This window comes from Dehalococcoidia bacterium, from assembly GCA_041653995.1.
Taxonomy (GTDB): Bacteria; Chloroflexota; Dehalococcoidia; order GIF9; family UBA5629; genus CAIMUM01.
In genome coordinates, this window is record JBAZEK010000003.1 from 115,344 (window position 1) to 230,686 (window position 115,343).

Genomic DNA, 115,343 nt, shown 5'->3' on the forward strand with positions numbered 1-115,343 from the left:
TTACAGGGCTCGCACGCTTATATACTCGAACGGTTCGGCAAGGGAAACAAGCCCGCCGTACCCATCAGCCTGGTGAATCTGGAGCTGGCAGGTCAGAACGGGACCATGGTCTACTGGAAAAAGGATGGCCAGTTCTTGATATTTTATGCAGCCGATGCCGGCCTTGCGGACCGGCTGGGTGCTGCCTGGAAAGAGGTGGCCGGCACGGAGATGGAATCGCGGCCGGCGATCACCGACGATGCGCAGCGCTTTATGGCTGCGGGGATACCTGCCATCACAGTGGGCAACTCCGGATTGCCCGGTTTGGGCGAGGGCTCGTTCCACAGCACAGCTGATAACCCGGAACGGCTAAATCAAGATAACCTCAAGCTGGTGATCAAGGCCCTGGAAAATTACATCGAAGGCTACAACAATTATTAAGGATTATTCAAATGAAAAAAAGACGCTTCGCTCGCTTCCTCTACTGGGCCGGCGCGATTATCGCCGGTTTGATCCTCATTCTTGGAATCATCTATCTGGCGCTGCCCAAAGGGCCGAGGGAGACGATGACGTTTAATGATCCGCATAAAGTGGACCGGCCCTCTGTCATCTCGTATAACTACATGGCGGCCACGGGCACGCCGTGGGCCACGCAGGCTGCGCTGCAGGCGATGGAGAACGGCGGTAACGCCGTGGACGGCGCCGTGGCAGCTTTGCTGGCTCTTAATGTAACGTACGGCGAGGCGGCATCCTTCCCGGGCGTGGCCCCCATACTGATATACGATGCGGAGACGAAGACGGTGGAGAGCTACACGGGCGCAGGGACCGCGCCTGCCCGGGCCACCATCGAGCTGTTCACCTCACGCGGATGGAAGACCGTGCCCAAGATGGACATCTGGTCGCAGCTCCTGCCCGCGTCGCCCGACGTGATCGTCTCCATACTGGATAAATACGGCACGAAATCCTTCACGGAATTGAGCGCCCCGGCCATCAAGCTGGCACGCGAGGGATTCCCTGTGCACGATACCATGCTTAAAAACCTGAACCTCAGCCTGATCGAGCGTCTCGGATTCACCGTACTCATGCCGTACAACTCACAGGTATACCTGGGCGGACAGTGGTGGCGTCCGCTTCACCACGGCGAGATATTCCGCCGGCCGGATCTGGCGGATACACTCGAACTAATGGCCAAAGCCGAGCAGGACGTCCTGGCCGCAGGCGGCACGCGCCAGCAGGGGCTGACGGCGGTGCGCGACACATTCTACAAAGGCGAGATAGCGGATAAAATCGTAGCCTTTCACAAGGAAAAGGGCGGCCTTTTCACTTCCGAAGATTTGGCAAACTACCGCGGCCACTGGGAGAAGCCGCTGCAGGGCCGCTTCGGCCCCTATACAATTTACGCCAACCGGACCTGGAACCAGAGCGCGGTGACACCCATGGTATTGCAGATATTGGACGGTATCGACCTTAAGAGCATGGGGCATAATTCACCTCGATACGTCCATACAGTGCTGCAGGCAATTGAATTGTGCATGGCGGACCGCGAGGCCTATTTCGCTGACCCGGAATTCGTTAAAGTGCCCTCCGCAGGATTGCTCGATCCGGGCTACGCGCAGGAGCGACGGCTGCTGATGACGCCGGATGCGGCGTTCGGAAAGATGCCGCCCGCCGGCGATCCCTGGAAATACCAGGGGGAAACTGCGCCGTCCAGCCTTTCCCGTCCCGCCGATACAGTCGCTGCGGAGACGCCAGGCCTTCAATTCGGCAAGGACACCAGTTATATCTGCGTGGTGGACTCCCAGGGCAACGCCGTCTCGTTGACTCCCAGCGACTTCCCGCAGACGCCCATGGTTCCGGGCACCGGTCTGACACTGGGCAACCGCATGAACCAATTCCGCCTGGATCCGCAGCATCCTGATGCCCTCGAGCCGGGCAAGAGGCCGCGCATAACGCCCAACGCCTGCATGGCGCTTAAAGACGGCGAGCTGTTTATGAGCTTCGGCACACCGGGCGGAGACTCGCAGACACAGACCAATGTGCAGGTGTTCTTGAACGTCGTGGTGTTCGGCATGAGCCCCCAGGAGGCCGTAAACGAGCCCCGCTTTCAATCCTTCAACTTCCCCGATTCCTTTGCCCCGCATGTATACAAGCCGGGCACGATCGGCCTCGAGTTGCCCTTATATAACAAGATCGGCAAACAGCTTGAGTCGATGGGATATAAGATTGAGGTTGGCGATACCTGGGACAACAAATACGGAGCGGCGGACGCGATAATCAGAGATCACCAGGTGGGGCAGCTGAGGGGCGGGGCCGATCCCAGGGAAGAGTCCTGGGCGGAAGGCAGATGACCGGTTAGTCCGGGCCTGAAGGAAGTTATTCTTATTGTCCGGCCTTTCCGATCTCTTCTTTGATGACGCTCCAGAGATCGGCGCCTGTCTGCGGCAAATACCAGTCATTGCTCTCGTCCCACTGATTAACCGGGCCCCAGCAGAAAAATGAGATGCCGTCCAGCCCCTCTATCTTACCGGCAGCTTGAATATCCCTGACAACATCAGACGGCGTCGGCCGCTGGAAGATGTCCCCATACTCAAATGCGGCGATAGACATCCATATTTCGGTCTGAGGCGACCTCTGCTTGATTTCCGTCACGCAGCGCTGTCCCGCGTCTTCTATGACGCCCGGCCACTGCAGTTTGCCATGATAAAGATAGTTTGAATAGAGGTTCAAAGAGATTATGTCCGGTATTTGCTCATCCAGCAGGGATTGGATCAACGCTGTCATGTCGTTGGAATCCCATTCATACATCCTGACATGAATCGGCCGTGTATTGTCTACCTGGAGCACATCGGCCCTGGCCTGCCTGATCTGTTCGATGGTGATCCTGCTCTGCGGCCAGTCCGAGTTCTCCGCATGAGCGCCGCTGGGCAGATTCTCGCCGAACTCGTTGCATATGTCCCAGGCATATACGGCGGGATGGTCTTTCAGCGCTTTTACCCAGTTCTGCACGCGTTCCTTCTGCCAGACCGGCCTCTTGCCGGCGGGCAATTGTTCCCAATCGCCACCGGTAAAACCCCAGGCGGTGTAGCTGAATCCCCCGTCCATCACGACCTTCATTCCGGCGGCCCGGGCCTGGTCCAGAAATCTCCTGACCTGCTCGACATCCTGCTCCATGCCCCACTCGGTCGACAGTATCTCAATCCCCGCTTTCTTCATATCTTCGAAATCGGACTGAGGGAGATCGATGCCCACACCCTTCATGCTGTATACAATTCTTTTTTCAGACGGCACATCAGGCTCCTGACATGCCGGCAGGCAACCGAGAAAACACAGGCCAGCAACAACCAATATCAATAAATGCTCAGGTCGCATCCCGCTGCCCCCCTTTAATTCAGACTATATATTGATGATAGGTTAATTAAGTTCGGGAGTAAAGCTCCACCCTCATCGCCGATAGAGGCTTGACAGTAATTAAACATCTGTATTAAACTTTTGTATCAATCATTTGTTTTAATTTGAAGGAGGTTGTACGTGAAGAAAAAGGGTGGCGCTTCCAGGGCATTTAGAATCGTACTGATCGTGGTTATGGTGGTTATCGTGTTAATCGCGGGAGGTGGTTACGCCTGCTACTATTCCATCATCCATAATCCGTTTCCGCAGATAGACGGTCAGCTGAAAACCGCAGGACTCAAGGACAGGGTCGAGGTAATTCGCGATTCCTATGGTGTACCTCATATCTATGCCGGAAATATGCACGACCTGTTTTTTGCACAGGGCTATGTGCAGGCCCAGGACCGCTGGTGGCAGATGGAGTTCTACCGCAAGACCTGCGGCGGTCGCATCGAGGAGCTAACCGGCAAGAAGCCTGCGCTGATCAATACAGATGTCTATCTGCGCACGCTCGGTCTCTACGAAGCCACACAAAAGGACTATAACGGTTTCACACCTGAGGAGCGCTCCACCTTCGATGACTTCGCAGAGGGCGTTAATGCCTATATATCGGGACGCTCGCCCCAGCAGCTTTCCGTCAACTATACTGTGCTGGGCCTGACTGGTGTGAAGTTCAATGTCGAACCCTGGACCGCCGTCGACTCGCTGGCGTTCACCAGGCTGATGGCACTCGACCTGGGCCTTTCACGCGACCTGGAACTGACCAGGGCCAAGCTCTATGACCGGTTGGGCGCTGAGATGGCGGAGAAGTGGGTGGTCCCACCCTGGCCGCACGGGCAAAGGCCCACCATACTTTCGAACGAGGATGTGAAGCAAACTTTCTCGGTAGATGAAACTGCGCTGCAATCAGACTCGGATTCAGTTTTGCTCAACGGCAGGGTACCGGCAATCATGCCCGATATCAGTGATGCGACTCCCGACTCATTGCTCATACGGGAGCCGAACGAGGGAATAGGCAGCAACTCCTGGCTGGCGTCCGGCAATATGACGGCCAGTGGCAAGGCGCTTCTGGCCAATGACATACATCTCGGTATACTGCAGCCTTCCATTTTTTACGAGGTCAACCTTCACTGCGCTGATGACGGAACAGGCCGGCCTTTCAATGCCGGGGGATTCAGCTTCGCCTCATTCCCGGGTATCATAGCCGGCCACAACGATGATATCGCCTGGGGGGTCACCAGCGTCATGCCGGATGTAAACGACTATTACCAAATAAAGATCAATCCCTCTAACCCATTGCAATACGAGTGGAACGGCAAATGGCGCGACATGACAGTTCGCGAAGAAGTCATCAGCTTCGGAGACGGCAAACCGCCTGTCACTGTTCAAGTCAGATTGACCCACCTGGGCCCTATCGTCAATGAAAACCGCTTCAATGCCGGGACCGGCGAATCGGCCGGTTACAACAACAAGGATGCTCTGGCGGTGCACTGGACAGGGCTGGAGCCGAGTACTATAGCCTTATCTGTAGTCAAGTTGAACAAAGCCCGCAACTGGGATGAGTTCCGCGATGCGCTCAGGTACTGGGACACGCCGTCGCAAAACCTGATCTATGCCGACAGGCAGGGTAACATCGGCCTACAGATGCCGGGCAGGGTGCCTGTCCGCGCCACTTATCACACGGGACAGGTGCCCGTGCCGGGCTGGACCGATGAGTATGAATGGAAGGGCTATGTGCCCTACGAGCTGATGCCGCGCGTTTACAATCCGGCGCGCAGCTATATGGCGGTCTGCAACCAGGAGGAGGCTCCTCCAGAATATTACGCGATGCTTGATAGGCAACTGGGACCCGACGTCAACGCCAACTTCGGCAGCAAGTACAACAAGTGGTTTTACGGCTACAGGGCACAACGGGCTACCGACCTGCTCAAACAGTTTGCCCCCAATACCGTCCTTACCTGCCAGACCATGCAGGGAGATAACCTCAATCTGCCGGCCGGACAGATATTGCCAGCGCTGGCTGGTTTGAAATTCAGCAATCAGGAACTGGCCGACGCCCGCGACTGGCTGCTCAAATGGGACTATGTCTGCTCTGCGGAAAGCGCACAGGCCGCGCTTTACAACGAATTCGTCATGCGATTGATGTACAACACCTTTCAGGCGGAGCTCGAAGGCATAGCGAAGACCGATGCCGCCGACAGGGAATATTATGCCATCAATCTGCTGCTTAAGAGCCCGGATGATGCCTGGTGGGATGACCCGACCACCAAAGATACAAAGGAGACGCGTGACGATATACTGGTTAAATCGTTCGAAGAGGGTTATGCCGCCGCTTCGGCTGCCATGGGCGAGGACCGCAGCCGGTGGAAGTGGGGCGATATTCACAGGACAACCTTCGTCAGCAATCCGCTGGGCGCCAGCGGCATTGGATTGATCGAATCGCTGGTCAACCAGGGACCGTTATCGAATTCCGGCACTATCGAGTGTTTAAACAACACCGTATGGTACGCCGGTAACGGCAATTTCAATACCAAACACGGAGCGGCCATGCGAATGATCGTCGACCTGACCGATTTCGATAAAAGCACCGCCATCAATTCCACCGGCCAGAGCGGACATCCGGGCAATCCCTGGTACGGCGACCAGAACATGCTCTGGGCTAAAATGGTGTATCTACCCATGCTTTGGTCTCGCCAGCAGGTGGAGCCGAACGCCGCGCACACGCTCATACTCAGTCCTTAAACTGCGTCGTCGGGTGAGCCACTGTCACTTGAAATATGTCGGTGGCTCACGCTTATAAAATAAGATTAAATTTTCCAGAAACAACATAGCATCAGGTTCACAGGAAGTAGTAGAATTACTGCCGGGACGGATAAATTATTTATGAGCGCCAGAGACTCCAGGAAAAAGAGTCACATAATCGATACTGTGCTCAGTATGATCAGTGAAGGCGGCGATCATAAATTCACCACCAGGGAGATAGCGGCCAGGGCGAAAGTTAACATCGCCGCCATAAATTATTACTTCGGATCTAAGGATGACCTGATCAAACTGGCTGAGGAAGACTATTTTAGCAGAATCGCCGAAGTACACATGGCATCCATCAAGACAGGGAAAAATGTGGAAGCGATTCTTTTGAACTATTGCATGAGGTACTCGGAATTCGTGCTTGCCAACCCCGGTTTGCAGAGGAACATGATGAGCCGCCTTATCTCGGATAGGCAGCCTAGACCGGAAATCAGCTTGGCACTGCAAAATAACGTTATGCGCATCAAGAAAGTAATCAAGGAAAGGCTAAGCCATCTTGATGACAAGGCGCTTAATCATATCTCGGTTATATTCCTTTCTGCCGTCTTCTATCCCATTCTGCTGACTCAATATGAATCCGAGTTAAACATCGATCTTGAATATAAAGATAGAGAAAAACTCAGGGCTTATTACAGGACGCTGATTAACTGCATCCTGCATTGTGCTTGAAGCCGACATAGCCGGACGATATGCAAGATCTGATTAGTCCGGTATACTGGCGGAACTTTGTTAACTCAGTTCCTGGTCAGCAGATTGATGATATCTTACATCCGCATTCATCCCACGCATTGGAGACTTCTCCCAATAATAGGTAAAATGGATTGATATATTCATCCGACCTTAACCGCCCTGCAGACAGGCATATCTCAAGATGTCAATATGGATAAAAAGGCTAAAATATCAAAAGAGCGCAAACCGTTAGCAGTTGTCGAACGCCTGTTGAAGATTCGGATGACCAGTGATGGCGCAGATGCGACGCTGCAGCAGGCGCTGGACTATCTTATTGGCAAATTGGGGATTGCAGATGCGGGGACAGTATGGAGATATGAATCTTCGAACAACCGCCTGATCATGACGGCTTCCTCCGGTACTGATATCAAGACGTCACAGCAGGTTCGATTAAATCCAAACACAGGAATAATCGGCAGGGTATTTCAGAGAGGGCAACGCGAGGTCTTTACAATTGATAAAGCCATGGTTGATGATGCAGATACCACTAAAAAAGTCCTCGGAATTCAAATAGCCGGCCTGGCTTCTCCGGCAGCCGCTGTTTGCGTACCATTGAATGCCGATTCCATTCGATATGGTGCCCTGTTGTTGTTGAGCCTGGGGGATGAGGCTGCATTTACGCAAAAGGATATTCTGTTTTTCCAAATTGTAGCTGATCTGCTGGCTATATTTATTAAATTGGATGCCATGGATAAAACCATAAAAGAAATGGAGGTTATCGGCAATAACGAGAAGTACAAGGCCGGGATTGTATCCACACTGGCCCATGAAATGCGAACCCCTTTGACATCGATCAAAGGTTTCTCCACTGCATTGCTGATGAAAGAGGTCACTTACAGTTCCGAAAAGCAGCGAGAATTTTTAGAGATTATCGACCGGGAATGCGATATCCTTGAAGACCTGATTACCGATCATCTGGAATCGTCTGTCATCGACGCGGGAATGATGAAGATCGATCTGCAGCCGGTCAGATTACGCCGGTTAGCGGAGATAGCCGCAGACGACGTGGGCCGCCGTTTTCCCAAACATTCCTTGCTAATTGATTTTGCCGACAACTTCCCATTGGTTGATGCCGATCCCGAGCGTATTCTTCAGGTCTTCCGACAACTGCTGGACAATGCGGCAAAATACTCACCCGATGGTGGATTGATCGTTTTGCAGGGATTAATATCAGACGAAAAAGCTTTCATCAGTGTCTCTGATGAAGGGGTTGGCATTGCGCCAGAAGACCTCAATCACCTGTTTGACCGGTTTTTTCGCGCCAGGGCCAATGCAGGTGAATCGATTACAGGTACAGGATTGGGTTTGCCCATCAGCCGTGCGATCATCGAGGCGCATGGAGGACGCATCTGGGCAGAGAGCCAACTGGGACAGGGTAGTAAATTTTGCATTAGTTTGCCGTTAAAAGGTCTGAGCCAGGATATGGCAGATTAATTAAAGGACATGCCGATAAAAGAGAAAATCCTGATTATTGAAGATCAACCGCAGGTTATTCGGTTAGTCTCCGAAGTATTGCGGGCAGTTGGTTACGAAGTAACCGCTTCAATCAGCAGCGAGGTCGCTACTGAAATGATAGCTACGGAACGGCCTGCTCTTATACTGCTTGATATCATGTTTCCCCGGGGACCTGACGGCTATGAGCTGTGCAGGAGGATCCGCGAGTACACAGATATACCTGTAATCATGCTAACGGCAAAGGCACGAGAAAACGACATTTTACGCGGCTTTGATGCAGGAGCCGACGATTATCTGACAAAGCCTTTTAATGCCAGGGAATTGGTGGCACGAGTGCGATCAGTTTTACGGCGGGCTCGTCATTCCGATGAGATAATCACTGCATCCTTCGAATGCAGGGGCCTTGTAATCAATTTCGCCCGTCACAGTGTCGCAGTCGATGGAAAGAAGATAAACCTGACCAGGACCGAATATTCTCTCCTACGACAACTTGCTCTAAACCCCAACGAGGTCATATTGCATCAAGATCTGCTAAATGCAGTGTGGGGAGAAGATTACAGGGATGATATCGATTATTTGCGGGCTTATATTCGCTATCTGAGGCTGAAATTGGAAAAAGATCCCTCCAACCCGGAATATATTATCACTTCACCCGGTATCGGTTATATGCTGGCCTGCGATAGGTAAAGACAACATAACAACATAACTACTTAACCCGCAATCCAGTCCCCCCACGGTTCTGTGCCACCAATTCAGGCATCTCCATGAGATATCTCTCTATTTTTCATCATTTTTTCATTAAATCGGGTGCGTTTTATATTAATTTTTAATGGGTTGAGGATTATGATGATGATACCTCTTATTAATGTGGGCTTCTCGTAGAAAAAATAAACATGGGATGAAACGAGGTAAGTAAGGTGTTAAATAAAAAACAAGGTAAGCAAAATAATCCAGAACTTACGACGTCTTCACCGCGCAGAGTAGATCTTTTGGATACGGTTGATTCAGTAGTTAACAAGGCGCTGACTATCTCTGCAGATAAAATGCACGTGGGCAATATCCAAGCATTGATAGAGTGTTTAAAGAAGGGCGATCCCATAGCATGCAGCTATTGCCACTATAACATTGCAAAGGAATTAGGAAAAATCCTCGGTATATGGGATAAAGATATTAGAGCTGTTTATGCCTACGGTTACGATGATAATACAACAGCGGAGGGGTGTTGCGAAGATGTATCACCATCCTCTCTCATTCATATGATTATCTGGGCAGGGCGCAAGACGAATGCCCTGAAAGCGCTGATAGAGTCTATAGACCGCGCAATGGTGCAGGTTCATCGCCGTTTGTTAGGCCTCAAAGACATTGAACATGTGCTGGATATTCAGGTGATCGATGATGACGATGTGAAGAACCGTAAGGGCTATGCAGCGCTTTTACAATCCATATACCAGACACCTGTTAAGGTATGGGGAGGCAACATGAGTGGCTGATGCTCCCCAAGCTAACAGGTGTTTAGGAAAGATGCTTAATCGCACAAGGATTATCACCTCGCAGGACGGCATATTTAACCATCCGTAATGACAATTACCGCCTTTGTAAAGGAGCCATATGTATGCAAGTATGTGATAAGGAAGAAAAAGGTAACCTGCTTTCACTATTACGGGAGGTTCAGGAAGAATACGGATACCTGCCCGAAGAAAAACTGAGGGAAATTGCCACAGGGATCGGACGTACGCTTATTGACGTATACAGCGTGGCAACTTTTTATAAGTCTTTCAGCCTCACACCCAGAGGGCGGCATCATGTTAAAGTGTGCCTCGGCACCGCCTGCCATGTCAGAAGTTCCAACAGGGTCCTCGATGCAACCAGGGACAAGCTGGGCATACAGCCCGGAGAGACAAGTGAAAACGGAGAGTTTTCACTGGAGACCGTAATGTGCCTCGGTTGCTGTGCCATCGGGCCCGTCATGGTTATAGATAACAAGTACCACGGACAGATGTCGCCGGCGAAAGTGGAGGCCGTGCTGAAAAGGCAGAGTGAGAAGTGATGACTATTAAAAGTGAGGTGAAGCAAATCCAGACTGCCGGTGACCTGGAAAACCTGCGGCGGATAATAAGCGAGGGCAAGTTGTCACAGCTTTCATGCATTTCTCTATGCGCTGGTACCGGTTGCCGTGCTGCAGGAAGCGAGGAAGTGAGGGATGCATTTATCAAAGAAATTGAAAGTCAGGGGCTGAAAGTCGAACTGCAAGTAAAGGAAACCGGCTGTCATGGTTTTTGCGAACGCGGACCGATTGTAGTAATTCATCCAAAGAAGATCTTCTATCAAAAGGTAAAACCGGAGGATGTCCCTGAGATAATCAAGGAGACGGTGCTCAAAGGTAATGTTATTGAGCGTTTGCTCTATGTGGATCCCCTCACAGATGAGCAAATTGTCTATGAGCCGGATGTGCCTTTCTATAAGAAGCAGAACCGGATTATTTTGGGTGCCAATGGGGATATCGATCCGGCGAAGATCGAAGACTATTTGGCCGTCGCAGGGTATTCGGCGCTCCCCAAGGTCCTTCTAAAGATGTCGCCGGAAGAAGTGATTGATGAGATCAAAATGTCCGGTTTGCGCGGGCGTGGAGGTGCAGGTTTTTCAACAGGAAGTAAGTGGGAGCTCTGCCGCAAGGCGCAGGGAGATGTGAAGTACGTGATCTGCAATGCAGATGAGGGTGATCCAGGTGCATATATGAATCGCAGCCTCCTGGAGGGAAATCCCCACAGCGTGATCGAGGGAATGATCATCGGCGGTTATGCCATGGGTGCCAATGAAGGCATAATCTACGTGCGTGATGAGTACCCGCTGGCTGTGAATCACTGTAAACTGGCCATCGAGAGGGCGAAAGAATTCGGGTTGCTGGGCAATAACATATTGGGCTCGGGATTCGACTTCGATATCACTCTCTCAATGGGCGCGGGAGCATTTGTCTGTGGAGAAGAGACAGCCCTGATAGCTTCAATTGAAGGAGCAAGAGGAACGCCCAGGCAAAGGCCGCCTTTCCCGGCTCAGAAAGGCCTGTGGAACAAGCCTACAAATATCAACAACGTTGAGACATGGGCTAATGTTCCGCTGATAATTAATAAGGGGGCTAAATGGTTTTCAGGCATCGGCTCTGAAAAAAGCAAGGGCACCAAGGTGTTTTCCCTGGTGGGAAAGATAAATAACACGGGACTGGTTGAGGTCCCGCTGGGAACAACTCTCCGCAAAATTATCTACGACATCGGAGGAGGTATACCCGGCAACAGGCAATTCAAGGCAGTCCAGACGGGAGGTCCTTCGGGCGGCTGTATACCCCTTTCACTGCTCGACCTGCCAATCGACTATGAAAGCCTGAAAAAAGCAGGGTCCATCATGGGTTCGGGAGGAATGATAGTGATGGATGAGAATACCTGCATGGTGGATATTGCCCGCTATTACACGGCTTTTCTCAACGATGAGTCCTGTGGCAAATGCCTTTCATGCCGTAAGGGCACACAGAGAATGCAGGAGATATTGACAGATATTACGCAGGGGAAAGGCAGGGAAGGCGATATCGAGTTGCTGGAAGAACTGGCATCCGCTGTCAGAGACGTGTCGATGTGCGGCCTCGGACAAACTGCCGGCAATCCGGTCCTGGCTACCATACGTTACTTCAGAGAAGAGTACGAAGAGCATATCAGGAAGCACCACTGCCGGGCGGGAGTATGCAAGGCTCTGGTCAAATCGCCCTGCCAGAATGCCTGCCCGGCCGGGATAGATGTCCCGCGCTATATCCGTCTGCTTAATGATGGCAACCCCGGCAAAGCGGTGGCCGTAATCCGCGAAAAGGTGCCCTTCCCGGCAGTGCTGGGTTATGTTTGCCTGCACTTTTGTGAGCGGAAATGCAGGAGGGGCGAAGTCGATGAAGCAATGGCGATAAAAATGCTCAAGCGCTTTGCAGCCGATCATGATGACGGGTCTTGGAAAAATAACTGCAGAAACCTGCCGGCTACGGGGAAAAAAGTTGCCGTGGTTGGCTCAGGGCCAGCAGGTCTCACCACCGCCTACTATTTAGCCAGGCTGGGACATCGAGTAACAGCTTTTGAAGCCGAACCGGTAACCGGCGGCATGATGCGCCTGGGAATACCCGCATTCAGGTTGCCCAGGCAGGTCCTTGACGGCGAAATTGATGAAATTAAAGCGGTTGGTGTTGATATCAGGGTAAACAGCAGAATTGAGTCGTTGGATGACCTGTTCAACCAGGGTTATGATGCGATTTTTACAGGAATCGGCGCCTACCTCAGTAGAGATATGGAGATAGATGGTGAGGATGATGCTTCCGTACTGAACGGCATCGATTTTCTCAGGGACGTCAACCTGGGCGTAAAAATGAGCCTTGGTAACAGAGTCCTGGTAGTGGGAGGAGGCAATGCGGCCATAGATTCTGCACGGACTGCACTGCGGCTGGGAGTTCAAGAGGTTGCCATTGCTTACCGCCGCACCTATGCGGCTATGCCTGCCAGCCCTGAAGAAGTCAAGGAGGCAATTGAAGAGGGAGTAAAGCTGGATTTCCTGGTTACGCCCGTCAAAATATCCAGGGTTAACGGCAGGTTGAAGGTTCAGTTTGTGCGGATGGAGTTGGGGAATATGGATGATAGCGGACGCCGGCAACCTGTCCCTATCAAGGGGAGTGAGTTTACCGGCGAATACGATACCGTCATTAAAAATATAGGTGACCGCCCTGTAGTTCCGGGCGGTTACGGTCTATCACTGGGGAAAACAGGTGAAATTATTGTTGATCCTGACACGATGGCAACTTCAAGAAAAGGCGTCTATGCCGGGGGCGATGTTATCAGCGGGCCGGCATCGGTTATTGAAGCCATTGCCGCAGGACGAAAAGCCGCTGTTTCAATAGACAGGTATCTCGGCGGCATGGGTAACATTGATGAAAGGCTGGCGCCACCGGAGGAAATTAAACCTTTCGCTGTCGAAGAAGGAGAGAGACGCCGCCTGTCATTCTCAATGTTGCCGCCGGACAAGCGCAATTCATTCGACCTGGTCGAGATCGGTTATGACCAAGACCAGGCGGTGGAAGAATCTAAACGCTGTTTGAGATGTGACCTGGAGAATCACTAAACCACTGAAGGCGGAGGTGATATATATCAATGATAACACTTAGATTGAATGGCGCCGACGTTCGAGCCGAAGACTGGTGGAGCGTTCTGGAAACCGCACAATTCTACGGAATCGAGATACCCACCCTGTGTCACCACGAAGGGCTGTCACCCTGGGGAGGATGCCGCCTTTGCATTGTTGAGATAGGGGAAGGTGATAACACCAGGCTGGTAAGTTCCTGCACATATCCGGCCACCGAAGGGCTCACAGTCAGGACCCACTCCAGGAAGGTAATAGCCGCCAGGAAGATGCTGGTTGAGCTGTTGTTATCAACATGCCCCAGTTCGAAAACAATCCAGGACCTCGCATCATCCCTGGGTGTGCAAAAAGTAAGGTTCAAAGTGGAACATGAGGACTGCGTTTATTGCGGCCTGTGTGTAAGGATGTGCGCAGAGCAGATGAACGGCAGGGCGATAGGTTTCGTCAACAGGGGAGGCAAACTCCGGATAACAACACCTTTCGACCGTCGGTCCGATGTTTGCCGTCTCTGCGGGGCCTGCATGTATATCTGTCCGGCATGCCAGCTCCGGTGCCAGGGCCCGGATGCGCCAGGTGTAATCTGCGGGAGTTGCCTCCAGCTTCAACCTACCTGCACTGAGTACTACCCCGACCAGATGTGTTACATGGGGGCCGCAGGCGATTGCGGCACATGTGTAAGAGAAGCCGGCAAAGGCTGAATATACAAAATGAAACTTATTTTTAATAAGGAGAAGAGGCAATGTCTATATCAAGGATAAACGCAACTGCGGCTACACTTACAAAAAACAGGACTGAAGGTTCTATCAGCTCGATAAGCGGGATGTGCGTTACCTGTGTCGACGGCTGCATAGGTATGTGCGAAATCGGCAAATCGGCTTACCGCGGGTCGGAAGCCCTATATCCTCAGCCTTTCGGCATCATTACTACAGGGGCAGAAAAGGATTATCCCATAGACCTGTCCCATTTCTCTATCCTGGGGACCGTGATAGGAGCGCACGGCATTGAAGCAACATCCGAAAAGGCTATCTTTGCCAATGTAAAGCTGGATAATAAGCTGGGGCGTGATAAAGGGATCAAGACCAGGATGCCTGTTATCGTGGGCGCCATGGGCTCAACGGCCATTGCACAGAATAACTGGGAAGGCCTGGCAATAGGTGCTGCCTTAACAGGCATACCCCTCACTGTAGGAGAAAACGTATGCGGAATGGATCCTAAAGCAGAACTGGACAGGGGGCGGGTGGTCAACTCTCCCGAGCTTGAGCGCAGAATAAAACTGTACCGTGACTGGCAACAGGACGGCTACGGAACCGTCATTATCCAGGCCAACATAGAAGACACCATGCTGGGCGTGCAAGAATATGCAATATCCAAACTGGGTATTGAAAATGTTGAGCTCAAGTGGGGCCAGGGGGCCAAGGACATCGGCGGTGAAGTCAAAATCGATAATATTAATAAAGCGCGCATGCTAAAGCAGCGGGGATACATTCTGCTACCCGATCCCGATGATGAAACAGTTGCCAGGTCATTCGAACAGGGCAGGTTCAAGGAATTTGAACGACATTCAAGGGTGGGCATGGTAGATGAGGGATCATTCCTTAAAAGGATTGAAGAGCTGCGCAAGGCCGGTGCAAAGCACATATCGCTGAAGACCGGTGCCTACAGGCCGGCAGACCTGGCAAGGGCACTAAAATTTGCCTCAAAAGCTAAGATCGACCTGCTGACGGTTGACGGCGCAGGCGGCGGTACAGGCATGAGCCCATGGAGGATGATGAATGAATGGGGTATCCCGGGAGTACCGCTGTGGTCAATGTTTTACAGGTATGCGGATAAGCTCGCCCGGAAGAAAGAGTACGTACCTGACCTTGCCATAGCCGGCGGATTTGTCTTTGAGGACCAGATATTCAAGGGGCTGGCGCTGGGCGCCCCGTATGTGAAGTATATAACCATGGCCAGGTCGCCGCTGGCGGCTGCCATGGTTGGCAAGACCATCGGCAAGAGAATGGATGAAAGGCAGGTGCCGGTATATATCGAACGATTCGGTACAACCCCGGAGGAGGTGTTTATCACTTCGGCAGAACTTAAGCAGAAATTCGGCAGTCAATTTGAAAAAATACCGACAGGCGCACTGGGCTTCTACACATATATGGAGAGACTCAACCAGGGCCTTCGCCAGTTGATGGCAGGGGCACGCAAATTCTCCCTTGAACACATCAGCAGGGATGATATCACCGCACTGACGGAAGAGGCGGCTAAAGTCAGTGGTATATGTTTTGTAAATGAGCTCGATAAAGAAGAAGCAACTAAAATCCTGGATTCATAGCAGAGCAATGCTGTAATTCAATGAAATCATGACATTCGAAAGTCAGGACGTAGAGCGCAAAACCAATTCCATACTCAGGGTGCTTGCCGGATCTTCAGATCCCCTGGGATCCATCGTAATAGCCAGAAAGCTGAAAGATCTCGGAGTCGACCTGGGTGAGCGCGCCATACGCTACCATCTCAAGCTTCTGGATCAACAGGGCCTGACGCGCCTGGCCGGACGGCGTGACGGCCGGGTTATCACATCAATGGGGCACAGGGAGCTTAAATATGGACTGGTTAAGGATAAGGTCGGGTTTGCCATTTCCCGTATAGAGTTGTTGGCTTTCCGGACCACGTTTGACCTTGAAAAGAGGTCCGGTCTGGTTCCGGTCAATGTCTCAATATTCAGGCAACAGGACTTTACGAAAGCGTTACGCTTGATGAAGCCGGTCTTTGATGCGCGCCTCTGTGTCAGCAACCTGGTTATCACCTCCGGCGAGGGTAATCGTATCGGCGACCTTCTGGTGCCGGAAGGGAGAATCGCCATCGGTACGGTTTGCAGCATTGTGGTTAATGGCACATTACTCAAGGCCGGTGTGCCCATGAACTCCAAGTTCGGCGGCCTTCTGCAGATTGAAGACCATAGCCCGGTACGCTTCATTGAGCTCATTCATTATGATGGCTGCTCCCTTGATCCCTCTGAGGTTTTCATCAAGGCCAGGATGACCTCGGTTACCCAGGCTGCAAGGAATGGCAACGGGACCATTCTGGCCAACTTCCGCGAGATACCCGCTCTCTGCCGCCCACTGGCACACGATGTGATCAGCAAATTGGCCAAGGCCGGGATGAACGGTGTCCTCCATGTCGGCAACGTCAGTGAGCCGATCTGCGAATTGCCCATCGAGCTGAACCGGGTGGGCATCATACTCATTGGGGGGCTTAATCCAATTGCAGCCGTTGAAGAAGCAGGCATCGCAGTAGACACACATGCTATGAACACGTTAGTCGAGTACGGCCAACTTATCAGCTTTAAGGAATTGTTTTAACAGAAAGAAGTCACAGGCAATACAAGAATCAGAAAAAACCAGGCCGTGTGACAATCGCCGGCCACCTCAATGATGCTTTATCTGCAGGAACTTAAAACAGCATCTTAAAACAGGCGTAACTGAAGGGGGCGCGACAAAATGCATCCATCTATCCTCTCAAACCGAATGCATGTATTGATGATAGTTTAATTATTTCTGTCAGTAAAGTGTTTTTCCGGACCTATTGAACTCAGGCGAGGACGTATCTAATTGTCCTGCCTATCTTTTCCGTCTTGAGTTTATTTTCGCCCACCAAGTATTCAAGATGTGCGATGATCTCACCCACAGCAAAATACTTCTGAGCTATGGGGAACTGCTCCCAGGTTTTATATGATAGATCCCACCTGATATGGGGCGCCACCTCATATGCGGTCTTCCCGCCATCTGCGACCGCAGCTAAAGCCTCGTCTAACCTTACCCTGTGATGTTCCAGAAGCTCCTGAACGCGTTTCTGCAGAGTCTGTCGAGAGCTCCGATGGCCCGGAAGCACGAGGTTCACTGCCAGTTTGTCTATCTTTTCCAGGCTCTTCATGTAGTGATACAGCGCATTATCCAGCTCGGGCCAGCAGGTGATATTCGGGGTGATATCGAAGAGAATGTGATCACCGGAGAACAGCAGTTTTTTATCTTTATCATACAGGCAGGTGTGACAGGGAGAATGACCCGGAACGTGGATGCAAACGAATTTGTAATCACCTATTTCCAGTTTTTCACCGTCGGAAAGCGTGACCAGAGCAGCCACCAGTTTTGAACCGAAGAGAGAAAGGGGAGGGTTGGCTATCCACAGTTTACCGGCTTCTTCCGGGAAACCATTGGCCATGTAAAACTCCATCATTGCAACCCATCTCTGATTGAAAGACACATTTGTCAGTATGACCGTCTCCGTCGGGTTGAAATAGACTCTCGATGTCCTGGTTGCCATGGTGGAAACTAATCCCATGTGATCATGATGTATGTGCGTGATGAAGAAGTCCGTTTTGTTCAGGTCTACATGCAGTTTCTGCAGGCCGGACTCAAGCGCCAGCCTGCACTCATTCAAGTTCATGCCGGTATCGATAAGGAGGAACCTGTCTTCCCCCTTGATGAGGTATGAATTGGTGTATTTTAAGGGGTTTTTAGGCAGAGGTACCTTGATGCAATAGAGACCGGGTAATATCTCATCTATCACGGTTATATCTCGTTAACAGCAAGCGGCGCATTATAGTGTACTACACCCCATTAATCAAGCCTGAACTAAGACGGGGTGCGGACCAAGAGCAGTGTGAACTCCAAGAGTAACCGGCCTGACTTGTCGGGGTATGGCTAAAGAAGGTCCATCTCTAATTTGATTAATTCTTAGGTGTAATTCAATCTCTCTTAATAGATTTTCAGATTAATAGTTTTGGTTCGTTCAATCTAGCTCTTCAGGTGATGTATTTGGATTTCAGGGTATTTATACTTAAAACAAGCGGGGCGTTCCAGAATGCATGCCCGAATGCTTTGCTTCTCTAGGTAGAAAGGAGGTGCGAAAAATGAAAAGAATTCTTTCCCTTATTATAGTCATATTTATGGCTACAACTCTTATCATCCCTGCAGCAGTTTCTGCTGACGGCAAACCAACCATGGTATATGCGCCTGTGTCCAGTTGGCCCGTAAGCGAAAACGATGTCCTGAATCACACGGCAATTATCTATCAGCACGGTTATGTCAATATTAATCCATATACAACACAAGCCAGTCGTCAGAACCGGATAGATTGGTTAAGGCAACAGGCAATAAAGGGCTTCGATAAATCTGATCCATACTTCTATTCCTGCTTATTGCCCAACAGCGCCACAGTCGAAACCGCTGAGACATGGTTCGGTCATCCCATAGTTAAAGGAAAATGGAACTACTATATTCAGGGATGGTTTTCAGACGGAACAGATGCTGAGCTTCACTTTGACATTCCATTCGAAACAAGAAGGTAACCATCATCGTCCAGCCGAAAACTGTCGACATAAAAGATGCCAAAGGATCCTTGGGGTTGATTGGAGGAGCAAGGCAACTGATCATCATCAAACTTCAAGCTCCTTTGGCATCACGAGTTTAATACATTAATAATTCCCGCTTCAATACTTGGCCGTATCAGCTTTGTGAGCTGATGCGGCCATTTTTTAAGACACACATTTCTCTGCTGATTCGTAATCTGCTATTATTAGTCATGGTGGCAGTTGAAGATTTGGTGAAGGCTAAAAAAATCAAGGTTCTCCTGGCTCATCCTTATGCCCTATTGAGACAGACTATTTCTGCACTTCTGGATCAGTATGGCTTTGAATTATCGGCAAAGGTAACTAGCGAAACACAATTGTTGGAATTCGCAAAAATACACAGAACTGATCTGATTTTGATTGATTGGCGTATTTCTACTAATTACAAAGATACCATAAACCGGTTAAGGGAAATAACACCTGAGGCATCCCTGGTCATCTTAACTCAACCACAGTCTGCTGAAGTGTTTACTGAAGTAGTCATGGCAGGCGCCAAGGGTTATCTGTCCCTGGACGTGTCGCCGGAGGACTTTGTCAATTCGTTGATTCTAATCGCTAAAGGTAATATGGTCATATCGAAAGACCTGGCTTCGGCAGCCAATGATGAATTGTCCGGGCTTAAAGATGCTGGCACTGGTTACAATCTCAGTAAACGTGAGCAGGAAGTCCTTGGTTTAATAGCAAGAGGCGCCACTAATCGCGAGGTTTCCAGCGAATTATACATATCCGAGCATACAGTAAAGGTACATTTACGTTCTGTGCTTAATAAACTGGGACTCCGTAACCGTCAGCAAGCAGTAGCCTACGCTGTAAAGGCAGGACTATCAGATAGCAATGCTTTGGAGTGATGTTAAAACCAGGACCGGCTAATTCTGCTTGGCGAAAGTTGATTTACTATTTGGATTACTACTTAATATAGTCGAATCTCCTCCCGCATAGTTCTTCGATTAATCATTCCGGCCCAAAAAATACACGTTCAGGCGATGTGTTTATATTTCATAGTATTTATGCTGTATATGGCCGGGGGACACAGGCATAGATATACTGCGTGGACATGCCATGTGACCAGGCAAATAACTCCTTTTATCCTCCAGCCAGCGATCCTCATAATCGGTTATTCGGTAATATGTCCAAGGAAGCAAGGTAATTGATTGAAGTAAGCATATTCGCAGTTGCAGCAATCCATGAAACCCTCCGCTCAATGGGCATTACAGGTGGCAAGGGACTGAGGCTCGTAGAAAAAGCAGGCAATTTATGGTTAACACTGGATTCCTCAACTTCGGATGACCGGGTGGTGATTTTTCATTCAGTACCTATATTGATAATCAACAAGGCACTAGAAGCAAAGTTGGGCAATAGACTAATACATGTTATGTTTCGATCGGGCAATCCTGATCTTGTGATAAGCCCGTATACTTCATCAGGCTGTGCAGTCAATTGTTGCGCCCCCAGTCGATGATCTTATCAGGCAATGCCAACTTCACCTGGTAATTTTATAATGTGTTTTTCAAATAGAAAACAAAAAAGCGGACGCTCATTATCAGAGACATCCGCCAATTATTATCTGGTGGAGGCGAGGGAGGGTCGAACTCCCCGTCCAGAAAAAAGTTGCCAGCACTTCTACAGGCTTAGTCTGCTCTTTATACTCACCCGCTCAGCCTCTGCAGGCGGAGTTTAAGCGGGCCAGCTGATAAATCTTAGACAATCCTTATCAGCATCGGAGTTGTCGCACCCCGGCATTTCGTCGCCCAATCCAATCCCACCGGGACGAGGAAAGGTTGGACGAGCGGCCTGGTTAGGCTGCTACTGGAACTGCTTCGTTGGCAGTTGTGTTTCGCCACCGGATTAACGAGGTAGATGGCGCCTCGGCCTGCCGTACTGTAGGCTCTTCCCTGTCGAAGCCACGCGCCCCCACATATTCGGTTGTTAACGTGCTTTGCGGGCACCTGATTTCATAGCCCGCTCCACTATACGCTCTGTCTCGCGCCTGGCGATAGTATCGCGCTTGTCGAACTGCTTTTTGCCCCTGCCTACACCTATCTCCAGCTTTGCGAGCCCGTTTTTAATATATATCCGCAGAGGCACCAGAGTCAAACCTTTCTGGTTGGCCGTCTGCTCCAATTCGGCTATCTGGCTGCGGTGCATCAGAAGCTTTCGCCGCCGGTCCGGCTCATGCGTATTGAACCCACCCGCCTGGTATGCGGATATATGCGAGTTATGCAGCCATAGCTCGCCCTTCTCGGGCCTGGCATAGGCGTCCTTGATGTTGACCCGTCCCATCCTGACGGACTTGATCTCGGAGCCTTTAAGCGCTATGCCGGCCTCGTAGCTTTCCAGGATGTGGTAATCATGGTAAGCCTTTTTGTTTACCGTAATCGTCTTTTCATTATTCATATATGTTACAATTCTACCGCTGCCAACGCCTTAACTACACGTGAGGAGGGGAAGTTAATGACGGGTATCCGCGAGAAAATGTGGCTTATTATAGCAGCATTGCTGGCAGTTTTCCTCATCACCGGAATAGTTTATTTTTTCATCCGCCTCTCCAGCCTCCAGCCGACCGAGATAGTCCTGAGCGACTTTAAACAGGCCGATATCAACGGCGATATATGCATAAGCGGAAGCGTGGCCCGGCCAGGCATCTACACAACCCGGCCGGGCGATACGCTGACGGCGCTCGTTTCGTCGGCAGGCATCTCAGATAACGCCGACATCAGCGGGATATCGATCTATGTGCCGGCAAAGGGAGAGACGAATCGACCACAGAAGGTGGACATCAACCGCGCGGACACCTGGCTGCTGCTGGCCTTGCCCGGCATAGGCGAAGGAAAAGCTGCACAGATCGTCGAATACCGAACCGCCAACGGCCCTTTTCGCAGCGTGGATGACCTGCTTAAAATCAAAGGCTTCGGAAAGTCCGCAGTCGATAACCTGCGCAGCTTCGTCTCAACAGGTGAGTAAACCGATATGCCCCTTCTATACGTCAGCATCGCCTGGATAGCCGGCATATTTGCAGGCTCAATCTTCACCACCCCTGTCTGGCTGCTGGCACTACCCTTGCCCGTTATACCGCTGATCATTCTGATGCCCGGGCGCCGCAGACCGCTGGCATTGCTGGCCGCCTGCCTGCTGGCTTTTCCCGCCGGCGCCCTGCTCTATAAATCGTCTCAACATACACTCGACGGCACGCACGTACAGTACTACAACGATCAGGGCCTTGTATCCCTGGAAGGAATCATTGACGACCAACCTGAGGTGAAAGGCAGTTCGCTGGAGTTCAAGCTCGCTGCAAACAGTATCAACATAGCCGACAATTCTTCGCCAATCACAGGAGGCGTGCTGGTCAGATTGCCTTTTTATCGCTCTCTCCGATACGGCGACATGCTTCGATTGAGCGGCAGGATGGAAACTCCGCCGCAACTCGAAGATTTCGATTATCGTGATTACCTGGCAAACAAGGGCATTTATTCGATCATGAATTACCCGGCGGTGACCATAATCGGCACGGACAAAGGATCGCCCATACTGGCCTGGATCTACGGCCTGCGCGATAGCCTTTCAGACGGTCTATTGTTATGTTTGCCTGAACCGCAGAGTTCACTGGCGCGCGCGATACTGCTGGGGATGCGAGGGAGCCTGCCTTACGACCTTCTGCAGTCTTTCTACGCAACCGGCACCACTCACCTGATCGCTATCTCCGGCATGAATTTGACCATACTGCTCGGCATGGTGCTGGCCATGACCATCTGGTGCTTCGGTAGAAAAAACAGGGCTTACTTCTGGATATCGCTGTCCTTTATCTGGCTTTACACCGTACTTACGGGCATGCCGGCAAGCATGGTCAGGGCGGCAATCATGGGCAGCGTGTTCCTGTTAGCGGAGTTGCTGGGGAGGCAGCGCAACGGCCTGGCAGCCCTGGTGCTGGCGGCTGCGCTGATGACCGCAGTGGAGCCACACGTTCTGTGGGACGTCAGTTTTCAGTTGAGTTTCCTGTCCATGCTGGGCCTGGTGCTCATAGCTCCTCAATTAATCGAGTTCGCCAGCCCGCATATGCCGGTTCGGCAAAGCAGGAATATTATATGGATGAAAAAAATCATCATTATCAGCTTCGCGACCACACTGGCTGCGGTAATAGCGACCTGGCCTATGACGGCGCTCGGATTTCATTCCTTTTCCATCGTGAGCGCACCTGCCACCTTCTTCTCCATGCCTTCCTTCCCGGGCATTATCATCACATCACTGCTCACGGCCGCAGCCGGCCTGGTCTGGACGCCCATGGGAACGATGCTGGGCTGGATCGACTGGCTGTTCTTATCGTATTTCCTGCTCGTGGTCCAGATATTCAGCTCGATACCGGTAGCCTACATCCGCGACATCGCGTTACAGCCCTGGCAGGCCATAGCTTACTATATTGCGCTGGGCCTGATCCTGGCCGGTATTAAATACAGGCAGCATGTCAGTACCTTTATTAAATCGTGGAGGGACAAAGCGCGGCAGGCGGCAGGCGCTCTGAAGTCGATCAACTTCAAACCGGTCATCTACCCTGCGCTGGCTGTTCTGCTGGCAAGCAATATACTTGTTTGGACCGCCGTTTCCCTGTTGCCGGACGGGAAGCTTCACGTAATCATTCTCGACGTGGGCCAGGGCGAGTGCATATTAGTCAGGACTCCGGACGGCCGGAATATACTGATCGATGCCGGCCCCGACCCGGCGTCAGCCTGTGTTCAACTGGGTAAAAAGCTGCCGTTTTGGGACAGGCAGATCGATATGCTTATCCTGACGCAGCTTCAATCCGACCACATAGCCGGCGCGCTTGAACTGCTGAAACGCTACAACGTTCGTTCTCTATCTCTTCCTCCCACCACCAGTAAAGCCGTACTGCCGCATGAAATCGTTCAAACTGCATATGATCGAAGGGTCGCTACACACACACTTGCCTGCGGCAAGCAGTTAGACGCCGGCAGCAACCTCCGCCTGACGGTGCTCAATCCCCCGGAAGAACCTTTCAAAGGCACTGAAGACGACATCAACAATAATTCCATTGTAATCAGAATTACCTACGGAGAAGTCAGTTACCTTCTCTGCGGCGATATCGGTATGGAGGCCGAGCAGTACATGGCCGGCAAGAGAGCAGACCTGCAAAGCGACGTCCTCAAGGTTGCACACCACGGAAGCAAAGGATCGAGCTCGGATGAGTTCCTGACCATCGTTGATCCTGCATCCGCTGCCATATCCGCCGGCGCGGTCAACCGTTTCGGTCATCCCAGCCGGGAGACGATTGAACGGCTATCGGCTAGAGTGCCGGAGGGCAATATCTTCATTACAGCGGTTCACGGCAATATCGAGTATGTCACCGACGGGCGGAGGCTGTGGGCCGTAACCGATAAACCCGCGCCTTCTTCGCCCTGATATACACCATGCGCGTGATTTCAAGTATAATTGCTACAGACAATAATTTATATCATGTATATTTCACCGCATTATTCATATGAGGGGCGGGGTAATATCGAGAGGAGTAAAAAATGAGCGAAAGATTGGCCATCTTTATAGATGGCAGCAACCTTTACCACTCGCTGAAAAACAACTTCAAACGTTTCGATCTCAATTTCGGTGAGTTCACCAGGAAGCTGTGCGGCAGCAGGCAGTTGATACGCACCTACTACTATAACGTGCTGCAGGAGTCCAACAAAGGATCCGAGGGCTCCCGCGAGCAGCAGGAGTTTTTAGAGACGCTACGTAAAACGCCCTACCTGGAGTTGAGGCTGGGCACCACCAAGCTTTCACAGGGTATTCCGGTCGAACGTGGCATAGACGTAATGCTGGCCACCGACCTGCTGTATTTCGCCGCCAACAATACTTATGATACGGCCGTGCTGGTCAGCGGAGACTCGGACTTCAATTACACGGTGCAGACTGTGAAAAATATGGGCAAACACGTGGAAGTAGCCTATTTCGAGAACGCCGCATCCAGGGACCTGATTAATTCGGCTGACTTTCTGCATCAGCTCGACAGCAAGTTTTTCACATCCCTCTGGACCTCGGGACAACGAAAACATATCCGGAGAAAGCCCCGCTACAGGAGGCAGGCTGCCGTGGCAATCGCTAATTCCCCTTCGACTGAAGACCAGGGAACCGCTCAACAAGAGCTTCTCTGATCGCCGGACATTCGGAATACACCTGCTGGAGAGTAACCTCTTCCCCACCTGCCCTCAGCACACGTACGTCCTGATGTCGTTCTACTAAAAAATAGGCGGGCTGCCTGTAAGCGTAAAATGAAACGATTCCTCCGATATTTGCCCAGGTTAAAGTCGACCTTACTATCGGTGTCAGCTTCACTCCCGAAACCTCGCGCGCCTCTTCACAGCTGACTATCTCTTTATGCATGAGCCTCCAGCCACTATCTTCCGCATCCGTCGAAATTCAGGAGAGAGCGCAAAGCCCAGGCATGGTACAAGCACATGAATGGGACGGACCTGCAGATCACCATGTATATCCCCCTCCAGAAAAAGGTCTTCCTCAAAAACGGGCTGAATTAAGACTGTGCCATCGAACCTCTGATTTAAATACAGAACAGGCGCAATCAGCAGTCCCGCCAGCATGCCGGTATAATAATCGTCCCCCAGGCTTACCCTTAAATCCGATTGAACGGATTGCACTTTCACACGCCGGTATATTCGTTTGACCAGTAGTTTGACCTTTGCTCCAAGACCTTTGACCTGCGCAGCTTCTATCATACTGGACATCCCTGAATTGCCTGTTTTTTGGGTATCAGATCCGGCCCGCTTTTCTCTCCGCGCACGTCCAGTCGATACTTCCCACGAAAGAAGGCCGGAAAGGAATTGAATACGCGCGTTGAATATTGCGCCGCCATGGAAGCTGGCCGACAGCCGGATCCCCAGCGGAAGCACCAGCAGCAGAATTATAAGGGCAAATACTGCAAGACCGATGATAAGCGGGGCCAACGATTACTCCTTCTTGCGTTCACCCCACCTGTCAGCGATCTTTTCAACCACGCCGGGGACCTTTTCACCCAGCTTCTCAAGAGCTGCGGCCACGCTGCTCTTAATAGGTTCTATGCGCACCCCTTCCTTATCTATGACAATTATGGCGATCGGCCTCATACCGCCTGCGCCGCCTGTTCCGCCCTTCAGGCCGTCACCGCTCTGTTTTGCATCAGACTTTCCCGCACCTCCCGCCGCGCCGAAACCGAACCCCATACTGAGCAAAGGGATAAGCGTTGTTTCACCTACCGTGATGGGTTCACCGATGACCGTTTTGCTGCTGAGAACTTTCTCGATTTGACTGATGGTAGTCTTCACCATGTTTTCAATATCTTCCATAAAATCGCCCCCTTAACAAAGGACTATTCTCACTATAACTCTGCTCGCTCATTATTCTACATCAGTCAGAGATCGCAGAGCGAAGCAATTAATTACATCACTTCGTCGCGTGATATATCTCGAGATTGCCGATGTCGATCCACTTCTCCTCAAATGGATAGACCTTCACAGTGTCAATACCGACAAGGTGGGTGATAAAAACACCCAGGTTATCCCTGAGAGATTTATCGCAGAACGTACTGATGATGGGAAATACCCTGGGCGGCAATATCCAGCAGGCCGTGGCTACGAGGCTGGTCTTGGGCATGGCGGGCTTTTCCTCAAGCTCGATGATGCGGTCGCCTTCGATCTTCACCACGCCATACTGCGTAGCTTTAGAAGGGTGCCCGACATCATATACAGCCACGAAAACATGCCGGCCGTCGTATGCAGCCAGGAAGTTGGCCAAGTCGAACTCGAAATAATTATCGGCGCCGAAAAGCAGCAGGTCCTCTGTAATATTTTTCTTCTTTATCCAGTAGTTAAGCGAACCGATGGCGCCCAGCTTCTCATCATCCGATTTGACGTTCTCGACACAGATAGTTATATCACGGTCTTGCTTCCTACCCCACTTCCGAAAATCATGCTCAAATTTCATATTTACGTTAACAAGTATCTCGATGTCCCGGGGTATCTTGTCCACGATATGGTTGATCATAGGTTTGCCTTTATAGGGTAAAAGCGCTTTGGCCTGGTTCATCGTCAACGGGTATAGCCTCGTACCAAAACCACTGGCCAGGATCAAACATTTCATCTCAGCATACTCCTTAATGACCAAAAGGGCTGATTCGAATTCGCATTTTACTCCACCGCCATCCTGTAATCAATTATAATTGTATAAGTTGTTTACCAAGGATTTGAGTATTTAATGAGCGCCGCAATCAAACGAAACCGCCGTCTCACCCTTATCGGCGAGGGAGAGGTCGACCTGATGGGCAGATCCGTCGGTTACAGGTTGAAGCAAAGCCAGAGGACCAGGGGCATCAGGCTCGAGATACGCAGCGAAACAGGCCTGACGGTGGTTGTACCCGGGAGGTACACTCAGCGACAGGTCCTGGATATACTCCAGCAAAAAGCCCGCTGGATAATTAAACATCTGCCGAACAACGATCCGGTTCAGTTGCCATTGTTAATTCCCGAGCCCGGCCAGGGCGACAAGCTGTATTTCATGGGCAGGCCGATCGAAATCAGCATCAGCACTGCGAAATCGGCAACATCCTCGGCCGTACTGGATGGCCATAAACTGCTGGTCTCCACAGGAGCAAGGGACGGCGCTATGCCCCGAATCCTTGAGAAGTGGTACAGACAGCAGGCTGCGATGATCTTCAGGCAAAAGGCCGGTAACTTCCAGCAGGCTATGGGCCTGCACCACAACAGTATTTTCATACGCGGGCAGAGAACACGCTGGGGCAGCTGTTCGCCTGCAGGTAACCTGACACTGAACTGGAAACTGCTGATGGCGCCTGAAGAAATCATCGACTACGTTGTTATACACGAACTGACCCACCTCAGACATATGAACCATTCGAAAAAATTCTGGGACATGGTGGAGCAGTACTGCCCGAACTGGAGGAGATATCGAAAATGGCTTGTCACACACGAAGACGAGCTCAAGGCACGCGCTTCTTTTAAGCTATAATCTTGTATATCGTCACTGGAGGTAGCCATGAAAGTACATCATTACCGGGAAGTCGAAGCTGTTGAGGCCGCCGCCGGTGTGCGCATGCACATTGTGGCCGGACCGAAGGAGGGCGCTCCCAATTTCATCATGCGTGTCTTTGAGATAGAGCCGGGCAGCAATACCCCCTTTCATCAACACGATTGGGAGCATGAGATTTTTATACTTGAAGGACCGGCGGCGGTCAAACATAAGGACGGGGAGACTTCTCTCAAGCCGGGACACGCCATTTTTATACCGGCCAACGAAATGCACGGGATTCTAAATAAGGGAGACCTCACGGTCAAACTGATCTGCGTCATACCCAACGTAGATAAAAAATAATGGCCTTTCCAGATGTCCCTATCGTTTGACACAGGCTTCGAACAGGGTTTAACATATATCTTCGTTGTGTATTTGTCGACCTATGAGAGAAATTGCTGATGGCTGCTAAATCTTCCCTTGACAATAAACCGCTGGAGATCAGGTGGCACGGACGTGGCGGCCAGGGTGCAATCACAGCTGCCAAGATAATCGCTGAGGCGGCATATGCCAAAGGCTTCAAAGGAATAACGGCAGCACCCTCCTTCGGGGCCGAGAGGCGCGGCGCACCGGTCAGCGCTTCAACCCGGATATCCACTGAGCCTGTTCTGGTAGTATCGCAGGTCGAATATCCCCACATCGTAGTTGTACTCGATCATACGCTGCTCAAATACCCTGACGTAATACAGGGTCTGGGCAAAAACGGCTGGCTGATAGTAAATTCCCCGCTTTCGCCCAGGGAACTCGGTATAAAAGGGGAGTTCAATATAGCGACAGCCGATGCCACCAGGGTATGCCAGGACCTGGAACTGATTGTGGCAGGGCTGGTTATAGTTAATACAGCCATACTGGGAGCGCTGGTACGGGCCACGAAAATAGTGGATATACCGACCCTGGAAAAGGTTGTGCGCGAGCGTTTTTCGCGCAATACTGTGGATATCAACCTGGCCGCAATAAACAGAACTTACGAGATAACCAAGGTAGGCAAATAAGGTTTAGTATCATGGGTACCAGAGATTGCAGCCACATCTGCGATGAGTCGTCTCCCGGCATCGGCGAGGCGGGCAGGACCGGCGAATGGCGCACTCACCTTCCGGTCATAGACGACAAGCGATGCACTGCTTCAAAATTAAACAAGCCAACCTGCTTTCTCTGCTGGCTCTATTGCCCCGAGGCCGTTATGACTCGGTCGATACCGCCTTCTATAGACCTCGAATACTGTAAGGGATGCGGTATCTGCGCGCAGGTATGCCCGGTGCAGGCCATAACAATGGTTCCCGAAGAGAAAAAACTGGACTGACATTATGGCAGTACAAAGAAAATCAAACATGCACATACTTGACGGAAACCAGGCGGCCGCTATAGCGGCCAGGCTGAGCCGTGTGCAGGTCGTGGCCGCTTATCCCATCACTCCACAGACACCGCTCACCGAGAAGCTCTCGCACTTCGTGGAGGACGGCCAGCTCAAGGCCGAGTACGTGGCCGTGGAGAGCGAGCACAGCGCCATGGCGGTTTGCACCTCCGCCTCTATCGTAGGCGCTCGCACTTTCACTGCCACCAGCTCACACGGGCTGGCATACATGCACGAGATGCTGCACTGGGCTGCCGGCGCACGCCTGCCCATTGTCATGGCCTGCGTGAACCGCGCCATCGGCGCGCCCTGGAATGTTCTCAACGATCAGCAGGACTCGATCTCGCAGCGCGATACCGGCTGGATCCAGATATATTGCCGCAATAACCAGGACATCCTGGACACGGTTATACAGGCTTATCGCATAGCAGAGAGCGTTTACGTGCCCGTCATGGTCTGCTACGACGGATATATCCTTTCCCATACCGAGATGCCGGTCGACATACCCGAGCAGGTGGATGTTGACCGATACCTGCCGCCCTATAAGCCCCACACAACTCTTGATCCAGATAATCCCAAGAACTATAACCTGGTTACACTGGCCAATCCACGCGTGGGCGTAGACGGCAAACTCTGCCATGGATATATGGAACTCAGATATCTGCTGCAGGAAGCTCTGCAGAACTCCCGGGAGACGATTTTACAGGCAGGAAAGGAATTCAACGAAATATTCGGCCGCGATTACGCAAATATGTTCTGGGAAGACCGAAATGAGGATGCCGAGATCACCATCGTCGCCATGGGCAGCCTGGCCTCCGAAGCGATTGTAGCGGCTGACATGCTGAGAGAGGAAGGCATCAAGGTAGGTGTGCTGGGATTACGCGTGTTCCGCCCCTTCCCCAAGCAGGACGTTGTACAGGCTCTGCGCAAATCCCGCTTGATCGTGGTTTTCGATAAAAATATCAGCTACGGCTCGGAGGGCGCAACCTGCTCCGAGATAAAGTCGGCGCTTTACGGCACATATATCAACGCAGCCATCAGGAACTTCATCGTCGGGCTGGGCGGACGCGACGTGAAAGCCCGCGAGCTTGCCGAAGCGACAAAGAAAGCAATATCATCACTTAAAGAGACGGTGACCAACCCTGATTACCCCGAATGGATCTGCCACATTTAAGGAAAATCAAATTGAAAGCGAATGCCGTTAACCTGATCGAGAAAGAATGGATCTTACCGGGCAACCGCACCTGCCCCGGGTGCGCACTTTCACTGGCGTACAGACACACCCTGAAAGCACTCGAGGGACAGTGTATCGTAACGGTGCCTGCCAGCTGTGCGACCGTGTTGCACGGTATGTATCCCATAACAGCCGTGAATGTGCCATGTGTGAATACTCCTTTCGCTTCCACCGGCGCTTCTGCTACCGGGTTGGTGGCCGGGCTGAGGGCGCTGGGCAAGAAGGGAATAACCGTACTGGCATTCGCCGGAGACGGAGGCACACATGATATCGGCATACAGTCGCTGAGCGGCGCAGCTGAGCGCCAATATGATTTCATGTATATTTGCTATGACAACGAGGGCTATATGAACACGGGCAACCAGCGTTCGGGTTCCACGCCTCTAGGCGCCGTGTCGGGGACCACACCCATACTGGGCAAGCAGCAATACCAGAAAGACATGACGGCCATCATGGAGGCGCACGGCCTCCCCTACGTGGCAACCTGTTCGGCCTCCTATCCTCTGGACCTTTACGAGAAAGTTAAAAAGGCCAAGACCATCGAAGGAACCAGGTTCATTCATATTCACACTCCCTGCCCGCCCGGATGGCTCTTCCCCTTCAGCGACACCATTAAATTCGGCGAGATGGCGGTGGAGACCGGCCTGGTCGTGCTCTACGAGATCGAGGACAAGATATTCAGGCTGACCTCCGCCAGCGAATCACTGGCCCGCAAAGGAGGTAACCTGCAGCCCGTGCGCGAGTATTTCAAATCTCAGGGCAGGTTCAAGACCATAACCGAGGAACAGATCGACGAGCTCCAGCAATGGGTTAACGCCCGCTGGAAGCAGTGCCTTAACAGGGCCACCAACCTTTAACCTCAACCAGCCGATTAACCCTGATATAATCGCCCGGCTACCGAACCATTTTTATCACTGCTTGACAATCACCGCCTCATCTTGATAGACTGCATACAAATATCCCGCACACAAATTATTTGGTGCAGAACTATTTTGCGAGGTGTGAGATGGTTGATCAGGTCTACGGTAAACTGGCGGGCGCGATTAATGCCCGTTCTACTGCTTTCCCCGCCGTCAAATGCGATGAGTTTTACGACCTCGTGGAATTCTTATTCAACCCGGAAGAGGCGTCTATCTTCGTGGCCATGCCGCTTGAACTGAGCAGAGTTGAAGAAATAGCTGCCAACCTGCCCACCAAAGACCTGCAGAAGCTGGAGGGGCAGCTTGAGGTCATGGCCGACAAGGGACTGATACATATCCGGGAGAGGGACGGCGTGAAGCTGTACGAGGCCCTGCCCTTTGTGCCGGGCATTACCGAATTTCAACTCATGCGGGGAATAGTCGACGAGAGACATAAAAAGTTCGCTGCGCTGTTGAGGGATTACTCCAAAGCCATGATAAGGACCATGCTGTCGGCCGACGCTCCCCCTATGGAGTACTCGGCGCCCGGCCGCAAGGTGGCTGTGGATCAGGAGGTCGACAGCAAAAGCACGATCGTACCTCTGCATGAACTGAAGGAACTGCTGCTGAAAACGGAATATATCTCCGTGGGAACATGTATCTGCAGGCACCAGGGCGCCCTGCTGGGCAGACCGTCCGCCAAGCCGGTCAACAACTGCATGGTGCTGGGAGAATCCGCTAAATTTGCCGCTGAAAGGGGATTCACTACACGGCTGACTCAGCAAGAGGCCATACAGCGCATCGAGGAAGCGGAAGAAGCGGGCCTCATTCATACCTTCGCCAACAGCCCTGACAGGTTTACCAACCTGCTGTGCAACTGCTATAAGGACCTTTGTCTGATTACACGCATGACCAGCAAATCTCCCGCGCCCAGCACGGCGGTGAACGCACGGTACCTGGTCACGATAAAAGAAGATTGCTGCACCGGTTGCGAGGCCTGCATACCCAGATGCCAGATGGACGCTCTCAAGATGGTTGACGGTAGATTATTACGGGATGAGATACGCTGTATCGGCTGCGGCATCTGCATGTGGGTCTGTCCCACCGATGCACTTGAACTGAAGCCAAGGCCGGCCAGCAGAATTCCCCTGCGCGGTTGATTATCTCATATCACAATAATTACGGAGGATATTATGGTTGACGCTGTCTACGATAAACTGGCTGCCGCATTGAACGCCCGCGGGACGACCGTGCCTTCGATTGTCTGCCAGGAATATTATGACCTGGTGCAGTTCCTGTTCACACCCGAGGAGGCCGCAATTGCCTGCGCCATGCCCATTGAGTATGCGACTGTGGAAGAAATAGCCAAAAACCTGGGTACGAAGGATCTCGGGAAAGTTGCAGCACAGCTCGAGGTCATGGGCAATAAAGGCCTGATTCATATTAAAGAAAGCAGCGGAAAAAAACTCTATGAGGGATTGCCTTTCGTGCCGGGACTGATCGAGTTCCAGTTGATGAAAGGCATCGTCGATGAGCGCAGCAAGAAATGGGCCGTCCTGCTGAGCGCCTATTCCAAGGCGGTTAAACGGGAATTCATGTCCGGCAAGCCGATTAAAATCGAAAAATCAGTGCCTGGTAAGGTAATTAAGGTGGGGAAAGAAGTCAGGCAGCTCGCCTGCGTAATCCCCTACAAGGAGATGAAACAGCTGATACTGGATACAGAGCATATCGCCGCGGGGACCTGCGTATGCAGACACCAGGGCAACCTGCTGGGCAAACCAAGCTCAGAACCCATGGGAAACTGCATGGTCTTGGGTGAATCCGCTATATTCTCGATCGAACGCGGATTCACCAGGCGCCTGTCCAGGGATGAAGCCCTCCAGAAGCTGGATGAAGCCGAGGAAGCCGGCCTGGTGCACAATTATGTCAACAATCCGGGCCAATTCACCAATCTGCTGTGCAACTGCTGCGGATGCCACTGTTTCATCCTGCGGGGCGCCAAGCACGCCCCGGCTCCCAGCCAGATGGTCAATCCCCGATACCTGGTATATATCAATGAGAAAGACTGTACCGGCTGCGAGGCCTGTATCGGACGGTGCTGGATGAAAGCCCTGAAGATGGAAGACGGCAAGCTGGTGCGTGACGAGATACGCTGCATCGGCTGCGGCATCTGCATGTGGGCCTGTCCCACAGATGCGCTTTATCTCGAACCGAGGGAAGCCGGCAAGGTACCGCTCCAAAAGTGTTGATACGCATCAGTAAAATTAGAGGAGGAGATAATGGTTGAACCTGTCTATGAGAAATTGATACCGGTACTTAATTCACGCAGCACTTTTCTGGTCCCCTGTATCAAGTGTGACGAGTTTTTTGACCTGATATCTTATTTATACAGCCCCGTCGAGGCAGAGATCGCCTGCGCCATGCCTTACGATTTCGCCACGGCCCGACAGATTGCATCCGGTATCCCGGGCAGCCATCCCGAGAAAGTTGCCGAGCACCTTGAGACCATGGCGAACAAGGCGTTGATACATTCGAAAAGGGAAAACGGCGAGACGCTCTACGAGCTCCTTCCTCTCTTCCCGGGTGTCATGGAGCTTCAATTCTGGCGTGATGATAAAGAGTATCTGGGAAAGCTGGACATCCTGCTCGGCCAATACCTGGTAGCGATGTGGCGGCTGCGCAAATCCGGCGCTCAGATCGTAACTGAAACACCGTCCGCCCCCAGGAAAGTAACTGTCGGACAGGAGATCATGAGCCGCTCCACGATTATCCCCTATGCGGAGATGAAAGAACTGATCAAGCAAAGCGAGTATATCGGCGCGGCGCTCTGCCACTGCCGCGAGCTTGGACAGCAATGGGGCAATCCATGCTCCAGGCCGATGGACAACTGCATGATCCTGGGTTCTTCAGCTAAATTCACTATCGAAAAGGGATTGACCAAACAGCTAAATGTGGAGCAGGCGCTCCAGGTGCTGGAGGAAGCGGAAAAGGCCGGCCTGATACATCAGTACGCCGATACGCCCGATCACTTCTCAAATATCCTGTGCAACTGCTGCGGATGCCACTGCATAGCGCTCAAGGGCTATAAAAAAGCGCCGGCCCCCAGCCAGACCGTCATCGCACGTTACCTGATCAAGATCGATGAGGAAGCCTGCACGGCCTGCGAGGCCTGCCTGGAGCGCTGCCAGATGGACGCATTGAAAATGGAGGGCGGCCGACTATTTAGGGATGAATTACGCTGTATAGGCTGCGGGCTATGTATGTATGTATGTCCCGTAGAAGCATTGTCCCTGGAGAAGAGGCCCGCCGGAAAAATACCGTTGAGAGCCTGTTAAAGGCCGGGATCTAATCCTGCTCTTTTTCCCTTTTTGCGGCGCGGTCACGCGCCCAGCGATGTATCTCATCCAGCGCGGGCGGCGCCACCATGAATACCTCAATGTCCTGGGGGAACTGGACTAAATGCCCTTCTCGAATAAAAAGCAGGGCGACATCGCCGGGCTTTAAAGTCTCATCGATGGTTTTGCCGATAAACTGGTAGCGTTTTCTCGAGGCATCAGAATACGCTTCGTAGACCTGTTTGGCCACTTTTTCACTGATCAGTCCGACCATAAGGCAGCGCTCCCAGTCCATGACCTCCCCGAGCAGCTCACTGATCTCGATACACTTTAAAGATGCAGACTCCGCGCAGCGTTTATTAACCATTTCATGGCTTTTGGGATGCAGTTCCTTGAGTATCTCCAAACCGCCTTCACCTTCCTTATCAACCGTCTCATGATAGATTAAAGACACAGGTCCCAATTTACCCTCGAGCTTGGCGATCAGTTGATCGACCTGCTGCCAGTATTTTTCATAGAGCTCGACATATTCCGCAGGGGAGTTTTTACCGGCATACACCAGGGGCACCTGCATTATCTTTCTGCTGCCTTTGAAGCTGTCAACTTCAGGTTTCTCTACTTTGCCCAGTTCCTGTGACATGATTACTCTCCTCTCTTTGTCGGCTGCTATATCATCTCCATGTAACCTTCGGCCTGATCACCGATACAACCTTACCTCTATCAATAGTACTAAAATTATACTACAATATAAGACGCCTTTTGAGGGACCCGGCTACCATGATTCTATAATCGGGCACTGGAGGAACCATATGGATTTCGACCTTGGTGGAAAGACGGATCAGCTGCGCAGGGAGATACGCCAATTTGCCCTTGCCGAAGTTGTGGGAAAACCTTACCACACCGCCATGCTGGAAGAGGAGAGCGCGGACGAGGACTGGGAGTTTTCGCTGTCTATATCCAGGAAGCTTGCACAGAAGAAATGGCTCTGCATGAACTGGCCTGAGCAATACGGGGGTATGGGCGCATCATACTGGGAACAATTTGTTTACTCCGAGGAGGCCGGCTACTATGAGATTCCCGGCACGAGCATGGGTATATCCGGCACCGGCATTAATGGACCCAGCCTGATGCTATTCGGCAACGAGGAGCAGAAACAGAAGTATCTTCCCCTGATAGCCTCGGGTGATCCCGATGGGATCTGGTGCACCGCTTACAGCGAACCCGATTCGGGCTCCGACTACAATAAGATCAAGACCATCGCTGTCAGATCGGGAGACGACTATATTATAAACGGACAGAAAGTGTGGACGAGCTGCGCCCACCGCGCACGCTGGTGCTGGCTGGCATGCAAAACCGATCCAACGTCGAACAAGATCCACAAAAGCATGAGCATCATCATCGTGGATATGAAAAACCCCGGCATCACTACCAGGCCTCTCATCAATCTTTCGGGTATTCACAGTTTCAACGAGGTCTATTTCGACAACGTGAGGGTGCCGGCGTCGAACCTGGTCGGCGAGGAGAATAAAGGATTCTACATGCTGATCCCCGCCCTGGCAATCGAGCGGCTCTCCCTGGCGCCTCATGTGCTGGGCACGGGACGACGCATACTTGAATTGCTCGTCCGCTACTCCAGGGAAAACAATCATAAAGGGAAACCCCTGTCTGCCGACCTGGTAGTGCGCCATAAGCTGGCTGAGCGCGCCCTGGAGCTCGAGACACTACGGCTCTTCGGGCTTGAGATAATGTGGAAAATGAGCACCGGTAAGATGCCGGGCTATGAGGCAGCCAGAAACAAGCTGTACTGCAATATCGTCACGGACAACATGGCCAGGACCGGGCTAGAGATCGTGGGCGCCAATTCACAGATAAGCCCCGATTCCAGGTGGGCGAAACTGAGGGGCCGCTGCCAGAACCTGTACCTCGTTAATATGGGTTGGTTCAGCGCCGCCGGTACGATGGAAATACAGAAGAACGTTATCGGCCAGTTTAAGCTCGGACTGCCGCGCGCCTATTAAAATAAGGTGTCAACCTTCCAAATAAGGGGCCGTTTCAATTCTGAACCGGCCCCTTTATCATATCCACTACCACCCGCCGCTGGCGCCTCCTCCTCCGGACATTCCACCGCCGCCGCCGCCAAATCCTCCGCCGAAACCGCCTCCCGACCCTCCACCAAAGCCTCCCCAGAAACCACCCCCGGTTTTATGCCAGTCAGTGGATTTTCCAGCTTCCTTCAGCTTCTGGTAATTACGCGTAAGCGCGTAATCCGTGCCCAGGCCAAGACCTGTGAATATCAGCGGCGCAATTATCAGCGCCGCAATTCCCCCGATCGACAGCCCCATAATGACACCGGCTATGGCGCCCCAGATACCACCCACCCATACATTCTTGCTGCGCGCCATGAATCCTGAAAGGTAAATCGTGACTATAGAAAGGATAAAAAAAACAAAGACAAAATCACCTAACGCAGATTTCACCGGGTTTTCCTCAAGCGGAGCAGGCGGAGTGCCGTCCCTGATATACTTCTCAATTGAAGCCACACCCGCCTTAATCCCACCCTCGTAATCGTTGTTCTTGAACAGCGGCAGCACGTCGTCATCGCGTATCCTGCCCGCGCGCCCGTCAGTGATCACCGGCTCAAGTCCGTATCCGACTTCGATACGCATCTTGCGATCATCCAGGGCTACCAGGAAAAGAACCCCGTTGTCTTTATCTTTCTGCCCGATCTTCCATTTCTCGAACAGCCTGCTGGCATAGTCCTCTATACTGTCCCCTTCAAGGCTTTTTACAGTCGCCACAAAGACCTGCGCCGTAGTATCTTTCTCGAGCTGCGACAATTCAGATTCAAGCTCGGCCTTTGCTTCGGATGAAAGCAATCCGGCGTTATCGTTGACATAGCCGGTGAGCTCAGGAAAATTCTGTGCCAACACCGGCATGTTGAAGACAGGCAGCATTGTGACAGCCAGACAGGCTGTCACTAACAGCAAGATTAGCCTGTACCGCACTAAAACTCCACTTTAGGCGCTGTTTCTGCGCCGCTGACAGACTGGAAGTATTGCTTCTCACTGAATCCAAACATACCTGCCAGCATATTCGTGGGAAAAGTCTTGATCTGCGTGTTATAATCCCTCACGAGGTCATTGAACCGCCTTCTTTCCACGCTGATGCGGTTCTCCGTCCCCGCCAGTTCGTCCATCAACTGGGTAACGTTCTGGCTGGACTTGAGGTCCGGGTAATTCTCTATCACGGCGAGCAGGCGGCCAAGTGCGGTTTCAACCTCTCCGGCCGCAGCAGCCTTTTCATTCACCGTCTGGGCAGCCCCGTATTTGGTTCGTGCATCTGCTATGGCCAGGAAAACCGTCTGTTCCTGTGTCATCATCCCTTTGACCGAGTTCACCAGGTTCGGGATCAGGTCATAACGCCGTTGATATTGCGTCTCAACCTGCGACCACTGGGCGTCTACACCCTGTGACTTGGTTACCAGGCTGTTATAAATACCGACCAGGGAAACTGCAATGATTATGGCGCCAAGTACTATTACACCTACGGCAGCCAGAACACATCCCCAGGTTGACTTCATATGGATAACCTCCTTAATCAATTTGAACAGGATGATTTTTGTTATGGCAATTCTACATCAGGACTATTCTATCAACAAATTACACCTGCAACGCTTGTTTAAGCTGGCTGGCGAAGCGTATAATCATGCACAATCAATAAGAGGGGGTTGGAATATCATGGCCATCAATAAGGAACTTGCAGCGCCATGCGGTCTGTACTGCGGAGTTTGCGGAATCCATATAGCCACCAGGGACAACAATGAGAAATTTAAAGAGAAGCTGGCCCCGGTTTACGGCGTCAAACCTGAGGACCTGGTATGCGACGGCTGCCTCTCTCAGCGCGTCTTTTCCTATTGCCGGATCTGCCCGATCAAGTCGTGCTGCATCGAAAAGAAAATCGAGGGATGCCATCAGTGCAACGAGTTCCCCTGCCGGTTCATCGATAATTTCCCGGTTGCGGTCGGCAAGAAGGTTATATTGCGATGTGTCCCCAGATGGCGGAAGCTCGGTACGGAGAAGTGGATACAAGAGGAGCAGAAACGCTATAATTGTCCTCATTGCGGCGCTGCCACCTTCCGTGGAGCCAAGCGCTGCCGTAACTGCAAAGAAGCGATCGACCTCGACTGAAAACACCCGACATGTTTAGAACTACAATAGCCCTCATTGTTATTATCCTGGCTGTGGCCTGTTCCACCCCCCAGCAGCAGCCGGCAGCGCAAACCCAGCCCGAACAGGTTGAGATCGGGGCCTTGCTGGGCTTAAGCGGCGATATAGCAGCATCCTACGGTCAAGCCCAAAAAAACGGGGTTGAGCTGGCCGTAAACGAGGTCAACGACAGCAATTACCTGGGATCGGGCAAACAACTCAAGCTTGTGATTGCAGATGCCGGAGCCGACGCAGACACAGCTTACTCCGCCATCACCGGTCTAATTGAAACAGATAATGTCTCCGCTATCATAGGCCCGACGCTGTCTTCACAGGCTTTCAAGGCCGATCCGGTAGCCCAGAAACACGGGATCCCGGTAATTGCCGTAAGCAATACGGTTCCGGGTATAACAGAAATGGGCGATTTTATATTCCGCTGCAGCCTGCCGGAATCGACCGTCATCGGAGGCACCATTAAAGCTGCGGCCAGCCAGTTACGCGTGGTGAAAGTCGCCTATCTCTGGGGCAAGGACGACGACTACACCATTGCCGGTTATAAAGCTTTTAAGGATGCAGTAGTAAAAAACGGCCTGAAGGTACTGGCGGATGAAACATTCAGCCGCGGCGATACAGACTTCAAGCCACAGCTCGAAAGGATCATCGCAAAGGGACCCGACGCAATACTCGTTTCCGCTCTGGCTAAAGAAGCTGCGGCCATCATCATACAGGCGAGGACTCTCGGCTATACCGGTATCATTATCGGCGGAAACGGCTTCAATTCAACTGATGTTATTAAACAGGCCGGTAGCTACGCAGAGGGAGTCATGGCCGGCACGGCATGGAATATCGCCAGCATCAATACCAGGAACCTGGAATTCATAGCTGCCTATCAGAAAGATTATGGAATCAAACCGGACCAGTTTGCCGCTCAGGCTTATACCGGCACCTGGCTGCTGGCCAACGCTATCCGGACCGCCGGCAGCTCTGATCCCCAGACCATTAGAGACGCGCTGGCAGGTATATCCAATTTTACTACGCCTATGGGATCTTTCAGTTTCACACAGGAGAGGGAACCTGTTCATCCCGCCGTTGTGCAGATCGTGAAAAACGGAAGATTCACCATTTTTAAGTGATGATCTCCGGCGGGGATTTCCGGCGATAACATCAACCGCGAGGCCTGTGCTATAATCGCTCTGTAAAATGTTTAAACTAAACCTGATGCCCAGAGGCGACAAGTTCTTCGACCTCTTTGAGGTCAGCACAAAGAACATGGTCAAAGCAGCCGAAAATCTCAAAGAGCTTATATACAGCTGGGACAGCATTGACCAGAAACTGGAAGAGATGGATAGAATCGAGCATCAGGGTGATACCATAACCCACGAAATCATGTTCCAGCTTAACCGTTCCTTTATTACACCTTTCGACAGGGAGGATATCGGTATGCTGGCGCACTCTCTGGACGATGTCACCGACCTCATCCAGGCAACTGCCGACACCATGGTTCTATATAAAGTCAGGGAACCCGGCAAACGGGCGCGTGAGCTTGCAGATATCCTGGTCCAGATAACTACCGAGGTGGAAAATGTGATGCCCAGCCTCAGGCGCCATAACGCCAACCTTGAGAAAATCCTGAACAGCTGCGTGGAGATCAACAGGCTGGAAAACGTGGCGGACAAGATCTATCGCACGGCGCTCAAGGAGCTGTTCGAGGATTCAAATGATATCGCGGATATCATCAAGTGGCGCGAAATATACGAGCATATGGAAAGCGCCACCGATATGTGTGAGGATGTCGCCAACGTGCTTGAGGGCGTAGCCCTGAAACACGCTTGAATACTAAGCCATGCTGTCCAGGTCGGCGCCGGTTACACACAGCTTCATAAAAGGACGATGAAATATGACCATCAAAGAGCTTGTTTATAAAAACCGCAGCTACCGCCGCTTTTTTCAGGACACGACGGTCTCCCTTGACACTCTGAAGGAGCTTGTTGACCTGGGGAGGATGTCAGCCTCCGCTATGAACCTGCAGCCGCTCAAGTATTTTTTATCCAACGACGCGGCCAGGAATGCCGCCATCTTCGCAAACATCGGATGGGCAGCCTACCTGAAGGACTGGAGTGGCCCCCCCGAGGGAGAGAGGCCTTCGGCGTACATTATCATGCTGGGAGATACGGAACTCAGCAAAAATGTAGTATGGGACCACGGGATCGCCGCACAGAGCATCCTGCTTGGCGCCACGGAAAGAGGCTTGGGCGGATGCATGATAGCCACGATACGCAAGGCCGACCTGGCAAAGGCTCTTGATGTCAGCTCACGTTATGAGATACTGCTGGTTATCGCCATCGGGAAACCAAAGGAGCAGGTCGTGGTCGACCCGCTGGATCAGAACGGAGATGCGAAATACTGGCGAGACAGCCAGGCCGTACATCACGTACCCAAGCGCCTGTTGCAGGACATCATCATCGGATAGGCGGACTACCGATAAACCCGTTTAACCGGAAGTCCTCTTTACCAGCAGCAGACGGTTACCCTCCCCCTCGCTGAAGCTGTAGTCAACCCGGTCCATCATCTTTTTCATCATATATATACCCAGGCCGCCCGCTTTACGGTCCTCAAGCGCGCTGTGCACCTCCGGCAGCGGGACGGATGCAGGATCAAATTTTTCTCCGTGATCTTTGATAATAATAATGATATCGGGGCCATTTAGCGCGCATGAAATCTGGAAAAAACCACCCCTGCCGCCGTAAGCATGCTTGACCACGTTGGTACTTGCTTCATCAACCGCTGTTTCGAAGGCAAACACATATTTGTCCAACTTTCGCTGCTGCAACCAGTTAACCACAAAGTCTACAATCACCGGTATGTCTTTCAGCACCGCGCTCTCCAGGGTGAGCGTACTCTCATTCCTGCCTGCTGCCCTTTGTTGATCGTCCATGATCATTTGCCTGTAACCCGACTATTTATGCCACATCCGCTGTTGCGGGTGAGATAACAATTTGGCTGCTGCTGATCTTGCTTTCCAGACTGGATTTAATGGAGTCAATCACCTTCTGAACTTCGGACATCTTTCTGTCGCCGTCGAACTCCAAAAAGATCTCAACGTAAACATTGGCTCCCGATCGCCTTGAACGTATCCCGTGAATAGCCTCGTAATCATCGAAATAAAGCGCCAGTTCCCTGAGTATGACGATCTGAAGCGACTCTTCCAGGGCACGATCGAGAAGGTCGTAGACGGACATAGTACTTATGTTGTAGATAGACTGCACTATGAAAAGCCCGATAATGACGGAAGCCGCCGGGTCAACGTAGTACACCCAGGGTTGGTCTTTGAATATGGCGCTCAGAGACAGCGAGACGATGACGAGCATTGAAGCGATGGTTTTAGACCGGTACATGCGCCAGAGAGACTCCAATACCGGTGAAAATTCCTCTTTTACCAGATGGTAGTCGTGCCGCCAAAGCCAGGCGCTGGTCAACAGCCCGACAGCCGAGAACACGATAGCCAGGTCCACTCCCTGCGCATGGAGTTCCACCGGGTGCTGAAATCTCTCTATGATATGCGCTATGATGATTATCAAGGATATGACCAGAACCGTTGCCACGATAAGGCTGGAGACGCTTTCAAGCTTGCCGTAGCCATAGTTATATCCTTCCGTTCGTCCCCGATTAACTTTGCGGATACTGAGGTAAGAGAGAAAGACCGCTGTGACCAAGCCTATATTCTTGAGGATTTCCGATTCGAGTGTCAGTGAATTGGCTATTACTGCGGCAATTACACCGGTGATAAGCCCGAATATCCCCAGCAGCAGGCCTAAAAGGATGGATTTTTCCTTGGCCTTACTATGGTCAGCCGGCTTTGTTACTTTATCGTTCGACATTGATTCCCTTTCAAATCCTGCTGTGTATCATCCACATAAGCCTGATTATTTTGGCATGATTTGGTTTATTATTCAAAGAACAATACCACCATATTCCCAAAACTATGAAGGGGCGCTATAATGGAACTAATATATCCGGATAACAGACCTTATATAATTCGCTATGTTGCTTGAGCTGGAACGGCGGCGCATTTCACCGGCAATATCAATACTTATACTTATGTTGATATTGATAGGCACCTCGTGCACGGTGGAAGAATTACCGCAACCGGTAGACAATCCAGCTAATCCTCCGGTCACCGACAACAGTATCACCTGTGTTATACTTGACATCTCGTCTTTCGTTGCTCAACCTAAAACTATAATACTGGGCGAGCAGACAGTCCTTTCCTGGAAAACAGTGGCCGCTACTTCTCTTTCCGTCGATCCAGACATTGGAAGTATCAGCGTGGACAGCGAAAGTCTCACCGTAACACCGAAGGCAACCACGCTATATACATTGAGAGCGTCCGACGGATGCTATGAGGTATCTCAAAAATTTCTGGTAATCGTCAAGACAGCAGACGGAGAGATCGTCTGGACCGCCGGCAGCTCTGAAAATGTTACGGCCGAACAGATATACGAAGGTTGGAGCCACTATCCAAATAAATATGTTGAATGGACAATACTCGATCGGAATAAAGATACCGGCGGTGATGTATACAATTGCTGGCACCAGGGAAGTATCATCAACAAACACGGCGAATGGGTGATGACGGAGGTCACTGTCAGCGGCAAAAAGGTAGCGAGTACCATATCACCCTCAGAGCGGGTGATTTATGTCACCAGTATGGATTGCCTGCAATTGCCGGAACTAAAGTGGAAGTGGACGGCCCGCCAGTAGTTTTCCACCAGGCCATATTTATACATTAGGATGTTGGATAAGGTATATGAAAAGCGTGTGGAATAGAATAGCCGTTATCGTACTTTTAATCTGTATCTCAACACTCTCCCTGTCCTGCTTTATCTTTGAACGTGCCACCGATCACTATAAGGCGGGGAATGAATCATACAGCCAGAAGCAGTGGGACAAGGCAATCGAAGAGTATACAAAGGCCATCAGCATGGATTCAAACCAGCCCTTCTTTTACATCAACAGGGCTTTAACCTACAACCAGATAGGTGAATATGATCTCGCAATCACGGATTGCACCAGGGCTATAAATAAGAAGGGTAACATCGCATTAGCATATACCACGCGCGCTTCCGCCTATAATGAAAAGGGCCAATATCAACTGGCGCTGGCCGACTCACTGAAGGCTATTGAGCTGAGCCCTAAGACTGCCCTGGGCTACATCAATAAGGGCTGGGCGCTCTACGGCCTGGGCGAGTTCAAGGAATCTATACTCGCCTGTACCGACGGCATCGCCGCCGAGCCGACCAGGGCCATGGCCTATATATTCAGAGCTATGAACCACAACGAAATGGGCAACTACGAAAATGCGCTGGCTGACTGCGACAAAGCTATTGAGATCGATCCCACGCTGCCGCTGGCATATGTGAATCGCGCCTGGGTGTACAACCAGACCGCTGTTTATGAAAAGGCTATTGAGGACTGCAACACGGCGATAAGCCTGGATCCCAGGATTGCCACGGCTTACGTGAACCATGCCTGGGCGCAGACAGCCAGGGGCAATTACGACCTCGCCATAGATGACTGCAATATCGCCATCAAGCTTAATCCAAACCTGCCGGGCGCATATATTCAGCGCGCATGGGCTTACTTTGAAAAATATCCTTACGATTTCACTAAAAACTGGTGGCAGATGGGCATGGATGACTGCAATAAGGCCATTGAACTGAATCCCAAATCCGCCCTGGCTTACAACATGCGGGCACGCGGCTATATTTTAAAGGAAGAGTACCGCCTTGCCATTGCAGATGCTACGAAATCTCAGGATCTGAGTTCCGAATTTGCGCTTCCTGACATCACGCGCGCCTGGGCCTTCAATAATCTCCGCCTTTGGGACCTGGCCATAGAGGACTGTGACGTAGCCATTTCCAAAAACCCCAAGCTGTCAGCTGCCTGGGCAAACCGTGCCTGGGCATATAACGGCAAGGGCTTGTACGATAAAGCGCTTTCAGATATAAACGAGTCCATCCGGCTTCAATATGACTTTGCCTGGGCCTATTTTACCCGGGCTCTAATACATAAGAACCTGCATAATTACGAGCAGGCGAAAGCCGACATTGAACTCTGCCTTCAATACACAACTGATATCAAGCTTATCGAGGCCGCCAGAGCGCTCTACGCCACACTTTGACTTACAACATATTAAGGTCTTATGATAACAACATGAACTCACCGGCAGCACGTTTGATCAACCTGTTTCTATGTCTGGCTTTGCTTTTTTCCATCGGCTGTATCGCATCTCCTGCTACGCCTGACGTGATACCTGCTGGTTCACAGTCTATCCCGGCGGCACATACGAGAAAACTGCAGACTCCTCCATACGAAGGCGGCAGCGCCGTCATTTTCGTCCTCGATCAGATCGATGATGACAAATATATTGAGGCTGTGCCGGAGATTATCCGTGTATTCGCGGAAAACGATGCATCTATTGATGTCGCTGTAAAACCCCCTGCCACGAATTTCGGCCTGAACGAAAGCACCAGGGAACTGACCTATTTCTCGGATGCCGGCATCCTTGATACCAGCGTGGACGGCCATTACATAAGCTGGCTGAAGCCTCAGACCTCACTTACCGGCGGCGAATACGCAGCCTTTTCAGCCAACCTTGTATTAACTCGCGATCAGATTAAATACATATTCGGTTCGGCGGTTTACTCCTGCCTGCTGCCGACTGCGGCTATTAATGAGGCCAACTACAGGGCTTTACAGGACAGCGGCTTCAAAGTTATCGCTTACAGCGGTTCGGGTGACCTCAAACCTTCAATCAAACCTGTGAACTGGTCGGGGCAGGTTGATACGGGAGGACTATACCGTCTTCCCATTGTCGGCGAGGCAGACCTCGCGCAGGCTTTCGATAACACAACCGCACTGTACAATGCCGCCAAACGAAGTATCAACGATCTCGGCGTGGCTGTCATAGAGTTACCTGTCACTTCGGTACTCGACACAAACAACAAACCTATGACAGCCAAACTACTGCAATTGTCATCGCTAGTTAAGTCCTGCCAGGGTCTGGGAGATGTTACCACACTGGATAACTGGTACGAGTATATCACCGGGTGTCCTATGGATGCCGCTGGCATTAAGCGGCCGCTCCCCCCTTACCACGGCGGACCGATTATTATTTTCAGGCTGGACGATGTAGCCAGGGGCTACCGGGAAGAGGTGGTGCACGAAATAATAAAGGTCTTTGAGCGAAACGGCGTGCCGCTGGATTGCGGCGTCGTATCCAATGTGGACGGCACCGAATCATATGAGATACCCTGGTTGAAAGAATACGTCGATGATAATGTGGTCGGCATCAGCGTTCACGGCTATGACTGGACATATTATCAACTTGATATCACCCAGAATTACCTGAAACATATCGAGGATAATCCCTGCATAAACGTATACGCCGCCAAGGCCGAGGCGGAAAAAGCCAAAGTGTCCTATGAAGAACTGCAGTACAAGCTGATTCAGGCTCGCTGTAAATACCTGAAATATTTCGGAGTCAATCCCATATCTTTCACCGTCCCCACCGATTACTACGATGAGCTGGGATATAAGGCAATACAGAACGCCGGATACAAAGTATTTTCAGTATATTGGGCGGTGGAACCCTGCTCGTCCCTTAAGCCCGTTGACTACAACTGTCATGTGGATCTGGAAAAGGGCATGTACCGCATACCCACAGCTTCCGACCTGTGTGTCTGGTATAACTGCCAGTGGACCGATGTGGTAAATATGGATAAACCGATGAAACAGCCGGGTTACTGCGTCTACGTTGGTGCTTATGGTGAATCACAGGAATATAATGACGCGGCAATTACGATCTGTAATAACATGAACGCGCAGGGGGTTGCCGTCGTAGGATTGCACCCCGACTGTTTTGTGGACAAAAACGGCAAGCCGGACATGGCCAAGCTTGAACAAGTGGATACGCTGATCAAATGGTTCAAGTCATTTGCGACGATACTGACCTTCGAGCAATGGTACCGCTACCACACGGGCGATAAATAGCCCGTATCAGTATTACAGCGGCTGCTATTTTCGATTTTCATACCAGGCTATGCATTTCTGCATACCTGATTCAAGACCTGTCAGTGGTTTATATGCAAGCAGCTTCTCAGCTTTGGCTGTGTCTGCTATGCGGTTAAATACCTCGATCTCCAATGACCTGAGCCGGTCGTAATCAACATATTTCGTCTTAACTTTGCCTTTCAGAGCCAGTGCGGTTAAAACCATATCGGCCAGCGTATTAATGGATACATCTTTGCCTGTGCCGAAATTCAATATCTGGTTGATGCCTTCATCCATGATACCGGCCAGCAGAGTCATGTGAATGGTGTCTTCGATATATGTGAAGTCACGCGTCTGTTTTCCGTCGCCATAGATAATGATCTCCTGTCCCGCCATAGCCCTGCTGATAAAACGGGACAGTACAAAACGATCATCCTGACGCGGCCCGTATGCATTGAAATAACGTAAAGCTGTGTACTCGAGGCCGAATTTCTGATAGTAAGCCATGCAGAAATGTTCGCCGATCAACTTGGTTAAGGCATATGTGGATTTGGGATTGAACGGCCCCTCTTCCACCATGGGTTTAACGGAATCGCCGTAGACCTCTGAAGAAGAAGCAAAGACAAAGCGTTTAACCTTGTTCCTGGCAGCCAGAGAAATCACATTGGAAGTGCCTATCACTTCGACATTGAGCAGATTGACCGGCTCATCCTGCGTTTCCTCCACTCCCACTACAGCCGCAAGGTGGAAAACCATATCCTGGCCCTTAAACAACGGAGCAATAGCCCGCGTATCTGTGACATCCAGCCGGTGTACTGACAGGTTCTTGCCCTCCTTGAGCCCTTCTATCTTATTGCCGCACAACATGGTATCGATCACAGTCACACTGGCGCCAAGGTCGATCAGTTTTTCCACAAGGTGCGATCCGATAAATCCTGCTCCCCCTGTCACAAGGATCCTCAGTCCGCTGTATTTCTTAAGGATATCGCTCATTATTTTTATCTTGAATAATTATTTATCAGCGACAATAGTCGAGCCGGATGATCGGGAGTTATTTAGCTATCGGCCTTCGACGCTTTGGACGGCTTGGCCTGTAGTTCAAGCAGCACCTCAGCGGGTGATGATTGCTGGCTGCGCGGAGCATCACCGATCCTGGTGACCCTCTCACGTTTGAGATAGGTACCCCCGGCCACGATTATATCTAATAGAGCCTTGATCATAATGAAATCCAGGAACTGTTTGTATCCGATAATGAAGAGAGGTGAATAAAGCGCCAGTTTGAGATCATCTTCGGCCACCAGTATGGCAATTATGGATAGCAGCAGCTGCAACACGGCAAAGAGCGCAAAGGCCAGTACCAGCGTCATCCATTCGCCGTCAATTATCATTATGATCGACGTTACCATAACGACCAGGCTGGCCAGCGGCACCAGTGTCATGGATAACAGCATATAGGGAAACGTCAGCTTGTTCATAATTCCAAACCTGGGGTTAAAAAAGGCGTCTCGATGTTTCCAGAAATTTTGAAAATCGCCGCGGAACCAGCTCAGACGCTGGCGGTAAACATCCTTGATCGTCTCTGGCGCCTCTGTATAACAGATCGCCTCGTTGCTACCATGAAGTATCTGATGCGCTTTAAGCATCTTGATGGTTATATCGAAATCCTCAAGCAGATAGTCGGGATCATAGTATCCCGCTTCCTCGAGAGCCGACTTACGAAAAGCGCTGAAAGCACCGGACGCTACGGTAAGGGAACCGAAATTCTCAAAAGCCCTCCTCACGATCTGAATCTGAACGATATATTCCAACGCTTGCAGCTTGGTGAGCAGATTATTGCGGTTAAAAACCTTTAAATTTCCGGCCACGCCCGCTACCTGAGGATCCTCAAACCCCCTGACCATCTCGTTTATGGCACCGCGCGCAATCATACTGTCGGCATCCACGGTAATCACTATTTCACCCGAGCATATGGCAATGCCCGTATTCAGCGCGGCGAATTTTCCGCCGTTAAGACGTCGGACTACTTTGACACCGCGATGGCTGAACTCGGTGGCCACAGAATAAGTATTGTCTTTGGAACCGTCATCAACCACGATGATCTCTTTATCGGGATAATCGGCCTCGATCAGTGTTTCCAGTGTCCTTGCCAGTACTTTTTCCTCATTAAATGCGGGTACAATGATACTGACTCTCGGCTTATAGGAGCTTGGCTGGAATACCTCTTTTTTCTGTTTTATTTTGTGGAAAATCGCCAGAGGCACGGTGAGGAAATTGATCAGCATGGTAAATACTAAAGAAACCATGAGCACATATATCAGGGCCGAAGGGACCACATCCCAGAGTGTTACCACGAAGATAATGAAGATGATGACAAATATCACAAGCAACGACGTGAGATTCTGCCACTGGCTGGGCTTGGACTCACGGGTCTGTTTTCCTTTAAGCACCCTGGATAGGAAATGAAATATTACTACAATGGCCAGCGCGCCCAGCGCAATCCAAACCGACTCGACGGGCATAAAGTAGAATATACCCATCAGCAATGTCAGAAAAAGGATAGCGACGATAAAAACAGCTATATTTCTCATTTCACTCAGCGGTTATCGGCTCTGACGCGCAGAGTATACCGACTGAATTATTCAAGACAATCACGTCAGTTTTCTCAGGTCCTGCTGCTCAATAATATCAATTTTTTGCTGCATGGCAAATTGTTTTGCCTGTGTGCTTATCTCAGACAGGCCAAGGTATACTTTGTTGCGAATACCTGCATCGAAAGCTGCGGCATCGAACTTGGACAGCTCATCCAGGCCAACCTGTTGACCGGTTTCGTTGCCTATACCGATGGCAATCGTTGGCACCACGATTTTATCATCACGCCTGGCGAAAATATCGAAAATATGTTCGATACCAGATTTGCCGAGGATCAGGGCCCTCTCATATACCTCGTAACCCTTATTGCGAAGGAACCTGACAATTATACCCCGCGCGTTGGCCGCCACCGAACCGGAATGGTTTGCTCCCTCCTCCACCCTGCTCTGCATTCCTATATTGGAGCGGTCAAGATGCGTGATATCCGCAACCACCGTTGCCAGGGTCTTGGCTTCAAACGCCCTGATCATCTGTCGGCCGGCGAAATTCAATGCTTCCTGGCCGAGCTTGGGAATCGCAATTACCACTTTATAGTTAATGCCGATATCATAAGCCCTTGTATCGAATCTGAAGAGAGATTCAAGTCCGACCTCCGGTTCCCCCGATGGGGCCACCAGGATACCTATACCGAGATTGACCTTGGTGATAATATCGTCCCTGATAGCAAGTACATCCACGGTATGCACTGCGCCGGAACGGCCCGTCAGTTGAGCCAATTCATGAACCTGATATCCCCGTTGCTTCAGGAAATCGACAAGCTGGGTTTTTGGTTTCAGCTGGAATTCCAGCCAGCCCTTCTTATCCGGGCTGAACTGGTACGAAGAAGCCTCGACTTCTTTCAGATCCTCGGAGCTCCAAACTTTACGCGTTTTCATATTGCGCCATTTAACGACCGGGACCGTAAATACCTCGCTGCAATCCTGGCACCTGTAGTGTATGCCAACATTGCGATAATCGGTGCCGATCAATCTCAAATCCTTTCGGCACTTTGGGCAGACGTACCTGCTGTCCTGCTTGAAATCCTTATCAAGTCCCACGTATCCGCAGGAAAAATGCTCTACGAGCTGCCCTTTGATGATATTGGAGGAGTCACAGCGCGGGCACCTTTCAATGGGAACCAACTGAAACAATCCGTCGGGATCGACATAAAACTTTTCATACGGTTGTTTGATCAATATTCCCGCATTGGCTAGAGATTCAAGTATGTTTATCGTTTCAACCTCCGATGTATCGATCAAGCTACTAACGGACGGGTATGCATATCCCATTTTGTAACTGAAATCGACAACCGGATTGATATCGGGAATTTTACCGCTCACCAGCGCATCAACCAGTTTGATAACCCTCGGATCCTCGAGAATTGCCGCACCGGCATCCTCTTGAGACGGCTGTGCCTTGGCCACGTAAGCAGACTGCTGTGCCGGAGGGTTAACTATGACGGGGGAGCCTGGCTTTTTAATATCTCGCCCAAGCGGAGGCACTACTACAGGCGATTGCTGCTGTATCTGAGGCGCCGCCGGCCTGGGCACTACTACCACCGGTGGCTCGGGCGCCGGGCTAACCGGCGTTGAAGGCACGGGCGGAGCCGGCGGTACATATGGTTGCTGCACGGGCGGCGCCTGGGTTTGAGGAGCAGCTTCGTACTGCTGAGGTTCGGGCCGGGATCTGATAATAATCCTTTCCTGTCCCGGGGAGGCAGGCTCAGGGGCACGCGTTGGAGCAGCCGCTTCCCTCTCCCCGGGTATTGACCTGGCGGGAGGTTTAACGGCTACTTCCGGGGCAGGGGCCGCCGGCTTCGCAGCGGCATCTTCTGCAACTCCTTCTGCGCCGGGCCGTCTCAGCAACGCTTTGGTACGTGCGAGCAACTCCCGCGGGCTGATGGGTTTGCGCAGATAAAGATCAAAACCCAGCTCCTCTACACGAGACCATGCATCCGAGTCCGGTATAGTCCCGAGAAGAACGATCAAGGCGCCATGCTGTTGCCTTATCTTGAGGCACGCTTCATAGCCGCTGACATCCGACAGCTCATCGTCAATTATTATGACATCGTAGTTGGTTTTATCCATCATTACCAGGCCGTCAAGACACCCCGATGTCCCGTTTGCATCAAGGCCGCTCTGCTGCAGTATCTCGACGTTTTTCTCTTTTAAGACGGGATCGCTTGAAAGAAAGAGAATTTGACTCATATCCAGTCCCTCACGCTTATAATGTTCGTTTTTTCCTTTGCTTTATATATACTCGACCGTATTCCGGGCGATTTTATAACCGTTTTCTTCCTGGATAATTATTTGCGGGCTATCGGGGTTTTCTTCCAGTTTTTCACGCAGGTGACGTATATATTGCTGCAGATTTGATGTGCAATCCACATATTCGATACCCCAAACCTTGGTGAGTATATCGTCCCCCGATATCGTCTTGCCTTCATGCGAAACAAGATATTTAAGAAGGCTTAATTCGGTGGCCGATAGTTTAACCTGTTCCCCGTTCTTCTGAACCGCGCCTGCCGATACGTTCATCCTGATTCTCTTTGCAGCAGGCACACTTTTGGCTCCGGCCGCCGGTGTAGCTTTAACTTCCAAGCTCTTTTTAGGGGCCTCCCTTTTGCCGCGGTGCCTGAATACAGCCTTCACGCGAGCAAGAAGCTCGTTATGATTAAAAGGCTTGACAATATAATCATCCGCACCCATCTCCAGGCCCCTCACTTTATCGGTCTCGTCACCCCTTATTGTGAGTATAACGATGGGTATATCGCTGTAGCTACGTATCTCCTTCAAAACCTTCATACCGTCCATGTCGGGTAACCCGAGGTCCAAAATGATCATATCGGGCGATTCAGACTTCATTAATGCGAGTCCCTCTGCACCCTTTACGGCCGGTATTATCTTAACTTCAGGCATATGCATCTCGAATATCAGATTGGTTACTTCCCTGATATCAGCGTTATCCTCTATGAGCAGGATCTTCAATTGTCCCGGCATACGGCTATTACTCCACCTTATTTTTCATGTATCGGCAACGAGAAAGAGAAGGTGCTACCTTTGCCGACATCGCTCTGCACCCAGATTGCACCCCCATGCAACTCCACAATTTGCTTACTGATGGCCAGCCCCAATCCCAATCCTGGTATTCCCGACCTGTCAGAAGACGGATGATAATAAGGGATGAACAGCTTCCGTTTCTCTTCATTGGGAATGCCCGGCCCCGTGTCCTGCACGTTGATCACCAGCCTGTTCCCATCCTTGGCTGCCCTGAGAAAGATCTGTCCGCCTTCCGGTGTAAATTTAATTGCATTGGATAAAAGATTCAACAATACCTGTTCAATGCGCTGATCATCAGCATTGATCTTAATGTAAGGTTCCACCTCCAAACTGAGTGTCTGCTTTTTCTGCCTGGCCAGTGATAATACCTGGTCAGCAACCTCAGCAGCCAGCATCGAGAAGTCGAAGTCCTTCTTTGCAATCCCGTATGATTCATCCTTATTCTTGGACAGGTTGATCAATTCGTTCAGGCGGTTTTGCAGGCTCGATGCGCTACGCGAAATATTCTCGGCCAGTTTAAGTAAAACCGTCTCGTGCCGCCTGTCCAATTCCTCAATCAACAGACCCGTGGAAGCTATGATGGCGGTAAGAGGCGTCTTCAACTCGTGACTTAAAGCGCTTAAAAACAGATGTGTATGTGTAATCTCATCTTGTTGTTTGGCAGCCTCATTATCAACAGGCCCGCTCGAAACTTTACGACAAACCTCCGATATGCTGGCACTGACGGCTGCCATCAATTTGAGCTCATTTACCGTAAAGATATCAGCCTTGGCAGATAATCCGCCAATAATCCCCAGCAGTTGTCCCCCCGAGATTATCGGTGAAGCGATAAACGACAGGAACCCGCTTTGTACGGCTGATTCCCAGCGGTAGTTGGCATCGTTTGCCATATCGTTGCAAAATAGCGGTTTGCGCGTCTGCGCCACTACTCCTATGATGTCGTTGCCTACGGTCATTGCCTCCAGTTCCTTGACAATTTGATCCGGTAAACCGTGGTGCAATACCAGCGTCAAAGTTTTATTGCCCGGGCTGTATTTTTGTACCCAGCAGACATCAAGATCAATTACATTCCCGAGCTCCCAGAGTACACCGTCCAGTACCTCCCTTTCCGACAACGAACTGGATACGATATCGGATATATCGGAGAGAACGTACAGATACTTGTTCTTGTGTTGACCCTGTTGTTGCATACCTAATCAGCTTCCATTATAACTAAATCCATCAATATGTCAATCATAACAACCCAGAACCATGCGACGATCACAACAAGACCACGCTGATCCGTTTTGACACAGTTTCATCTCGCAGTTAAACTATGCATGATCTGATTGACCGGTAAATTAATAAATATCTGTGAGGGATAAATGGCAAGGGCAGAATTAACCGTTAACGATCTGAGAAATCTGGAAAGCAGGATTAGGGATAAATCGGCTGACATCGGGGTTGTAGGTTTGGGATACGTGGGATTGCCCCTGGCGCTGGCCTTTGCTGAGGCAGGATTCACTGTAACCGGTGTTGACGCTGATAAGGGACGGGTCAATAAAATTACACGGGGCATATCTTACCTGCTGGATATAGAATCGGCGCGCCTTAAAAAAGCTGTCGCCAAAGGAAGATTAAAGTCAACCACCAGCCAATCGGCGCTGCGCAGAGTAGATACTATTATTATCTGTGTTCCGACCCCGCTTACCAAAACCAAGGAGCCTGATCTGACCTATATCATCAGCGCCACCAACGATATCGCGCGTTTTCTGAGGCTGGGGCATCTGGTTATTCTAGAGAGCACTACCTATCCGGGCACCACGCGGGAGATTGTGCTGCCGATACTGGAATCGACCGGGCTTAAAGTAGGCGTAGACTATTTCCTGACCTTTTCACCCGAACGTATCGATCCGGGCAGCCGGAAATTTACAATCAAAAACACCCCCAAGATAGTCGGAGGCATGGAACCCACATCCACCAAGCTCGCCGCGTTGCTCTACCGGCATGTTTCAGACAGGGTGCTCGAAGTATCCACACCGGAAGTAGCTGAGATGGACAAGGTCTTCGAAAATGTATTTCGCAGTGTGAATATCGCTCTGGTAAACGAGCTCGCCAAACTCTGCGAAAAGATGAAGATAAATGTATGGGAGGTCATCAAGTCCGCTTCCACAAAACCCTTTGGCTATATGCCGTTTTATCCGGGTCCGGGCGTGGGCGGGCATTGCATTCCTCTTGACCCGTACTATCTCGCCAGTAAAGCCAGGGAGTATTTTTTCCATACCAGGTTCATCGAGCTGGCTGCCGAAATCAACGAAACGATGCCTGAGTACATTGTCGAGCAAACCGTGGCTGCGCTCAACACACGAAGTAAAAGCTTGAAAGGGTCAAAAATTCTTATACTGGGTGTGGCCTACAAGAAAGATATCGAGGACGTCAGAGAGTCACCCGCATTAAGGGTTATCGAACTGCTGCTCGAGAAGAAAGCTACGGTGCACTACCATGATCCTTACATCCCTGATTTCAGGGAGGGCAACCATAAGCTCCGCTCGATCAAGCTCACGAAAAAAGTATTCGGCAATTATGATTGCGTGCTAATCGTGACCGATCACAGTTGCTATGACCTGAAATCGATAACAAAGGAAGCCAAGCTGATATTCGACACGCGCGGATGCACGGTTGGCATCAACTCCGCAAACATCATCCGCCTGGGCGAATAGGCATCCTTCAGATCTGACGTAAGCGAATCAGGATTTTTGAGTAACCTTTCTTATCTGGCTGTCTATTATCGACTGCACCAGCCCGGGAAAGAGCCTTTTCATAAAATGGGTATACTTCGTGCCTGAACCAGGTAGTATCAGAAATTGCCCTTTGCCCATGCCGGCCACCACCTCCCTGGCGACATCAATCGGTTTCAGCAGGGAAGCGGATGAAGAAATTGCCTTAGTCTCCTCCGGTTTGATCTTATTGGACCTCTCGAGCATCGGTGTATCCACATCAGGAGGACACAACACGGAAACAGAGATATTTAACGGCTTCAATTCGCTGCGCAAAGCTTCAGAGAAACCGATAACCGCGAATTTGGATGCGCTGTATGCGCTCAGGCCGTACACGCCAATATAACCGGCCACTGAGGATACGTTTACTATGTATCCACCATGGTTCTTCATATATGGCAGCAGTATCGATACAGTGTTCCAGGTCCCGTGCAGATTGATATGAACGATTTCCTCGAATTTAACATAGGGGATATCCTCAAACCGCTGAGGAAAAGAGATGCCTGCGCTGTTTATCAGTATATCCGGGACGCCTAAATCGGCTACCGTCCTGTTGAGGACATCCTCTACCTGATCGCGCCGGGATACGTCGAGCATCATCCCCAGGAAACGTTGTTTCTGCGTTACCCTGTTCCGTTCGATTTGCGCAATGGCCTTATCGAGTTGTTCCTGGCCGCGCGCGAAGATCGCCACATCGGCGCCCCGGGCGGCCAGCAACTCCGCACAGGCCAGGCCTATGCCGCTCGATCCTCCTGTAATAAAAGTGATCTTCCCTGCAAAGTCCTTAATCTTCATCTCTGCCAACCCCCAACGCACCTTGAAAATAGGCGCGATATCAATATTAACGCGTAAGCAGGGCAGCTTTCCATCTGCCCTGCCTGTTAATTCCCGGCCTGGATTTAACCAAGGTCAACGAGGTTTTTCATACCTGAGCGCAATCTTGAGAGCTGGATAAAATGCGTGGGATTAATGAAGAGCTCCGTGAGATCGGCTATGTCATCAATTGTCGCACCTTTCTTCAGCAGGTACAGCAGGTACTGGAATGAGTCCTTTCCCCCATAGCCCACATGCTGGGCGCCCAGGAATTTTCGCGTCTTCGCATCGTATATAATCTTCTGGAACCCGGACAGGTCCGGCCACTGATGGGCATATTCCATTGTTCCCTCGGCGAGGGGCAGGGGCAGCCAGTTCTTGTAGCCCTGTATGGGCATCCTGACCACAAAGACCTGCCCGATCTTCTCGCGCGCTTCTTTCTCGGTCATGCCCACCCAGGTTGTCTCGTAAAAGGTATGCAATGTATCTGCAAACAGCTCGGTCTCGAATTCCGCTGGAGCGCCCAGTATATTCTTGGCCGCCATCATTCCTCCCTGCCTGGCCTTCCACATCTCCATGACGCCTCCCGTAATATCGCCGCTGGCGTATACCCCGGGTACGTTGGTCGCCATATGCTTGTCAACGATTATCTCTTTCTTGGGGCCTGTTTTCACACCGATCGGAGTGACAATATCTGAACGCGGCGTGCACCCTGTCCCCAGATAGACCAGATCTGCTTTAATTACCTTCTCGACGCCGTCTTTTCCCTTCACCGTCACGGATTTGACCGAGCCGCTGCCGTTGATGGATACCAGTGTGGTCTCGTCGAGCACGGGCAGGCCCCTGATCTTCATCATGCGCAGAGTGTATTCCCGCACATCATCATCAATGGGGAACTGGCTGAGAGCCGGCATCATCTCGACCACGGTGGTGTTGCATCCGACTGCATTAAAAAAGGCGGCCCAGGGCAGCCCGCTCTTGGAGGCGCCCACCACAACTACATCCTTGGGCTCGTAGTCGAGCTCGAGAAAGTCCGCATAAGTATAAACGCCTTTAAGATTGGTTCCAGGTACGGGCGGTACCGAAGGCCCGGCGCCCGCCGCCACTATGATGTTCTTCGTTTTAAACTCGCCCTTACCCTCGACTGCGACAGTATGCGCATCGAGAACGGACGCGCGTTGATTGAGCAGGAATTGAAGTTTCAGCTGTTCCTTGCTCTGGTGAAACATAAAATCGAACACATACTCACGCCCGATATGGTAATCCCTCAGTACCGGCAATATTTCAACCTTGCCGTTTTTCCTGGGGAACTTGGGCCAGTACTCCTTCTTATCCCAGATCCTGGCCTTATCCAGCTCAACCGCAATCTCGTACAGGTAGTGGTGCAGCACACAGGCGTTCTTGCAGCACTTGCCGCCCAGGTGATTGTCCGCCTCGATGGTCAGCTGGTTGCCGCCCATGGCGCGGAAATAGGATGAGCCGAACCTTCCCGATGCGCCACCGCCGATAAAGATAGCGTCCCATTCCTTGGTAGTCGAATCATAATTGTCATATGGCCTTCTGTTATCGTAAAAAGTTGTCATTCTCTTTCTCCTGCATATTAATCAAACTGAGATTCAGTCCTTTAAAACATGCGTGACTGTACGCACGCAATCAAGCTTGTTACAGGTTGCCTCCAGCTTGTCGATGTTTTTAAAAGCCAATCCAAAGTTGTCCGTATTCAGCTTGACCTTGCAGACAAAGCATTTGAGCTTACCGGCAACGAGGTTGTCCCAGATTCCCAGGTATTGCAGGTGGTCTTTGATTTCGCCCTGATAAGACTGCAGACGCATCTTACTCCTCCTGATTTTATATAATTTATACTATTTAACGTAGAACCTGGGCCTGATCCTGCTCCAGAATGATGGACAGGCCATGACCCGCGGATTCTTTCCGACGACTTTCTCGGCTATCTTCATGGCTTCGCCGAAATCTCGGGCTGGAGTGCAGCCGACATCGCGCGCTGCGCCAGGGCCGCCCGTGCCGCTGACCTGCACCTGGGCCAGAGGATTGTCCATCCCCGGCACGCCGGCCATAATGATCTTATTGGCCTGGTTAAGGGCATACTCGCTCTCATACATCAGCCAGAAGCCATGCACCGGCGCATAGGCATGGGCATGCCTGTACTTGAAAATGAGGTCCTCGCGGTACATGAACTCCTCTTCATAAACGGACAGCTCCCGCATCGAGAAGCAGTTACGGTAAAGGTCGAGTATCTCTGCATAAGACGGGTGCGACCTATCGTCTATTGTGCCATCGCAATGAGCCAGCGCGATGACCACACCGCCTTCCCTGAGCACCGGCTTGTTGACCCACATACGTACAGGGGCGCACGCGGCAGCCAGCGCTATAAGCGGATTACTGGTCTCGCCGTAAAGCGAGTAACGCGGCACACCGTAGATAAGCACATCGGCCTGCGGCACCTCCATATGATAGATGCTTTCGGCAAATTTCCAGGTAGGTTCGTTGATCTCAGGCGAATAACCTGCAAAAACACCGGCCGGGGCGCCACCAGCGGTGGGGACGACATCCACATAAAATACGCGCTTGCCGGTGAATTTTTCGATCTGAGCCATGACCGCTTCCTTGTGAGCGCGATACATCATGGTATGCTGATTGCCGTGGCAGGAATCAGGATGGCCGACCACCGGAAAACCGTGCGTTGATGTCATACTTCGCGTGCTGGGAAAACCGATTATCACGCCGGTGCCCGTCATACCGCCCCAGTTTGAAACTACGACGGTGCCCGTATATATAAAAAGATCGGAATCCTGCAGCGCCCTGTTGTACTCCACATAATCACCCATAGCAGACGTGCCCATATATACGAGGTTTTCTGTATCATGGCAATCATGGTTGATAACTCTCGAGGCGCTTCCCGGGGGCGCAAACCTGTCATAGATGGCCGGCCCCAGATAAGCCCTTAACTGAAGGTCGGTCCACTTGCAGTGATTGCCGCTGCCGCATAGTAAATATATATTTTCTTCTTTCACACCGGCCTTAAGAAGCTCTTCTATCAGAATAGGGATAATCATCTGCCGCGGTTTCCCCGGTCGGGATGGGTCATCAAAACCGATGGTAACCTTGCCGTTACGCGCTTTTTTGGCCAGCTCGGACAGGGGCGGCGCGCCTACCGGCTTCGCAATAGCATCACGTATAGCTTTCTCGGGGTCCTGCAAGGCTGGAGGATTGGGGATCTCTCCCACTACCGTGTCTCCCGGCACCTCAATGTCTATCTTCTTATCCCAATAGTCTGCCTGGATTGTTTTCTTGCTCACCGTTATCCTCCTTAACAATTAAAAACGATCTTGATTCATCTACTGATCAAATTCAAAGACGGCTTCATAATATCATAGCTATAATTTCAATCCAAAACACTGCTCTTCCATCACCGGCATTAGACAAATTATACAAATATTGTATAATTTAATCAACCCTTTGTCGACTGGTATAATTTGCTGAATCAGGTGGTGTAGATGAAACTTATATTCAAGCTGCTGATGAGTTTTGTGCTGGCGTCGTTGTTATTTCTTCCCGCCAGTGGTCTGTGGGGCTGTGCGCCCGCGAAGCCGCCCTCGATACGTATCGGCTATCTGCTGGGCGACCTGCACCAGTTGCCGTTCTTTGTGGCCGAGGACAAGGGATTCTTCGCTGAGGAAGGCCTGGATATAGAGGTGGTGGGGCCCTTTGAGGCAGGGCCTGCAGAGATGGATGCCCTGGCAGCCGGCCAAATCGATATGGGCTACGTCGGAATGGCGCCTGCTGTGATGGCGGCTGCACGCAAGATTCCACTTTCCATAGTATCGGGTGTCAATCTGGAGGGTTCCGGCCTGGTGACCCGTACAGATATAAGCAGTGTTTCTGAACTGAAGTCAAAAAAAATAGCGACGCCTGCGCCGGGATCGATACAATATGTAATGTTCGGTATGCTGCTGGCTGATAATGATTTAGGTTACAACGACATCGAGCTTTTTCCCGGTACGGTTAAACCGCCGGATATGCCGCAGTCACTGCAGACCGGACGCATCGACGGATACTTTGTATGGGAGCCTTTCGTAGCCAAGTCTGTGGTAGGCGGCTACGGCGTAGTCCTTGTGGAATCAAAGGATATCTGGCCCGGCCATCCCTGCTGCGTGATAGTGGCTGCAGGTGATTTCGTCAGATCGCATGACGGCACCGTAGCTTCGGTAATACGAGCCCACTGCAGGGCTATTGATTATATCGAGTCCAACCCTGACGAAGCCAAGGCCATTGCAGCCAAATGGACCAAACTGGATTCTGCCGTTATCGATAACGCGTTCCAGCGGGTTAAATACACCTATTCTCTAAATAAGGACGATGTCAAGAAATTTATTGGGGACATCATTAATCTTGGTGAGACAGGAGCTATCAAGCCGATAATAACAACTGTTGATGTCGCGGATTTAGATAAGTTTGTCGAGATGGTTGTAGATACCAAATATATTCAGAGGTGAGGCCACGCGTCCTTTACGACTAATTTCGATCCTCCTGTTCCTTGTTATCTGGGAAGGGGCAGCCCTCCTGGCCGATATACCTCAGCTTTTTCCGACTCCTGTTGCCGTAATTGTCGCCCTCGGACAGCTGTTTGTCGCACCCGGCCCTCGCGGATTATCCTGGGCCGGCGAATTAATGGGCAATACATTAATCAGCCTTTGGAGGGTCATGGTCGGTTTTGCGCTGGCGGGAGTAACGGGAATATTGCTGGGCATCATCATCGGTTGGTGGCGAAATGCCCGAGACCTGCTTGAGCCGATCGTAGAGCTGCTGCGTCCTATCCCGCCGCTGGCCTGGATACCGTTGGCCATGCTGTGGTTTGGGCTTGGTTTCAAGCCTGCGGTCTTCCTGATCTGGCTGGGCGCCTTTTTCCCGATTTTACTTAATACGGTGCTTGGCATGGAGAGCACGCCCAACAAGCTGGTGGAGGTAGCTAAAACGCTTGGCGCCGGACCCTGGCAGATACTGTTCAAGGTCGGTTTGCCGTCGGCGGCTCCCTCCATCATGGCAGGCCTGCGCATCGGCATCGGGGTAGGATGGATGTGCCTAGTCGCGGCGGAGCTTACGGGATCCAACTCCGGACTGGGTTATATGATAATGTATTACTACTCCACGATGGAGGCATCCAAAACGGTTGCCGGCATGCTGATGATCGGCATTGTGGGCTTTCTGATGTTCGTCGGACTAAAAAAGATCGAGGACAACATCCTCTTCTGGAAGACGGCATGAGCGACAAAAAGCTAGTCATCGACGGCGTTACTAAAACCTTTATCGAGAAAAAAGGCGGCACATCCACCATGGCCCTGCGCGAATTCAGCCTGGAAATTGACCAAGGCGAGTTTGTCTGCCTGGTGGGTCCTTCCGGATGCGGTAAGACCACGCTGCTCAAGCTGGTAGCCGGCCTCGAACAGGCCAGTTCAGGAGCTATTTATCTCGATGGGAATCCGGTAACCGGGCCGGGCCGAGAGAGGGGTCTGGTCTTTCAGGATTTCGCATTGTTCCCCTGGAGGGATGTCCGAGACAATGTGGCCTTCGGTCCAGAGGTTCTCAAAGTGCCACTCTCTGAGCGACTGCGAATCGCTGAACACTGCATCGACCTCGTTGGACTTGCGGGCAGCAGTCATAAGTACCCTTCTGAGCTTTCCGGAGGCATGAAGCAACGTGTGGCCATCGCACGCGCCCTGGCCAACAGTCCTGAACTGCTGCTGATGGACGAGCCGTTCGGCTCCCTAGATGCGCAGACACGCTATCTTATGCAGCAGGAGCTGCTCGGCATCTGGAACTTGAATAGAAAGGCTGTTATCTTTGTCACCCATAGCGTCGAGGAGGCTGTTTTCCTGGCAGAGAGAGTGGTGGTCATGAGCTCCAGCCCCGGCTCTGTTAAAAGCATCTACCCTATCAACCTGAGCTATCCCCGCCGCCTGACTGATGCTGCTTTTATAATGCTAAGAGAGAAAATCACATCCGATATTGCCGCGGAAGTGGGCTGACTATCTCTCATTTATCCTTGTATCAATCGCACCAATAAAATATACTGCGACATTAAGGGAAGGGAACTTAAAGAAGCTGGTACACATGAACCTGGAAAGCCTGCTTATACAGAAAAAAGAGGCGTTATTGCGCAGGTGGCTGCGCGTAATATTTGAGCCCTGCGGGCCTGGCGCCGCAATGTCGGCGCCGGCCGGATGTGACAGATTTACGGATCCTGTAGGGTATACAATTTCCAACAACGCGGCTCATCTGCTGTATGCGTTGATAAAAGGAGACGACCCGGAAGCATCACGGGGATGCCTGGAAAAAATTATTAGAATAAGGGCCGTACAGGACCTCACGCAGTCACAGGCAGTGGGATTTATGCCCGGCCTTAAAACGGTGATCAGAAGCCTGGTCATGGAAGAAGTCACAAGATACGGATTAATGGAAGAGCTCAACGAGCTTGAGCAGAGAATCGACTGCCTGGTTCAGATATCGGATGAGTTATACGTAAACTTGAAGAATAAGATACGTGAACTTGCAATCAAGGAAGCAAAAAAGGACAATGATTTCAAGGCCAGGGTAATCAACATACGTAAAATGTGAGACAGGTGATGAGAATAATCTGGCCCCTGATTGCAGTTATTGCCGTTATTCTGCTGGCGGTGGTCAGCGTCGTTGTTCCGGCATCGCAGCTTATATTCGGTGTAATATTGCCGTACCTGGCAATCTCGGCGTTCATCGCCGGATTCATTTACCGGGTAATACGATGGGCCAACTCGCCTGTGCCTTTCAATATTCCGACCACCTGCGGTCAGGAGGCTTCTTTTAATTGGATAAAGAGCGATAAAATCGAAAGCCCCCGCAGCAACTGGGGCATATTTGGTCGCCTGGCGCTGGAGATCCTCTTTTTCCGCTCACTTTTTCGTAACAGCAGCATGGGGCAGGTTGATGCGCAAAGGCTGATCTACGGCGGCAGCCGCTGGCTCTGGCTTGGAGGGCTGGCCTTCCACTGGTCACTGCTTATCATCATCATCCGCCACCTGCGTTATTTCACTGAGCCTGTCTTTCCTCCCTCGATATGGCTGTCTTCATTCGATGGAATACTTCAACTGGCTTTGCCCGCCCTCTTCATCTCGGATTTCATCATTCTTGCAGCAGTGACCTACCTTCTGATCAGACGCCTTATCTCAGAACGGATCAGGTATATGTCTCTCGCCTCGGATTATCTGGCACTTTTTCTAATCCTGGCAGTAGTTATTTCCGGCATCCTCATGCGCTCCGTATTCAAAGTGGACCTGATTGCAGTCAAGGAACTGGCGATCAGCGTAATCACTTTCAGGCCCTCTGTTCCTGCGGGCATCGGCCTTCCTTTCTACATCCACCTGCTGCTTGTCTGCGCTTTAATTATCTATTTCCCCTTCAGCAAGATGATGCATATTGCCGGTGTTTTCCTCAGCCCCACCCGCAACTCAAAGAACGACAACCGCAGCGTGAGGCATGTTAATCCCTGGAATCGTCCGGTCAGAGTACATACATATGCCGAATACGAGGACGAATTCAGACAGCCCATGATCAAGGCAGGCATTCCCGTCGACACAAATATTTCTGCGGGGAGCAGTGATGGCAGATAAGCTAAGCAGGCCGGAAGAGATGGCCGGCATTGATTATCATGCTCCTCAGCAGGACTGGATGGACCCGTCCGTCGAGTTTAAAAGAGGATCCTACTGCTATGCAGCACCTCTGAAAAACCAGGAGCAATTACAGCTGCCCAATCCGCGCCAGTGGAACCCGCAGGATGCTGACTGGAAACTGCCGCCGGACTATAAACGTATCATCCTGCAGGGCATGAAAGACCGGCTGGAAAAATACCGCTCATGGAAACTATTTCTGGACATTTGCGTGCGCTGCGGAGCCTGCGCAGATAAATGCCACTACTACATTGGATCGGGTGATCCCAAGAACATGCCGGTCATGAGGGCTGAATTATTGCGATCGGTATACCGCAGGTATTTCACCATCGGGGGCAGGCTCCTGGGCAAGCTGGCCGGCGCCAGGGAACTGGACGAGCAGGTTATTAAAGAGTGGTATTACTACTTTTACCAGTGTTCGGAGTGCCGGCGCTGTTCCGTCTTCTGCCCTTATGGCATCGATACCTGCGAAATCACAATGCTGGCACGCGAGTTGCTGAATCTGGTGGGCTGCTCGACCGAATGGGTGGTCAGCCCGGCGTCCAACTCATTCCGCACGGGCAACCATCTGGGCATTCCCCCGCATGCCATGAAACAGAGTCTGGAATCGGCGCAGGATGATATCAAAACCATCACCGGCATTGAAGTGAATGTACCAATCAATAAAAAGGGCGCCGAGATCCTTTTTGTCACCCCTTCAGCCGATTTCTTTGCCAGCCCGGCCTGGTACACGCTGATGGGCTACATGATGCTCTTTCACGAGATCGGTCTGGACTATACATTCAGCACCTACGCCTCTGAGGGGGGAGATTTCGGCCTTTTTCACTCAGCCGAGTTGGCCAAGAGCCTGAACGCTAAAATATACGCAGAAGCCGAGAGGCTAAAGGTTAAATGGATATTGGGCGGAGAATGCGGGCACATGTGGCGCGTAATCCACCAGTATATGGATACCTTCAACGGCCCACCGTCGTTCCTCGAGCAGCCGGTCTCGCCCGTAACCGGCACCAGGTTCGATAACGCCAGGTCGACCAAAATGGTTCATATCTGTGAATTTACCTCGGACCTGATATACAACGGTAAACTGAAGCTGGATCCCGGGCGCAATGATAAATGGAAGGTGACCTACCATGATTCCTGCAATCCGGCGAGAGCCATGGGGCTGCTTGAAGAGCCCCGCTACGTCATCAACCATATATGTAACTATTTTTATGAGATGCCGGAGAATACCATCAGGGAGCGCACTTTCTGCTGCGGCAGCGGAGCGGGACTGGGCTCCGACGAGAATATGGAGATGCGGTTACGCGGCGGGTACCCCCGCGCTAATGCTGTGCAATATGTAAAAGAAAAACATGGCGTGAACGTGCTGGCCTGCATCTGCGCCATAGACAAGGCTTCATTTCCACCCCTGCTGGAGTACTGGGTGCCCGGAGTAGAAACGGCCGGGGTACATGAACTGCTTGGCAATGCCCTCATCATGCAGGGCGAGAAACCGCGGGAGACAGACTTAAGAGGAGAACCTCTGACCAATACATCTTCAGAAGGCGGAGCGCAAGATGTATGATAAAGGCAAGATAATCGGCGGATTGGCCATTTTCCTTTGTCTGGCCAGCTTCCCTGTCTGGTACACGGCAGTTAGCGGAAAGGCCGATTACCGCACAAACCACGTTTTGCCGGCCAGTGAGAACCAGTGTGTGGAGTCCGCGCAGTATATGAAAGCGTATCATATGCAGCTTATGCAGCAATGGCGCGACCAGGCAGTCAGGCAGGGCGATAATATATACGTATCCAGCGATAACCGCACATTCGACATCAACCTGACGGATACCTGTTTCAAATGCCATGCCAATAAAGCTGACTTCTGCGACCGCTGTCATAACTATACGGGCACAGCTCCCAACTGCTGGGATTGCCATAACGTACCGCCGGCCAATGCGCCGCCGCAGGTGACGAAATGAACAATATGAATATCGATCGCCGCTCTTTCATCAAACTGGCCGCTCTCGGCCTGCTTGCCCTGACGGCCAAACCTGCCCTTGATCTTATCTCAAGGCCTTCTACGGCCAGGGCTCTCGACGGCCCATTCTCCGGAAAACGTCTGGCGATGGCTATAGACCTCAAAGCCTGCACAGCCGGAGACGGCTGCGTCGATTGCATTGCCGCGTGCCACCGAGTACATAACGTCCCCGACATAGGCAATATTAAAGAGGAAATCAAATGGCTGTGGGAGGTCGACTACAAGCAGGCTTTCCCCGGTCAGGAGAACGGATTCGTCAGGGACCCGCTGCTGGATAGCAGGGTGCTGGTACTGTGTAACCATTGCGATAATCCGCCCTGCGTTAAAGTGTGCCCGACGCAGGCGACCTGGAAGAGGGAAGACGGCATAGTTATGATGGACTACCACCGCTGCATCGGTTGCCGCTATTGCATGGCGGCTTGCCCCTATGGCTCCCGCAGCTTTAACTGGCGCGATCCGCGCCCTTATATCAATACCATCGAGCAGAGCTATCCCACCCGCACGAGGGGCGTGGTCGAGAAGTGCAACTTCTGCGAGGAACGACTATCAGATGGGCTGCAGCCTGCCTGCGTGGAAGCTTGCAGCAGCGGGGCTTTAAAGTTCGGAGACCTGAAGCCGGGTACGGAGTTGTACGACCTGATTTCATCGCAATTCAACCTACGGCGTAAGGCCGAGCTGGGTACGCGGCCGCAGGTCTATTATTTACTGTAGGTTTCACATTGATTGAGAACATTTTGAGAGGCGGAAAGAAATACTGGCTGCTGATAAGCGGCCTTCTCGTGCTGATGGCGGCAGGCCTGGCTGCCTATCTCGAGCAGTGGAATATCGGTCTGGCCGTGACCGGCCTGAGCAGGGATGTCTCATGGGGCCTGTATCTCGCCAACTTCACTTTCTTCGTTGGCGTAGCCGCATCCGCCGTTATGATTGTCATCCCGTATTACCTGCACAACAGCAAGGAATTCCGCCGCATACTTATACTGGGAGAGTTCATGGCCGTAGCGGCCTGTCTGCTGGCCATTACTTTCATTCTGGTTGACCTGGGACAGCCGGCCAGGGTATTTAATATCATTCTTTATCCTACGCCCGGCTCGGTTATTTTCTGGGATGTCGTGGTGCTATCAGTCTACCTGCTGCTCAACATGGTGCTGGGGTGGGTGGCGCTGGACGCCGAGTACAAAGAGGTTGCTCCGCCGTCATGGTTGAAGCCCGTGGCAATCGTATCCGTAGTCTGGGCTGTCAGCATACACACCGTCACCGCATTCATTTACGCCGGGCTGGCGGCACGTTCTTTCTGGCTGACCGCTCTGCTGGCGCCCCGCTTTCTTGCCTCAGCTTTCGCTTCCGGCCCCGCCCTCCTGATATTGATTGCACTGATCATGAAGAGGTGGGGCGGATTCGATCCCGGCGACCAGTCGCTGGACAAGGTGGCTAAAATCGTGACGTACGCCATTATCATCACCGTCTTCTTCCTGCTGTTGGAGATCTTCACGGTTTTCTACAGCCAGGAGCCGGACGCTATGTCCCACTTCCAGTACCTGTTATTTGGATTGGACAACCATTACGGCCTTGTACCATGGCTATGGACATCGGTCATTCTGGCCTGCGCCGCCATTATCCTGCTGGTCATACCTTCCATGCGAAAAAACCAGCTCACACTTGCGTTGGCCTGTGCAGCTGTTTTCATCTCCATCTGGATCGATAAAGGCCTGGGGCTGATTGTGCCGGGTTTTATACCGACACCTCTGGGAGACATTACCGACTATACTCCCACCTTGCTCGAAACAGTTATAACTATTGGGGTATGGTCGATGGGCGGTTTGATACTGACTCTGCTGCTCAAGGTGGTGCTGGGTGTCAGGCAGGGACAGCGCTGAACGACATCTCTTTGACAAATAATTATCCGCTATAGATAATGGAGCTGTAGATATGTATCACCCTTTAAACTCCATACCTGATGGCAAGAGGTTGAAGGCTTTCTTGTGGCTGCTGGCTGCGACCATAGGCATTACCATCGTATTCCGCTTTATCGGCCCATTCAAACCGACCATCGTTGACTTCGAACTGGCCGGCAGCGTGGAGAAATCATCGGCCATCATCGGGGCATGGGACACGCTGGCCAGGCTGCAGACCTGTTTCAACCTGGGCTTCGATTACCTTTATATGCCCGTATATTCAACTACCATCGCCCTTGCCTGTGTGATGGGCGCCGGCGTTATCGCGCGCAACGGCTGGAAGAATCTCGGTACACTGTTGGCCTGGGGCTTATGGCTGGCAGCTATACTCGATGCCGTGGAGAACTACGCCCTCATCACCATGATGTACGGCAGCCCGGTGGCCCCGTATCCCCAGATCGCCGCATACTGCGCAGCCTGTAAATTCGGCCTGATTCTTGTCGGTCTGCTATACGCCCTTATCTCGCTTATCGTTTATCTGATCAAACTCTCCCGAATAAAGCTTGTGCCGCTCAAATAGGCCTTACCTAAATCTATATGCCATAAAATCCGGGCACAAAAACCACCGCGGCCATCCGTGCGCAAGAAACCCTTTACAGCTGCCGAATTCATATTGCGGCGTAACTGTGCAGTCCCCCGAAGAATAAATTGCCGAAGAATGTAAGGAGCACTGCCAGGAAGCCGGCTACCAGAAACCAGGCGCTATGGGAGTCCCTCCAGCCGAGTATCCACCTCGTGAGAAAATAGAATGCGTAAATCAACCAGGTCACCAGCGCGGCGGTTTCCTTGGGGTCCCAGGACCAGTAGCTGCCCCAGGCGATTTTAGCCCAGATTGAGCCGATGACTATCACCAGCGTCATGAAACAAAACCCGGCCAGGGACGAGCGGTAGCCCAACCGATCGAGAGCAAATAATGAGGGCATGAAAGAAGCTGTGTATCTCCGCCCGACCAGGAGGAGCACACCGCAAACGAATCCCAGGGTAAATAAACCATAGGCAATGACGGCACAGGATACATGCAGCGGCAGCAGCCATGTCTGGTTCAAAAGCAGAGGAAGAGGTTGATGCTGGACAGGCAATGTGAACGCATAGATCAGAATAGCCAGAGTTGTCAGTGCTCCCGCTGCGCTGACCACATCGTTCCTCTGCCTCCATCTGAAAACCAGCACAACCGTCAGCACACCCCAGCCGAAAGAAACGGAGAACTCGTACATGTCCGTGGCGGGAATATGTCCGGCCTGGACGGCATGCACGACCAGTGAAACAGTGAGCGCCAGCCAGGCGACCAACATAACAGGCAGAGAGTAACGGGATACTGCCAGGTCCAGCGGGCTTTTATTAAAATAAACGGAGATGAACCCCCAGACATAGAGAATTAAGGCAAGCTGCAGGGCGACCAGCGTGGTCACGAACGTGAGTGTTTCAATCTGTCCCATAACCATTAAAGTATATACAAATCTTTTCACCGCTGTATGTTTCTGTTGACAGCAATTAAGTGATATTGTATAAATGGGTTTAGGGCCGGGCAATGCAAGGTGAGGGAGGTGATTGATTTAACAATTGTACCATTATTAATTTCAAACTTCGTTCGTCTTTTTATTAGTTAACAGTTAAGGAGGTGAGAGGTTGCAGAAGATTGATTGGTCATCGATATGGACCAGAGAGGATTGGTGGGCGTGTTGGCTGGGATTCGTCATCCTGATTCTGGCTATGATCGGCATTCTGCCCGCCGGCCCCAAGTTCGGCACGTGGGCAACGATCGATAAAGCTTTCCCTTCAGGCATCGCAACTATCTGGGACACACTGATCCTGTTGATCATACTGGCCGTACTGTGTTTGATCGGCCTGATCTTTATGAAAAAGGATATCAAGCGTTTTGTCCCCGCCTTCATCGTTATCTTTGCGCTTGCCTGGCTGGCGGTTTTCATCGGTAAGCAATCCGTCATCAATGCCTGGGGCCTGGAGTATGTCATCTGGGCACTGATCTTCGGTCTGCTTATCAGCAATACGATAGGCCTGCCCGGCTGGCTCAAACCGGCCGTGCTGACCGAGTATTATATCAAGATCGGCCTGGTCTGCATGGGCGCGACCATACTTTTCTCCATTATCCTTAAAGCGGGCGGCGTGGGCATGCTGCAGGCCCTGCTGGTAGTGGCCGCAGTATGGTTTTTCACTTACTGGCTGGGCAGAAGGTTCGGGATGGCCGAACGCTTCTCCAGCACCATGGCTACGGGTGTCTCGATCTGCGGTGTATCAGCTTCCATAGCCGCGGGTGGAGCGGTTAAGGGCGACCCCAAAGAAACCAGCTACATCATAGCCTGGCTGCTGGTAGGCGCAGTGATCATGATAGTGGTAATGCCCCCCATTGCCAAGGCCGTCAGCATGCCGACCAACATGGCCGGGGCATGGCTGGGCGGCACCATCGATAATACCGGCGCAGTAGTAGCTGCAGGCGAGGTGATGAAAAGCAAGGCATCGCTCGACACGGCCGCCCTGGTCAAGATGGCGCAGAATATATTGATAGGATTCGCTGCCTTTTTGCTGGCGGTATGGGCGACTTTAAAGCTGGACAAGAAGTCCGCCAGCGAACGTCCCTCCTTCATGGAGATCTGGTACCGCTTCCCTAAATTCATCGTCGGGTTCATCATCGCCTCTCTAATAGCATCCTTATTCATCGAGCCCGTCATGGGAACCCAGGCCACTAAAACAATCACCGGCCTGATGACAACCTATCGCACATGGTTCTTTGCACTGTGCTTTGTCTGCATAGGCCTGGAGACTAACTTCAAAGAGCTTCTTTCAGTCGGCGGCGGCAAACCGGCGGCTGTATACTGGATCGGGCAGACGTTCAACGTAGTGTGGACCCTGCTGATCGTCTGGCTCCTGTGGTCCGGCACCTTTTTCATTCCCCCCATACTTCCCGATTAACTCAGTCAAACGTTGTGGGAGGAACCGGCAGCCGGTTCCTCTCACAATACTTGTATCGCTATAAGGTCAGAGCCCATGCAGCTTATAGCAGCCCCGGCACTGTGCCGGCGCTTGCGGCATGTCCATCGAGACGGCAGACAGGGACTGCCCCTCCAACCCCTGCAATATTTTACGTGCACTGCGTATACCGGGCAGAGTTAGAAAAGCCATCGATTCGGCTGCATTTAATCTCGAGTATTTATTTCGCCGGTCGAATACAATCCTGAACTGCCGTGCCTTTTCACCATTGAAGACACGATTCAGCCCGTCATCCACATTTCCATAAACATACCGGTCGACCGAACTGCTCCTGTTCCAAAATACCCTGGGAATCTCACCTTCTACAGGCATCGAAAGGTAAACGCAGGGGGATATATCTCCCCTTACTGTCACGAAAACGTTGCGCAGTGGATCGTCGCTGCATACCGGTAAATTCTCAAGAGGCTCGAGCGGAGAGACATATACCGGTATACCTCGCTTTTTCCCCCTTATCTCTGCTTCCCTGACTATATCGTGCAGTTGAGGATCGGCTGTCAGTGCGAAGGCTTTGAGGGAATCGGCGTCTTTATCAGACAGATAATCAAGGTTGGGGGCGATCACCCTGTCCGCTTTAAGCTCCGCCGCCAGATCAACCAGCTCAGGCAACTCTGCGATATTCGGCTTCATCATCTGCATGACGAGATGAATATCCGGGTGAGACCTGGCAGCGCTTAACCCGGAGATATTCTTACAGATTTGAGTCAGGCTGGATCCTACTCTTAGAGAATCGTGTGTAGTCGACCTGGCTCCAGCCACCGACACCGCTATAAAAGCGAACCCGATCTCGCATATTTGCCGAGCAGCAGCGTCATCCAGGAGAACGCCATTGGTGGTCAGGCTTACCCTGCCACCCCTTGCCCTGATTGCCCTTGCCATATTCCAGATTTCGGAATGGAGCAGCGGCTCCCCCCATCCCTGCAGGTGCACCAGTTCCGTTTTACCGAGATACGGCAGGATCTGCGCAAAGGTATCGCGACTAATATCCCGTGATATCCATCTGTCTTTAAGCAGCGTACGCGGGCAAAAGCAGCACTTTAGCTGGCACCTGGTCGATACCTCTACCTGTATGATGCGAGGCAACATCAGGATTAACCTCCGATCAGAGTATCCACAGGAATTCTAACACAGCACCGGAATCGTCTGCCTCTTCTTTGACCTGCTCGAAAAACGTGTGTTATATTTCGCCCTATGGGCGTGCTGAGAAACATTCTCCCCACAGTGCTGGACACTAAAATAAAAAATATCCTGACCGAGGAAAGAGAGGTGGCTAAAGCAGTGGCTACCGATGTAACCGGCACGATGGCAGTGGGGGTCTGGGATTTCATGCTTCCGCCGCTCTTTGCAATCAATTTGCTCAAACATCACCGGGCGAAAGAGGCCTTTACACTTAATTTCATGTTTACCAAGAAACTGGCGCTGGAAGCAGCCGGCAACATGCTGCAGTCCGGCCTGACCATAACCAATAGTCTGGCAGAGGTGGAGAAAAAGACATCTTCGATCCTGAGCGCCGACCAGAAAGGAGTTTATTCGGAGAAGGTGCGGCTGAAACAGATGCAGGAGATCCGCCTGCTGATCGACCATTATGAAAAGCTGCTTATGTCCGAGGGCAAAACCTACTGCGATATGGTCATGTCCGCATATAAGGACCGGGAATCATTCGATACGTTTTTGCACAGGCTCAGTTCAGCCGAAAAAGACGTCAACCGGGCCGCTTTGCAGATAGTGGGCAAAAGCGCTGAAGCAAAGGACTTTGTCGCCAGGATGGAGGAGTCGGTAAACCAGATACGCAACAGGGATCTGGACAATTATTTTCCTTTACCCGAATAAAGGCCTAACACAGACACGAATTGATATCGTGCGCGGTGCGCTGAATCAATTCGTCCTTCATCGATTCCGTCAGATCGTTGAAATACGCTGAATATCCGGATACGCGCACAACCAGGCCCCGGTACTGGTCAGGATGATCCTTAGCATCGATGAGTATTGCGGGGTCGACCACATTGAACTGCACCTGCATCCCTCCACTGGCGAAGAAACCGAAAATCAACGACTCTATCAATCTATTGCGCGAAGGATCTTTAATCAGCGCCAGGTCCAGTTTTTCGTTGAGAGCATAGCCGTTGGCCACCAGGCTGTTATCTATACACGCTGCTGATGACAGCGAGGCTGTCGGTCCATTCCTGTCACGACCGTTGCAGGGCGATATCCCGTTGGCCAGCGGCTGCGCGGCCCGACGGCCGCCGGGCAATGCGCCTGTACGCGCACCGAAACCCTGATGTGTGGTCATAGACCAGAATCCCGGATAGTATTTTCCCCCTCTCGCGTTGCTGTATCGCGTCAACAGATCAGTGAAAACGCCTGAGACCAGGCGGGCGTAGTAATTGGGCCTTTCCTCGTTTTCACCGTATTTTTGTACCTTGTTTGAGATAATCGCGTTGAGCTCCGGATAGCCTGCAAAATCGGCATCCACCACCCGGGCCAGCTCCTCCAGAGACAGCCTACCTTGATCAAACACGACCTGTTCGATAGCGGTCAGAGCATCCGCAGTATCGGCCAGTCCCACACCCTGGCAGCCGGTGGAATTGTACTTTGCGCCGCCGGCATTGATCTCCATGCCTTTGTCAACACAGCCTTCCACAACGGTGGATAGAAACGGAGTGGGACGATATGCCGCGTGTGTCTGCTCGATAGCATTGTTGCCCTCCGTTGCGCGCCTTATCATGTTCTGGAGCTGAATTCTAAAAGCGCCGACAACGGCTTCCATGTCATGCATCGCTCTGATATCACCGGTCTGCGGGCCAAATTGCAGACCATTGCACTTACCATTATGTAAAGCCAGATGAAGGGCCATGGGGACATTTACAAAGATCGCCCCGGCTGCCGGGAAGCTTTTGCCCGGCACGCCCCATTCCACACAACCGACGATGGAATAATCCTCAGCGTCCTCTTTGTCGATGCCCGACTTCTCCAGCGCCGCAGGAATCTGGTCGTCGTTGAAAAAGGCCGGAAGGCCGCCGCCCTTTTTGAGCACTTCGCAGCACAAATCGGTGAATTCGACGGGAGTGTCCTGATTGATCCTGATATGGAAGTTCGGCTGCCTGAGCCTGACCTGGTCATAAGCCTGCAGGAACAGATAGGACAGCGCGTTGACGCCGTCGCTGCCGTCGGACGTGCGCCCTCCCAGAGTTATACCGGAGGCCGAGGACAGGCCGCTGAAATACTCGGTAGCGCGGTCGAAGAAAAGCGGCAGCAGCTCGCCCGCTTTGGCTATAAAACACCCCAGCAGTTCACCCGCCTGAGTACGGTTGAGCCTGCCCGCTTCAATATCACGCTTATAGTAGGGGAAAAGGTACTGGTCCATGCGTCCGAAAGAGATGCCGTGCTGGAAGTTCTCGTAATGCAGCATGACATGGGTGATAAAAACGCATTGCAGCGCCTCGTAAAAAGTCTCAGCCGGCTCCGCAGGAACTCGGTTAAATATCTCCGCTAATCTCAGTAGCTCCTGTCTTCGAACTTCACTCTCCGTCCCGGCAGCCTCGCGCTCGAGGAATTTGCTCCAGCGCTTACCGTAATCGGCGGCAGCCTCGGCACAGACCAGGGCTGCCTCGTAAAAGGATATTTTTTCGGTGATTTGTGCAGACGGGTTATTCACCTGACCCATATCCGGGCGGACCTGAAGGTCCGCCCCTGCGTGTAGGGATGGGTCTTTAGACCCGTCCGCAACCATTGATTCCAGTTCCGCCCTGGTTTCCTCCAATTTGACTCTGATCTCTCGGGCTATGCCGTTAAATCCCAGCCTGAGCACGCTGGGATAATCCGGGGTAACATGCGAGACTCCCGAGAACTGCGTCAGGATGAAGTATCTCCCTTCCAGCATCGTATTAAACAGGTCGGGATCCTTGCTCAGCAGAGGCGTTAACGCCAGCACCGATCGATTAAACCAGAAAGGAAATATCTCTTTTTCAAGCTCCACCAGTTGAGCGGATTCGATATCCATGGGATTGTGCCTGCGCCCGGATATACCCTTTATCTCCGGCAACATAAGCAGTCCGCCCAGGTCGGGATGTATAGGAGCGCCCACGCGCCAGGCCGACGGATTTCCAGCAATCAGTTCGCGGTCATATACCTTCAGTTCCATATTTTCCAATATGTATCTAAAGGCTTCGGCATAGCGTAAGACGGTATCGCCCCGCGAAACATTGCGCCTCTTGAGCAGCAGGGAATTGATAAAGTTGTTAGCAGCCACCTGCCATCTCTTCTGGGGGATAGATTTGGCTGACTTCTCCAGGCTCCTGCGGTAGAAGCGATATTGAATTGAGGATAGCAGATCATCCAGGATATCCTGCCGGGTATGCCTGCGGAAATAATCGGTCAGCAGGCTGGCCTTCTGGGTGCAAACATGATATGGCGAGTTGAGAATGTCCTCACGCAATCTCTTTAACCGCGGCAGCACTTCCAGCGAGTCTTTCGATGCAATTACGACCATTCCCGTTTCATCCATAGAATGATTTCCCCCTGTCTTAATCCACTGATAAAATTATATTCGGCCGACCGCAGTTATTAAAATATGCAGCTTAATTATAACAGTTTACAAATTATACAAATAATGTATAATTTAACTGTCGACAAATATGATAGGGAGCAGGCATGATTACGCCTGCACATGGTATTATTTAGTATCGGTTTTAAGCTGATTAAGCAATCAGGAGGTGCAGTAAATGGCGGACAAGGACACACCTTTAATCGACAACCTCGAAAGCGGCCCCTGGCCCAGCTACGTGAAAGAGATCAAGCGGGCTGCCGAGAAGAATGCAGCGGCAAAAGACCTGCTGGGAGTACTGGAATTATCGTTTAAGGATCGTATAACTCACTGGAAGCACGGCGGTATTGTGGGAGTGACCGGCTATGGCGGCGGTGTGATCGGACGCTATACAGACGTGCCTGACAAGTTTCCTAACGTGGAAATGTTTCACACTATGCGTATCAATATGCCTTCCGGCTGGTTCTACACAACCGATGCCCTGCGTAAAGTCTGTGATATCTGGGAGAAGTACGGCAGCGGTTTGACTAACTTCCACGGCTCCACAGGAGACATTATACTGCTTGGCACCGATACTAAGAGCCTGCAGCCGTGTTTCGACGAATTAACCGAGGCCGGTTTCGATCTGGGCGGATCAGGTTCAGCATTACGTACTCCCAGCGCCTGTGTTGGACCTGCTCGTTGTGAATGGGCTTGCATCGATACACTGGACATCTGCAACAACATGACACAAGAATTCCAGGATGAGTTGCACCGTCCAAGATGGCCATATAAATTTAAAATCAAGGTATCGGGCTGTCCCAATGATGGCGTTGCTGCCATAGCCCGGGCTGATTTCACTATCATAGGCACCTGGCGCGATACTTTGCGTATCGACCAGGATGAGGTACGCAAGTACGTTAAAAACGGCCTGGATATTAAAAACATCGTAATCGACAAATGCCCGACCAGAGCGCTGGACTGGGATGAGAAAGGGAAGAAGCTCAACCTGAGGGCCGCCGATTGCGTACGCTGCATGCATTGCATTAACAAGATGCCCAAAGCGCTGAGGCCCGGACTGGATAGAGGCGCCACCATCCTGATAGGCGGCAAGGCCCCTATTATCAAGGGCGCTTACCTGTCATGGGTGCTGGTCCCCTTCATGAAGATGGAGCCTCCCTATGATGAGGCCAAGGATCTGCTGCGCAAGATATGGGAATGGTGGGATGAGAACGGACGTACCCGTGAGAGGGTAGCGGAATTAATTGAGCGCCTCGGAATGCGCGCTTTCCTGCGGGCAGTTGGTATTAAACCCTCACCGCAGATGGTCTACAAACCTCGATCCAATCCTTATGTATTCTTTGACTAAATATTTTTAAGGAGCGAAGAGATGGGCAAAAGCGATATCGGTCCCCCGGATTTCAGGAAAATGCTCCCCCCTGTGATCAAGAAGAACTACGGGAAATGGAAGTATCACGAGATAGTTAAACCAGGTGTACTCAGACACGTTTCCGAAACGGGCGACGAGGTCTGGACGGTAAGGGCAGGTTCTCCCAGGCTGGTCAGTATCGATTTTATCCGCGACGTCTGCGATGTTGCCGATAAATACTGCGATGGGCACCTGCGTTTTACCAGCAGATACAACATTGAATTGATGACTCCCAAGAAAGACAACGTGGAGCCCATTATTGAAGCGGTCGGGAAACTCGGACTGCCGGTGGGCGGTACAGGTAAATCTATCTCTAACATCGTGCACACGCAGGGATGGGCACACTGCCACAGCGCAGCCACCGATTCCTCCGGCCTGGTCAAAGCCATTATGGACGAGCTCTATCCATATTTCACCAGCATGAGTCTGCCGGCCCGTGTGCGTGTGGCTCTGGCCTGCTGCATTAATATGTGCGGCGCGGTGCATTGTTCGGACATTGCCATTGTGGGTATCCACACTAAACCCCCTAAGGTTGATAATTCCAAGCTGAGCGCAATGTGTGAGATACCCACCACTATGGCCGCCTGCCCTACCGGCGCCATCCGGCGACATCCCGATACCAATGTTAAAGGCCTCGTGGTCAATGATGAAAAATGCATGTATTGCGGCAACTGCTTTACGGTATGCCCGGCTATGCCCCTGGCCGATGCCGAGGGAGATGGCGTGGCCATCTATGTTGGCGGCAAAGTCTCCAATGCTCGCCACGCGCCCATGTTCTCACGATTGGCTATACCTTACATTCCCAATAATCCACCCCGCTGGCCTGAGGCTGTGAACGCCATTAAAAACATCATCGAAGTCTATGCTAAGAATGCCACGCCGGAAGAGCGCATGGGCGAATGGATTGAGCGCATTGGTTGGGAGACCTTCTTTAAGCTGACGGGCATAGAGTTTACCGAGCACCACATCGATGATTTCACCCACGCAGTGGACACCTACCGCACCACGACGCAATTTCGCTGGTAAGGAGGCTAAGCCATGACAGAAGGAGTAACCGAAGAGCTCAAGGAAAAGATCCTCAAGTACTTATCGACTACCAATAAGGCCAAGAACCGCGATGTCGCAAGAGCGATCGAAGTTGATAAGCCGCTTGTGGACAAGGCCATCGGTGAACTGGCCAAAGAGGGCAAGATAGAATACTTATATCTTGAAACCTCTTATATCAAACTAAAAGATTGAGCGCAGTACAGGTTTATGTCAATAGCATCTCTGATGATAGCGGCCCCCCAGGGGCGTTCAGGCAAGACTACTATTTCCATGGGCCTGTGTGCTGCACTGCGAAAAAGGGGTTTGAAGGTTAAACCATTCAAAAAAGGGCCCGACTATATTGATCCGTCGTGGCTGACAGCAGCTGCGGGACACATCTGCGGTAACCTTGATCCCTTTATGTTCGGCGAAACTACATTGAAGCAGGCATTCACGAGGGGCTGCGAGAACATGGATATTGCCATGATCGAGGCCAGCATGGGCCTTTACGACAGCTCCGGCGAGGATGGAATAGGCAGTTCGGCCTGGCTGGCCAGGCTGTTGAAAGTGCCGGTGATACTAGTAGTCAACGCCGCACGCATGTCCCGCAGCGCTGCCGCCATGGTTTCAGGTTATATAAACTTCGAGCCTGATACCGGCATCGCAGGGGTGATCCTTAACAATGTGGCAGGCCAACGACACAGAAACAAACTGATCACGGCCATTGAAAAACACTGCGGAATACCGGTGCTGGGCTGCGTTCCTTCAGATAAACGCCTTGCCCTTGAGGAGCGCCACATCGGCATAGTTCCATTTATCGAGCAGGATGGCTCAGCAGGTAAAATCGGAAAGGCCTGCGCCATAGTTGAAAATAACGTTGATGTCCAACAAGTTCTCGATCTTGCTAAAGCTGCTGCAAAAGGTATATCTGCGGACGGCAAACAAGTTGATATCATTTCGCACACTGCAGCATCGAAACAATCTCCCATGGCAAACGTCGATATCGGCGTACTTTATGACAGGGCTTTTTCTTTCTATTACCCGGATAACCTGGAGGCCTTGCAGAACGCCGGCGCCCGGCTTATTTTCATCAATTCATTTACAGATAATCTTCCGGATGTGGACGGCCTTTACATCGGCGGAGGTTTCCCCGAGCTTTACGCTGCTCAACTTGAGGCCAACGCCGTCTTGAGGAGAGATATAGCCAGAGCTGCACGGCAGGGATTGCCCATCTATGCTGAGTGCGCTGGATTGATGTACCTGTGCCGCGCCATCATCAAAGATAATCGGCGTTACCATATGGCAGGTATATTCGATCAGGAAGTGGAAATAATCGCCAGGCCACAGGGTCATGGTTACATGGTAGTGGAAGCCAGAAAAGGCAACCCCTATTTCCGCCCGGGCGCCATCCTTAAAGGGCATGAGTTCCATTATTCCAGGTTGATCGGTTATAAAGCGTCGAATGCAAAGTTCGAAGTAATACGCGGACATGGTATCGACGGCCGTACTGATGGAATGGCAATTAACAACACCCTTGCCACATATCTACATTTACATGCGCTGTCGGCGCCCGGCTGGGCAGACGATTTTGTCAACCTTTCTCTATCACATAAAATGAAGCCGGTCAAAACATTAATATAAAGTGGAGGAAAGGCCATGATTACAGTTTGCCCGGTTTGTAAAACCGAGATTGAAGATAATAAAGCCCGGGGTACCAGCGAACTGGACGGTAAAACCTACTACTTCTGCTGTAAGGCCTGTAAAAAGCAATTCGATGAAGCCCCGCAGCAATACGCAGATAAAAAATAGCTTGGAGGAAAAGAATAATGCCCATTGTAACACTCGGCGGACAGCAAATCGAGGTTGATGAGGACGGTTTCATCCAGGAGCCGGATAAATGGAATAAGGATGTGGCGGAGGACCTGGCTAAAACCGAGGATGCTTATCCCATGAACGAAGACCATTGGAAGGTCGTAAATTACCTGCGCAACTACTTTCTTGAATTCGGTATTGCGCCACCCATCCGCATGGTAACCAAGCAGACCGGCTTCGATCTGAAGACCATCTACAAGCTATTCCCGGGAGGGCCTGCCAAAGGTGGCTGCAAAGTTGCGGGACTACCAAAACCCACCGGCTGTGTATAAAGTGGATTACCTATGTGGCTTTTGCTGCTTACCTATTGCTGCCTGCTGACCTTCATAAGCGGGATTGTCTGGAGGGTATATAAATACGCTTCCCTACCCGTCCACCTGCGCTGGGAGCTTTACCCGGTTGCACATGAGATTGGTAGACCTTATGGCGGGTCATATCTTGAAGACGAGGATTGGTGGCACCGGCCGCGTAAAATTAACCTGTTGGGCGAATCAACCGTATTTCTTCGGGAGATTGTTTTCTTTCGGGAGTATTTTTACAGCAACCGGAGATTCTGGAGCTTCGTATATCCCTTCCATCTCGGACTATTCCTGCTGCTGGTCTGGATACTGATGCTCGTAGTAGGGTCAATCCTTGCTCTAAACGGATCCCACATATCCTCAACATCGCCTTATTTCGGGATTCCGCTTATTTACTACCTTACTCTCATATCCGGTGTCGCCGCCTTTATACTGGGCATCTTCGGTACTATCGGGTTACTGATAAAGCGGTCTTACGACGAAGACCTGAGAAATTACACCGCGCCCATCGATTACTTCAATCTCACAGGTATATTGCTGGTTTTCCTGACCGGCCTTCTTTTCTGGATTATCGAAGATCGGTCATTCGATACAGCCCGGGGCTTTATTCAGGGTTTAATCACGTTCAAACCCACCGCAATTGGTCTGCTCATGACAATCAGCATAGTGCTATCATGCCTGCTGCTGGCTTATATGCCGTTTACGCGCATGATGCACTATGTAGCCAAATATTTCACCTACCACAAGGTGCGCTGGGATGATGAACCGAATAAACCCGGCACCGGCCTGGAGAAGAAACTGCAGGCACAGCTTGATCAGACGACCCACTGGTCGGCGCCCCATATCCATACAGGACAAAGCTGGTCCGAGCAGGTTCAGAGCAGCGGCGCCACCGACAAAACAGAGAAATGAAGAAAAAAATAACGCTCAGAGATATCGGCAAGATTGAAGGCCGGATGGTCGACATCGATAAGGCCGACCTTTCCCATCTGCCTGCTCCCCTTGATGATCCTGCTGATGAACCGGATATCAAGCAATTAACAGGGGAACAACAGGCCAGATACGATACTTCGCTCGACGGGGTATCAGCTATCGGACTGGTAAAACCGCAGAACAAACAAGAGGAAGAGGAATTTGTCAGGAGATTCATCGCCGGCCTGAAAAAACTGCTGTCAAAAGAAAACAACTGGACCTTTCTCCAGCCGCTGATGCTTTCGCTGGAGAACTGCGCTAAATGCCAGAACTGCTCGGAAGCATGTCCGGTTTTCACCGAAAGCGGCAGGCAGGAGATCTACCGTCCCACTTACCGGGCCGAGGTTTTACGCCGCATCATCCGAAAATATCTCAAGAAAGAGGGCAAACTACTCTCTAAATTCACCGGCAGCGACATCGACCTCAATTATAAAACCATCGCCAGGCTGGCGGAGCTATCATATCGTTGTACACTCTGCCGCCGATGCGCGCAATCATGTCCTATCGGTGTGGACAACGGCCTGATCACTCATGAGCTGCGCAAACTGTTCAGCCAGGAGATGGGTATAGCGCCCAAAGAGCTGCATCAACTTGGCACCGTCCAACAATTAAAAGTCGGGTCAAGCACGGGAACTTCACCCAAGGCGCTGGCCAGCTTCATCAATTTCATCGAAGGCGAGATTGAGGAGATAACCGGTAAACCTATCAGGATACCGGTGGATAAGAAAGGCGCCGACATATTATTACTGCATAATGCCGGCGAGTTCATATCGTGGCCGGAGAATATAGAGGCCTTCGCCATAATATTTGCAGCGGCGGGCATAGACTGGACGCTTTCCAGCAGCCTGGTAGCCTATGATGCGGTCAATTATGGTGTGTGGTATGACGATATCCAGCTGGCGCGCATCGCAGCCCGACATGCACAGGCAGCCAGGGACCTGAAGGTTAAACGCATGATGGTCGGGGAATGCGGACATGCTCACAAGGCCATGCTCGTAGTATCGGATCGTGTATTGACCGGCGATCTTAATATACCCCGCGAGAGCGCTATACCATTGCTTGAGGACATTGTCTTAAACGATAAGATCAAGCTGGACAGGTCTAAAAACAACTTCCCTGTAACCCTGCATGATCCCTGTAACCTGGTACGTCTGAGTGGAATCGTGGAGCCGCAGCGACGAATACTGAGAAAAATATGCCCTGATTTCCGTGAGATGGAGCCGCACGGCGTGGATAATTACTGCTGCGGCGGTGGCAGCGGTTTCGCTATCATGGACTCAAATAACTTCTCGGATTGGCGAGCGGCGGTCTCAGGCCGTATGAAGCTAAAACAGATACTCACGGTATTTCGTGATGTTATGAACCCCGATATGCACAAATACGTGTGCACACCCTGCTCCAATTGCAAGGGGATGATACGTGATTTGCTCTCACGCTATAAGCTCACAGAAAAACACGGCATTCATTACGGCGGACTGGTTGACCTCATAGCCAACGCCATGCTGGAAGTAAAAGGTCAGTTCATCAACTGGGAAGAAGCATAGCGCCAAAACTTAAAAAAACAGTGGAATCGCTGTTAAAGCTGAAAACTGCATATTTCTAAGTGTAGAGTCATATCACCCCAACCCACACAGGCCATGCCTTCCATTTACCAAACTGTTAAAATGTATCGAGGATTAGCCCGTAGCCTAACTATATACCAATATCACCTGTAAGTTTTAATCTTGCCGAGGTAGAGGTGGTCAACAAGAATTTTATCGATGCGAGTTGTTGCCGGCTTTGTGGTACCTGCCTTTCCAGTTGTCCCATCTTGGATTTCAGCCCGGAGCGGGCACGCGCTGCCAAAGAGCGGCTCAACCTCGGTCTGGACAGCGGCGTACTCGACAGGTGCACCACCTGCTTTTCATGCAATTCCTACTGCCCCAATAACTGCCACCCTTATGAGTTGATTCTGCTACGCTGGCACGAACGATATTTGAGGCTGGGACTGCCGGCCATAGCCCGCATGGTAATGCCGGGCGATCAATCTTCCATCTGGAGCCAGCTGTACCCGCTGCTCCCGACCGATGAGAAAGATCAGATCAGGGAATGGAGAAGGATGGAGGGCAAGCAGGACAAAGACATCCTGCTGACCGGCTGTTTCAGCTCTTTTTCTCCCTACCTGGCTGACAACTCCGTGCTAAAAGGCCTGACGGTCTATGGGGATGAGCGCCTCTGGTGCAGCGGCGGGCATATCTACCAGCTCGGGTTGCTGGATATTGTGGAGAAGGCCGGCCTGCGGATTAAAAAAGTTCTGGAGGAATTGAAGCCCCACCGTGTGGTGACCATGATGGCGGCAGAACACGCGATGCTGACCCGCATCCTGCCTGAGAAATTCGGTATCAATATAAACACCGATGTCATCACGCTGGAACAATGGCTGCTTCAACAATTACAATCAGGCAATCTATCGCTGACCGCACCCATCCGGCTGCGCATCGCCATACATGACAACTGCTTCTCCAAAAGTGAGGGGAACAGCCTGTGGCGTGCGGTCAGGGAAATAGCATCGGCCTGCAAGGCCGACCTGGTGGAGATGCCGCATAATTGCCGGGACGCCCTCTGCTGTGGATTCGGCGCAGCCGCCGGGAAATTCAGCCTGCTGGACCTGATCGAGCATGGTTCCAAACGTTTGAAGGAAGCCGAACAGGCGGGCGCAGATTGTCTGGTCACATATTGTTCTGCCTGCTATTTCATCTTCTCCGTGGTGAGGGAGCTTTACGGAAGCAGGCTGGAATTGTATCACCTGCTTGAGCTGGTAGATCTGGCGCGGGGAAACAAACCGCTGCACCGCACTCGACAGAGGGCCTTTCAGATCATCGCTATCATAACGGCCAATGTACTGCGCATGGCCTTCAACGGCGCTGCCCGCCGCCGTTTTTATGTCGATTTAAGCCTGTTCGACCATGAGATGTCCCAGGAAGCTATAGGCTCGGAATCAACACGCATGGTAAGGTTTTTCAATACCCTCTACGGTAGTGCGGCCTTTCGTAACGCGATAGTCCTCGGCATCCTTCACTTTACGGTCAGGACGATCATATATTTTCGAAGGAGGTTGAGCCATGACGGATACAGGGAAATACCAGTTTCATGACGTCAAAAAATGCAAGCTTTGCGGGGAATGCTTGTCCCGCTGTCCGGAGCTTAACCTGCCGTTGGACGCTGCCAAACGAGAGAAATTGAAAATCAACCGGGGAGAGATAAGCCCTTACGTATCAAAGGCCTGCACCGGTTGTTTCAATTGCGATTTCTACTGTCCCAACCAGGCCAATCCATGCGAGACCATCGTCCATCACTGGTGGGAAGTTTATCGCAGCCGTGGCCTGCCGGAACGGGCCCGCTACTTTCAGCCGATGGAGCCGCTAAATTTCCGCAGCTATGTTACACAGCGCCTGCCCGCTGATGAAAAGGCCAGGCTGGCAAGCTGGGACGACATCTCGCGATGCGAGGAATTCATCTACCCGGGCTGCAATGTCTGCACCGTTCCCTACCTCACAGAGACATCGCTTTTACCCAAAATACCGATCCGCGGAGGCCTCTCATGGTGCTGCGGCGAAACCTACTTCCGCACCGGATGTTACGACCTGGCGGAAGCCCAGGGCAAACGCATGCAGGCGCGTTTTAATGAAATGGGAGCTAAAAACATTCTCATGATGTGCACAGCCGGCACCTTCCTCTTCACCAAAGTGATGCCCGAGCGCCTGGGCATTAAATTCGAGGCCAAATTCAAACCTCTGGTGCGCTACCTCTGGGAAGAGCTGCAAAGCGGCAGGATCAAGGTCGAGCGCAAGCTCAACATGTCTGCTACGGTACAGGATTCCTGTTATTCCAAGTTCCTGGAGCCTGATTACATTGAGCTGCCACGCAAGATACTCCAACATATAGGCGTTGAGGTAATTGAGATGCCTCGCAGCCGCGACAGGATGGTATGCTGCGGCATCGGCGGCGGCTTCAGTATTGAGAGTTGTTACAATACCATAGACCTGACAAGCTCCACGCTGAAGAGATTGGGTGAGGCCAAACGGACAAATGCGGATATCCTCTGTGTTTATTGCGCGGGGTGCCTGCAAATGCTTGGTTCCGGTTCGCTGCTATACCCGGGAGCCCAGCAGATATACCATCTGCTTGAGCTGGTGCAAATGGCAGCCGGTGAGACGCCTCAGCGCAGGATCAGGCAGCGAGCCCTGACCATGTTCAGCGGTACGCTGATCCACCAGGCGCCCAAATTATTATCTCCCTCACATTTCCGGCCTACCATATAGCGCATTAATCGGAAGGACCGTTTTATATTAATCTGGCCATAGGAGGTTAGCTGTACGATGATTCAGCTTCGGTTTGATAAGGATAAATGCTCCAAATGCAAGCCCGTTTCCTGTCTCACCAAGTGCCAGTACATCAATTTCGATGTGAAATCGGCCAGGACAGAATGGTTGAAAATTATTAGTGGAGGGGACTCGTTCGTCCTTGAAGCCTGCACTACCTGCTACGCCTGTGAAGAATACTGCCCGCACGGCAATCATCCTTTCTACATGATCGTTGACAGGCAGGAACAAAAAGGGATACTGCCCGCTCCCAGGCCGATAGTCACCATGTGGGTCAACCAGTGCCAGCCCGTCGGCAAATACATGGTGGGAATGCTGCAGGAAAAGGCGCTGTCCTATTGCCTGCTGCCGCAATTCAACATACTTGCTCACGGCAAGCTGTTCCAGGACATCGAATATTCTGTAATAGTCGGCCAGGAGTTTTTCTGCAACGCTGTTTTCCTGCACTACGCAAAGCTGTCGCTCATAAGAGAAAGGTTGCCGATCATCCTGGAGAATATCAAGAAGCTGGGTATTAAGGAACTGGTCTGCCTTCATGACGAATGTTACGCGACCTATACTTCGATTGCGCCCGCCTACGGCATAGAAGTGCCATTTAAGCCGGTGCACTATTTTGAATACCTGCTGGAACAACTGAATAAACTCCGATCGCAGGTAAATCCTCTAAACCTGAAAGTGGCCTACCAGAGAAACTGCTCCACCAGGTTGATACCGCAGATTGATCATTTTGTTGATGATATCTTCAGTGCTATCGGCGTTGAAAGGATCAAGCGGAAATACGACAGACAGACGGCGCTTTGCTGTGGCGAGATCTTCAGAATGGGTATGGGACCGGACCTGGCCGATGATGTCCAGAAAAGAAACATAGATGACATGCTGGAATCAGGCGCCGAATACGTTGTTTTCAATTGCCCCGCTTGCTGGGATTCGCTGGCGGATAAGGTGGCCGCGCGTGGACTAAAGCCCATACACATGATCGATCTTTGCAGGCTGGCGATAGGGGAGGGACAGAGCCTCCAGCTGTCTAAAATGGAAGCAGGGGTATAAATGCGATGATAGACATATTACAAGAACTCAGCAAGATCACCGATAAAGACTACGTATCCAACAATCAAGAGGAGCTATACCTGTACGGGCGGGACCCTGGCTTGATGCCGCCTCATGAGCCTGACTATGTCGTCATGCCGTTAACGGTTGATGAGATACAGGCCATAGTCAGGCTGGCAAACAGAGAGAAAATTCCGATTATCCCCAAAGGCGGCGGCCTTTCTCTTACAGGCCTGGTTATCCCGCAAAAAGGGGGCATTCTGCTGGACATGAAGCGGATGGGGCAAATAATTGAAGTCAACGAGCCGGCAGGATATGTGATAGTGGAAGGAGGTACCACGCACGGCGCATTAAAAAGCTACCTGTTAAAGAATTACCCGCATCTTCGTCACAGCATACCTGATTCTCCACCGATAACAACAATCGCAGCGAACGCGGTAATACATGGCCAGGGACGCCTTACGCAGCAACACGGATTCAACTCCGACATGGTTTGCGGCCTGGAGGTGGTGCTGCCCACAGGTGAAAAATGCAAGATCGGCTCCTGCGCTGTCTCGCCATACTGGTTCTCCAAGGGACCGCCTCTTCCCGATCTGAGTAGCCTGTTTTTCGGCTGGTTTGGCACCACCGGTATCATCACCAAGCTGGCGCTGAGACTCTATCCCTGCAAGAAGATTCGAGATGCCATGCTTTTCCTCACCGATGAGGCCGAACTTGTGCCCGAAATCATGCGCAAGCTTGGCCGGACTGAAATGATAGAAGACCTGGTGGTGACCGCACAACCTCTACCGCTCAGGTTCAGGGGCAATTATTATATACTTTTCTATATAACGGGCGACACTGAAGAGGAAGTGGAATTCAAAAAGAAAATGGCCTGGCGTGCGCTATGGGAATACTTCGAAAGGAGACAGGGCGGGTTTGTCAGCTTGCCCCCCGAAATGAAGACGCCCATGCTGGCGATGCCATCCAAAGACACCACCAGGTTCGCGGACGTCAGTAAGGGAGGAGGGTTTGAATACAGTGGCCCCATAGCCCCGCTGGAAAAGTACCCCGTATACGTTAAAAAGTTGGCCGAGCTGGCGCAGAAATACGACCTTTTCTACTCTTCCGCTGCCCGCATGATCGATGGTGGTCACAGCATGATGTTTTCCTTCTCCTACACTTTTAACCGCGCTGAGCCGGATACTATGAAAAGAGCCAAGCAGGCGCTTGATGAAGCAGCCGATTTCGCACTCGAAAATGGGGGGGTTATGTGGAAACCCAATATCGATGAACAGCAGTTGACCATGGCTAAAATGGACCCGGAAACCCTCAACCTAATGATGAGGATCAAGAACCTGCTCGATCCCAATGGAATTATGAATCCCGGTAACTGGGAGGTGCGCGGATGAAGAAATACCAGGCGCAGATACACAGGTGCTTCAGGTGCGGTTACTGCAAATTCCCGACCGACTACTCTGCCATAAATTGCCCCTCTTACAACAGGTTCCGGTTTGATACCTATTCCACGGGTGGCAGGTTGTGGCTGACATATGGGTGGCTGAAAGGCGAACTGCCCTGGTCGGAGCACCTTGCCGAGATTCTCTACGCGTGCACCAACTGCAAGAACTGCACCGAGCAGTGCCCGATGAAGTTTGCCCCCGACATCGTGGAATGGATAATCGGCGCCAGGAGCGATATGGTGGAACAGGGGAAAATCCCCGCCAGGGTCAAGCGCTTCCTCGAATCCGTTTACAATTATGGTAACCCTTTTAAATACCTGCAAAATGAACGCGCTTCCTGGGCGAACGGAACCAGGAAATATGAGAAAGGCGACGATTTTCTGCTGTATATCGGCTGCCTTGGCTCTTACGATGAAAACGGCCAGAAAATGGCAAGGAACCTGGTCAGCTTACTGGAAAAAGCAGGCTTGTCCTTCGGCATACTGGGCAACGACGAGGAGTGCTGCGGCAACGAAGTGTATTCCCTGGGAGAGACCGAATTGTTTAACGCATTGGCAAAAAAGAACATCGATAAATTCAGGGAATTAGATGTAAAAAAGGTTATCACCCTGTGCCCTCACGGTTACAATATCATGAAGAATCAGTACCAGGGCATGGGGTATTCCTTCGAAGTCCACCACTATACACAGGTGCTGGATAGCCTGATGAAGGACAAAATGCTCAAGCCTAAGGCTGGTAAACAAAAGGTCACATACCATGACCCGTGTTACCTGGGCAGGCACAATAAAGTATATGATGCGCCTCGCAGTGCCCTGCAAAGCCTGAATGGAATCGATCTCATTGAGATGGGCAGAAATAAGGCCGATGCCTTTTGCTGCGGCGGGGGCAGCGGCAATTTTGTGACCGATTACCTGGCCGGTGGAAAGGATAGCCCTGCCAGGACCAGGGTACGTGAAGCCGGACAAACAGGGGCTTCTACACTTGCCGTGGCCTGCCCCGGGTGCATGGTAATGTTCACAGATGCGATCAAGGCAGAAGGTTTGGAAGATAAGATGCGCTTAATGGATATTTCCGCGATAATCCGAGAATCAATAGGCACTTAGAAGATCTGCGACGTTTATACAAGGATGGGGCCGTTGCCGTCACGGCAACGACCCCATCCTGCAATCTATTTCTTAATCGTGGAGATCTTCAGAAGGGAATACAATCCGCAATATCCGGTTATTCCCGTTATCAGTGCGATCAGGCCCAGTATACCGACTACAATGACGGCCCATAAATCCCAGGACCCCATAAAATACATTGCCAGACCAATTAAAATGATGCCGACGATAACCCTGATTACGCGATCCGCCGTTCCCTCGTTTCTCTTCATATAACCGACCTCCCTGACCAAATTCTAAGACCTTTGTGTATGGAGGTCAATTACGTCGCGATTTGTCTGCAACTTACTGCAACACCTCGTTTGACCAAAAATATCAGACACCATATAATGATTATGGGCATATGCCCATAATGTAGTAGTCTGAGGTTATAATGCCACGACCAAGAAAATGCCGCAGGATCGCCTTCATGCCAGGGATTAATTATTACAAACCGGCAGGTGTGCCGCTGAGGTTCCTGGATGAAGTCTGCCTGTCTTTTGAAGAGATCGAGGCAGTGCGCCTTAAAGACCTGGAAGATCTCGACCAGGAGCAATCAGCGGGACGTATGAACATATCCCGCTCCACTTTTCAGCGGGTGCTGGAATCGGCGCGTAGAAAGATCGCCGACGCGCTACTGAGTGGTAAAGCAATCAGGATCGAAGGTGGTAATGTCGAAATTATTCCGCACCGTTACGTTTGCGAAAACGGCCACCAGTGGGATGTGCCGCACGAGCAGGCCATGGCAGAACCTCTGCAGGCATGCCCTGTTTGCAATACCACCGCACCAGGTTTGCTGACAGAGACTAATTTAACCCGAGGGCGTGGAAGAGGGGGCAGATGCCATCGAGGAGGACCAAGCCGCTGAAATGGTCGGTCAGCGTGTATTGAAAATGCAGAAGGAGATGAAAAATGCCATACGGAAGAGGCTACGGAATGGTAGGGGGTTTCAGGGGAGCCTATGCTGCCTGGCCGTATATCGGCCGCGGCCGTGGAGGCCTTCCCAGGTGCGGGTATTACTTCGATAACCCGGCCAACTATATGCCCGGCTATCAGGGTAAAGCGCCCGCTGCCGCAGATTATGATCTGGGCGACCTGAAAAACACTGTGTCCACCTTGAAAGAAAGGCTGTCACGGATGCAGGCAACAATTAGCGAGATGGAACGACGGGGGTCTTAACTGGCCACTGCATTCACTCATCTACTAATTTCCTGAAAAATATAAATAACTGGAGGTATTCAAATGCCAGGATTTGATGGAACCGGGCCAAGGGGTCTTGGCCCCATGACAGGCGGAGCAAGGGGCTTCTGCGTAACGCCGGCAGGCAACATCGGCGCGGGTTACGGTCGCGGCTTTGCACACCGCGGCTACGGACCGGATTATGGGCCGGTTTACCAGGCTCCGCCCAATCAGCAGGAGATCATACAGCTCAGAAACGATATTAACCAGTTGTTAAATGAGCTTGAAAATCTGGAGGCAAGGATCGATCAAATGGAGAAACGCTAACCCAGATATTGCCAGACAGGCTAAATGAATAGATTAGGAGGAAAAGTATGAAATTAGCAGTGACTGCCACCGGACAGGGTCTCGATGCCGATGTTGACCCGCGTTTCGGCAGGTGCGACTATTTTATCTTTGTCGACCCGGATACGATGGATTTCGTAGCGGTTGCCAACAATGCTTCCGCAGGCGGCGCCGGCATCGCTGCCGGCCAGACGGTAGTAACGTACGGCGCAAAAGTTGTATTGACCGGTGACTGCGGGCCAAATGCCTATCAGGTTCTTTCGGCTGCCGGTGTTGAGGTCTACACCGGCGTTTCCGGAAAGGTAAAAGATGCTATCAATGATTATAAAGCAGGTAAACTCAATGCCATCGGTCAGGCCACTGTACAACCTCACCATGGTCTATCTGCCGGTTAGTGATAAAAAGTATAAAAGTATTGAAAGGAGGTAAGACAATGCCAAGAGGAGATATGACAGGTCCACCTCAAGGTGGCGCAGGAAGAGGGACAGGAGCTGGTGGAGGAGCTGGTGGAGGCGCAGGCAGAGGTAAAGGCATGGGTGCTGGCGGAGGCGCAGGCAGAGGAATGGGTGGAGGTAGAATGGGAGGCAGTCGTCCCGGCGCAGGGCCGGGCGGAGAATGTGTTTGTCCTCAATGCGGAGCTAAAGTGGCACACCAGGCCGGTAAACCCTGTTATAGCATCAGCTGTCCCAAATGCGGCACAAAGCTGACCAGAGGTTAAATGATAATTTCTGTTGCCAGCGGCAAAGGCGGAACAGGGAAGACACTTGTATCCACCAGCCTGGCTATATGTATCAGCGCTAAGGAAAAGGTGCAGTTACTCGACTGTGATGTCGAGGAGCCCAACGATCACCTTTTCCTCAGACCGGTCATTACAACCAGCGAAACGGTCAGCATACCCGTTCCGAAGGTGGACTATGCCAAATGCAACTTCTGTGGGGAATGTGCGCGGGTATGCGCCTACAAGGCTTTAGCCGTGGTGCCCGGTAGCGTGCTTGTATTCGACCAGTTGTGCCACGGCTGCGGCGCCTGCAGTTATCTCTGCCCCGAAAGTGCTATCTGCGAAGAAGGCAGGGAGATGGGCGTTGTGGAGTCAGGAAATGCGGGTGACATCGAATTCGTGCAGGGCAGGCTCACCGTCGGCGAAGCAATGGCTGTCCCCGTTATCCGCAGGGTTAAAACAAAGATCAATCGTGATAGACTTGCCATACTGGATGTTTCACCGGGCACATCATGCCCCGTAGTGGAAACCATTAAGGACAGCGATTACTGTTTGCTGGTCACAGAGCCGACGCCCTTCGGACTGCATGATCTGGAACTTGCAGTTGAGACGGTCAGGCAACTGGGTATCCCCTGCGGTGTGATCGTCAATCGTGCTGTCAGCGGGGAAACCCTGGTACATGAATATTGCATCCGTGAAGGCATACCTGTCCTGCTCGACATACCCCTCGACAGGGGTATCGCCCACCTCTACTCCGAAGGTGTCACACTGGCCGAGGGCATATCGCAATGGCAGGATTCATTTACGAATGTATACACTGAAATCAGGGAAGCTTTACATGAAAGAAGTCGTTGTGCTTAGCGGCAAAGGCGGAACAGGAAAGACAAGCATTGCCGGCTGTTTTGCTGCCCTGGCGCACAATAAAGTGCTGTCGGATTGCGATGTGGACGCCGCCGACCTGCACCTGCTTCTGCAGCCAACCGACAGGCAGACAGAGGAATTCTGGAGCGGTCAGATCGCCCACATCGATGAAACCACCTGCACCGGATGCGGTCTGTGTCAGGAGTTATGCCGGTTTGACGCTATCCATAATTTTCAGGTCAGCCGCGTTTCTTGTGAAGGCTGCGGTTTCTGCGCACATATCTGTCCTGTCAACGCCATTACAATGCAGGATAACATGGCCGGTCACTGGTATATTTCGGATACCAAATACGGACCACTGGTACGCGCCCGCCTGGGTATAGCGCAGGAGAACTCCGGCAAACTGGTTGCGCTGGTCAGGCAACAGGCCAGAAAAATTGCTGCGGATAAAGGCTATTCTACTATCATCACGGACGGACCTCCCGGCATAGGCTGTCCGGTGATTTCATCGCTTTCCGGCGCCGATCTGGCGCTGCTGGTTACCGAGCCAACGGTATCGGGCTTGCACGACCTGGAACGTGTTATCGAAGTCTGCCGCCATTTTAGAGTGCCCGCCACAGTGTGTATTAACAAATATGATATCAACGAGGAGAAGGCCTCAAAGATAGAAGAACACTGCGCCGATATCGGGATCAAGGTATCCGGGAAGATACCCTTCGATACCGCTGTAAACCGTGCGGTCGCACATGGCATCCCGCTGGTGGAATACGGCGAAGGACCGGCAACCGGAGAGGTCAAGCGGCTCTGGAAGAATATCGAAGAACTTATATCGCCCGATTAATTATCAGGAGAACATTATGCCTATTTATGATTACGCCTGCGAAGATTGCGGACACCGTTTTGAACTCAAGCACGAAATGGGCGGCGCCTGTGATCTCAAATGCCCATCCTGTAGTAGCAGTTCTGTAAGTAAACAGATTTCGATGCCCGGCCTGATCAGAACTGAAGCCAAACCGCAGGGCGGGCAGACATGCTGCGGGCGCACCGAGCGCTGTGATAAACCTCCCTGTTCTTCAGGAGGGCAGTGCCACAAGTAATAGCTGAAGGATACCGCTATTAAATAAAAGAAGGAGTTTTACATGAAGTATGCGATACCCGTAAACGGAGGAATATTATCGGCGCATTTCGGCCACTGCGAGCAATTTGCCCTGATCGACGCCGACGAAAAGAGCAAGAGTATCATTCGAAAAGAGCTGGTAGCCTCACCGGCGCATCAGCCGGGACTTTTACCGCCATGGCTGGCCAAACAGGGTGTACAGGTAGTGATCGCCGGTGGTATGGGCGGCAACGCCATCTCTCTTTTCCAGCAAAACGGCATCAATGTACTGCTGGGCGCACCGGCTGCCGAACCTGAAAAGATAGTTATCGATTATCTCAATGGCAATCTTGTGACCGGCGATAACGCCTGCGACCACTAATCGCACGGCTGAAGAAGCACAATTATAGGAAACAGTGGTAGCAGTCGATATGTCTATTATTTACGGCCCTGTTCCATCCTGGCGTCTGGGGAGATCTCTCGGCATAGACATGGTTTCGACCCGCCTTAAAACCTGCTCGTTCGACTGCGTCTATTGCCAGTTAGGAAGCACATTAAACAGGCAAGCCGCCAGAAAGGAGTTCGTTTCGCTCAAGAGCCTGGAGCATGAACTTGGTTCGCTGCCGCCGATAGAGGCGGATTATGCGACTTTCTCCGGTGTCGGAGAGCCTGCGCTTGCAAGCAATATCGGAGAAGCCATTGAGATGGCCCGACGATCATTGAGTATTCCTATCGCCGTACTGACAAATTCATCTCTGTTATATCAACAGCATGTACGTGAGGAATTAGCCGGCGCAGATATGGTGGTTGCCAAGCTGGACGCTCCTGACGATGACCTGTTACATGTTATCAACAGGCCTGTATTCAGCCTGTCTTTTCACCGGTTAATTGAAGGAATCAGATCATTTCGTTCCATATTCGACGGAAAGCTGGCTCTCCAGTTAATGTTCATGCAGACAAACCGGCGGAAAGGACCTCAGCTGGCTGAATTAGTTAAGGCTCTTGACCCGGATGAGATCCAGATCAACACGCCACTCAGACCATGCCCGGTCAAACCATTGAATCGATCTGAGCTATCTCAAATAAGGAGAGATTTTTCCGGCTTCAAGCACGTTATTGACGTCTACCAAGCTGCAAAGCCGGCTGTATTACCACTAAATCAACAGCAAACGAAGCGCCGCAGACCTCAAGCGTAGCTAATATAATCAGCATGAATCAGATATTAAATCGAAACGAAACCTGCATAAAAGATCTTTTTACATTTGTCTGCTTTTTACGTATGAAGTACAATCCGATAGTGCCGGTGCCCGTCCTGCAGGACCCCACCGGAAAATTTAAACAGGTGGCGATGACTGAAATGGAAAGAATCAATCTTGAGCCTAACTATACTTGTAACGAAGTACCGGGCAGGTGCTTGAAGTGTCTTGCCGAGAAAGAGCTGGATAACTGCCTGTTCGCATTGCTCAGCGAGCAATCCAGTGATGAAGAATTGCAGCAGCGTTATGAGGCACTGCTGGCATTGTTGGAGTCTCCTGACTTAGAGAAGCTGCGGAGCGAGGCGGAGAGACTGCTTTCCGAGGGCAAGCAGGTTAAAGTAAAGGTAGACTATGATGCAGGCAACCTGCAGTGCAAGTTAATTGTTGATTAAAACAGGAGAAATAAACTATGAAAATCGCAGTGGTCACTGACGACGAATCTACAATCTGTCAGCATTTCGGCAGGGCGCAATACTACATGGTCTTTAACATGGATAACGGGAAGATCACCGGCAAGGAGAGGCGCGACAAGCTGGGACATCGCCATTTCGCCAGCCAGGAAAGCGGACATGGTGCCGCAACTGGTCCGCACGGATACGATACAGATTCACAGAGAAAACACGCCAGTATGGCTGAGGCGATTAAAGACTGCCATGTACTGATCGCCGGAGGCATGGGTATGGGCGCCTATGACAGCATGAAAAGCTACAATATCGAACCAATTGTAACCGATGTTTCAAGCATTGAAGATGCGATTAAATTATTTGCAGAGGGCAAGTTGCCCAACCTGATGGATCGGTTGCATTAATCGGTTTTTAATCGGTTGAAATAAATGAGCGATAAAAAGGAGGAGGTCATGGAACAAAACGCAGAATCCAATGCAGTCTCAATGCCCAGGATCGGTGACAAGGCGCCGTCTTTTAAGGCCGTGACTACGCAGGGAGAGATCGATTTCCCCGCGCAATTTGCAGGAAGCTGGGTCATTTTATTTAGCCACCCGGCGGATTTCACCCCTGTATGCACCTCGGAATTCATGACCTTTGCCAGCATGGAGCAGAAGTTCGCCGAAGTGAACTGTAAACTCGTTGGGCTGTCTATCGATGGCCTTTACAGCCACATTGCCTGGCTACGTACGATCAAAGATAAGATCGAGTATAAAGGCATGAAAAATATAGAGGTGAAATTCCCCTTAATTGAAGACATTACCATGGAGATAGCTAAAAAATACGGGATGATCCAACCGGGGGAAAGCAGCACAAAGGCAGTACGCGCTGTGTTTGTGATCGATCCCAAAGGAATAATCAGGGTCATTATTTATTACCCGCTCAGCCTTGGCAGGAACTTCGACGAGCTTCATCGGATAGTAATCGCTTTACAGACAGCAGATGCGTTTTCTGTTGCCCTTCCAGCTGATTGGAGGCCGGGCGATGATGTAATAGTCCCTCCGGCAGGCTCGTGTGGCGTGGCCAAGGACAGGATGGACGGCAAAGAAGACATGAAATGCTACGACTGGTTCTTCTGCACTAAGAAACTGGATAAGGACACAGTGTTAAAAGCCTGCACCAAAAAGAAATAATGCAACGTTGACAGGGACTACCAGATATCGTTCACAATCAAAGGGATCGGCTGCAAGGACGTCGAGACCATGGGAGGGCGACCTCGCATGATAGGGCGATGACGTAATCGGTTTAGTAGTCAAACAAAAAAGCTCATAGCTTTGTACTGGATAAAGGAGTAATTTATGAAGGTACTCATTATTATAAATGGTAACCCCTACGATGGTACAGATATAACCTGGAATGCTTTAATGCTGGATGAAAAGCTGAGTGGATAGAAGAGTGCAACAAGGTTCTCAGTTTCTAAAAGATCGCGTCAATTAGCACACTACAAATGGAGGAATTATGACAACACCAGAACAAGTAAGAAGCGGGCTCGATGAGATATTGGTGCCACATGCAGTGCGCAGCCTGACTTTAATGAACCTGATACGTGACATCACAATAACCGACGGCGAAGTTAAAATATCTTTGGCTTCAACCGCCCTGGACGAATCCTCTCAGAACTGGATAACAGCAAAAATCAAGGAATCTTTAAAAGGTCTGCACAACATAAAAAATGTAGATATAGCCTATAGTGACGCCAAACCCCTTGACCTGAACAAAATCAATCGGATCATAGCCGTCATGAGCGGCAAAGGCGGTGTGGGCAAGTCGCTTGTTAGCGGACTCACAGCCGTTGCTCTGAGAAGAAAAGGATTTGAAGTCGGCATACTCGATGCCGATATCACCGGACCCAGTATACCCAAGATGTTTGGTATAACCGACCGTCCCGGAGGAAACGAGAGCGGCATCTTGCCGGTCACATCCAAATCAGGCATTGAGATCATGTCGATCAATCTTCTGCTGCCCAGCGAAGACGAAGCCGTTATATGGCGCGGGCCGCTTATAGGCAAGGCCATCACTCAATTCTGGGAGGAAGTCCTTTGGGGCAGTCTGGACTATTTAATTATCGACCTGCCGCCAGGCACTGCGGACGCTCCTCTCACGGTGATGCAGTCCCTTCCCATTTCAGGTGTGATTGTCGTCTTTACACCGCAGGATTTAACAGCCATGATAGTGAGGAAGGCAGTAAAAATGGCCCAGCAAATGGACAAACATATATTGGGTGTGGTAGAAAACATGAGCTACCTTTATATCAAGGAACTCGATAAAAAAATTGAACTCTTCGGAAAAAGCAGGGCGGAAGAAATGGCGGCGGCGGCTCAGGCGCCTCTGCTGGGTAAAATACCGGTCGATCCGGATTTGGCAGCACTCTGTGATGATGGGCATATTGAAAAATATCAATCCGACTTTATCGATCAAATAGGCGAGGCCCTGGCATCGTCTGACTATGCTGAAACATCAACCGGGGCGTGATCATATTACGATGACATTACACAATGAAAACAGCGGCAATAGTTGGCTTTCGATGTTTTCGACCATCGCCATTTAACATACGTAGCATCCGCAAAACGTGAGGAGCAAATGATGGAAGTCAAAATAACTACTTTAAGCGAGAATACCGCCGGGTATGGTTTCCTCGGCGAGTGGGGACTGAGTATACTGGTCGAGGCGGACGGGAAAAAGGTCCTGATGGATACCGGGCCGGGCATGTCAGCCGCATATAACGCCGAGCTCCTGGGCATTGATTTGTCATCAATCGATGATATAGTATTGAGCCACGGCCATGCAGACCACACCGGTGGACTGCGCGATATAGTGAAAAAGTGCAAGGGTGCCAGTGTCATCTGCCATCCGGATTTATGGTCTGCCAAACATGTCGGCTTCGGACCGGATAACTATCGGTCCATTGGCGCACCCTTTTCCAAGGATGAACTGGAGACCATCTGCACACGTCTCATTATCAGCCGTGAGCCGGTATCCATTACTGAACACATAACCACAACCGGCGAAATCCCGATGATCACAGATTATGAGCAGATCGACGGCAACCTGTTCACTAAAAATCCCGATGGTATGGAGCCTGATGCCCTTGCCGATGACCTGGCACTCGTGATCGATACGGACTTCGGCCTGGTAGTTATACTCGGCTGCGCCCATCGTGGAATGATTAATACCCTGCGCCAGGCGCAGAAAATAACCGGCAAAGACAATATATATGCCGTAATAGGAGGTACCCATCTTATATTTGCCAACGAGGAACGGATTGCTAGGACTATAGCGGACCTGAAGGAGATCGGGATTCAGAAACTCGGTGTATCACACTGCACCGGTTTCGGCGCTTCCGCACGTCTGGCTCAGGAGTTCCCTGGCATATTTTTCCTGAACAATGCCGGTACCAGGCTAACATTAAAATAATACCTGAAGAGAAACTGAGAGTACCATGCTGACGATCGAGATGGTGCCCAGCCTTTCAAATTGTATTCATACTATCACCAAAAGAGAATATGCGGATACTCTTGCCCAGCTCTTGTCAGGTAAACCGGGAAAGAGGAAACTTCAACGAAAGTTAGAGCTGCTCACATTTTTACTGAAGGAAATAGATTTCAAGCAGCTGCGTCAGGAGTCTGAAAGACATCTGATGGCAGGAGAAAAGGTACGATTCCTTTTCTACCTTGAAAAGGGAACCCCGAAATACAAGATGCAAATTGAAAATTCCCGTCAGTAAGAGACTGACTCCAGGGCTATATAGTGGGAAACCAATCAAGTGGCTCATAACCGTCGCTCATATGGAACATTTGGCGCATGCTACTTGCCATTGCTGCTATCATAGCTTGGTTTTTAAAGTTGCTTTCTATTGGGTGGTAATGGACGGCATGCTTATCTCTATTCCCTCGTTTTTAAACGTTACAACTGTTATTAAATAACCTTGTAAAAAGTTTATAATAGCCATAATCAATATGCAGCTTGTCGAAAACATTGAGCGCAGTATGCTCTACCAGAAATGCCCGGTATAAGACGCTTCGGACCGCAGATGGAATTATAGTCGACTCTACCATCATATAGTCGACAAACGTTGTCCATTGACAACTCTGCTATACTTTTATAGCTGAGCGGAGGTTGAAAAGCCTGATTGGATCTTCGATGAAATTACATAGAATCCTCATCGCCAACAGGGGTGAAATAGCGATACGAGTCGCACGGGCGGCAGCCGATCTCGGCATCCAGACAGTCACCATATATTCCGAGGACGACGCAAAATCCCTGCACGTACTGTCCGGAGACAGGTCTTATGCACTGAAAGGGACAGGGGCGGCCGCCTACCTCGACAGGCAGCAGATTATTTCCCTTGCGCTTAAAGCAAAGTGCGATTCCGTGCATCCCGGCTATGGTTTTCTCAGCGAGAGTGCGGATTTTGCGCAGCGTTGCGAGCAGGCAAATCTTACTTTCATCGGACCGCGTCCGGAAATTCTGGAACTGTTCGGAGACAAGGCTCGCACCCGCTATTTAGCCGAAGAATGTGCTGTTCCCGTGATACACGGCACCAGGGGGCCGGTTACGCTGAAAGAAGCCAGGGCTTTCTTCATGTCAATGGGCCCTGATGCGGCCGTCGTAATCAAAGCCGTTATGGGTGGAGGCGGCCGAGGTATTCGCCCTGTTTACAGGATCGAAGACTTGGAAGAGGCCTACAATCGTTGCCGGTCGGAAGCGGATGCTGCTTTTGGAATTAACGACGTCTATATTGAACAGCTAATCCCCCGGGCCAGACACATCGAGGTACAGGTCATCGGTGACGGTAAGGAGGTGATCCATCTGGGAGAGCGGGAGTGTACACTGCAAAGACGCAGTCAGAAGCTGGTCGAGATTGCGCCCAGCCCATCGATCTCTGCAAAACTGCGTGCAGAGTTAACAGGAGCCGCACTGCGTATCGCCCGGCAGGTTAATTACGTCAGTCTCGGCACCTTCGAGTTTCTGGTCCATAGCTCCACCGGCAGCAAACCGTCATTTGCCTTTATGGAGGCCAATCCCCGTCTTCAGGTCGAGCACACCATCACTGAAGAAGTCACGGGCGTCGACCTGGTCAGGACGCAGATCGAAATAGCAGGTGGAAAAACACTTTCAGACCTTGGCCTTACGCATGACGCTCGCAATCCCCGCTTATACTCGCTGCAAATGCGCATCAACATGGAAATTATGGATCGGAGCGGTAACGTAATACCTTCATCCGGCAGATTAAACACATACGAAATCCCGTCCGGACCGGGTATCCGTGTGGATGGCTACGGCTACAGCGGCTACAACACCAACCCGGCCTTCGACTCACTGCTTGCCAAGCTGATTGTCACATCGCATTCAGACAAATACGGGAACGCGGTTGCCCGGGCCCGGCGCGCACTGGAAGAGTTCCGCATCGACGGTGTGAAAACTAACATTCCCTTACTTCTCAATCTCTTAGCCAGGCAGGAAGTCAAAAATAACGATATTTATTCACGTTTCATCGAAGATAATGCCGCTTCGCTGGCGGCGATCACAGACCGGCAGAAAGAAAGGTTTTTCCCGGACGGCCCGGTTAGTACCACCGGAAATGCCGCCCTTCAGTGGCATTCAGCACCCCCGGGAACTATCCCACTTACTGCACCCATGCAGGGATGTGTGGTGAACATCGAAGTCATTGAGGGAGACGCCGTTGCAGCGGGCCAAAAACTGGTCGTGCTGGAATCCATGAAGATGGAACATGTGATTACAGCCGATCATAGCGGATACGTGCGGGCCGTCTGTATCTCGCTTAATGAAAACGTGCAGACCGGCTCACCCCTATTCTTCCTCGAGGAGGCCGAGGTATCAGCCGACGCAAAAGCCACCGAGGGCGAAATCGATCTGGATGTTATCCGTCCCGACCTTGCAGAAGTAATAGAACGCCATTCATTCACTCTCGATGAGCGACGTCCCGAGGCTGTAGCCAAGAGGCGCAGCAAGAACCGGCGCACAGCCCGCGAAAATGTCAATGACCTCTGCGATCTCAACAGCTTCATTGAGTACGGTGCTCTGATCGTAGCCGCGCAGCGCGGCCGGCGCTCGCTGGATGAGCTTATACGGAAGACACCCGCTGACGGACTCATTACGGGAGTCGGAACGGTCAACCGTGATTTATTCGGCGATGACAGAGCCCGCTGTATGGTACTGGCCTACGATTTCACCGTGCTGGCCGGCACGCAGGGTCTTTTCAACCACAAAAAGATGGACCGGATGCTGCACATTGCCAACCAGTGGCAGCTTCCAACCGTTTTCTTCGCTGAGGGCGGTGGAGGGAGGCCGGGCGATACCGATGCCAACGTAGTAGCCGGTCTCGATCTCACCACTTTCAGCCGTTTTGCCGCCTTGAATGGTAAGGTCCCACTCATCGGCATCGTCGAAGGTCCTTGCTTCGCCGGCAATGCATCTCTGCTGGGTTGCTGTGATGTTATTATCGCCACCAGGGGCTCCAACATCGGCATGGGCGGCCCTGCTATGATCGAGGGAGGGGGTTTGGGCGTTGTTAAGGTGGAGGATATCGGCCCCATCGATATTCAGACCCGCAACGGCGTGGTTGATATCGAGGTGGCCAACGAGGCTGAAGCAGTTTCAGTTGCCAGGAAATACCTCTCATATTTCCAGGGCTCGATCCCGACGTGGGAGGCCGCCGACCAGCGCCGGCTGCGCTGGCTGATACCAGAGAACAGGCTGAGGGTTTATGATGTCAGGAAGGTGATAGAAGGCCTGGCGGATGAAGGCTCCGTACTGGAGATGAGAACGAATTTCGGACCCGGCATGGTTACAGCGCTGGCCCGTATCGAGGGCAGGCCGTTCGGTTTGATCGCCAACGATCCCAGGCATATGGGGGGCGCCATAGAGGCGAACGATGCGGACAAGGCAGCGCGTTTTCTCCAGCTTTGCGATGTGCATCGCCTTCCCGTACTGTCGTTATGCGATACGCCGGGCTTTATGGTCGGGCCCGAAATTGAGGAACGCGCGCAGGTGCGCCACGTGTGCCGTATGTTTGTGGTAGGAGTACATATGACTGTTCCCTACTTCACGGTTGTGCTTCGCAAGGGATACGGCCTGGGCGCCATGGCTATGGCGGCGGGCAGTTTCCACGATTCATTCTTCACAGTTGCCTGGCCGACCGGTGAATTCGGCGGGATGGGACTGGAGGGAGCGGTCAAACATGGCTTCAAGAAAGAGCTTGAAGCGATAAAGGACCCCGCCGAGCGAGAGGCAACCTACAAGTTTTTCGTGGAGCAGGCCTACGCCATGGGCAAGGGCTTGAATATGGCCTCCTATATGGAGGTCGATGCTGTGATTGATCCCGCCGAAACACGCCGCTGGATCATGCGCGGTCTAAAATCAATACAGGGAAAATCACAGGGGTCATCCGGTCGATCGTTTATTGACCCGTGGTAAACCTCTATTTAATCAGCCTGCGCGCCTCGGCCTCAACCGTTCGGTAAACATCGCGCAGCGGCACATGTTTCTCGGCTGCTATCTTCTTGCACTCGTCGTATTCAGGCGCGATGCTGACAATTTCATCATCGAAGCGCTTGACCTTTACCCTGACCTTGCCATAGCTTGATTCGAATTCTACGATATCGCGGCCGGCGATATGCCTGTTGACGGGACGAACTCTGATTCCCAGTGTCGACGTCTCGCGCATGATGGTCTCTGCCAGCTTCGACTCGGCATCAGCGGGGCAAAGCACGCTCAGCATAACGGCGGGACGATTCTTCTTCATCTGAATGTGCGTGAACCAGACATCCAGCGCGCCCTGCGCGAACAACCTCTCCATAACATAGTCGTAAATCTGCGGATTCATATCGTCGATGTTTGTCTCCAGCAGCACCATATCCCCATGAATATCACGGTCGGACGACATTCCTGTCCACAATCGCATGACGTTGGGGTACTCATCGGCATTCATGCTGCCTGCCCCGTAGCCGACTTTTTCCAGGTTCAGCTCAGGCCGGCTAAAATCAGCCAGCGTTGTTACGATTGCAGCGCCGGTGGGCGTCACCAGCTCCCTCCCCTGCATGGCGGCATGACAGGGTTTCACCACAGGCGACTGTCTGCGCGCTATAAGTTCCACAGTGGCCGGCGCCGGCAGCGGCAGGGCGCCGTGGCGGCACTCGATCGAGCCTTCCGCCAGAGGAAACGGAGAGGAGTAACACTGATTTATGCCCAGCAGATCTAATCCGATAACCGTTCCCACTATATCCACGATGGAATCCACCGATCCGATCTCATGGAAGTGCACCAGCTCCAGCTTGGTCCCGTGGATTTTAGCCTCCACCTCACCCAGGTTGCGGAAAATATCCAGGGCCTTTTTCTTTAACTCATCGCCGAGCCGGCTGCCTGCGATCAAATCCACGATATCGCTATATGAGCGGTCGGGTTGCTTTACCGCCTCATCAATTATGACCCGGGCCCAGGTCGCTTTCAGGGCACCCCTTTTTACCTTTTCGGCTATTATCCTGTATCCCTCTAAAGGGAGCCTGGCCAGTTCTTTCTCAAGGTCCGGCCTGGACAGCCCTGCATCCAACAATGCGCCCATTATCATATCGCCGCTGCAGCCGGCATAAAGGTCGAAATATGCAATTTTATTCATTAAAATCCTTTCTCTATTTAAATGGCCAACCTGCTCATGCTTCCCATCTGGTAACCGGCCAGGTCGACCGTGACATGTTTGTAGCCGAGCTTTTTCAATTCCTCTACAGCGGCTCGCCGGTTGTCCTTCTTTAAGAGCGTCGCAAATCCTTTATCATCAACCTCAATCCTGGCTATATCACGATGATGTCTCAGCCTGACATGTTCCGCGCCCAGTCCCCGGATGAAGGACTCGCCGGACGATACCTTACCTATTAACTCATGCGTGATGCGAGTGCGGTGCGGTATCCTGGTGGCCAGGCAGGGCATTGCAGGTTTCTCCCAGTTCGGCAATCCCTTCTTTCTGGCAAGGGACCTGATCTCCAGCTTGGTCAGGAACGATTCCGCCAGCGGGCTGCGCACACCGAGCTCAGCTATAGCCACCAGGCCGGGACGAAAATCACCGAGGTCGTCGTAGTTGGTGCCGTCGCAGACATATCTGATATGCCTGGCGCGGGCGGTCTCATTCAGTATACCCAGCATATTCAGCTTACAGTGATAGCAGCGATCCTTGTTATTGACGGCGAAGTCCGGTATGTCGAGCTGGTTGAACTCTATCACCGCCAGTTTCAGTTTGAGCGATGACGCCAGTCTTTTGGCAGCCTGAAATTCCTCTGCTTCCATCAGCGGTGATTTAGCAAGAACAATCAGCACCCTGTTTTTCAATATAGCGGCGGCCGTGACGGACAGAAATGTGCTGTCCACCCCTCCGGAATAAGCCACGATAGCGGAACCCATTTTGCCGAGCATATTTTCCAGATGGCCGACTTTATCAGCGGTCTTGCTCTCAACACTCAGTTTGTGTGATTTCATCTATTGATCAGGCCGGCCAGATAGCCGGCGTTGAACCCCCCATCGATATTGACCACGGCAACGCCCGGCGCGCAGCTGTTGAGCATGGTCAGCAGCGGCGCAATGCCCTTGAAGCTGGCCCCGTAGCCGACGCTGGTGGGTACCGCTATGACAGGACAGGTCACCAGCCCACCCAGCACCGCGGGCAGCACGCCGTCCATTCCTGCTACGGCGATGATTACCCTGGCGCTCCTGACCTGTTCAAGATGATCGAACAGGCGGTGGATGCCGGCCACGCCCACGTCGAAGATGCGCTCGATTTTATTGCCCATCATCTCGGCCGTGACAGCAGCCTCCTCGGCCACGGGTATATCCGCCGTGCCTCCCGTAACTATGGTTATGCCCGGTTTTCCCGCCTTTTTCACAATGCGGTCAATAATAACGGCGCGGGCGTCTGCATTATAAACGGCGTCCGGCAATTTCTTTTTAATAGCCCTGAATCCATCGGCGTCGACGCGTGTAATCAACACCCTTCCGGAATGCGCCGCCAGACTATTTGCAATACTGACCAGCTGCTCCCTGGTCTTGCCCGGCCCGAAGACAACCTCGGGAAAGCCCGTGCGCAGGCTCCGATGGTGGTCGAGCTTGGCATGCACCATGTCCTCGTAAGGCAGGACGCTCAACTGCCTGACAGCATCCTGCAGGGACAGGTCCCCCGACCTGACCTTCTTGAGCAAATCCGTCAACCAGCGTTGATTGAATTTCTGCCCCACGGATTCTATCTTTTTATGCTCACCTTTTATCATCCGCTTCTCCGCTCACGCGTTATGGTAAGTATAACGCAGCAGAAGGTGCAGTACAATACGGATGTCGTAGCTGGGATTAAACAATTTATACAAAATAGTTGTTTTTTGTAACACGGTGGATTAAAATAACGGCGTCCGCCGCCTGTAAGGCCATTCGGCCGGGCGGGCAAAGGGGGGAAAGAAATGAGTATACCTAAGCTGAGCGACGAGAAATACAAAGAAGTTATCACCGCCTACGAGAAAAAGACCCCTAAATCCAGGAAACTGATCGAAGAATCCCGCAAATACATAGTCCCCATGGGCGCACCCGCCTACATGATCTGGCACAGACCCTATCCTCTCTTTATCGACAATGCCAAAGGGTCGCGGCTTTACGATGTGGACGGCAACGAGTACATCGACATGTTCATCGACCAGGGTATCTCCTATATCGGACACAAAGCGCCAGCCATCCGCAAGGCCATCGATAAAGCGCTGGATAAATACGGCTTCCACCTTGAGATGTGCGAGGAGCTCGCCACCAGGTGGGCGCAGAAGGTGATGCAGCATTACCCCTCAATCAAGAAGATAAAAATAGTCAACTCCGGCAACGAGGCCACCGAGCTGGTCTGCCAGATCGCGAGGGCCTTCACCGGTAAAAACAAGATCATCAAATTCGCCGGACACCATCACGGCTGGAACGGCGTCCTGTCCTACGACGCGCTGGCGGCAGGATCGGGCACCCTCTTCACCCTGGGCATACCCAACAACCATTGGGACAACCTGATCAACCTGCCGCCCAACGATATAGGGATCGTGGAGAAAGCTCTTCAGGATAACAAAGACCAGGTGGCGGCCGTCGTGCTCGAGCCGCTGGGCGCTTCCTCGGGTGGCACGCCGCTCAATGAGGGCTTCCAGAAGCAGCTTCGCGAGCTCACCACTAAATACAACGTCCTGCTGGCCTTCGACGAGGTGGCCACCGGATTCAGAGTAGCCATCGGCGGCGTCCAGCAGGTGCTGGGCATAACGCCCGACCTGACCTGCCTGGGCAAACCGGTGGGCGGAGGCATACCCATCGGCGCGGTGGGTGGACGCGAGGACGTGATGTCGGTGGTCGGCGCTCTGGACCCCAGGGCCGAGCACTTCGGGCCGCTCTTCCCCATGGGCTCATTTTGCGCTCACCCGCTGGCCATGGCGGCCGGCATCGCCTTCATTGAGGAACTCGAGAAAGGCAATTATATACAGAACTCCATCGACAGAGCAGCCGACCTGGCCAAACTCATCAACGAGGTGGCGGCCGGCCTCAAGATGGACGTCTCGGCCCATGCCCTCTACAGCATCGTGCATTTCGGCCTTAACGGAAAGTTCGATATGAGCCAGGTGCTGGAGGTCTACGAGTTCGACCTGATGATCCGGCTGGCGTTGCTGCTGGGTGATCCAGGAGTTGTGGTACTTCCCGGCCACGTCTATATGTCGGGCGTTATGACCGAGAAGGACATACAGAAAAGCCGGCAGGCTTTTGAGACGGCGTTCAGCATCTATAAGTAATTGATATAAAGGCTGTTCATGTAAGTCTATTGACAGGGAGAATGGAAATTGTATAATGCCTTGACTGACCTTTCTCCCGGCAGATACAAATAAAAACGTAAGGAGTAGATGGGATGACAGAAGAAACACAGCAAGGTCAAGGCATACTCAGAAAAGAGCTCACACTGGTACTGCTGATCTTTCTCATGATCGGCCTGAACATCGGCGGCTCTCTTTTCACACTGACCAATGTCGCTGCGGGCCTGACCGGCCCATCGCTCATCATCGCGCAGATCATCTCCGCCCTACCCGTCTTCCTGGCCATCATACCCTACATGCTGCTGACTTCCATCGCGCCCAAGTCGGCGGCCAGTTATCAATACGGCAAACTCGCCTCCTACCCCATGGCAGTAGCGGGCGTGATGGTGCTGTTGGTGGCCATGCCGCTGGGCGGCCTGCCCCTCTTCGCCATCACCAACGGGCGCTTCATCATGATGCTTTTCCCGGATGCGCCCGCCATGGTGCCCGGCCTGGGCATCTCCTGGGTCGTATTGATCGCACTGATCACCATCACTCTTTTCTATATCATCAATATAATCGGTATCAAGCCCGCCGCCCTGGTGCAGTTCGCCATGGTATTTCTGCTGATCTCCGCGCTGCTGGCGTTCATTTTCGGCGGCCTCCCCCAGATCGAATGGTCGAACTTTTCTAATATGTTCACGGGCAATCTGAAATTCCCCGGCATGGCGCCGGCGCTGGGACAGACGGTAGGATTGATAGCGGCCGCGGCCATCTGCTACACACTGCTGGCCGGAGGACTGTTCGGCATCGAGCTTGGAGATGAAGTCAAAAAGGCCGGCGTTACAATACCCAGAGGATTGCTCATCGCCATACTCGGCGCATTCCTGCTGACCTGGTTTGTCGAGATAGTCGCCATCGGAGTCATGAACTGGGAACAGTTTGCAGCATCCAAGGACCTGGGCGCCGCGTGCAAACTGATCTTCGGCGCCGGTTCGTTCTGGTTCTATTTCTTCATCATCGGCGGCGCCGTGATGGCCTGTATCTCCACGGTGCATGCGGTGATGACTATCGCCGGACGCTACGTCATGGCCTACGCCAAGGACGGCTTCTTCCCCAAATTTATGGCAAATATCAACAAGCAGTGGGGCACGCCCCACTGGGGACTCACCCTGCCCTGGGCATTAAGTGTAATCATGCTCCTGCTGGCCGGCGAGAGCCTCGGCATCTACGGGGCTATGCTCAACTTCGGCATGCTGTGGATGGTCACACTGGTGCTGATCGCAGCCGCCCGGCTGCACAAGACGCATCCCGAGGAGTACAAGCTGTCGCAATTCAAATTCAAGCCGGGCTGGGTTTCATTCACGGCCATCGCTGCCGCCGTGTTAAACGTGCTCTTCATGCTGCTGCTGGTCGTCTTCCTGCTGATGCAGAAGGTCACCTGGCCGATTATACTGTTCGTCATCGCCATCATCGTCGGACTGGGCCTCTACTACATTCAAAAAGCGAGAAAGAAGGTCATACCGGCAACGCTGCTATAGACCGGTTTGAAATGGAGCAGCCAGAAAACGATGCCCGGAACTAAACGTATTGCCGTCATCGGGGCGGGCGTAATGGGCCCGGGTATCGCCATATCCTTCGCCCGCCACGGTTACTCTGTTTCACTGGCCGACATCGATCCCGCGGCACTGGAGCGCGCTGCGACCAGCATCAATTCGATGGCGCGTCTGTTCGGTGACAGAACAGCTCCGGGCAGGCGCGGTGGTAAAGATATCGCGGCCGGGATTAGCCTGACATCATCGATAGAGGAGGCCGCAGGTAAAGCCGACTTCATCGTAGAGGCTGTCAAGGAGGAGTTGCCCGTTAAAAGCCGCGTGTTCGCCGACCTGGAGAAGGTCTGCCCGCCGCATGCCATTCTGGCCAGCAATTCCTCGACGCTCTCCATCGACAACATAGCTGAAAAGGTCTCTCGCAAAGAAAGGACTATCCTGACACACTTCGTCAATCCTCCGGAGGTCATGCCGGTAGTGGAAGTGGCGCGCGGCAGTGCTACCTCAGATAAAACATTCGTGGATACCGTTGACCTGATTCAGACCATCGGCAAACGTCCCATCATCTGCGACAGGGTAGTGCCCGGCTACCTGGTCAACTCGTTCAACATGGCCATCATGGCTGCAGCGCTCGATTTTCTGGGGAACGGGGTGGCCACCCTGGAGGAGATCGATTTCGCCTTTACCCGGGGCCTGGGCCCACGTCTGTCTATAATGGGACCTTTCAAGACTATGGACCTGATCGGCCTGGACCTCATCTGGCAGGCCGTTCTCAGCTTTGATCCCAACGCCCACAGCGACCCGCGCGCAGCCCGCCTCAGCGAACTGGTGCAGGCAGGCCACTTCGGCATGAAAACGGGTAAGGGATTCTACGATTACGGCGGGCGCAGTCGTGACGAAGTCATGCAGGAGATCGACCGTCAACTGCTGGATATCGTGTCTAACCGTCCCGCGGGGACAAAAGGAGGTACACACACCCATGGGATTCAATAAGATTTTAGTGGTCGGCGGCGGCGCCATCGGCGGCATCACCGCAGCGCTGCTGACCAGGCAAGGCCTGAACGTGATAGTGCTGGACGCCGACAAAGAGCACATCAAGCGGATGAACAGCGGCCTTGAGATAAGCGGCTTCAGAGAGATGACTGTACCGGTCAAGGCTATGCTGCCCGGCGACTTCGTCGGCGCACAAAACGCCGGCTGGGCCGATATCGTCCTGCTGGCGGTCAAGGGACTGCATACTGAAAATGCGCTGAAATCCGTATTACCCGTGATATCAAAGACCGCCCCGGTCGTCTCTCTGCAAAACGGTATAAATGAGGAGACCATCTCCAAAATCGTCGGCGTTGAGCGCACCATCGCCTGCAGCATCACCTGGGGAAGCACCAATAAAGGGCCGGGCCAGCTGATGCAGACCACCGACGGCGGGTTCATCATCGGCCAGTGGCCGACCGGTAAGAGCAAAATAGTGGAAGATACGGCCTCCCTGCTTTCCAAAGCCTTCAATACCGAGATTTCCGACAATATCATCGGGGACCGCTGGACCAAGCTGCTGATCACCGTCTCATTTACCGGTGTCGGCACGACGGCGGGACTGACCTACGGAGGCGTGATCGAAAATGAGGCCGCCCGCAAGGTGGCGCTGACCGTGATCACCGAGACCTATGATGTGGGCATCAAAGCGGGCGTTAAGTTCGCCGACCTGATGGGCGTCTCCCCATCCATCGTCCTGGTACGCAACAAGCAGGACTTTGAAAAGGCGTCCGGATTAATGGAGATCGGGTTCGCCAACCACAAGGCCACCAAACCCTCCATGTGGCAGGATATCGAAAAAGGGCGCAAAACCGAGGTGGATTTCGTCAACGGATACGTTGTCAGAAAGGGCAAAGAGGTCGGCTTGAAAACGCCGGCCAACGAGATGGTGACCAGAGTGATAAAGGAGATAGAGGACGGTAAAAGGAAGCCCTCCCTGGAGAACCTTAAAGAATTCAACAGCATCACGGCTTATATTAAATAACAATTATATACATTAAGGAGGTATTTCATACATGACAAAGAAGTTGATTATCCAGGTGGCGCCTTTCGGTTCAAACACGCTACATGAAAAAACACCTAACCTTCCCAACCTGGGCAAAAGGACCCCTTACCTGCCGATTACACCTGAAGAGGTCGCAGAGGAGGCTCTTCGCTCGTATAATGCGGGTGCAACCCTGTGCCATATCCACGCCAGGGATCCCATACACATGCTGGCCACTCCTGATATCAAGGTCTGGGGCGATGTGGTAGCACGCATACGGGAAAAGTGCCCGATATTAATCGAGGCCGGCGGCGGCATCGGCGCCTGGGTGGATACGACCACATGGCAGATCATCCCGGCATCCGAAGAACAGAAACTGGCACTGCTGGATATCAAGCCCGAGCCGGATATGCTTACGCTCAATATGGGCACGTTTGATATGTCGATCGGCAAGTACGGTTTTTCCACTTTCAGCAATACACCACCCTTCCAGAGGAAGATCATCAAGGGCATCCTGGAAAGGGGCTGGGGCATGGAACTGGAGATCTGGGACGTAAGCCACCTGTACAATACCATGGCGCTCTGCGAAGAAGGGGTATTCGATAAAAATATGGTCTTCCACATCGATTATCCTCTGGGTGTAGCCGGCGGACAGCCTGCTACGGCCAAACAGCTTATGTATATCTCGGAAGAGGGCAAGAGGATGTTCCCCAATTCCAAGTGGCAGGCCCTTGGCATCGGCAAGGATGAGTTCCCCATGATCACAATGGCTATGCTTTTGGGCGCCGATAGCGTTCGGGTCGGTCTCGAAGATAACATCTATATCTCGCATGGCGAACTGGCTAAATCCAACGCTGAGCTGGTTGAAAAAGCGGTCAGAATCGCACGCGAGCTGGATTTCGAGATCGCGACCGTGGAAGAAGCCAGGGAATTGCTGCATCTCAAGAAAAAATAAATAACGATCGGAGGAGCAGGATGGATAGTAAGCCGGCTTTAAAGCGATACCAGTTATCGTCATCTTCCCGCATGTACATATTCGTCCTGCTCTTCCTGCTTTATTTCTTCGACTACGTCGACCGCACTGTGGTCACCTCCCTCTTCCCTTTTATACAGAGGGATTGGGGTATCTCGGATGCTGAGTGCGGCATGCTGGTATCCGCGGTCTACTGGTCCATCCTCATCTTCACCTTCCCTGTTTCCATACTGGTCGACCGCTGGAGCCGCAAGAAGACTATCGGATTGATGGGCGTGTTCTGGAGCCTGGCTACGGCGGCCTGCGCCTTCATGCCCAACTTCAAAGCACTCTTCGGCGCCAGGACCGCGATCGGCATCGGAGAGGCGGGCTATGCGCCCGGCGGATCCGCCATGATATCAGGGCTTTACCCCGAGGAGAAGCGTGCCCGCATGTTCGGCATCTGGAACGCCTCCATACCGCTGGGCAGCGCGGTTGGCATCGCCCTGGGCGGCATTATCGCCAAGTCACTGGGATGGCAACACGCCTTCGGCCTGGTGGCCATACCCGGCCTGATCGTGGCCATCATGTTTTTCTTCGTGAAGGACTACAAAACCGTGGAGCTGGTCAAAACGGTGGACGAAGGCAAGGGCGCAGGCAAGAAGAAAATGAGCTTCGGCGATATCAGCAGGGAGTTCCTTCAGACTCCCAGCCTGTGGTTCACATACCTTGGATTCGCCGCCGTCGTATTCGTTACCACCTCGATCATCACCTGGCTGCCGACCTACTTTTATCGTGCCGGTGGTATCGCGGAGGACCAGGCCGGCCTGCGTGCCAGCGCGATCATGGCGCTGGCAATCATCGGGGCGCCGCTGGGCGGCTTCCTAGCCGATCTGTGGTACAGGAAAGACCTGAGAGCCCGGCTGCTGTTCTGCGCCATATCCATACTGCTGACGGCGGTATTCGTTTATCTGGCATTTTCATTTCTCGAAGGAATGAGCCAGTACCTCATGCTGCTGCTGGTAGGTATCGCCATCACAAGCTTTATCCCTGCCGCGCTGGCCGTCTGCCAGGACGTGGTGCACGCCGGGCTGCGAGCCACTTCCGTGGCCCTGGCGGTTGTCATCCAGCACCTGCTTGGCTCATCGCTTGGCCCCATAGTAACAGGGGCCTTTTCCGACGCCTACGGCATACACACGGCCATGACATTTTTGCCCATTTATCTGATCGTCGCCGCGGCTCTCTTCTTCGTCGGCTCTTTCTTCTACAAGAAAGACTACGCCAAGGTGGAGAAAATAGAGCTCCAGATGGAATCCTGATACGACCGCCGGCCTGCATAATCTACTTCAGTAAGAACTGGATTCTATAGAATTTTGCATATTTCTATAGAATTCTATACCATATATCTTCGGCCGGTTGAGCGCCTAGCAGATAAACTTTCACAATGAGTAAAACAGACCTGATCGGTATAAGTGAAGCCAGCCAGATACTCGGGGTCAACGAAGCCACGCTGCGCCAGTGGACTGACGAGGGCAAGCTCAGCGCGTTCGTGACGCCGGGCGGACACAGGCGCTACTCGAAATCGGACCTGCGAAAGCTCACCCGCTCCGGCCAGAAAGTGCTGGGCATCAGAGACCTTGTGAACGAGTTGGAAGATACCACGCCCCGTCACAGGGAGATTGCGCGCGGCTTCTTCGACAGGTCTCCTCAAGCTGTGAAACCTTGCGAGGAGCATCAGCGTCAACTGGCCGAACTGGGCCGCCATTTGCTCAACCTGACAGCCAGATATGTCAGCGAGCCCGCCAGAAGGGAGGAATCTCTGTCTGCTGCCCGCGATACGGGCAGGGGCTTCGGCCGCCTGCTGGCCGAGATGGGGATGCCGCTGACCGAGGCGACGGAGGCTTTCCTTATGCACCGTGAGCTGATCATGCAGGCGTCAGCCAGCCTCGCAGGAAAGCGCGAGGCCCGTGGCGGGCGCATCGCAGGTGCCATACCGCTTGCCAACCGCTTGATCGATGTAACTCTCGTTGCCATGATAGACGAACACCAGAAGTATACAGGCAGTGGAGCAAGACAGGCATGATATCGATATCCCGCCTGCTCTGCGGCACAGTAAGCCCCGGTGACAGCCTTCGCTATCGGGACTCCCAACAGGCTCAGAAGGTCGCAGATACCGGACCGGTGGTGGTGTGGAATTGCACCCGTCAGTGCAACCTCCACTGTATCCACTGCTATGCCGGCTCCAGCAGCCAGGCAGAGACACCCTCCATGAACACGAAGCAGGGCATGCAGTTCATCGATGATCTCGCTGAATTCAACGTCCCGGTCATCCTCTTCTCGGGCGGTGAACCCCTGCTGAGAGACGATCTTTTCGACCTGGCGGGGTACGCGGCAAGACGGGGCCTGCGCATAGCCCTATCCACCAACGGCACACTGATAGATGCCCAGACCGCGGACAAGATCAGGGAGACAGGTTTCGCAGAGGTAGGCATCAGCCTAGACGGCACAAGCTCAACCAACGACCGTTTCCGCGGCAGGGACGGCGCCTACCGGCAGGCCCTCGAAGGCATCCGCGCATGCGTGGCCAGGGGCATCAGGGTGTCCCTCAGGCTGACCATTACTAAATACAACCATACCGAAATACCTGACATGTTCTCGCTGATAGAACAGGAGAACATTAACCGTGTCTGTTTCTATCACCTGGCATACTCCGGAAGGGGTGACAGCCTGCGTGAACAGGACCTCACGCATTCCGAAAAGCGCAGGGTTCTGGATATGATCTGTGACCGTACACTCGAGATGCACAGGCGCGGACACCCCAGGGAGGTACTAACGGTGGGCAACCATGCGGACGGGGTATACCTGTACCTGAGGGCGCAAGAGCAAGGACACGAAGGCGCCGGACGAATACGGGAGCTGCTCAAAATGAACGGGGGCAACAACTCGGGGATAAGAATAGGGGCCGTGGACGATAAAGGAGACGTCCACCCGGACCAGTTCTGGCAGAGCTATTCGCCAGGCAACGTTTTAGAGCGTAAGTTCGGCGACATCTGGATGGACATGTCCCAGCCCGTGATGAAGGGCCTGAAAAACCGCAAGCATCTGCTTAAAGGGCGCTGTGCCCGCTGCGCGCATCTCGACCTGTGCAACGGCAACCTCCGCGTACGAGCTGAGGCCGTGCACGGAGACATGTGGGCCGAAGACCCGGCCTGTTACCTCAGCGACAGGGAGATCGGTTTAACGAAATGAGCGCCGACCCGTCACATTCAAGCTTGATTGAACCGCAGTTGCAGCTCGTGGCATGGGAGATCACACGTTCGTGCAACCTGCACTGCGCACACTGCCGAGCCTCTTCCTCCTCAGAGGAATACAGTGGCGAGCTTTCCAGCGAAGAAGCGCTCCATCTGGTAGATCAGATCAGGGAAGCCGGCAACCCAATCATCATACTCACCGGCGGTGAGCCGCTGATGCGCACGGACGTGTATTCCATAGCCGAATATGCAAAGAGCAAGGGCCTGCGCGTGGTCATGGGCAGCAACGGGACGCTGGTCACACCTCAGGTCGCAGCCCGTCTGAAAGCCTCGGGGCTCTCGCGCGTCTCGGTCAGCCTGGATTTCCCCACAGCGGAGAAGCAGGACAAATTCCGCGGGCAGCAGGGCGCATTTGAGGCGGCCCTGTCCGGCATCCGCAGCATTCGCAAGTCGGGCATTGAGGTGCAGATCAACTGCACCCTGACCAGGCTGAACATCGCCTGTCTGAACGATCTGCTATCCCTGGCGCTGCATGAGGGGGCGGTAGCCTTCCACCCCTTTTTCCTGGTGCCCACAGGCAGGGGCAAGGGTCTGAGTGACGTTGAACTGAGCGCCGGGGAATACGAGAGCGCTTTAAACTGGATATACGACAAGCAGCTTGAGCTGGGGGATAAAATATTCTTCAAACCGACCGACGCGCCGCATTACCTGCGCATATTGAGCCAACGCGGCGCTTCGCCTGCAACAGGCCGTCATCACGGCGG

General features: G+C 52.0%; 113 protein-coding genes and 1 other RNA gene (2 of these 114 cut by a window edge). 86 read left to right on the forward strand and 28 right to left on the reverse strand.

The features are described from left to right. Both WC359_09655 and WC359_09660 read left to right on the forward strand, forming a co-directional pair. On the forward strand, window positions 1-420 hold the final stretch of the coding sequence (locus WC359_09655; protein ID MFA5400693.1) for a M20/M25/M40 family metallo-hydrolase. It extends 759 nt beyond the left edge of the window; the window shows 420 of its 1,179 coding nt (coding positions 760-1,179); its start codon lies beyond the left edge, outside the window; its stop codon occupies window positions 418-420. An 11-nt stretch (window positions 421-431) separates the two neighbouring features. Beyond that, entirely contained in the window at window positions 432-2,327 is a 1,896-nt protein-coding gene (locus tag WC359_09660) for a gamma-glutamyltransferase family protein (protein MFA5400694.1), read from the forward strand. Window positions 2,328-2,358: 31 nt separating this feature from the next. Here WC359_09660 and WC359_09665 read toward each other — a convergent pair whose 3' ends face one another. Beyond that, window positions 2,359-3,267: a hypothetical protein gene (locus WC359_09665; protein MFA5400695.1), complete on the reverse strand. Its 909-nt coding sequence runs from the start codon at window positions 3,265-3,267 to the stop codon at window positions 2,359-2,361. 240 nt (window positions 3,268-3,507) lie between these two features. Here WC359_09665 and WC359_09670 point away from each other — a divergent pair, with 240 nt between their 5' ends. The 10 genes from WC359_09670 to WC359_09715 all read left to right on the forward strand — a co-directional run bounded on the left by WC359_09670 (window position 3,508) and on the right by WC359_09715 (window position 16,862). Beyond that, window positions 3,508-6,108, forward strand: coding sequence for a penicillin acylase family protein (locus tag WC359_09670; protein MFA5400696.1), 2,601 nt, complete (start codon window positions 3,508-3,510; stop codon window positions 6,106-6,108). Between the two features lie 141 nt (window positions 6,109-6,249). Continuing rightward, window positions 6,250-6,843, forward strand: coding sequence for a TetR family transcriptional regulator (locus tag WC359_09675; protein MFA5400697.1), 594 nt, complete (start codon window positions 6,250-6,252; stop codon window positions 6,841-6,843). Window positions 6,844-7,053: 210 nt separating this feature from the next. Then, window positions 7,054-8,337, forward strand: a complete 1,284-nt coding sequence (locus WC359_09680) for an ATP-binding protein (GenBank protein MFA5400698.1) — start codon at window positions 7,054-7,056, stop codon at window positions 8,335-8,337. Window positions 8,338-8,346: 9 nt separating this feature from the next. Next, entirely contained in the window at window positions 8,347-9,045 is a 699-nt protein-coding gene (locus WC359_09685) for a response regulator transcription factor (protein ID MFA5400699.1), read from the forward strand. Between the two features lie 230 nt (window positions 9,046-9,275). Continuing rightward, window positions 9,276-9,848, forward strand: coding sequence for a hypothetical protein (locus WC359_09690; GenBank protein ID MFA5400700.1), 573 nt, complete (start codon window positions 9,276-9,278; stop codon window positions 9,846-9,848). A 122-nt stretch (window positions 9,849-9,970) separates the two neighbouring features. After that, window positions 9,971-10,405 (forward strand): NAD(P)H-dependent oxidoreductase subunit E, encoded by a 435-nt coding sequence (locus WC359_09695; protein ID MFA5400701.1) that lies wholly within the window; start codon window positions 9,971-9,973, stop codon window positions 10,403-10,405. After that, window positions 10,405-13,497, forward strand: coding sequence for an NADH-quinone oxidoreductase subunit NuoF (gene nuoF / locus WC359_09700; protein ID MFA5400702.1), 3,093 nt, complete (start codon window positions 10,405-10,407; stop codon window positions 13,495-13,497). Before WC359_09695 ends, nuoF begins: the two co-directional genes overlap by 1 nt. 29 nt (window positions 13,498-13,526) lie before the next feature. Continuing rightward, a complete protein-coding gene (locus tag WC359_09705) occupies window positions 13,527-14,213 on the forward strand; it encodes a 2Fe-2S iron-sulfur cluster-binding protein (GenBank protein MFA5400703.1) in 687 nt (228 codons plus the stop codon). Window positions 14,214-14,254: 41 nt separating this feature from the next. Next, the gene (locus WC359_09710) at window positions 14,255-15,835 is read left to right on the forward strand and encodes an FMN-binding glutamate synthase family protein (protein ID MFA5400704.1); all 1,581 of its coding nucleotides are present in this window, start codon (window positions 14,255-14,257) and stop codon (window positions 15,833-15,835) included. A gap of 28 nt (window positions 15,836-15,863) precedes the next feature. Then, window positions 15,864-16,862 (forward strand): NrpR regulatory domain-containing protein, encoded by a 999-nt coding sequence (locus tag WC359_09715; protein ID MFA5400705.1) that lies wholly within the window; start codon window positions 15,864-15,866, stop codon window positions 16,860-16,862. Between the two features lie 229 nt (window positions 16,863-17,091). On the opposite strand, the gene WC359_09720 is transcribed toward WC359_09715, so the two are convergent. Then, window positions 17,092-18,069 carry an MBL fold metallo-hydrolase gene (locus WC359_09720; protein ID MFA5400706.1) on the reverse strand — a complete coding sequence of 326 codons (978 nt, stop codon included), beginning with the start codon at window positions 18,067-18,069 and terminating at the stop codon, window positions 17,092-17,094. Between the two features lie 343 nt (window positions 18,070-18,412). Here WC359_09720 and WC359_09725 point away from each other — a divergent pair, with 343 nt between their 5' ends. After that, window positions 18,413-18,850 (forward strand): hypothetical protein, encoded by a 438-nt coding sequence (locus tag WC359_09725; GenBank protein MFA5400707.1) that lies wholly within the window; start codon window positions 18,413-18,415, stop codon window positions 18,848-18,850. A gap of 236 nt (window positions 18,851-19,086) precedes the next feature. After that, window positions 19,087-19,758: a response regulator transcription factor gene (locus tag WC359_09730; GenBank protein ID MFA5400708.1), complete on the forward strand. Its 672-nt coding sequence runs from the start codon at window positions 19,087-19,089 to the stop codon at window positions 19,756-19,758. A gap of 717 nt (window positions 19,759-20,475) precedes the next feature. On the opposite strand, the gene ssrA is transcribed toward WC359_09730, so the two are convergent. Further along, window positions 20,476-20,823: a transfer-messenger RNA gene (ssrA, locus tag WC359_09735) on the reverse strand. Window positions 20,824-20,836: 13 nt separating this feature from the next. Then, window positions 20,837-21,304, reverse strand: coding sequence for an SsrA-binding protein SmpB (smpB, locus tag WC359_09740; protein MFA5400709.1), 468 nt, complete (start codon window positions 21,302-21,304; stop codon window positions 20,837-20,839). A 57-nt stretch (window positions 21,305-21,361) separates the two neighbouring features. On the opposite strand from smpB, the gene WC359_09745 reads away from it, so the two are divergent. The 3 genes from WC359_09745 (at window position 21,362) to WC359_09755 (ending at window position 25,065) form a co-directional block, all read left to right on the forward strand. After that, on the forward strand, window positions 21,362-21,871 hold the full coding sequence (locus WC359_09745) for a ComEA family DNA-binding protein (GenBank protein ID MFA5400710.1): 510 nt from the start codon (window positions 21,362-21,364) through the stop codon (window positions 21,869-21,871). A gap of 6 nt (window positions 21,872-21,877) precedes the next feature. Then, complete coding sequence (locus tag WC359_09750; GenBank protein ID MFA5400711.1) at window positions 21,878-24,319, forward strand: DNA internalization-related competence protein ComEC/Rec2; 2,442 nt, start codon at window positions 21,878-21,880, stop codon at window positions 24,317-24,319. A 113-nt stretch (window positions 24,320-24,432) separates the two neighbouring features. Next, window positions 24,433-25,065, forward strand: a complete 633-nt coding sequence (locus tag WC359_09755; protein MFA5400712.1) for an NYN domain-containing protein — start codon at window positions 24,433-24,435, stop codon at window positions 25,063-25,065. A gap of 213 nt (window positions 25,066-25,278) precedes the next feature. Here WC359_09755 and WC359_09760 read toward each other — a convergent pair whose 3' ends face one another. The 3 genes from WC359_09760 to WC359_09770 all read right to left on the reverse strand — a co-directional run bounded on the left by WC359_09760 (window position 25,279) and on the right by WC359_09770 (window position 27,043). Beyond that, window positions 25,279-25,872 (reverse strand): hypothetical protein, encoded by a 594-nt coding sequence (locus WC359_09760; protein ID MFA5400713.1) that lies wholly within the window; start codon window positions 25,870-25,872, stop codon window positions 25,279-25,281. A gap of 3 nt (window positions 25,873-25,875) precedes the next feature. Continuing rightward, window positions 25,876-26,250 carry a spore germination protein GerW family protein gene (locus tag WC359_09765; GenBank protein ID MFA5400714.1) on the reverse strand — a complete coding sequence of 125 codons (375 nt, stop codon included), beginning with the start codon at window positions 26,248-26,250 and terminating at the stop codon, window positions 25,876-25,878. A gap of 97 nt (window positions 26,251-26,347) precedes the next feature. After that, window positions 26,348-27,043 carry a nucleotidyltransferase family protein gene (locus tag WC359_09770; protein ID MFA5400715.1) on the reverse strand — a complete coding sequence of 232 codons (696 nt, stop codon included), beginning with the start codon at window positions 27,041-27,043 and terminating at the stop codon, window positions 26,348-26,350. Between the two features lie 114 nt (window positions 27,044-27,157). Between WC359_09770 and WC359_09775 the strand changes: the two genes are divergently transcribed. The 9 genes from WC359_09775 to WC359_09815 all read left to right on the forward strand — a co-directional run bounded on the left by WC359_09775 (window position 27,158) and on the right by WC359_09815 (window position 34,807). After that, complete coding sequence (locus WC359_09775) at window positions 27,158-27,928, forward strand: SprT family zinc-dependent metalloprotease (protein MFA5400716.1); 771 nt, start codon at window positions 27,158-27,160, stop codon at window positions 27,926-27,928. A 27-nt stretch (window positions 27,929-27,955) separates the two neighbouring features. After that, on the forward strand, window positions 27,956-28,291 hold the full coding sequence (locus WC359_09780) for a cupin domain-containing protein (GenBank protein ID MFA5400717.1): 336 nt from the start codon (window positions 27,956-27,958) through the stop codon (window positions 28,289-28,291). A 98-nt stretch (window positions 28,292-28,389) separates the two neighbouring features. Then, entirely contained in the window at window positions 28,390-28,980 is a 591-nt protein-coding gene (locus WC359_09785; GenBank protein ID MFA5400718.1) for a 2-oxoacid:acceptor oxidoreductase family protein, read from the forward strand. Window positions 28,981-28,991: 11 nt separating this feature from the next. Next, window positions 28,992-29,288, forward strand: a complete 297-nt coding sequence (locus tag WC359_09790) for a 4Fe-4S binding protein (GenBank protein ID MFA5400719.1) — start codon at window positions 28,992-28,994, stop codon at window positions 29,286-29,288. Between the two features lie 4 nt (window positions 29,289-29,292). Further along, window positions 29,293-30,513, forward strand: a complete 1,221-nt coding sequence (locus WC359_09795; protein MFA5400720.1) for a transketolase C-terminal domain-containing protein — start codon at window positions 29,293-29,295, stop codon at window positions 30,511-30,513. A gap of 11 nt (window positions 30,514-30,524) precedes the next feature. Further along, window positions 30,525-31,430 carry a thiamine pyrophosphate-dependent enzyme gene (locus WC359_09800; protein MFA5400721.1) on the forward strand — a complete coding sequence of 302 codons (906 nt, stop codon included), beginning with the start codon at window positions 30,525-30,527 and terminating at the stop codon, window positions 31,428-31,430. Window positions 31,431-31,579: 149 nt separating this feature from the next. Then, window positions 31,580-32,632 (forward strand): 4Fe-4S binding protein, encoded by a 1,053-nt coding sequence (locus WC359_09805; GenBank protein MFA5400722.1) that lies wholly within the window; start codon window positions 31,580-31,582, stop codon window positions 32,630-32,632. Window positions 32,633-32,665: 33 nt separating this feature from the next. After that, window positions 32,666-33,721, forward strand: coding sequence for a 4Fe-4S binding protein (locus tag WC359_09810; protein ID MFA5400723.1), 1,056 nt, complete (start codon window positions 32,666-32,668; stop codon window positions 33,719-33,721). A gap of 30 nt (window positions 33,722-33,751) precedes the next feature. Then, a complete protein-coding gene (locus WC359_09815) occupies window positions 33,752-34,807 on the forward strand; it encodes a 4Fe-4S binding protein (protein MFA5400724.1) in 1,056 nt (351 codons plus the stop codon). 10 nt (window positions 34,808-34,817) lie between these two features. On the opposite strand, the gene WC359_09820 is transcribed toward WC359_09815, so the two are convergent. Further along, the gene (locus WC359_09820) at window positions 34,818-35,447 is read right to left on the reverse strand and encodes a hypothetical protein (protein ID MFA5400725.1); all 630 of its coding nucleotides are present in this window, start codon (window positions 35,445-35,447) and stop codon (window positions 34,818-34,820) included. A gap of 169 nt (window positions 35,448-35,616) precedes the next feature. On the opposite strand from WC359_09820, the gene WC359_09825 reads away from it, so the two are divergent. Beyond that, window positions 35,617-36,825, forward strand: coding sequence for an acyl-CoA dehydrogenase family protein (locus tag WC359_09825; protein MFA5400726.1), 1,209 nt, complete (start codon window positions 35,617-35,619; stop codon window positions 36,823-36,825). Between the two features lie 66 nt (window positions 36,826-36,891). Here the strand turns inward: WC359_09825 and WC359_09830 are convergent, their stop codons facing one another. Next, on the reverse strand, window positions 36,892-37,785 hold the full coding sequence (locus tag WC359_09830) for a YgcG family protein (protein ID MFA5400727.1): 894 nt from the start codon (window positions 37,783-37,785) through the stop codon (window positions 36,892-36,894). Window positions 37,786-37,811: 26 nt separating this feature from the next. Then, window positions 37,812-38,387, reverse strand: a complete 576-nt coding sequence (locus WC359_09835) for a LemA family protein (protein ID MFA5400728.1) — start codon at window positions 38,385-38,387, stop codon at window positions 37,812-37,814. Between the two features lie 157 nt (window positions 38,388-38,544). On the opposite strand from WC359_09835, the gene WC359_09840 reads away from it, so the two are divergent. The 4 genes from WC359_09840 to WC359_09855 all read left to right on the forward strand — a co-directional run bounded on the left by WC359_09840 (window position 38,545) and on the right by WC359_09855 (window position 41,482). Beyond that, entirely contained in the window at window positions 38,545-38,994 is a 450-nt protein-coding gene (locus WC359_09840) for a DUF3795 domain-containing protein (GenBank protein MFA5400729.1), read from the forward strand. 11 nt (window positions 38,995-39,005) lie between these two features. After that, window positions 39,006-40,145, forward strand: a complete 1,140-nt coding sequence (locus WC359_09845) for an ABC transporter substrate-binding protein (GenBank protein MFA5400730.1) — start codon at window positions 39,006-39,008, stop codon at window positions 40,143-40,145. Window positions 40,146-40,212: 67 nt separating this feature from the next. Further along, entirely contained in the window at window positions 40,213-40,845 is a 633-nt protein-coding gene (locus tag WC359_09850; protein MFA5400731.1) for a DUF47 domain-containing protein, read from the forward strand. 64 nt (window positions 40,846-40,909) lie between these two features. After that, the gene (locus tag WC359_09855) at window positions 40,910-41,482 is read left to right on the forward strand and encodes a nitroreductase family protein (GenBank protein MFA5400732.1); all 573 of its coding nucleotides are present in this window, start codon (window positions 40,910-40,912) and stop codon (window positions 41,480-41,482) included. Between the two features lie 21 nt (window positions 41,483-41,503). Here the strand turns inward: WC359_09855 and WC359_09860 are convergent, their stop codons facing one another. Beyond that, the gene (locus tag WC359_09860) at window positions 41,504-41,947 is read right to left on the reverse strand and encodes an ATP-binding protein (GenBank protein ID MFA5400733.1); all 444 of its coding nucleotides are present in this window, start codon (window positions 41,945-41,947) and stop codon (window positions 41,504-41,506) included. Window positions 41,948-41,972: 25 nt separating this feature from the next. Continuing rightward, entirely contained in the window at window positions 41,973-42,890 is a 918-nt protein-coding gene (locus WC359_09865) for a cation diffusion facilitator family transporter (protein ID MFA5400734.1), read from the reverse strand. 250 nt (window positions 42,891-43,140) lie between these two features. On the opposite strand from WC359_09865, the gene WC359_09870 reads away from it, so the two are divergent. The 3 genes from WC359_09870 to WC359_09880 are packed head-to-tail and all read left to right on the forward strand — an operon-like array spanning window position 43,141 to window position 47,064. Beyond that, on the forward strand, window positions 43,141-43,773 hold the full coding sequence (locus WC359_09870; GenBank protein MFA5400735.1) for a hypothetical protein: 633 nt from the start codon (window positions 43,141-43,143) through the stop codon (window positions 43,771-43,773). Between the two features lie 46 nt (window positions 43,774-43,819). Then, window positions 43,820-45,193 (forward strand): tetratricopeptide repeat protein, encoded by a 1,374-nt coding sequence (locus WC359_09875; GenBank protein ID MFA5400736.1) that lies wholly within the window; start codon window positions 43,820-43,822, stop codon window positions 45,191-45,193. A gap of 32 nt (window positions 45,194-45,225) precedes the next feature. After that, on the forward strand, window positions 45,226-47,064 hold the full coding sequence (locus WC359_09880; GenBank protein ID MFA5400737.1) for a DUF2334 domain-containing protein: 1,839 nt from the start codon (window positions 45,226-45,228) through the stop codon (window positions 47,062-47,064). A 24-nt stretch (window positions 47,065-47,088) separates the two neighbouring features. Here the strand turns inward: WC359_09880 and WC359_09885 are convergent, their stop codons facing one another. From WC359_09885 to WC359_09905, 5 genes are all read right to left on the reverse strand, one after another. Beyond that, on the reverse strand, window positions 47,089-48,057 hold the full coding sequence (locus WC359_09885) for a GDP-mannose 4,6-dehydratase (GenBank protein ID MFA5400738.1): 969 nt from the start codon (window positions 48,055-48,057) through the stop codon (window positions 47,089-47,091). A gap of 62 nt (window positions 48,058-48,119) precedes the next feature. Then, window positions 48,120-49,652: a glycosyltransferase gene (locus WC359_09890; GenBank protein MFA5400739.1), complete on the reverse strand. Its 1,533-nt coding sequence runs from the start codon at window positions 49,650-49,652 to the stop codon at window positions 48,120-48,122. Window positions 49,653-49,712: 60 nt separating this feature from the next. Continuing rightward, window positions 49,713-51,899 carry a response regulator gene (locus WC359_09895; protein ID MFA5400740.1) on the reverse strand — a complete coding sequence of 729 codons (2,187 nt, stop codon included), beginning with the start codon at window positions 51,897-51,899 and terminating at the stop codon, window positions 49,713-49,715. 42 nt (window positions 51,900-51,941) lie between these two features. Next, the gene (locus WC359_09900; GenBank protein MFA5400741.1) at window positions 51,942-52,691 is read right to left on the reverse strand and encodes a response regulator transcription factor; all 750 of its coding nucleotides are present in this window, start codon (window positions 52,689-52,691) and stop codon (window positions 51,942-51,944) included. 17 nt (window positions 52,692-52,708) lie between these two features. Continuing rightward, the gene (locus WC359_09905) at window positions 52,709-53,941 is read right to left on the reverse strand and encodes a GAF domain-containing sensor histidine kinase (GenBank protein MFA5400742.1); all 1,233 of its coding nucleotides are present in this window, start codon (window positions 53,939-53,941) and stop codon (window positions 52,709-52,711) included. A gap of 174 nt (window positions 53,942-54,115) precedes the next feature. On the opposite strand from WC359_09905, the gene WC359_09910 reads away from it, so the two are divergent. Then, the gene (locus WC359_09910) at window positions 54,116-55,450 is read left to right on the forward strand and encodes a nucleotide sugar dehydrogenase (GenBank protein MFA5400743.1); all 1,335 of its coding nucleotides are present in this window, start codon (window positions 54,116-54,118) and stop codon (window positions 55,448-55,450) included. A 27-nt stretch (window positions 55,451-55,477) separates the two neighbouring features. On the opposite strand, the gene WC359_09915 is transcribed toward WC359_09910, so the two are convergent. The 4 genes from WC359_09915 to WC359_09930 form a co-directional block, all read right to left on the reverse strand. Then, a complete protein-coding gene (locus tag WC359_09915; protein ID MFA5400744.1) occupies window positions 55,478-56,302 on the reverse strand; it encodes an SDR family oxidoreductase in 825 nt (274 codons plus the stop codon). Window positions 56,303-56,406: 104 nt separating this feature from the next. Next, a complete protein-coding gene (locus WC359_09920) occupies window positions 56,407-57,903 on the reverse strand; it encodes an NAD(P)/FAD-dependent oxidoreductase (protein MFA5400745.1) in 1,497 nt (498 codons plus the stop codon). A gap of 33 nt (window positions 57,904-57,936) precedes the next feature. Beyond that, complete coding sequence (locus WC359_09925) at window positions 57,937-58,152, reverse strand: hypothetical protein (GenBank protein MFA5400746.1); 216 nt, start codon at window positions 58,150-58,152, stop codon at window positions 57,937-57,939. Between the two features lie 30 nt (window positions 58,153-58,182). Then, on the reverse strand, window positions 58,183-59,637 hold the full coding sequence (locus tag WC359_09930; GenBank protein MFA5400747.1) for a lactate racemase domain-containing protein: 1,455 nt from the start codon (window positions 59,635-59,637) through the stop codon (window positions 58,183-58,185). Between the two features lie 198 nt (window positions 59,638-59,835). Here WC359_09930 and WC359_09935 point away from each other — a divergent pair, with 198 nt between their 5' ends. The 10 genes from WC359_09935 (at window position 59,836) to WC359_09980 (ending at window position 68,524) form a co-directional block, all read left to right on the forward strand. Beyond that, window positions 59,836-60,834: an ABC transporter substrate-binding protein gene (locus WC359_09935; GenBank protein ID MFA5400748.1), complete on the forward strand. Its 999-nt coding sequence runs from the start codon at window positions 59,836-59,838 to the stop codon at window positions 60,832-60,834. Between the two features lie 175 nt (window positions 60,835-61,009). Continuing rightward, window positions 61,010-61,603 (forward strand): ABC transporter permease, encoded by a 594-nt coding sequence (locus WC359_09940; GenBank protein ID MFA5400749.1) that lies wholly within the window; start codon window positions 61,010-61,012, stop codon window positions 61,601-61,603. Continuing rightward, entirely contained in the window at window positions 61,600-62,364 is a 765-nt protein-coding gene (locus WC359_09945) for an ABC transporter ATP-binding protein (protein MFA5400750.1), read from the forward strand. Before WC359_09940 ends, WC359_09945 begins: the two co-directional genes overlap by 4 nt. An 85-nt stretch (window positions 62,365-62,449) precedes the next feature. Beyond that, window positions 62,450-62,953: an RsbRD N-terminal domain-containing protein gene (locus tag WC359_09950; GenBank protein ID MFA5400751.1), complete on the forward strand. Its 504-nt coding sequence runs from the start codon at window positions 62,450-62,452 to the stop codon at window positions 62,951-62,953. An 8-nt stretch (window positions 62,954-62,961) separates the two neighbouring features. Beyond that, window positions 62,962-63,981, forward strand: coding sequence for a sulfate reduction electron transfer complex DsrMKJOP subunit DsrM (gene dsrM, locus WC359_09955; GenBank protein ID MFA5400752.1), 1,020 nt, complete (start codon window positions 62,962-62,964; stop codon window positions 63,979-63,981). Further along, the gene (locus WC359_09960; GenBank protein MFA5400753.1) at window positions 63,971-65,599 is read left to right on the forward strand and encodes a (Fe-S)-binding protein; all 1,629 of its coding nucleotides are present in this window, start codon (window positions 63,971-63,973) and stop codon (window positions 65,597-65,599) included. Before dsrM ends, WC359_09960 begins: the two co-directional genes overlap by 11 nt. Next, window positions 65,592-65,993 carry a sulfate reduction electron transfer complex DsrMKJOP subunit DsrJ gene (dsrJ, locus tag WC359_09965; GenBank protein MFA5400754.1) on the forward strand — a complete coding sequence of 134 codons (402 nt, stop codon included), beginning with the start codon at window positions 65,592-65,594 and terminating at the stop codon, window positions 65,991-65,993. The genes WC359_09960 and dsrJ overlap by 8 nt, the downstream gene beginning before the upstream one ends. Next, window positions 65,990-66,763 carry a 4Fe-4S dicluster domain-containing protein gene (locus tag WC359_09970; GenBank protein ID MFA5400755.1) on the forward strand — a complete coding sequence of 258 codons (774 nt, stop codon included), beginning with the start codon at window positions 65,990-65,992 and terminating at the stop codon, window positions 66,761-66,763. The genes dsrJ and WC359_09970 overlap by 4 nt, the downstream gene beginning before the upstream one ends. A gap of 8 nt (window positions 66,764-66,771) precedes the next feature. Then, a complete protein-coding gene (gene nrfD / locus WC359_09975; protein MFA5400756.1) occupies window positions 66,772-67,926 on the forward strand; it encodes an NrfD/PsrC family molybdoenzyme membrane anchor subunit in 1,155 nt (384 codons plus the stop codon). Window positions 67,927-67,978: 52 nt separating this feature from the next. Continuing rightward, window positions 67,979-68,524 carry a hypothetical protein gene (locus WC359_09980; GenBank protein ID MFA5400757.1) on the forward strand — a complete coding sequence of 182 codons (546 nt, stop codon included), beginning with the start codon at window positions 67,979-67,981 and terminating at the stop codon, window positions 68,522-68,524. An 88-nt stretch (window positions 68,525-68,612) separates the two neighbouring features. On the opposite strand, the gene ccsA is transcribed toward WC359_09980, so the two are convergent. Next, window positions 68,613-69,470, reverse strand: a complete 858-nt coding sequence (gene ccsA, locus WC359_09985) for a cytochrome c biogenesis protein CcsA (GenBank protein MFA5400758.1) — start codon at window positions 69,468-69,470, stop codon at window positions 68,613-68,615. A gap of 160 nt (window positions 69,471-69,630) precedes the next feature. On the opposite strand from ccsA, the gene WC359_09990 reads away from it, so the two are divergent. Next, window positions 69,631-70,932 (forward strand): putative sulfate exporter family transporter, encoded by a 1,302-nt coding sequence (locus WC359_09990; GenBank protein ID MFA5400759.1) that lies wholly within the window; start codon window positions 69,631-69,633, stop codon window positions 70,930-70,932. A 66-nt stretch (window positions 70,933-70,998) separates the two neighbouring features. On the opposite strand, the gene WC359_09995 is transcribed toward WC359_09990, so the two are convergent. Next, the gene (locus WC359_09995; protein ID MFA5400760.1) at window positions 70,999-72,093 is read right to left on the reverse strand and encodes a radical SAM/SPASM domain-containing protein; all 1,095 of its coding nucleotides are present in this window, start codon (window positions 72,091-72,093) and stop codon (window positions 70,999-71,001) included. A 105-nt stretch (window positions 72,094-72,198) separates the two neighbouring features. Here WC359_09995 and WC359_10000 point away from each other — a divergent pair, with 105 nt between their 5' ends. Beyond that, complete coding sequence (locus tag WC359_10000; GenBank protein ID MFA5400761.1) at window positions 72,199-72,837, forward strand: NF038143 family protein; 639 nt, start codon at window positions 72,199-72,201, stop codon at window positions 72,835-72,837. Window positions 72,838-72,841: 4 nt separating this feature from the next. Here the strand turns inward: WC359_10000 and WC359_10005 are convergent, their stop codons facing one another. Continuing rightward, complete coding sequence (locus WC359_10005; GenBank protein MFA5400762.1) at window positions 72,842-75,511, reverse strand: pyruvate formate lyase family protein; 2,670 nt, start codon at window positions 75,509-75,511, stop codon at window positions 72,842-72,844. Window positions 75,512-75,728: 217 nt separating this feature from the next. On the opposite strand from WC359_10005, the gene dsrA reads away from it, so the two are divergent. The 13 genes from dsrA (at window position 75,729) to WC359_10070 (ending at window position 89,080) form a co-directional block, all read left to right on the forward strand. Beyond that, window positions 75,729-76,898, forward strand: a complete 1,170-nt coding sequence (gene dsrA, locus WC359_10010) for a dissimilatory-type sulfite reductase subunit alpha (protein MFA5400763.1) — start codon at window positions 75,729-75,731, stop codon at window positions 76,896-76,898. 21 nt (window positions 76,899-76,919) lie between these two features. Continuing rightward, window positions 76,920-77,984, forward strand: a complete 1,065-nt coding sequence (dsrB, locus tag WC359_10015; protein MFA5400764.1) for a dissimilatory-type sulfite reductase subunit beta — start codon at window positions 76,920-76,922, stop codon at window positions 77,982-77,984. A 12-nt stretch (window positions 77,985-77,996) separates the two neighbouring features. After that, window positions 77,997-78,197, forward strand: coding sequence for a hypothetical protein (locus WC359_10020; GenBank protein MFA5400765.1), 201 nt, complete (start codon window positions 77,997-77,999; stop codon window positions 78,195-78,197). A gap of 15 nt (window positions 78,198-78,212) precedes the next feature. Next, window positions 78,213-79,625, forward strand: a complete 1,413-nt coding sequence (locus WC359_10025; GenBank protein ID MFA5400766.1) for a cobyrinate a,c-diamide synthase — start codon at window positions 78,213-78,215, stop codon at window positions 79,623-79,625. Between the two features lie 15 nt (window positions 79,626-79,640). Beyond that, entirely contained in the window at window positions 79,641-79,793 is a 153-nt protein-coding gene (locus WC359_10030; protein MFA5400767.1) for a YHS domain-containing protein, read from the forward strand. A 17-nt stretch (window positions 79,794-79,810) separates the two neighbouring features. Continuing rightward, window positions 79,811-80,128: a TusE/DsrC/DsvC family sulfur relay protein gene (locus WC359_10035; protein ID MFA5400768.1), complete on the forward strand. Its 318-nt coding sequence runs from the start codon at window positions 79,811-79,813 to the stop codon at window positions 80,126-80,128. Between the two features lie 12 nt (window positions 80,129-80,140). Beyond that, window positions 80,141-81,067 carry a respiratory nitrate reductase subunit gamma gene (locus WC359_10040; GenBank protein ID MFA5400769.1) on the forward strand — a complete coding sequence of 309 codons (927 nt, stop codon included), beginning with the start codon at window positions 80,141-80,143 and terminating at the stop codon, window positions 81,065-81,067. Then, complete coding sequence (locus WC359_10045) at window positions 81,064-82,671, forward strand: (Fe-S)-binding protein (GenBank protein MFA5400770.1); 1,608 nt, start codon at window positions 81,064-81,066, stop codon at window positions 82,669-82,671. Before WC359_10040 ends, WC359_10045 begins: the two co-directional genes overlap by 4 nt. 194 nt (window positions 82,672-82,865) lie before the next feature. Further along, on the forward strand, window positions 82,866-84,260 hold the full coding sequence (locus tag WC359_10050; protein MFA5400771.1) for a (Fe-S)-binding protein: 1,395 nt from the start codon (window positions 82,866-82,868) through the stop codon (window positions 84,258-84,260). After that, complete coding sequence (locus WC359_10055; protein MFA5400772.1) at window positions 84,229-85,428, forward strand: (Fe-S)-binding protein; 1,200 nt, start codon at window positions 84,229-84,231, stop codon at window positions 85,426-85,428. Before WC359_10050 ends, WC359_10055 begins: the two co-directional genes overlap by 32 nt. 57 nt (window positions 85,429-85,485) lie before the next feature. Beyond that, window positions 85,486-86,535, forward strand: a complete 1,050-nt coding sequence (locus tag WC359_10060; protein MFA5400773.1) for a (Fe-S)-binding protein — start codon at window positions 85,486-85,488, stop codon at window positions 86,533-86,535. Window positions 86,536-86,540: 5 nt separating this feature from the next. After that, on the forward strand, window positions 86,541-87,926 hold the full coding sequence (locus WC359_10065; protein ID MFA5400774.1) for an FAD-binding oxidoreductase: 1,386 nt from the start codon (window positions 86,541-86,543) through the stop codon (window positions 87,924-87,926). After that, window positions 87,923-89,080, forward strand: a complete 1,158-nt coding sequence (locus WC359_10070) for a (Fe-S)-binding protein (protein MFA5400775.1) — start codon at window positions 87,923-87,925, stop codon at window positions 89,078-89,080. Before WC359_10065 ends, WC359_10070 begins: the two co-directional genes overlap by 4 nt. A 65-nt stretch (window positions 89,081-89,145) precedes the next feature. On the opposite strand, the gene WC359_10075 is transcribed toward WC359_10070, so the two are convergent. After that, the gene (locus tag WC359_10075) at window positions 89,146-89,352 is read right to left on the reverse strand and encodes a DUF2892 domain-containing protein (protein ID MFA5400776.1); all 207 of its coding nucleotides are present in this window, start codon (window positions 89,350-89,352) and stop codon (window positions 89,146-89,148) included. A gap of 161 nt (window positions 89,353-89,513) precedes the next feature. Between WC359_10075 and WC359_10080 the strand changes: the two genes are divergently transcribed. From WC359_10080 to WC359_10160, 17 genes are all read left to right on the forward strand, one after another. Continuing rightward, window positions 89,514-89,987: a DUF134 domain-containing protein gene (locus WC359_10080; GenBank protein ID MFA5400777.1), complete on the forward strand. Its 474-nt coding sequence runs from the start codon at window positions 89,514-89,516 to the stop codon at window positions 89,985-89,987. 44 nt (window positions 89,988-90,031) lie between these two features. Continuing rightward, window positions 90,032-90,298, forward strand: coding sequence for a hypothetical protein (locus WC359_10085; protein ID MFA5400778.1), 267 nt, complete (start codon window positions 90,032-90,034; stop codon window positions 90,296-90,298). A 63-nt stretch (window positions 90,299-90,361) separates the two neighbouring features. Further along, on the forward strand, window positions 90,362-90,625 hold the full coding sequence (locus WC359_10090) for a DUF5320 domain-containing protein (GenBank protein ID MFA5400779.1): 264 nt from the start codon (window positions 90,362-90,364) through the stop codon (window positions 90,623-90,625). A gap of 47 nt (window positions 90,626-90,672) precedes the next feature. After that, window positions 90,673-91,038 carry a NifB/NifX family molybdenum-iron cluster-binding protein gene (locus WC359_10095; protein MFA5400780.1) on the forward strand — a complete coding sequence of 122 codons (366 nt, stop codon included), beginning with the start codon at window positions 90,673-90,675 and terminating at the stop codon, window positions 91,036-91,038. 72 nt (window positions 91,039-91,110) lie between these two features. Continuing rightward, window positions 91,111-91,350, forward strand: coding sequence for a hypothetical protein (locus WC359_10100; GenBank protein MFA5400781.1), 240 nt, complete (start codon window positions 91,111-91,113; stop codon window positions 91,348-91,350). Window positions 91,351-91,361: 11 nt separating this feature from the next. Next, entirely contained in the window at window positions 91,362-92,222 is an 861-nt protein-coding gene (locus WC359_10105; GenBank protein ID MFA5400782.1) for an ATP-binding protein, read from the forward strand. Continuing rightward, window positions 92,200-93,063 (forward strand): ATP-binding protein, encoded by an 864-nt coding sequence (locus WC359_10110; protein ID MFA5400783.1) that lies wholly within the window; start codon window positions 92,200-92,202, stop codon window positions 93,061-93,063. The genes WC359_10105 and WC359_10110 overlap by 23 nt, the downstream gene beginning before the upstream one ends. 16 nt (window positions 93,064-93,079) lie before the next feature. Then, window positions 93,080-93,319, forward strand: a complete 240-nt coding sequence (locus WC359_10115; protein MFA5400784.1) for an FmdB family zinc ribbon protein — start codon at window positions 93,080-93,082, stop codon at window positions 93,317-93,319. Window positions 93,320-93,361: 42 nt separating this feature from the next. Beyond that, on the forward strand, window positions 93,362-93,700 hold the full coding sequence (locus tag WC359_10120) for a NifB/NifX family molybdenum-iron cluster-binding protein (protein MFA5400785.1): 339 nt from the start codon (window positions 93,362-93,364) through the stop codon (window positions 93,698-93,700). Window positions 93,701-93,749: 49 nt separating this feature from the next. Next, complete coding sequence (locus WC359_10125) at window positions 93,750-94,514, forward strand: radical SAM protein (protein MFA5400786.1); 765 nt, start codon at window positions 93,750-93,752, stop codon at window positions 94,512-94,514. An 83-nt stretch (window positions 94,515-94,597) separates the two neighbouring features. Then, on the forward strand, window positions 94,598-94,966 hold the full coding sequence (locus tag WC359_10130) for a hypothetical protein (GenBank protein ID MFA5400787.1): 369 nt from the start codon (window positions 94,598-94,600) through the stop codon (window positions 94,964-94,966). Window positions 94,967-94,983: 17 nt separating this feature from the next. After that, window positions 94,984-95,382 (forward strand): NifB/NifX family molybdenum-iron cluster-binding protein, encoded by a 399-nt coding sequence (locus WC359_10135; GenBank protein ID MFA5400788.1) that lies wholly within the window; start codon window positions 94,984-94,986, stop codon window positions 95,380-95,382. 48 nt (window positions 95,383-95,430) lie between these two features. After that, complete coding sequence (locus tag WC359_10140; protein MFA5400789.1) at window positions 95,431-96,150, forward strand: peroxiredoxin; 720 nt, start codon at window positions 95,431-95,433, stop codon at window positions 96,148-96,150. 325 nt (window positions 96,151-96,475) lie between these two features. Continuing rightward, window positions 96,476-97,489, forward strand: coding sequence for an Mrp/NBP35 family ATP-binding protein (locus tag WC359_10145; GenBank protein MFA5400790.1), 1,014 nt, complete (start codon window positions 96,476-96,478; stop codon window positions 97,487-97,489). A 108-nt stretch (window positions 97,490-97,597) separates the two neighbouring features. Further along, on the forward strand, window positions 97,598-98,431 hold the full coding sequence (locus WC359_10150; GenBank protein MFA5400791.1) for an MBL fold metallo-hydrolase: 834 nt from the start codon (window positions 97,598-97,600) through the stop codon (window positions 98,429-98,431). Between the two features lie 25 nt (window positions 98,432-98,456). Continuing rightward, the gene (locus tag WC359_10155) at window positions 98,457-98,741 is read left to right on the forward strand and encodes a hypothetical protein (GenBank protein ID MFA5400792.1); all 285 of its coding nucleotides are present in this window, start codon (window positions 98,457-98,459) and stop codon (window positions 98,739-98,741) included. A 416-nt stretch (window positions 98,742-99,157) separates the two neighbouring features. Then, the gene (locus WC359_10160) at window positions 99,158-102,454 is read left to right on the forward strand and encodes a carboxyl transferase domain-containing protein (protein ID MFA5400793.1); all 3,297 of its coding nucleotides are present in this window, start codon (window positions 99,158-99,160) and stop codon (window positions 102,452-102,454) included. Between the two features lie 4 nt (window positions 102,455-102,458). Here WC359_10160 and larC read toward each other — a convergent pair whose 3' ends face one another. Genes larC through larB form a run of 3 tightly spaced genes read right to left on the reverse strand, consistent with a single transcriptional unit; the run spans window position 102,459 to window position 105,288 of the window. After that, window positions 102,459-103,652 carry a nickel pincer cofactor biosynthesis protein LarC gene (larC, locus tag WC359_10165; protein ID MFA5400794.1) on the reverse strand — a complete coding sequence of 398 codons (1,194 nt, stop codon included), beginning with the start codon at window positions 103,650-103,652 and terminating at the stop codon, window positions 102,459-102,461. 17 nt (window positions 103,653-103,669) lie between these two features. Then, window positions 103,670-104,503: an ATP-dependent sacrificial sulfur transferase LarE gene (gene larE / locus WC359_10170; protein MFA5400795.1), complete on the reverse strand. Its 834-nt coding sequence runs from the start codon at window positions 104,501-104,503 to the stop codon at window positions 103,670-103,672. After that, window positions 104,500-105,288 (reverse strand): nickel pincer cofactor biosynthesis protein LarB, encoded by a 789-nt coding sequence (gene larB, locus WC359_10175; GenBank protein ID MFA5400796.1) that lies wholly within the window; start codon window positions 105,286-105,288, stop codon window positions 104,500-104,502. Before larB ends, larE begins: the two co-directional genes overlap by 4 nt. A gap of 183 nt (window positions 105,289-105,471) precedes the next feature. On the opposite strand from larB, the gene WC359_10180 reads away from it, so the two are divergent. The 9 genes from WC359_10180 to WC359_10220 form a co-directional block, all read left to right on the forward strand. Next, on the forward strand, window positions 105,472-106,815 hold the full coding sequence (locus tag WC359_10180) for an aminotransferase class III-fold pyridoxal phosphate-dependent enzyme (protein MFA5400797.1): 1,344 nt from the start codon (window positions 105,472-105,474) through the stop codon (window positions 106,813-106,815). 113 nt (window positions 106,816-106,928) lie between these two features. Then, the gene (locus WC359_10185; GenBank protein MFA5400798.1) at window positions 106,929-108,353 is read left to right on the forward strand and encodes an APC family permease; all 1,425 of its coding nucleotides are present in this window, start codon (window positions 106,929-106,931) and stop codon (window positions 108,351-108,353) included. 30 nt (window positions 108,354-108,383) lie between these two features. Beyond that, the gene (locus tag WC359_10190) at window positions 108,384-109,355 is read left to right on the forward strand and encodes a 3-hydroxyacyl-CoA dehydrogenase family protein (protein MFA5400799.1); all 972 of its coding nucleotides are present in this window, start codon (window positions 108,384-108,386) and stop codon (window positions 109,353-109,355) included. Next, entirely contained in the window at window positions 109,342-110,376 is a 1,035-nt protein-coding gene (locus WC359_10195; protein ID MFA5400800.1) for a ketopantoate reductase family protein, read from the forward strand. The genes WC359_10190 and WC359_10195 overlap by 14 nt, the downstream gene beginning before the upstream one ends. A gap of 31 nt (window positions 110,377-110,407) precedes the next feature. Then, entirely contained in the window at window positions 110,408-111,331 is a 924-nt protein-coding gene (locus WC359_10200) for a 3-keto-5-aminohexanoate cleavage protein (GenBank protein ID MFA5400801.1), read from the forward strand. Between the two features lie 20 nt (window positions 111,332-111,351). Further along, entirely contained in the window at window positions 111,352-112,647 is a 1,296-nt protein-coding gene (locus WC359_10205; protein ID MFA5400802.1) for an MFS transporter, read from the forward strand. 125 nt (window positions 112,648-112,772) lie between these two features. Beyond that, the gene (locus tag WC359_10210) at window positions 112,773-113,411 is read left to right on the forward strand and encodes a helix-turn-helix domain-containing protein (GenBank protein ID MFA5400803.1); all 639 of its coding nucleotides are present in this window, start codon (window positions 112,773-112,775) and stop codon (window positions 113,409-113,411) included. Then, a complete protein-coding gene (locus tag WC359_10215; protein MFA5400804.1) occupies window positions 113,408-114,577 on the forward strand; it encodes a radical SAM protein in 1,170 nt (389 codons plus the stop codon). The genes WC359_10210 and WC359_10215 overlap by 4 nt, the downstream gene beginning before the upstream one ends. Further along, window positions 114,574-115,343 carry the 5' portion of a radical SAM protein gene (locus WC359_10220; GenBank protein MFA5400805.1) on the forward strand. 331 nt of this gene lie beyond the right edge of the window, so 770 of the gene's 1,101 nt are visible here — the first part of the coding sequence; it begins with the start codon at window positions 114,574-114,576; its stop codon lies off the right edge, out of view. The genes WC359_10215 and WC359_10220 overlap by 4 nt, the downstream gene beginning before the upstream one ends.

What these genes read in the sequence shown, in the direction of transcription:
- WC359_09660 (MFA5400694.1), top strand. Translation starts at nt 432, where the DNA reads ATGAAAAAAAGACGCTTCGCTCGCTTCCTCTACTGGGCCGGCGCGATT.
- WC359_09675 (MFA5400697.1), top strand. Translation starts at nt 6,250, where the DNA reads ATGAGCGCCAGAGACTCCAGGAAAAAGAGTCACATAATCGATACTGTG.
- WC359_09680 (MFA5400698.1), top strand. Translation starts at nt 7,054, where the DNA reads ATGGATAAAAAGGCTAAAATATCAAAAGAGCGCAAACCGTTAGCAGTT.
- WC359_09685 (MFA5400699.1), top strand. Translation starts at nt 8,347, where the DNA reads ATGCCGATAAAAGAGAAAATCCTGATTATTGAAGATCAACCGCAGGTT.
- WC359_09695 (MFA5400701.1), top strand. Translation starts at nt 9,971, where the DNA reads ATGCAAGTATGTGATAAGGAAGAAAAAGGTAACCTGCTTTCACTATTA.
- nuoF (MFA5400702.1), top strand. Translation starts at nt 10,405, where the DNA reads ATGACTATTAAAAGTGAGGTGAAGCAAATCCAGACTGCCGGTGACCTG.
- WC359_09705 (MFA5400703.1), top strand. Translation starts at nt 13,527, where the DNA reads ATGATAACACTTAGATTGAATGGCGCCGACGTTCGAGCCGAAGACTGG.
- WC359_09710 (MFA5400704.1), top strand. Translation starts at nt 14,255, where the DNA reads ATGTCTATATCAAGGATAAACGCAACTGCGGCTACACTTACAAAAAAC.
- WC359_09715 (MFA5400705.1), top strand. Translation starts at nt 15,864, where the DNA reads ATGACATTCGAAAGTCAGGACGTAGAGCGCAAAACCAATTCCATACTC.
- WC359_09725 (MFA5400707.1), top strand. Translation starts at nt 18,413, where the DNA reads ATGAAAAGAATTCTTTCCCTTATTATAGTCATATTTATGGCTACAACT.
- smpB (MFA5400709.1), bottom strand. Translation starts at nt 21,304, where the DNA reads ATGAATAATGAAAAGACGATTACGGTAAACAAAAAGGCTTACCATGAT.
- WC359_09745 (MFA5400710.1), top strand. Translation starts at nt 21,362, where the DNA reads ATGACGGGTATCCGCGAGAAAATGTGGCTTATTATAGCAGCATTGCTG.
- WC359_09750 (MFA5400711.1), top strand. Translation starts at nt 21,878, where the DNA reads ATGCCCCTTCTATACGTCAGCATCGCCTGGATAGCCGGCATATTTGCA.
- WC359_09755 (MFA5400712.1), top strand. Translation starts at nt 24,433, where the DNA reads ATGAGCGAAAGATTGGCCATCTTTATAGATGGCAGCAACCTTTACCAC.
- WC359_09765 (MFA5400714.1), bottom strand. Translation starts at nt 26,250, where the DNA reads ATGGAAGATATTGAAAACATGGTGAAGACTACCATCAGTCAAATCGAG.
- WC359_09770 (MFA5400715.1), bottom strand. Translation starts at nt 27,043, where the DNA reads ATGAAATGTTTGATCCTGGCCAGTGGTTTTGGTACGAGGCTATACCCG.
- WC359_09775 (MFA5400716.1), top strand. Translation starts at nt 27,158, where the DNA reads ATGAGCGCCGCAATCAAACGAAACCGCCGTCTCACCCTTATCGGCGAG.
- WC359_09780 (MFA5400717.1), top strand. Translation starts at nt 27,956, where the DNA reads ATGAAAGTACATCATTACCGGGAAGTCGAAGCTGTTGAGGCCGCCGCC.
- WC359_09785 (MFA5400718.1), top strand. Translation starts at nt 28,390, where the DNA reads ATGGCTGCTAAATCTTCCCTTGACAATAAACCGCTGGAGATCAGGTGG.
- WC359_09790 (MFA5400719.1), top strand. Translation starts at nt 28,992, where the DNA reads ATGGGTACCAGAGATTGCAGCCACATCTGCGATGAGTCGTCTCCCGGC.
- WC359_09795 (MFA5400720.1), top strand. Translation starts at nt 29,293, where the DNA reads ATGGCAGTACAAAGAAAATCAAACATGCACATACTTGACGGAAACCAG.
- WC359_09805 (MFA5400722.1), top strand. Translation starts at nt 31,580, where the DNA reads ATGGTTGATCAGGTCTACGGTAAACTGGCGGGCGCGATTAATGCCCGT.
- WC359_09810 (MFA5400723.1), top strand. Translation starts at nt 32,666, where the DNA reads ATGGTTGACGCTGTCTACGATAAACTGGCTGCCGCATTGAACGCCCGC.
- WC359_09815 (MFA5400724.1), top strand. Translation starts at nt 33,752, where the DNA reads ATGGTTGAACCTGTCTATGAGAAATTGATACCGGTACTTAATTCACGC.
- WC359_09820 (MFA5400725.1), bottom strand. Translation starts at nt 35,447, where the DNA reads ATGTCACAGGAACTGGGCAAAGTAGAGAAACCTGAAGTTGACAGCTTC.
- WC359_09825 (MFA5400726.1), top strand. Translation starts at nt 35,617, where the DNA reads ATGGATTTCGACCTTGGTGGAAAGACGGATCAGCTGCGCAGGGAGATA.
- WC359_09835 (MFA5400728.1), bottom strand. Translation starts at nt 38,387, where the DNA reads ATGAAGTCAACCTGGGGATGTGTTCTGGCTGCCGTAGGTGTAATAGTA.
- WC359_09840 (MFA5400729.1), top strand. Translation starts at nt 38,545, where the DNA reads ATGGCCATCAATAAGGAACTTGCAGCGCCATGCGGTCTGTACTGCGGA.
- WC359_09845 (MFA5400730.1), top strand. Translation starts at nt 39,006, where the DNA reads ATGTTTAGAACTACAATAGCCCTCATTGTTATTATCCTGGCTGTGGCC.
- WC359_09850 (MFA5400731.1), top strand. Translation starts at nt 40,213, where the DNA reads ATGTTTAAACTAAACCTGATGCCCAGAGGCGACAAGTTCTTCGACCTC.
- WC359_09855 (MFA5400732.1), top strand. Translation starts at nt 40,910, where the DNA reads ATGACCATCAAAGAGCTTGTTTATAAAAACCGCAGCTACCGCCGCTTT.
- WC359_09860 (MFA5400733.1), bottom strand. Translation starts at nt 41,947, where the DNA reads ATGGACGATCAACAAAGGGCAGCAGGCAGGAATGAGAGTACGCTCACC.
- WC359_09865 (MFA5400734.1), bottom strand. Translation starts at nt 42,890, where the DNA reads ATGTCGAACGATAAAGTAACAAAGCCGGCTGACCATAGTAAGGCCAAG.
- WC359_09875 (MFA5400736.1), top strand. Translation starts at nt 43,820, where the DNA reads ATGAAAAGCGTGTGGAATAGAATAGCCGTTATCGTACTTTTAATCTGT.
- WC359_09880 (MFA5400737.1), top strand. Translation starts at nt 45,226, where the DNA reads ATGAACTCACCGGCAGCACGTTTGATCAACCTGTTTCTATGTCTGGCT.
- WC359_09885 (MFA5400738.1), bottom strand. Translation starts at nt 48,057, where the DNA reads ATGAGCGATATCCTTAAGAAATACAGCGGACTGAGGATCCTTGTGACA.
- WC359_09890 (MFA5400739.1), bottom strand. Translation starts at nt 49,652, where the DNA reads ATGAGAAATATAGCTGTTTTTATCGTCGCTATCCTTTTTCTGACATTG.
- WC359_09895 (MFA5400740.1), bottom strand. Translation starts at nt 51,899, where the DNA reads ATGAGTCAAATTCTCTTTCTTTCAAGCGATCCCGTCTTAAAAGAGAAA.
- WC359_09900 (MFA5400741.1), bottom strand. Translation starts at nt 52,691, where the DNA reads ATGCCGGGACAATTGAAGATCCTGCTCATAGAGGATAACGCTGATATC.
- WC359_09905 (MFA5400742.1), bottom strand. Translation starts at nt 53,941, where the DNA reads ATGCAACAACAGGGTCAACACAAGAACAAGTATCTGTACGTTCTCTCC.
- WC359_09910 (MFA5400743.1), top strand. Translation starts at nt 54,116, where the DNA reads ATGGCAAGGGCAGAATTAACCGTTAACGATCTGAGAAATCTGGAAAGC.
- WC359_09915 (MFA5400744.1), bottom strand. Translation starts at nt 56,302, where the DNA reads ATGAAGATTAAGGACTTTGCAGGGAAGATCACTTTTATTACAGGAGGA.
- WC359_09920 (MFA5400745.1), bottom strand. Translation starts at nt 57,903, where the DNA reads ATGACAACTTTTTACGATAACAGAAGGCCATATGACAATTATGATTCG.
- WC359_09925 (MFA5400746.1), bottom strand. Translation starts at nt 58,152, where the DNA reads ATGCGTCTGCAGTCTTATCAGGGCGAAATCAAAGACCACCTGCAATAC.
- WC359_09935 (MFA5400748.1), top strand. Translation starts at nt 59,836, where the DNA reads ATGAAACTTATATTCAAGCTGCTGATGAGTTTTGTGCTGGCGTCGTTG.
- WC359_09940 (MFA5400749.1), top strand. Translation starts at nt 61,010, where the DNA reads ATGGGCAATACATTAATCAGCCTTTGGAGGGTCATGGTCGGTTTTGCG.
- WC359_09945 (MFA5400750.1), top strand. Translation starts at nt 61,600, where the DNA reads ATGAGCGACAAAAAGCTAGTCATCGACGGCGTTACTAAAACCTTTATC.
- WC359_09950 (MFA5400751.1), top strand. Translation starts at nt 62,450, where the DNA reads ATGAACCTGGAAAGCCTGCTTATACAGAAAAAAGAGGCGTTATTGCGC.
- dsrM (MFA5400752.1), top strand. Translation starts at nt 62,962, where the DNA reads ATGAGAATAATCTGGCCCCTGATTGCAGTTATTGCCGTTATTCTGCTG.
- WC359_09960 (MFA5400753.1), top strand. Translation starts at nt 63,971, where the DNA reads ATGGCAGATAAGCTAAGCAGGCCGGAAGAGATGGCCGGCATTGATTAT.
- dsrJ (MFA5400754.1), top strand. Translation starts at nt 65,592, where the DNA reads ATGTATGATAAAGGCAAGATAATCGGCGGATTGGCCATTTTCCTTTGT.
- WC359_09970 (MFA5400755.1), top strand. Translation starts at nt 65,990, where the DNA reads ATGAACAATATGAATATCGATCGCCGCTCTTTCATCAAACTGGCCGCT.
- WC359_09980 (MFA5400757.1), top strand. Translation starts at nt 67,979, where the DNA reads ATGTATCACCCTTTAAACTCCATACCTGATGGCAAGAGGTTGAAGGCT.
- WC359_09995 (MFA5400760.1), bottom strand. Translation starts at nt 72,093, where the DNA reads ATGTTGCCTCGCATCATACAGGTAGAGGTATCGACCAGGTGCCAGCTA.
- WC359_10000 (MFA5400761.1), top strand. Translation starts at nt 72,199, where the DNA reads ATGGGCGTGCTGAGAAACATTCTCCCCACAGTGCTGGACACTAAAATA.
- WC359_10005 (MFA5400762.1), bottom strand. Translation starts at nt 75,511, where the DNA reads ATGGATGAAACGGGAATGGTCGTAATTGCATCGAAAGACTCGCTGGAA.
- dsrA (MFA5400763.1), top strand. Translation starts at nt 75,729, where the DNA reads ATGGCGGACAAGGACACACCTTTAATCGACAACCTCGAAAGCGGCCCC.
- dsrB (MFA5400764.1), top strand. Translation starts at nt 76,920, where the DNA reads ATGGGCAAAAGCGATATCGGTCCCCCGGATTTCAGGAAAATGCTCCCC.
- WC359_10020 (MFA5400765.1), top strand. Translation starts at nt 77,997, where the DNA reads ATGACAGAAGGAGTAACCGAAGAGCTCAAGGAAAAGATCCTCAAGTAC.
- WC359_10025 (MFA5400766.1), top strand. Translation starts at nt 78,213, where the DNA reads ATGTCAATAGCATCTCTGATGATAGCGGCCCCCCAGGGGCGTTCAGGC.
- WC359_10030 (MFA5400767.1), top strand. Translation starts at nt 79,641, where the DNA reads ATGATTACAGTTTGCCCGGTTTGTAAAACCGAGATTGAAGATAATAAA.
- WC359_10035 (MFA5400768.1), top strand. Translation starts at nt 79,811, where the DNA reads ATGCCCATTGTAACACTCGGCGGACAGCAAATCGAGGTTGATGAGGAC.
- WC359_10040 (MFA5400769.1), top strand. Translation starts at nt 80,141, where the DNA reads ATGTGGCTTTTGCTGCTTACCTATTGCTGCCTGCTGACCTTCATAAGC.
- WC359_10045 (MFA5400770.1), top strand. Translation starts at nt 81,064, where the DNA reads ATGAAGAAAAAAATAACGCTCAGAGATATCGGCAAGATTGAAGGCCGG.
- WC359_10055 (MFA5400772.1), top strand. Translation starts at nt 84,229, where the DNA reads ATGACGGATACAGGGAAATACCAGTTTCATGACGTCAAAAAATGCAAG.
- WC359_10060 (MFA5400773.1), top strand. Translation starts at nt 85,486, where the DNA reads ATGATTCAGCTTCGGTTTGATAAGGATAAATGCTCCAAATGCAAGCCC.
- WC359_10065 (MFA5400774.1), top strand. Translation starts at nt 86,541, where the DNA reads ATGATAGACATATTACAAGAACTCAGCAAGATCACCGATAAAGACTAC.
- WC359_10070 (MFA5400775.1), top strand. Translation starts at nt 87,923, where the DNA reads ATGAAGAAATACCAGGCGCAGATACACAGGTGCTTCAGGTGCGGTTAC.
- WC359_10075 (MFA5400776.1), bottom strand. Translation starts at nt 89,352, where the DNA reads ATGAAGAGAAACGAGGGAACGGCGGATCGCGTAATCAGGGTTATCGTC.
- WC359_10080 (MFA5400777.1), top strand. Translation starts at nt 89,514, where the DNA reads ATGCCACGACCAAGAAAATGCCGCAGGATCGCCTTCATGCCAGGGATT.
- WC359_10085 (MFA5400778.1), top strand. Translation starts at nt 90,032, where the DNA reads ATGCCATACGGAAGAGGCTACGGAATGGTAGGGGGTTTCAGGGGAGCC.
- WC359_10090 (MFA5400779.1), top strand. Translation starts at nt 90,362, where the DNA reads ATGCCAGGATTTGATGGAACCGGGCCAAGGGGTCTTGGCCCCATGACA.
- WC359_10095 (MFA5400780.1), top strand. Translation starts at nt 90,673, where the DNA reads ATGAAATTAGCAGTGACTGCCACCGGACAGGGTCTCGATGCCGATGTT.
- WC359_10105 (MFA5400782.1), top strand. Translation starts at nt 91,362, where the DNA reads ATGATAATTTCTGTTGCCAGCGGCAAAGGCGGAACAGGGAAGACACTT.
- WC359_10110 (MFA5400783.1), top strand. Translation starts at nt 92,200, where the DNA reads ATGAAAGAAGTCGTTGTGCTTAGCGGCAAAGGCGGAACAGGAAAGACA.
- WC359_10115 (MFA5400784.1), top strand. Translation starts at nt 93,080, where the DNA reads ATGCCTATTTATGATTACGCCTGCGAAGATTGCGGACACCGTTTTGAA.
- WC359_10120 (MFA5400785.1), top strand. Translation starts at nt 93,362, where the DNA reads ATGAAGTATGCGATACCCGTAAACGGAGGAATATTATCGGCGCATTTC.
- WC359_10125 (MFA5400786.1), top strand. Translation starts at nt 93,750, where the DNA reads ATGTCTATTATTTACGGCCCTGTTCCATCCTGGCGTCTGGGGAGATCT.
- WC359_10130 (MFA5400787.1), top strand. Translation starts at nt 94,598, where the DNA reads ATGAAGTACAATCCGATAGTGCCGGTGCCCGTCCTGCAGGACCCCACC.
- WC359_10135 (MFA5400788.1), top strand. Translation starts at nt 94,984, where the DNA reads ATGAAAATCGCAGTGGTCACTGACGACGAATCTACAATCTGTCAGCAT.
- WC359_10140 (MFA5400789.1), top strand. Translation starts at nt 95,431, where the DNA reads ATGGAACAAAACGCAGAATCCAATGCAGTCTCAATGCCCAGGATCGGT.
- WC359_10145 (MFA5400790.1), top strand. Translation starts at nt 96,476, where the DNA reads ATGACAACACCAGAACAAGTAAGAAGCGGGCTCGATGAGATATTGGTG.
- WC359_10150 (MFA5400791.1), top strand. Translation starts at nt 97,598, where the DNA reads ATGATGGAAGTCAAAATAACTACTTTAAGCGAGAATACCGCCGGGTAT.
- WC359_10155 (MFA5400792.1), top strand. Translation starts at nt 98,457, where the DNA reads ATGCTGACGATCGAGATGGTGCCCAGCCTTTCAAATTGTATTCATACT.
- WC359_10160 (MFA5400793.1), top strand. Translation starts at nt 99,158, where the DNA reads ATGAAATTACATAGAATCCTCATCGCCAACAGGGGTGAAATAGCGATA.
- larC (MFA5400794.1), bottom strand. Translation starts at nt 103,652, where the DNA reads ATGAATAAAATTGCATATTTCGACCTTTATGCCGGCTGCAGCGGCGAT.
- larE (MFA5400795.1), bottom strand. Translation starts at nt 104,503, where the DNA reads ATGAAATCACACAAACTGAGTGTTGAGAGCAAGACCGCTGATAAAGTC.
- larB (MFA5400796.1), bottom strand. Translation starts at nt 105,288, where the DNA reads ATGATAAAAGGTGAGCATAAAAAGATAGAATCCGTGGGGCAGAAATTC.
- WC359_10180 (MFA5400797.1), top strand. Translation starts at nt 105,472, where the DNA reads ATGAGTATACCTAAGCTGAGCGACGAGAAATACAAAGAAGTTATCACC.
- WC359_10185 (MFA5400798.1), top strand. Translation starts at nt 106,929, where the DNA reads ATGACAGAAGAAACACAGCAAGGTCAAGGCATACTCAGAAAAGAGCTC.
- WC359_10190 (MFA5400799.1), top strand. Translation starts at nt 108,384, where the DNA reads ATGCCCGGAACTAAACGTATTGCCGTCATCGGGGCGGGCGTAATGGGC.
- WC359_10195 (MFA5400800.1), top strand. Translation starts at nt 109,342, where the DNA reads ATGGGATTCAATAAGATTTTAGTGGTCGGCGGCGGCGCCATCGGCGGC.
- WC359_10200 (MFA5400801.1), top strand. Translation starts at nt 110,408, where the DNA reads ATGACAAAGAAGTTGATTATCCAGGTGGCGCCTTTCGGTTCAAACACG.
- WC359_10205 (MFA5400802.1), top strand. Translation starts at nt 111,352, where the DNA reads ATGGATAGTAAGCCGGCTTTAAAGCGATACCAGTTATCGTCATCTTCC.
- WC359_10210 (MFA5400803.1), top strand. Translation starts at nt 112,773, where the DNA reads ATGAGTAAAACAGACCTGATCGGTATAAGTGAAGCCAGCCAGATACTC.
- WC359_10215 (MFA5400804.1), top strand. Translation starts at nt 113,408, where the DNA reads ATGATATCGATATCCCGCCTGCTCTGCGGCACAGTAAGCCCCGGTGAC.